This window comes from Maridesulfovibrio ferrireducens (assembly GCF_900101105.1).
GTDB classification, from domain to species: Bacteria; Desulfobacterota; Desulfovibrionia; order Desulfovibrionales; family Desulfovibrionaceae; genus Maridesulfovibrio; species Maridesulfovibrio ferrireducens.
This window is the reverse complement of the sequence record NZ_FNGA01000004.1, coordinates 403,701-489,205: the sequence shown is the minus strand read 5'-3', so window position 1 is coordinate 489,205 and position 85,505 is coordinate 403,701. Positions and strand designations below refer to the sequence as shown.

At 43.2% G+C, this 85,505-nt stretch carries 66 protein-coding genes and 1 tRNA gene (1 of these 67 only partly in view); 24 read left to right on the top strand and 43 right to left on the bottom strand.

The features are described from left to right. Positions 1-484 precede the first annotated feature (484 nt). The gene (locus BLT41_RS14655) at positions 485-1,546 is read left to right on the top strand and encodes an FUSC family protein (protein ID WP_092162445.1); all 1,062 of its coding nucleotides are present in this window, start codon (positions 485-487) and stop codon (positions 1,544-1,546) included. Position 1,547: 1 nt separating this feature from the next. On the opposite strand, the gene BLT41_RS14650 is transcribed toward BLT41_RS14655, so the two are convergent. Continuing rightward, entirely contained in the window at positions 1,548-2,252 is a 705-nt protein-coding gene (locus BLT41_RS14650; RefSeq protein ID WP_092162444.1) for a lipid-binding SYLF domain-containing protein, read from the bottom strand. A gap of 144 nt (positions 2,253-2,396) precedes the next feature. On the opposite strand from BLT41_RS14650, the gene BLT41_RS14645 reads away from it, so the two are divergent. Continuing rightward, positions 2,397-3,290, top strand: a complete 894-nt coding sequence (locus BLT41_RS14645) for an AraC family transcriptional regulator (protein WP_092162433.1) — start codon at positions 2,397-2,399, stop codon at positions 3,288-3,290. A 27-nt stretch (positions 3,291-3,317) separates the two neighbouring features. Then, the gene (locus BLT41_RS14640; RefSeq protein ID WP_092162432.1) at positions 3,318-3,779 is read left to right on the top strand and encodes an AraC family transcriptional regulator; all 462 of its coding nucleotides are present in this window, start codon (positions 3,318-3,320) and stop codon (positions 3,777-3,779) included. Positions 3,780-3,849: 70 nt separating this feature from the next. On the opposite strand, the gene asnS is transcribed toward BLT41_RS14640, so the two are convergent. Then, positions 3,850-5,241: an asparagine--tRNA ligase gene (gene asnS, locus BLT41_RS14635; protein WP_092162431.1), complete on the bottom strand. Its 1,392-nt coding sequence runs from the start codon at positions 5,239-5,241 to the stop codon at positions 3,850-3,852. A gap of 209 nt (positions 5,242-5,450) precedes the next feature. Between asnS and ftsY the strand changes: the two genes are divergently transcribed. Further along, positions 5,451-6,983, top strand: a complete 1,533-nt coding sequence (gene ftsY, locus BLT41_RS14630) for a signal recognition particle-docking protein FtsY (RefSeq protein ID WP_092162430.1) — start codon at positions 5,451-5,453, stop codon at positions 6,981-6,983. A gap of 90 nt (positions 6,984-7,073) precedes the next feature. Here the strand turns inward: ftsY and BLT41_RS14625 are convergent, their stop codons facing one another. Further along, on the bottom strand, positions 7,074-7,919 hold the full coding sequence (locus BLT41_RS14625) for an RluA family pseudouridine synthase (RefSeq protein WP_092162429.1): 846 nt from the start codon (positions 7,917-7,919) through the stop codon (positions 7,074-7,076). A gap of 153 nt (positions 7,920-8,072) precedes the next feature. Here BLT41_RS14625 and BLT41_RS14620 point away from each other — a divergent pair, with 153 nt between their 5' ends. The 5 genes from BLT41_RS14620 to BLT41_RS14600 all read left to right on the top strand — a co-directional run bounded on the left by BLT41_RS14620 (position 8,073) and on the right by BLT41_RS14600 (position 17,685). Beyond that, on the top strand, positions 8,073-8,975 hold the full coding sequence (locus BLT41_RS14620; RefSeq protein WP_092162428.1) for a DMT family transporter: 903 nt from the start codon (positions 8,073-8,075) through the stop codon (positions 8,973-8,975). 25 nt (positions 8,976-9,000) lie between these two features. Next, positions 9,001-12,219, top strand: a complete 3,219-nt coding sequence (locus tag BLT41_RS14615; RefSeq protein WP_092162427.1) for a UvrD-helicase domain-containing protein — start codon at positions 9,001-9,003, stop codon at positions 12,217-12,219. Then, positions 12,216-15,122, top strand: a complete 2,907-nt coding sequence (locus BLT41_RS14610; protein WP_092162426.1) for a PD-(D/E)XK nuclease family protein — start codon at positions 12,216-12,218, stop codon at positions 15,120-15,122. The genes BLT41_RS14615 and BLT41_RS14610 overlap by 4 nt, the downstream gene beginning before the upstream one ends. A 49-nt stretch (positions 15,123-15,171) precedes the next feature. Beyond that, positions 15,172-16,362, top strand: a complete 1,191-nt coding sequence (gene lhgO / locus BLT41_RS14605; RefSeq protein WP_092162425.1) for an L-2-hydroxyglutarate oxidase — start codon at positions 15,172-15,174, stop codon at positions 16,360-16,362. Positions 16,363-16,605: 243 nt separating this feature from the next. Beyond that, complete coding sequence (locus tag BLT41_RS14600) at positions 16,606-17,685, top strand: NAD(P)H-dependent flavin oxidoreductase (protein WP_092162424.1); 1,080 nt, start codon at positions 16,606-16,608, stop codon at positions 17,683-17,685. A gap of 80 nt (positions 17,686-17,765) precedes the next feature. On the opposite strand, the gene BLT41_RS14595 is transcribed toward BLT41_RS14600, so the two are convergent. The 7 genes from BLT41_RS14595 to ybgF form a co-directional block, all read right to left on the bottom strand. After that, positions 17,766-18,299 (bottom strand): hypothetical protein, encoded by a 534-nt coding sequence (locus tag BLT41_RS14595; RefSeq protein ID WP_092162423.1) that lies wholly within the window; start codon positions 18,297-18,299, stop codon positions 17,766-17,768. A 40-nt stretch (positions 18,300-18,339) separates the two neighbouring features. Beyond that, entirely contained in the window at positions 18,340-19,302 is a 963-nt protein-coding gene (gene xerC, locus BLT41_RS14590) for a tyrosine recombinase XerC (RefSeq protein WP_092162422.1), read from the bottom strand. Further along, positions 19,277-20,242: a GGDEF domain-containing response regulator gene (locus BLT41_RS14585; RefSeq protein WP_092162421.1), complete on the bottom strand. Its 966-nt coding sequence runs from the start codon at positions 20,240-20,242 to the stop codon at positions 19,277-19,279. The genes xerC and BLT41_RS14585 overlap by 26 nt, the downstream gene beginning before the upstream one ends. 123 nt (positions 20,243-20,365) lie before the next feature. Next, entirely contained in the window at positions 20,366-21,205 is an 840-nt protein-coding gene (locus BLT41_RS14580) for an HDOD domain-containing protein (RefSeq protein WP_092162420.1), read from the bottom strand. A gap of 2 nt (positions 21,206-21,207) precedes the next feature. Continuing rightward, positions 21,208-21,627: a hypothetical protein gene (locus tag BLT41_RS14575; protein WP_092162419.1), complete on the bottom strand. Its 420-nt coding sequence runs from the start codon at positions 21,625-21,627 to the stop codon at positions 21,208-21,210. A 76-nt stretch (positions 21,628-21,703) separates the two neighbouring features. After that, positions 21,704-22,912 (bottom strand): DNA-processing protein DprA, encoded by a 1,209-nt coding sequence (gene dprA, locus BLT41_RS14570; RefSeq protein WP_092162479.1) that lies wholly within the window; start codon positions 22,910-22,912, stop codon positions 21,704-21,706. A gap of 21 nt (positions 22,913-22,933) precedes the next feature. Beyond that, complete coding sequence (gene ybgF / locus BLT41_RS14565; protein WP_092162417.1) at positions 22,934-23,752, bottom strand: tol-pal system protein YbgF; 819 nt, start codon at positions 23,750-23,752, stop codon at positions 22,934-22,936. Between the two features lie 413 nt (positions 23,753-24,165). Between ybgF and BLT41_RS14560 the strand changes: the two genes are divergently transcribed. Continuing rightward, the gene (locus BLT41_RS14560) at positions 24,166-25,128 is read left to right on the top strand and encodes a hypothetical protein (protein WP_092162416.1); all 963 of its coding nucleotides are present in this window, start codon (positions 24,166-24,168) and stop codon (positions 25,126-25,128) included. Positions 25,129-25,289: 161 nt separating this feature from the next. Here the strand turns inward: BLT41_RS14560 and BLT41_RS14555 are convergent, their stop codons facing one another. From BLT41_RS14555 to BLT41_RS14525, 7 genes are all read right to left on the bottom strand, one after another. Further along, on the bottom strand, positions 25,290-28,247 hold the full coding sequence (locus tag BLT41_RS14555; protein ID WP_092162415.1) for a chemotaxis protein CheA: 2,958 nt from the start codon (positions 28,245-28,247) through the stop codon (positions 25,290-25,292). Positions 28,248-28,346: 99 nt separating this feature from the next. After that, positions 28,347-28,715, bottom strand: a complete 369-nt coding sequence (locus BLT41_RS14550; protein ID WP_092162414.1) for a response regulator — start codon at positions 28,713-28,715, stop codon at positions 28,347-28,349. Then, positions 28,708-29,409 (bottom strand): chemotaxis protein CheW, encoded by a 702-nt coding sequence (locus BLT41_RS14545; RefSeq protein ID WP_092162412.1) that lies wholly within the window; start codon positions 29,407-29,409, stop codon positions 28,708-28,710. The genes BLT41_RS14550 and BLT41_RS14545 overlap by 8 nt, the downstream gene beginning before the upstream one ends. Continuing rightward, on the bottom strand, positions 29,396-30,217 hold the full coding sequence (locus tag BLT41_RS14540) for a ParA family protein (RefSeq protein ID WP_092162410.1): 822 nt from the start codon (positions 30,215-30,217) through the stop codon (positions 29,396-29,398). Before BLT41_RS14540 ends, BLT41_RS14545 begins: the two co-directional genes overlap by 14 nt. Before the next feature lie 41 nt (positions 30,218-30,258). Further along, positions 30,259-31,137 (bottom strand): CheR family methyltransferase, encoded by an 879-nt coding sequence (locus BLT41_RS14535; protein ID WP_092162408.1) that lies wholly within the window; start codon positions 31,135-31,137, stop codon positions 30,259-30,261. Further along, positions 31,138-33,066 (bottom strand): HEAT repeat domain-containing protein, encoded by a 1,929-nt coding sequence (locus tag BLT41_RS14530; RefSeq protein WP_092162406.1) that lies wholly within the window; start codon positions 33,064-33,066, stop codon positions 31,138-31,140. Positions 33,067-33,133: 67 nt separating this feature from the next. Then, positions 33,134-34,186, bottom strand: coding sequence for a protein-glutamate methylesterase/protein-glutamine glutaminase (locus tag BLT41_RS14525; protein WP_092162401.1), 1,053 nt, complete (start codon positions 34,184-34,186; stop codon positions 33,134-33,136). A gap of 365 nt (positions 34,187-34,551) precedes the next feature. Here BLT41_RS14525 and BLT41_RS14520 point away from each other — a divergent pair. Both BLT41_RS14520 and BLT41_RS14515 read left to right on the top strand, forming a co-directional pair. Continuing rightward, positions 34,552-34,628, top strand: a tRNA-Pro gene (locus BLT41_RS14520). Between the two features lie 545 nt (positions 34,629-35,173). After that, complete coding sequence (locus BLT41_RS14515) at positions 35,174-35,470, top strand: hypothetical protein (RefSeq protein WP_092162400.1); 297 nt, start codon at positions 35,174-35,176, stop codon at positions 35,468-35,470. 51 nt (positions 35,471-35,521) lie between these two features. Here the strand turns inward: BLT41_RS14515 and BLT41_RS14510 are convergent, their stop codons facing one another. The 7 genes from BLT41_RS14510 to BLT41_RS14480 form a co-directional block, all read right to left on the bottom strand. Continuing rightward, positions 35,522-38,014: a PAS domain-containing sensor histidine kinase gene (locus tag BLT41_RS14510; RefSeq protein WP_092162399.1), complete on the bottom strand. Its 2,493-nt coding sequence runs from the start codon at positions 38,012-38,014 to the stop codon at positions 35,522-35,524. A 138-nt stretch (positions 38,015-38,152) separates the two neighbouring features. Beyond that, positions 38,153-39,280: an AI-2E family transporter gene (locus BLT41_RS14505; protein WP_092162398.1), complete on the bottom strand. Its 1,128-nt coding sequence runs from the start codon at positions 39,278-39,280 to the stop codon at positions 38,153-38,155. A 3-nt stretch (positions 39,281-39,283) separates the two neighbouring features. Then, on the bottom strand, positions 39,284-40,393 hold the full coding sequence (locus BLT41_RS14500) for an FUSC family protein (protein WP_092162397.1): 1,110 nt from the start codon (positions 40,391-40,393) through the stop codon (positions 39,284-39,286). Further along, a complete protein-coding gene (locus BLT41_RS14495) occupies positions 40,393-41,487 on the bottom strand; it encodes an FUSC family protein (RefSeq protein ID WP_092162396.1) in 1,095 nt (364 codons plus the stop codon). The genes BLT41_RS14500 and BLT41_RS14495 overlap by 1 nt, the downstream gene beginning before the upstream one ends. 125 nt (positions 41,488-41,612) lie before the next feature. Then, on the bottom strand, positions 41,613-42,377 hold the full coding sequence (locus BLT41_RS14490) for an amino acid ABC transporter ATP-binding protein (protein ID WP_092162395.1): 765 nt from the start codon (positions 42,375-42,377) through the stop codon (positions 41,613-41,615). Next, the gene (locus BLT41_RS17505) at positions 42,378-43,415 is read right to left on the bottom strand and encodes an amino acid ABC transporter permease (protein ID WP_170830380.1); all 1,038 of its coding nucleotides are present in this window, start codon (positions 43,413-43,415) and stop codon (positions 42,378-42,380) included. It abuts the gene before it with no gap. A 3-nt stretch (positions 43,416-43,418) separates the two neighbouring features. Beyond that, positions 43,419-44,210, bottom strand: coding sequence for an amino acid ABC transporter substrate-binding protein (locus tag BLT41_RS14480; protein WP_092162394.1), 792 nt, complete (start codon positions 44,208-44,210; stop codon positions 43,419-43,421). Positions 44,211-44,556: 346 nt separating this feature from the next. Between BLT41_RS14480 and BLT41_RS14475 the strand changes: the two genes are divergently transcribed. From BLT41_RS14475 to BLT41_RS14465, 3 genes are all read left to right on the top strand, one after another. Beyond that, a complete protein-coding gene (locus tag BLT41_RS14475; protein WP_092162393.1) occupies positions 44,557-44,979 on the top strand; it encodes an Hsp20/alpha crystallin family protein in 423 nt (140 codons plus the stop codon). Positions 44,980-44,999: 20 nt separating this feature from the next. Continuing rightward, complete coding sequence (locus BLT41_RS14470; protein ID WP_092162392.1) at positions 45,000-47,489, top strand: Lon protease family protein; 2,490 nt, start codon at positions 45,000-45,002, stop codon at positions 47,487-47,489. Positions 47,490-47,613: 124 nt separating this feature from the next. Then, positions 47,614-48,333, top strand: coding sequence for a phosphorylase family protein (locus BLT41_RS14465; RefSeq protein WP_092162390.1), 720 nt, complete (start codon positions 47,614-47,616; stop codon positions 48,331-48,333). A gap of 43 nt (positions 48,334-48,376) precedes the next feature. Here BLT41_RS14465 and BLT41_RS14460 read toward each other — a convergent pair whose 3' ends face one another. From BLT41_RS14460 to BLT41_RS14430, 7 genes are all read right to left on the bottom strand, one after another. Continuing rightward, positions 48,377-49,552, bottom strand: a complete 1,176-nt coding sequence (locus BLT41_RS14460; protein ID WP_092162388.1) for an MFS transporter — start codon at positions 49,550-49,552, stop codon at positions 48,377-48,379. Positions 49,553-49,617: 65 nt separating this feature from the next. Beyond that, entirely contained in the window at positions 49,618-51,105 is a 1,488-nt protein-coding gene (locus tag BLT41_RS14455) for a GNAT family N-acetyltransferase (RefSeq protein ID WP_092162386.1), read from the bottom strand. Positions 51,106-51,241: 136 nt separating this feature from the next. Further along, entirely contained in the window at positions 51,242-52,255 is a 1,014-nt protein-coding gene (gene hpnH / locus BLT41_RS14450; protein ID WP_092162384.1) for an adenosyl-hopene transferase HpnH, read from the bottom strand. Positions 52,256-52,294: 39 nt separating this feature from the next. Continuing rightward, positions 52,295-53,035, bottom strand: coding sequence for a TRAP transporter TatT component family protein (locus tag BLT41_RS14445; RefSeq protein ID WP_244512294.1), 741 nt, complete (start codon positions 53,033-53,035; stop codon positions 52,295-52,297). Then, on the bottom strand, positions 53,032-53,826 hold the full coding sequence (locus BLT41_RS14440) for a PhnD/SsuA/transferrin family substrate-binding protein (RefSeq protein ID WP_092162382.1): 795 nt from the start codon (positions 53,824-53,826) through the stop codon (positions 53,032-53,034). Before BLT41_RS14440 ends, BLT41_RS14445 begins: the two co-directional genes overlap by 4 nt. Continuing rightward, positions 53,826-56,525, bottom strand: a complete 2,700-nt coding sequence (locus tag BLT41_RS14435; protein WP_244512293.1) for an MMPL family transporter — start codon at positions 56,523-56,525, stop codon at positions 53,826-53,828. Before BLT41_RS14435 ends, BLT41_RS14440 begins: the two co-directional genes overlap by 1 nt. Positions 56,526-56,615: 90 nt before the next feature. Continuing rightward, positions 56,616-57,998: an aspartate aminotransferase family protein gene (locus BLT41_RS14430; protein ID WP_092162380.1), complete on the bottom strand. Its 1,383-nt coding sequence runs from the start codon at positions 57,996-57,998 to the stop codon at positions 56,616-56,618. A gap of 220 nt (positions 57,999-58,218) precedes the next feature. On the opposite strand from BLT41_RS14430, the gene ispH reads away from it, so the two are divergent. Continuing rightward, positions 58,219-59,067 carry a 4-hydroxy-3-methylbut-2-enyl diphosphate reductase gene (ispH, locus tag BLT41_RS14425; protein ID WP_092162379.1) on the top strand — a complete coding sequence of 283 codons (849 nt, stop codon included), beginning with the start codon at positions 58,219-58,221 and terminating at the stop codon, positions 59,065-59,067. A 98-nt stretch (positions 59,068-59,165) separates the two neighbouring features. Here ispH and BLT41_RS14420 read toward each other — a convergent pair whose 3' ends face one another. From BLT41_RS14420 to BLT41_RS14410, 3 genes are read right to left on the bottom strand one after another with little or no spacing between them, the layout of a single operon-like run. After that, positions 59,166-62,249 carry an efflux RND transporter permease subunit gene (locus BLT41_RS14420; protein WP_092162377.1) on the bottom strand — a complete coding sequence of 1,028 codons (3,084 nt, stop codon included), beginning with the start codon at positions 62,247-62,249 and terminating at the stop codon, positions 59,166-59,168. Next, on the bottom strand, positions 62,246-63,325 hold the full coding sequence (locus tag BLT41_RS14415) for an efflux RND transporter periplasmic adaptor subunit (RefSeq protein WP_092162376.1): 1,080 nt from the start codon (positions 63,323-63,325) through the stop codon (positions 62,246-62,248). The genes BLT41_RS14420 and BLT41_RS14415 overlap by 4 nt, the downstream gene beginning before the upstream one ends. Positions 63,326-63,330: 5 nt before the next feature. Continuing rightward, complete coding sequence (locus BLT41_RS14410; protein ID WP_092162375.1) at positions 63,331-64,005, bottom strand: CerR family C-terminal domain-containing protein; 675 nt, start codon at positions 64,003-64,005, stop codon at positions 63,331-63,333. 233 nt (positions 64,006-64,238) lie between these two features. On the opposite strand from BLT41_RS14410, the gene BLT41_RS14405 reads away from it, so the two are divergent. Continuing rightward, positions 64,239-64,769, top strand: a complete 531-nt coding sequence (locus BLT41_RS14405; RefSeq protein WP_092162374.1) for a cysteine hydrolase family protein — start codon at positions 64,239-64,241, stop codon at positions 64,767-64,769. A 74-nt stretch (positions 64,770-64,843) separates the two neighbouring features. Here BLT41_RS14405 and BLT41_RS14400 read toward each other — a convergent pair whose 3' ends face one another. Next, complete coding sequence (locus BLT41_RS14400) at positions 64,844-67,006, bottom strand: RelA/SpoT family protein (RefSeq protein WP_092162373.1); 2,163 nt, start codon at positions 67,004-67,006, stop codon at positions 64,844-64,846. Position 67,007: 1 nt separating this feature from the next. Next, a complete protein-coding gene (locus tag BLT41_RS14395) occupies positions 67,008-68,672 on the bottom strand; it encodes a peptide-binding protein (RefSeq protein ID WP_092162372.1) in 1,665 nt (554 codons plus the stop codon). A 236-nt stretch (positions 68,673-68,908) separates the two neighbouring features. On the opposite strand from BLT41_RS14395, the gene BLT41_RS14390 reads away from it, so the two are divergent. The 7 genes from BLT41_RS14390 to speB all read left to right on the top strand — a co-directional run bounded on the left by BLT41_RS14390 (position 68,909) and on the right by speB (position 78,981). Then, on the top strand, positions 68,909-72,118 hold the full coding sequence (locus BLT41_RS14390) for a DEAD/DEAH box helicase (protein WP_092162371.1): 3,210 nt from the start codon (positions 68,909-68,911) through the stop codon (positions 72,116-72,118). 129 nt (positions 72,119-72,247) lie between these two features. After that, positions 72,248-72,931 carry a PilZ domain-containing protein gene (locus BLT41_RS14385; RefSeq protein ID WP_092162360.1) on the top strand — a complete coding sequence of 228 codons (684 nt, stop codon included), beginning with the start codon at positions 72,248-72,250 and terminating at the stop codon, positions 72,929-72,931. A 9-nt stretch (positions 72,932-72,940) separates the two neighbouring features. Further along, positions 72,941-73,489 carry a hypothetical protein gene (locus tag BLT41_RS14380; protein ID WP_092162359.1) on the top strand — a complete coding sequence of 183 codons (549 nt, stop codon included), beginning with the start codon at positions 72,941-72,943 and terminating at the stop codon, positions 73,487-73,489. Between the two features lie 301 nt (positions 73,490-73,790). After that, positions 73,791-75,704 (top strand): biosynthetic arginine decarboxylase, encoded by a 1,914-nt coding sequence (gene speA / locus BLT41_RS14375; RefSeq protein ID WP_092162358.1) that lies wholly within the window; start codon positions 73,791-73,793, stop codon positions 75,702-75,704. 48 nt (positions 75,705-75,752) lie between these two features. Beyond that, entirely contained in the window at positions 75,753-76,943 is a 1,191-nt protein-coding gene (locus tag BLT41_RS14370) for a saccharopine dehydrogenase family protein (protein WP_092162357.1), read from the top strand. Further along, entirely contained in the window at positions 76,922-78,112 is a 1,191-nt protein-coding gene (gene nspC / locus BLT41_RS14365) for a carboxynorspermidine decarboxylase (protein ID WP_211477665.1), read from the top strand. Before BLT41_RS14370 ends, nspC begins: the two co-directional genes overlap by 22 nt. Before the next feature lie 11 nt (positions 78,113-78,123). Continuing rightward, entirely contained in the window at positions 78,124-78,981 is an 858-nt protein-coding gene (gene speB / locus BLT41_RS14360) for an agmatinase (RefSeq protein WP_092162356.1), read from the top strand. A 59-nt stretch (positions 78,982-79,040) separates the two neighbouring features. Here the strand turns inward: speB and BLT41_RS14355 are convergent, their stop codons facing one another. From BLT41_RS14355 to BLT41_RS14325, 7 genes are all read right to left on the bottom strand, one after another. Next, positions 79,041-79,628 carry a single-stranded DNA-binding protein gene (locus BLT41_RS14355; RefSeq protein ID WP_092162355.1) on the bottom strand — a complete coding sequence of 196 codons (588 nt, stop codon included), beginning with the start codon at positions 79,626-79,628 and terminating at the stop codon, positions 79,041-79,043. Between the two features lie 42 nt (positions 79,629-79,670). Continuing rightward, complete coding sequence (locus tag BLT41_RS14350) at positions 79,671-80,018, bottom strand: hypothetical protein (RefSeq protein ID WP_092162354.1); 348 nt, start codon at positions 80,016-80,018, stop codon at positions 79,671-79,673. A 34-nt stretch (positions 80,019-80,052) separates the two neighbouring features. Next, positions 80,053-80,703, bottom strand: a complete 651-nt coding sequence (locus BLT41_RS14345; protein WP_092162353.1) for a biotin/lipoyl attachment domain-containing protein — start codon at positions 80,701-80,703, stop codon at positions 80,053-80,055. Positions 80,704-81,015: 312 nt separating this feature from the next. After that, positions 81,016-83,262 carry a carboxyl transferase domain-containing protein gene (locus tag BLT41_RS14340; RefSeq protein WP_092162352.1) on the bottom strand — a complete coding sequence of 749 codons (2,247 nt, stop codon included), beginning with the start codon at positions 83,260-83,262 and terminating at the stop codon, positions 81,016-81,018. A gap of 38 nt (positions 83,263-83,300) precedes the next feature. Beyond that, a complete protein-coding gene (locus tag BLT41_RS14335) occupies positions 83,301-84,716 on the bottom strand; it encodes an ATP-binding protein (RefSeq protein ID WP_092162351.1) in 1,416 nt (471 codons plus the stop codon). 43 nt (positions 84,717-84,759) lie between these two features. Next, positions 84,760-85,128: a PilZ domain-containing protein gene (locus tag BLT41_RS14330; protein ID WP_092162350.1), complete on the bottom strand. Its 369-nt coding sequence runs from the start codon at positions 85,126-85,128 to the stop codon at positions 84,760-84,762. A 56-nt stretch (positions 85,129-85,184) separates the two neighbouring features. After that, positions 85,185-85,505, bottom strand: partial view of an OmpA/MotB family protein gene (locus BLT41_RS14325; protein WP_092162349.1) — the 3' portion only. The gene runs 429 nt beyond the window's last position; only the last 321 of its 750 coding nucleotides appear in the window; its start codon lies beyond the right edge, outside the window; the stop codon is at positions 85,185-85,187.

Genomic DNA, 85,505 nt, shown 5'->3' with positions numbered 1-85,505 from the left:
CCGCTCCGACTGTCAACCACTTTATAAAAGTTTTTGTTGCCGCCTCCCCGTGAACGACTCGCGCTCATGCCGATCAAATCGGCTTTTCGGGAAGCAGGCTGAACCTACTCAAGCAGGCCCGTCCAGTCAACAACTAAATAACTTTTTTTTCAATGATCTCCGAGTGTTACCTCAGTTGCGTTACCCCTTGGCAGCGCGGAATCGAAACCTACACATTCACCCTGTTCATGTCAACCGCTTTGTGACCGGTCAGTCAAAAAAAATCCCGGGAGATGCTGTGGCGTTCAGCCGTTGCCGACCCGAGAAAGAGGTTCTATGAGAATCGCGCGCCCACGTCAATAGGTTTTTGAATTATTGTTGAAACAATTAGATGATATACTCTCACGCTTGCTATTGCTGATGTTGCTATACATAATGAACAACACGAAGCGAGGCTCTCTGAGAGCCCGTCACACTAACAACTAACCACATTCAAGGTTTTCTAATGAGCATATCCGACCCTCGTTCACAAGTATCCCATCTTAAACACGGCATAAAAACAGGTATCGCCGCAGTTACTGCCTATACAGCTGCAAGCCTTTTCGATCTTAGTTATGGATACTGGGCCGCCCTGTCAGGGGTAATTGTCATGCAAATCAATGTAGCGGACTCCATCAGGATGTGCTGGTACCGCTTTTCAGGCACAGCCATCGGCGCTCTTATCGGCATACTCTGCATAGTAGTATTCCCGGAAACTCCGTCTATGACGCTTCTGTCCCTTTTTGTTTCAGTCGGCTTCTGTGCATATATGACAAGATATAACGAACGCTACCGCATGGCCGCAATTACAACCACTATCGTTACTCTCGCAAGTCTGGGACAAGCCCACCGTATAGAATTCGGGCTGTTCAGAGTAGTGGAAATCTCTATCGGAGTTGCCAGTGCTTTTCTGGTAAGTGTATTAATTTGGCCCTTAAGAGCGGCTGACTCTTTAAAAGGAAGTCTTTGCAGCCAGTTTTCTGAATGTGCGGATCATTATGAAGCACTGATGGAAAGCTTTCTTAACAAACAAACCGAGCTTGATACCGAAATGCTCGACTCTTTCAATAACAAGGTAGCCCTTAACCGTGCAACCTACATGAAGGTTCTGCGACATGAAAGCCTTCTATATATAGAAGACACTGATCTACTCGGTTTAAAAGTGCGGACTCTGGAAAAAAGCGGATCTCACCTGCGGGCAATGCTCCACGCTCTTAATAATGTTCACGGTGAAGGGTACGAAATCATAATGAAGGAAGAACTAAGAACTCTTTCAAAAGTATCCGCAGAGTCAATGCGAGCCATAAGCGCTGGAAAAACACCTGATGAAGAAGCCTTACAAAACGCGTTCAATGCAGCTCTGAAAAGACTTGAAGCCTTACGTAAAGAAGGTGTTACCAGACGTTTTTACCTTCAGAAGATGGTACAATTCTTTGCCTTTTACCACAGCACTCAATTTATATGTAAAGACCTTCTTCAATATACAAAAGAACGGAAGAAGGTCATGGACAACATCCAAGAAAATTAAATCAAATCCCCATCAGCACGTTAAAAAGGACATCCGCCTCCGGTTTGTCATGCTCGTGAGTCATGAGCAACTCTTTAACACTGATGGGTTTTCCATAATAAGCCTTGTTGCTTTCTTTGCCGACCATGAGTGAGCCGGTCCGATATGAAACTCCGAAAAAAGCCCCGGCCTGATAAACCAGTGGAAACACATTCCCTTCGAAATCAAAACTCCCCCGGTGTCTTTGATCATTGAGATGGCCTATGGCAAGATCAACTCCGAGCGATAAATCGATCTTTCCTGCAATGGCTGACTCCAGGGCTTCATCATCCATAAGGAATATCATTATGGTCTTACCGGCCACGCCTCCCTGAATTCCGATATCTATACCTGCCAGTGTATAAAAAGCCGGACCATTCCAAAAACCGGTACTGTCTTTTGCACACAGCACACCTGCCCCGCCCTCGGCTCCAATCATAAATGCCAACTTATACACATCCGGAAAAATGAAAACACCTCGTGAAATTTCAAGCAGATAATCAATAGTCGGGCCATCCAGATCTGTTCTCATTTGTTTCACTGCACACGCGGCAGAATCGACAACTCTCTGCGTATTCGTTGTAGAATTGCTGACACAGGGATTTCCTGTGATCTTTTTGACTGAATTACATGAAGTAAAAAGAAGGATTACAGCAATGCAAAGTGAGATTCGTTTAAACTTATTCATATGCTTAGATTAAACCGATACATATAGATTCAGCAACCGGAATGTCTTTTTTACATTCAAATTTTTCGAACATTGATTTAAGGCAATTTCAAAATGATAAAAAATGTCATGCAATAAAGCTCATAATGATATTAAGGATTATCTATGTCGAATCTTATGAAGCCATATAATGAACGGATGATGGATGTTCTGCTGTATATTCAGAAAAACCTGGACCGGGAACTTCCCTCCGAAGAACTGGCAGAAGCAGCTTGTTTTTCAATCGTGCACTTTCACCGGATATTCAAAGGTATGACCGGCGAAAGTTTAAAAGAACATATCCGCCGTCTCAGACTTGAAAAAGCAGCTTATAAACTTTGTTATGAAAATGACACCATCATTAATATCAGTCTTGATGCTCAATATGAATCACCTGAAACATTCAGTCGCGCATTCAAAAAAATGTTTAAACTGCCACCCAGCGACTACAGACTCAAATCCAGAGAAATCGCCAGTCCACGTGTAAGCAGCGGAATTCATTATTCCCCGGCACCTATACCGAAGACATTGAAAAGAAACGGCTCCCCGATAACTCTTAAAGTCGACATTCGCGAGCGAGATGATATCTCTGTAGCTTTTATCCGGCATATCGGGTCATATTTTGAAGTTGGAAAAGCATGGGAGAAACTTTGCGGATGGGCTGCTCTAAAAAAACTGCTGAACTCCCAGACTGAGTTTATAGGAATATGCTATGACGATCCATCTGTAACGCCGCTAGGTAAAATCAGATATGATGCGTGTATCAGCACTTCTGGCAATATTATGCCGGAAGGAGAAATCGGAACCCAAATAGTGTCCGGTGGTAAATACGCTGTCGGAACTCACTACGGTCCTTACGAAGGGCTTAAAGATGCATACCGGGAACTTTACGGAAAATGGCTTCCTACTAGCAGCTATCAGCTAAAAAACAACATTCCTTCCTTCGAAAAATACATAAATACCCCCGCGGACACAGCTCCGAAGGATTTGATTACAGAAATTTATTTAGGCATTTACTAATATAACTTTAACTTAACGGAGCATGAAATGGACGTAAAAATCTGGACCCTTGACCCTATGAAACTAGCTTATGTTGAACATGTCGGCCCCTACACTGAAGTTGATCAAGCTTGGGGTAAGCTGTGCGGATGGGCCGGACCGAACGGTATTTACAATGAACGCACAAGATTTTTCGGAATATACCACGACAATCCCGAAGAAATTCCTGCGGCAGAACTACGCTCCGAAGCATGCATTACCGTAGACAATGAATCAGACAATGCAGGAGTGGTAAAGTTTAAAGATGTGCCGGGTGGCAAGTTCGCTGTAACAACACACCTCGGACCTTATACAAACCTTGCTGAGTCATGGATGGAATTCTATATGAAATGGCTGCCGACAAGCGGCATGGAACATGCTGAAAGCCCTTGCTACGAACAATATATGAATGATCCTAACTCAACTAAACCTGAGCAGTTGGTTACTTTGCTGCTTATGCCTTTAAAATAATCCACTCTAAAAAGAATATCCCCCTTCTATATATATAGAAGGGGGATACGAGTAATATCAAAGTTAAAATCTAAAACTCAAGATTCTTAGGAGTTCTCGGGAAAGGTATTACGTCGCGGATGTTAGTAACTCCGGTGAGCATCATAAGCATGCGCTCAAATCCCATTCCGAATCCGGCATGCGGCGCGGTTCCGAAACGGCGGCTGTCCAGATACCACCAGTAATCTTCTGTTTCCATTCCCGTCTCTACAATTCTGCGCTCAAGCACATCAAGTCTTTCTTCACGCTGGGAACCACCAACAAGTTCACCGATTCTCGGAACCAGTAAATCCATGGCGGCAACAGTTTTACCGTCATCATTCAGGCGCATGTAAAAAGGCTTAATTTCAACAGGGTAATTATATACAATAACCGGCTTCTTAAAATGCTCTTCGGTGAGATATCTCTCGTGTTCAGTTTGCAGATCAAGGCCGTATTCAGGTTTGAATTCAAACTTTTTCGCTTTTTTGCAATTCTTCAAAAGCTCTATTGCATCAGTATAAGCAACACGCTCGAAGGTGTTCTCTGAAATATTCTTAAGAGTATCCATCAGAGTTTTATCAACGAATTTAGCAAACAACTGAATATCATCAGCGCACTTATCAAGAATATGACTGATGAGATATTTAACCATCTCTTCACTGAGATCCATATTATCTTCAAGATCGGCAAAAGCCATTTCTGGTTCAATCATCCAGAATTCAGCTGCATGGCGCGGCGTATTGGATTTTTCAGCACGGAAAGTCGGTCCAAAAGTATAAACGTTACCAAGTGACAGCGCATACATTTCGGCTGAAAGCTGCCCTGATACGGTTAAATGGGATTCTTGGCCGAAGAAATCATTCGCGCCCTGCTCTGCTTTGCCAAGCTTGGCAAGTGAGCTGTGGTCAAGAGAAGTAACTCTGAACATTTCTCCTGCACCTTCGCAATCTGAGCCGGTGATAATAGGAGTATGAACATAGAAAAAACCTTTATCACGGAAAAACTGGTGTACAGCAAAAGAAAGCTCGGAACGTATGCGGAACATAGCTCCAAATTTATTTGTACGGGGACGAAGATGAGCAATTGTCCTCAAGAATTCATCTGAATGGCGTTTTTTCTGAAGCGGAAATGTTTCCGGATCAGCAACACCCAGTAATTCAACTGACTTACCGCGAACTTCCCACTTCTGTCCTTTACCCGGAGACTCGATAAGCTCTCCAACCACACTGACAGAAGCTCCGGTATATATATGTTCCAGAACAGCTTCTATTTCAGGAGTATGATCAATGATAACCTGAATATTCGTGATGCAGGAACCATCGTTTACTTCCAGAAATGAAAACCCTTTACTATCGCGCTTTGTACGGACCCATCCTTTGATAATTATCTCGGATACTGGGCCTTCCGCATTCAAAGCTGCCTTTATGCATGTTCTTTTCATAAAAAGTCTCCATTAATTGCGTTTTGCACAGATGTATATGTAAGATGAGTAAATTTCAACAAACTTGTTTATCACTATATATATAGTGATAAAAAGGGTAAGCCAGCACATTGATAAAAGCAACCGGGGTCGTAACCTATGGATAGTTGCGTATCGGCTCCGACTGCGCTATCTTCCGCTGTTCAAAATAGATTTTAAAGGGGATTTCAATGGGATTCTTTTCTAAAGTAAAAAAATTATGGGTCAGCCCGGAAGAAAGAGCCGCGAAAGCTCTCAAAGAATATTTAGGTGAAGCGGACCAGCCCGATCAAAAAATTGAGCCGGAAGCTCCTGCACAACAAGAAACTCCTGCGCCGCAAAAAGCAGTTGAGTTCGAACCCAAGGCAGAAGTTACACCAACACCTGCGCCGGAACCAGCACCGGAACCAACTCAGGAACCTGTCTCCGCTCCAGTAGTTGAAACAGTTGCAGTTCCTGAATCAGCCGGTAAAGCAAGAATTATCGAACCTGTCATGGCAACAGAAGCTAAATCTGATGCTGACAAGCCCCAATGGCAACGCGATCTTACCAAAGCTCTCCAGCAAGCTGATCCACGCCTTTCGGTCTGGCTCGATCTTATCCTCGACGGAATAGACACTGCCGGAGACGACCTCTGGGACCGTCTGACATTCCTGCTTAAAGCTCTTGAAGCTCCCGCAGATGAAGCTGATGATTTTGTTTCTCGCTTTAAAGAATGGCTCGACGACATGGACTACGAGCATGTTGACGAATTCCGCTCTGAATTGCAGTACCGCCTTGCTCTCGCTCTTGAACTGGAAGATGAAGAAGATGAACGAAGCCGTCTCTTTATTAAACTTTCCGAAGGATTGTCCAAAACAAGAGAACAGATTACCAAACGCCTTGACGCTCTTCTTTCAAGTCACAGTGCATTTGATGATGATTTCTGGGAAGAATTCGAAGAAATTCTGATCATGGCGGATGTTGGTTTCGAAGCTACCTCCGAGCTTGTAGAGCGCATGAAAACCAGAATCCGCAATAGCGGAGAAACAAACCCGGAAAACTTCAAAGACCTTCTTCGTGAAGAACTTGACGAAATTTTTAAACTTCCCAAACGTATTAAAGCTTTCAACCCGCCCGAAGTCGTAATGATGATCGGGGTGAACGGTGTCGGTAAAACAACGACCATTGCAAAAATCGCCCATCGCGAACAGATGCAGGGCCGCAAAGTTCTCATCGTCGCAGGTGATACATTCCGCGCCGCAGCTATCGGACAGCTTGAAATATGGGCTAAACGTGTCGGAGCAGGATTCTTCGCAAAAGACGAAGGGTCTGATCCAGCCGCAGTAGCATATGAAGCCATCGATTACGCAGTTAAAAACGGCTATGACCTCATGCTTCTTGATACAGCGGGAAGACTGCACACCAAAACAAACCTGATGGAAGAACTGCTCAAGATCAGAAGAGTTCTCGGTAAAAAGCACGACGAAGCTCCGCACCGCAGCATTCTGGTTATTGACGCAACAACAGGCCAGAACGCCATGTCTCAGACAAAGCTTTTCAACGAAGCAATCGGAGTGGATGAATTAATCCTCACTAAGCTCGATGGAACAGCAAAAGGCGGAATCATGATTGCCGTGACCATGCAGCACAAAATCCCCATCACCTTCATAGGGCTCGGGGAAAAAATGGAAGATTTGCGCCCCTTCAACGGTGCTGATTTTGCGAAGGCTTTATTGATGTAAAAGATTGGATATACGACAATAACAAAAGTCCCCTTGAAGCACACAGCTCCAAGGGGACTTTCTCTTTTATAATAATAAAATCAGCCTAACTTAATCCCAATCAGGTTCGCACTCGGCCTTGAATCCTTTAAAAGAAATAAGGTGATTGTGCAGATACATTTTGCCGTCAGCGGATGCTGTACCGTAAACAGTATCACCTACAATCGGGAATCCTGCGTATGCAAGGTGTGCTCTAATCTGATGACGCGCGCCCTTTGCAATTCTGACTTTCACAAGCGTAATGCCGTTACCGAGATCTGAAACGCGGTCAGCGTAACTCCATCGGAGTCTTTCTGCATCTTCGCTCAGCACTTTAGTTACAGTGCGTGAATCCGTATCCAGTTCTTTTTTGACAACAAACTCAGAATCAGGATTTCCGATAACTCTGGCGAAATATTCTTTCTCGACTTTTCCTTCCTCTTCATACTCTTTAAACAACCGGGCCTGTTCATGCCCGAATGCTACCAGCAATATTCCAGAGGTTGAATGATCCAGTCTGTTGACCAGAATCGGTGTTTTCTCCATGAAAAGTTCATCGAGACAATCCTGCGCGGAACATTCCATGCTTCCTGCAATCGAAGCTGAATGCATTCCAGCTGGTTTAAGGACTGCGGCATAATCGTCAGTCTCCGCAATGATAGAAAGATGCGGCAGAATATCTTCGGTGCTGGTGGCGTCGGTTCTTTCAAACAGTACGATTTCTGCGCCCGTAAACATTTTAAGACTGGGTTTTGCGCTCCGTCCATTTACAGTAACCAGACCATTTTCAACAATTCTTCTGCGCTGGCGCAAACCTGTTTCGGGAAGTAACACAATCAAAAATTTATCGAGCCGCAACCCTTCATCATTTTCCGTTGCAACTACCTTTGAACATTCTTTTAAATTCTTATTATCCACAATTAATCTCCTGACGTTTTACGCCTCTATCCTGCGATAGGTCTTTGACGATGCGAGGGAAAGAGCATACAACTTTGACACTCAATCCAACTATAAAATTTTAAATTAAACTACTATTTTTTAATATCAAACCAGAACATTAGAGGGCCACACGTGAACTTAAGAGGTTGCATACTAATACTTATAGCTGCGGTCATGTGGAGCCTTATCGGGCCTGTTTCAAAATTCCCGCTTGAACAAGGAATTCCCCCGCTGGAAAACGCATTCTGGAGAGCTCTCTTCGCATGGATACTTTTCGCTGTCCATGCTTACCGTATGCGCGCATTCAAAATAGCCCCTAAAGACATCCCATCTGTAATCTGTTTCGGGATAGTCGGAATTACAGTTTTTTACGGTTCTTATCAGCTCGCGGTACAAGGAGTAGGCGCCGCCCTTGCTTCAGTACTTCTTTATACGGCTCCGGCATGGGTTGCATTCATGTCATGGCTTTTCCTAGGCGAAAAAATGGGGCCGATTAAATTATGTGCTCTTTCCATGACAATCATCGGAGTTGTCTGCGTATCACTCGGGCCTCAAATTTTCGGAACCGGAAAAGAATTAGCCTTCACATGGTTCGGCCTTATGTGCGGCCTGACATCCGGATTCTCATACGCACTCTACTTTATTTTCGGCAAAACATTATTCTCCCGATATACAACCCCGACTATCTTTCTATACGCCCTTCCAATCGGAGCAATAGGACTTCTTCCCTTTTTCGAATTCCATCATAAAACTCCCACGTCCTGGATATGTCTTATCACACTTGCGGTAGTTTGTACCTACGTGTCATATACCCTCTATTATGTAGGTATGCGATGGCTTGAAGCTACAAATGCGGCAGTTATTGCGACAATTGAGCCAGTAATGGCCGCCATACTCGCTTGGTGGTGGTGGGATGAAAGTTTCGACTGGACCGGATATCTCGGAAGCATGCTTATCGTTTCAGCCGTACTCATTATTATTATGGAAGGGAAAATTATGTCCCGCGTGCTAAGACCGCAAACTGAGACAATATAACTCAATAGCTTAAAAGGTTCTCATAATGCTCAAACAGGTTAAAGCTTCCGCCGGATCTGGTAAAACCTACGAACTTACCGCACGCTTTTTATCTCTTCTTGCCGGATCACAGGAAGAAGATTCAATTCCCGTCTGTAAGTCATCGCAGGCCAAAGGTTACTGCTGGCCGGAAATAATGGCTGTAACCTTCACCAATAAAGCCGCCGCTGAAATGAAAGAAAGGGTCGTACGATCTTTAAAGAACAGAGCACTGGACATAGAAGGTGACGGGCTCGGCAAAGACTGGACTCCCGGTGCAGCCAAAAGACAGCTGACGCCCATTTTACAGCGCTATAATAGACTCAACATCCGAACCATCGACAGCCTATTAAATCTGCTGGTCCGTATTTTTGCCCTTGAACTGGGATTAAGCCCCGAATTTGAACTCCTTTTCGACCCTGCCACCCTTTTTGAACCTAACTTCAATAAATTTCTGACCCACTGTGAAGAAGGCGATGAGTACCGTAAAAAATTGATGGATGATGCGGTTGAAAGTCTTGTTATCAAAGAAAACAAACAAGGATTCTGGCTGGCTGAACAAATGCGGTTCAGATTAATCAGGATTCTTGAACACGTTCTGGAATGTCCGGGCGAAAGGCTTACCGATCAGGAAGAAATAGCCGGACTGCTTCAATCCCATTTTGATAAATTCATGAAGGCTGTTTCCACCATGTCTTCATTAATAGAGAGTGAAAGCATCGCCGCCTCAAGCCATCTTCTTAAATATCTGGCTCACGCAGCATCTCTTGATTTTATGGGAGAGCCTAAAGAATCGACAATGCTCTCAAAAGAAAGTTTTGTGGATTGCGTAAATAAAAAATCCAAAGGCGATATAAACTCGTTCCATGAAAAAATTTACGAAGACCTGAAAAAAGCACACACACTTTACCGTGACCAAGCCATGATTTTGCGCGGAGCATATGCACTTGCCCCGTTCGTAAGAATCGTCGAAGAAATCCGTGACGACATCATTGAGTATCAATCCCTTCACGGAATGCTGCTCAGTTCATCACTTCCACGGGTAGCATCATATGTTTTACAAAACGGTGAAGCCCTGCCGGATGCGTTCTGCCGCATGGGATCGAGATTGCATCACCTGCTTGTTGACGAATTTCAGGACACGAGTCTTGCGCAATGGAACGCAATGATCCCGCTCGCTGTCGAGTGCTTATCCAAAAACGGCAGCCTGTTCTATGTAGGTGATGTAAAACAAGCTATTTACAGCTGGCGGGGCGGAAGATCTGAGCTTTTTGATGAAATAGCAGACGAGCCGGAACTTGCCGCACTTTCAGAATTTACTCCCGGACACCTTGATTACAACTGGCGCAGCCTTGAAAAAGTTATCGAGTTCAATAACTCTTTCTTTGATGCTCTTGCCGATTACGATGTTGCAACAGATTTAGCAGAAATTCTTTATCCGAACGGACCGGAAGATCAACAGACAGAGCTTACAGAAAAAATTGTTTCATCCTTTGAAGGAGCCTCGCAGCAACTTCCGCCCAACCAGCCTCGCGAAGGTGGATATGTTAAACTGCTAAAACTTTTTTCCGAAACTTCGTCAGAAATAGAAGCGGAAACAAAGCGTAATTTCAACATACTTATGGACGACCTTTGCCCACGCAGAGAATTCAAAGACATATGTGTACTTGTCCGTTCCAACGGGCATGCCCAGCTTGTCTGTGACTGGCTGGTGGAAAAAGCAATTCCGGTGATCACTGAAAACAGCCTTCAGCTCGACCGTCATCCCGTTGTGCGGCAGATTGTATCACTGCTTAAATTTCTCGATTATCCGCAAGACGATCTTGCATTTCTGGAATTTATTTGCGGAAAGGAAGTTTTCCAGCGCATTTCGGCTATCTCTAATGAGGAAATCGTCAATTGGCTGGGATCAAGAGATAAAGGACCGCTCTACCGCCGTTTCTCAGAAAAATTCCCTGACTTTTGGAATTATCACATTTCGCCATTTCTGCGTAAATCCGGCCTGATGACTCCTTACGATCTGGCGAGCGAGATGATTTCGCGCTTCCAAATCATAGAAAACAGCCCGCAGGACGAACTTTATATTCGTAGATTTCTGGAAGTCGTGCATCTTGCGGAAGAAAAACGCGGCACATCACTCGCCGCTTTCCTCGATTTCTGGGAAATATCATCAGCAGAAGAGAAAGTGCCTCTCCCTGAATCAGTCAATGCTGTACGCATCATGACCATCCACAAATCAAAGGGACTTGAATTCCCGGTAATAATCGTTCCCTTTCACAACTGGGCGGTATCAGGATCAGATACCACGTTCACCGACATTGAAGTGGACGGTAAAATTCTGCTAACCCCCATGAGCAGTGCTCTGGGTGATACTTATTATGAAAACCGCACCCGCATGTTCACTGAACAGCTCAACTTATTATATGTTGCATGGACCAGAGCAGGAGATGAGTTATATGGATTCCTGCCGTCTGAAAAAGTTAAAAGCGTAACTCCGGCCCTTTCCGCCATTGAAACAATCCTTGAAGGACGTTTTAATGATCTGGGACTGCTGGAACACGGAACCGCTCCCGTAAAAATTGAATCATCAATAACAAGCGAATCTCCACAGGAAAATAATCCTGAACCGAAAAATAACCCTGAACAGGGAGAACTCAACCAGACAGACGCAGACCATGTGGACGGTTCAAAATATTCTGAACTGCAATCACCGGAACTTATGGCATGGCTTCCAAGACTTAGAGTTTACCGCCATAATTTAGAGGATTATTCCTACGATGCCCGTATGCGCGGCGAACTTGCACATAAGGCTATGGAAAATCTTATCCTCACTGGCGACGATGAAGCGGACAGCTTACGAAGCACCGAAGCGGCATTTGCACAATTTCCCGCCATTGCCGATGAACGCGAAAAAATCATTCCCGAAGTTGCAGCCATGACAAGCTGGGCCATATCCGTTGAAGATGTGCGCGCCGCCATTGAACGCGGAAGACCGGAAGTAGCCATTATGGACCGCAAAGGTGAGACACACCGTGCGGATTTACTTCTGCTCGAAGAAAACCATGCACTGGTGGTTGAATACAAAACAGGCTCCCCGTCTCCTGAAAATGAAAAACAAGTTAAAAGATATTTAAGGTTGCTGAAAGAAATGTACGGAAATCAAAAAGAATTGCGGGGACTCCTTGTCTACCTTGATGAAAAGTTCACACGGGAGGTTATGATATGACCACCCGCTCACCTTTCACCGTTATTTCGTGGAAAAAAGATTTCATCGAAAATTTCAGTTCTATTTTAATAGATGAATCTGACGGCGATCTAAGCAATACAATTGTTATTGTTCCGCATCACCGACCAGCCAGATATTTAAAAAAAGCTCTTGCCGCTTCGGACGATCTTCCGAAACCCTGCATTCTGCCTGAGATTTACTCTTTTTCAGACTTTGTAAGTTCACTCATGCCGAAACTTACGGGAACTTTCCCACGCAGAATCGGCAAGCTTGATCAAGTCGGACTGCTCTTTAACATAATCGAAGGACTTCGGGGGGAATCAACCGGCCTGTTATCCAAACTCCCTGTTGACCTGCAAAAGTTTTTCCCTTGGGGTACAAGGCTCGCTTCCTTGCTGGAAGAAATGCTCCGGCAGGACGTTAAACCCCGCAACTTGTCTATGCTTCAAGGTGAAGTGCTCGACTGGGCAGCCGCCCTGCTGGAAGAAATAGAACTGATTTTTATAAAATATGTAGAAGCCCTCGAACGAAGAGGCTGGTCCACCACGGGACTTGAAAACCGCAATCTGTCCCAAAATCTGGATAAACTGGATAACATTTTAGAAGGCAAAAAATTGTACCTTGCCGGATTTTATGGTCTCAGTGGAGTTGAAGATAAATTTTTCCATCATCTCTGGGATAATTTAGATTTGCGGATCATCTGGCACAGCGACCCGGCTTTAGCCTTAAGAGAACAAGGACATTTCGCAGTAAAAGAACATCGTAACTGGATGCGAAACTGGAAAGCCGAGGCTGTATCAGATGATATATCCGAAGACAGTTGCGCTCTGCCCGAACTAAAATTCTTTGAAGGATTCGATCGCCATTCACAACTTTGCGCCATGCGTGAAGAACTTTCCACCGGTTCATATGAAGGATGCGCAGTGGTTTTGCCGGACACTTCACTTTTACTGCCCGTTATGCACCATCTGCCCGAGCATGATATAAATATCAGTATGGGGTATCCGCTTAAACGCTCCGCATTGAACGGTCTTCTCGAAGCGATTTTAAAACTTCAAGAAAATAAAAACGGTAAAACTTATTACTGGAAAGATATTTTAGCTCTGATCAGGCACCCTTACTTAAAAATGCTTGAAATTAATGACGAGCAACCGCTGAGAACAATTTTTCATCAATGGGAAACAGTGCTCAGAAGTGGTTCACCTTATGCCGATCCAAAAGAATTTATTCCGGTATACAGCGATGAAAACGGAAATCTTATTGATAACTCCGACACAACAGAAGAATTGCGAACCGAAGTTCTAGGACTCTGCATTGACGGCTTTGCAAAAATTACAACTCTCGAAGAACTTGCCGACAGTTTACAACATATGGCGGAAATGCTCCGTTTACGCGGCGGAACGTTGTGGCAGAGATATCTGCTCGACTCGGAATGTCTGTTCCGTCTGATGAATGAAGTTATTCCTGAACTTCGCGAAAGCTCCATCAGTGAAGAAAATTTTGGACAATCATTATCCTTTTCGATATTCCGGCAGCTCCTTTCATCACAGCGGGTATCCTTTGAACCGGACCCTATCTCCAGCATGCAGGTACTTGGGATGCTTGAAAGCAGGCTGCTTAACTTCAAACGGACTTTCATTCTGGACACTGTAGACGAAAAAATTCCCGGAACAGATCCTTATGATCCGCTTCTGCCGGATCAGCTGAGATATCTGCTGGATCTTCCTGATTCGCATGAACGGGAAAGCGTTGCTACATATAACTTTTATCGACTTATCATGGGCAGTGAAGAATCGTGCATATTTTATCAGAGCGGAGTTCAGCCCGGCCTGCTTGATTCAAAAAGCGTGCGTAGCCGATTTGTTGAACAGCTTCTCTGGAAACTTGAGCAGAAAGCTAAAAAGATAATCACCCCCGGTGAAAACTTTCCTTTAAAAGCAATCAACTTTCCAGTGGGAGCAATACTAAATATCCCCGAACCGATAGCAAAAGAGCCTGTTGCCGAAAAACTTGAGGACATGCTTAAACATAAGGGTCTCTCGCCTTCAGCTATTGATTGCTACGTAACTTGCCCCAAACTGTTCTTTTTCCGCTACCTGTCAAACGTAAGGGAAAGCGCTACGGTTGATCTAGACGGAGACCGCGCTGGTTTCGGTGAGCTTATTCATTCAGTACTGAAAGATTTTCTGACTCCGCATCTGGGCATTGAAATTTGCGGTAAGGATTTAAACTTCAGTGAACTGAATGAACTTTTCATGATGCGTCTGGAACGGGATTCACTTTACCCTAATCTGCCCTATGACATTAAAAAATCACTTGAACATGCTGGTAAAAACAGGCTCACCTTATTCCTTAAAAATATCGGACAGACAAAAGTTATTGCTTTGGAATCAGACGCACAGGCAATTCTGACTCTTGATAAGTATCCGGTAAAAATTCACGGTAGAATTGACAGAGTGGATAGCCGTGACGACTCTAGGTACGTTATTGATTATAAAACAGGGCAGTTACACATGCCCCGCAAATCATTCTGGAAAAATTCAGAAATTTGGACTCCGATATTGGAAGACCCGCAAAGTTTGTATCACGACTCTGCCGAGTTTTTAGAAAAAATAAAATCAAGTGCCGACAGCCTTCAACTTCCCCTTTATTTATTGATGGACCATCAAACTTCATCAGTAATGCCTCGTCAGGCTGCGCTTGTTGAACTTGTAAAAAGCGGCCACGAAAAATTTCTATTCGACTCCAAAACGGATGAAGAAGAAAGAATTGATATTATAGGCACAAAAATTCCTGCTCTTTCAACGTTCATCATTAATAATATGATCTGTGAATCTGAATTTAAAGCCATCCGCTCCGCACAATGCAATTGGTGTTCATACCGCGAAGCATGCGGAGCATAGAATGTATAAAAAAAGAAACACGCCTAATAAATATTAAAGGAATAAGCTAATGAAAACCGTTGAAATTATGATCTGCGGCGCAGGTATCGTCGGCTTGACAATCGCACGCGAACTGATCTCCAGAGGGCACAAAGATATTCTTATCATTGATAAAGAAACTGAAGTTGCCAAACACGCCTCTGGACGTAACAGCGGAGTACTGCACGCCGGTATCTATTATGCTCCCGGCAGCCTGCGCGCCAAATCGTGTCTCTCAGGAAATTTTAGAATGAAGGCTTACTGCAAAGAAAAAGGGCTGCCTTTACTCGAAAGCGGAAAAGTTATCGTTGCCAAAAACGAATCTGAAATTCCCACTCTGCACGAACTTTATGACAGAGCTACGGCAAACGGCGCAAAAGTAGAACTGATAGACGAAGAAAGACTCTCCCAAATAGAACCCAATGCTAAGACGTGTAAACAGGCTCTTTTTTCACACTACACAGCAGTAGTTGATCCCCGCGCAGTAATGAACTCTCTCTACAATGATCTATTACAAAGCGGTAAAGTAACTTTCATGCTCGGAACAAGTTTCATCACTGCAAAAAAGAACAATCTGATTATTACAGATAAAGGTGAAATCAGCTGCGGTATGTTTATCAACTCCGCCGGTGCTTACAGTGACAAAGTAGCCAGACATTTCGGCTTCGGCGAAGGATACCAGCTTATTCCTTTCAAAGGCATCTACAAAAAGCTTAAAAAAGACAAAGCAGATATAATCCGGGGCAGTATCTATCCGGTACCGAACATTAAAAATCCATTCCTCGGTATACATTTTACCCGAAGTGCAACCGGAGACGTTTACTTAGGACCGACTGCAATCCCCGCATTCGGCAGAGAAAACTATGGCATATTGAAGGGACTGGACAGCGAGGCTTTCAGTATTATATTAAGGGATACGATTCTGTTTATGAAAAATCCTAAATTTCGTGCCATCGCCTTTGAAGAACCTCGCAAATATTTTTTCAGTTGCTTTTTCAATGATGCAAAAGAATTGGTCAAAGAACTAAGCCCGGATGATATTGAAAGTACACCTAAAGTAGGAATCCGCCCGCAACTTGTGGACATAAAACGAAACGAACTTGTAATGGACTTCCTGATCGAAAGTGACGACAAAAGTGTACACGTACTTAATGCAATATCTCCAGCATTTACCAGTTCCATGTTCTTTGCAGAAATGATAGTAGACAAATACATACATTAAAGAATGTTTCATTCTGGAAGTTTAAAAGAAACAGACAACATCATCTGCAATAAATTCAAAAGTAAAAAACACTTGACTTAAAAGCTCATACAGGAAAAAACTTTGCTCGAACTATAAACTGTTCAAAGTCATTGCATCAGACCTAAAAAGGCTTGCAAATTACTTGAAAAAAGAGAAGAATTTATAAACTTTAGTTCACTATTTGAACAGTTTATCAAAATATATAGACAGGAGAACTTAGTAATGAAGCTTCCCCAACTTAAAATTGGCGACCTAGTTGCCAGAGTGCCCATCGTTCAAGGCGGAATGGGCGTAGGAATATCTCTTTCCGGTCTCGCTTCAGCTGTTGCCGAAGAAGGCGGAATAGGCGTTATTGCTGCTGCAATGATCGGCCTTACCAGCTCAAAGCCGAACAAAAGTGCGCCAGAGGCACAAAGCGAAGCACTCGCTGACGAAATACGAAAGGCCAAGGCTAAAACCTCCGGCATCGTCGGAGTAAACATCATGGTTGCTCTGACAGATTTCGCAGCACAGGTGAGTACTTCTGTAAAAGAAGGCGTTGATGTTATTTTTTCCGGCGCTGGACTTCCTTTAGATCTTCCAAAATATCTTGTAGACGGCGCTAAGACTAAACTAGTCCCTATTGTTTCATCTGGAAGAGCAGCTTCAATCATCTGCAAAAAATGGATATCCAAATTCGACTACATTCCCGACGCATTTGTCGTGGAAGGCCCCAAAGCGGGCGGTCATCTTGGATTTCACCGCGACCAGCTTGATGATCCTAAATTTTCCCTTGAATCAATACTTCCAGAAGTCCTTGGCGCTGTTAAAGTGTTCGAGGAAAAAACGGGTAAAACTATCCCCGTTATTGCAGCCGGCGGCATCTACACCGGTGAAGACATATGCAAGTACATTAAAATGGGCGCAGCAGGTGTTCAGCTTGGAACAAGATTCGTAGCGACTCACGAATGTGATGCAAACGAAAAATTCAAGCAGGCTTATGTTGATTCTACTAAAGAAGACATGACTGTAATTCAAAGCCCTGTAGGTTTACCGGGAAGAGCTATTAAAAACGACTTTCTTGATGCTGTTTCCGCAGGCAAGAAAACTCCTTTTAAATGCTCATTCAAATGCCTTAAAACTTGTCAGGTTGAAACTACCCCTTACTGCATTGCATCAGCACTTATCAGCGCACAGCGCGGTAAATTGAAATATGGTTTTGCTTTCGCAGGGGCAAATGCTTACAGAACCCAAAAAATAGTCTCTGTTAAAGAGCTCATTGCTGAACTCAAAGCAGAATTCGAAGTGGCTTGCCCAGCTTAGCCAAGAATAATAGAATAAAAAAAGGCGTTCCAGATGGAACGCCTTTTTTTTTGCCATACGCTGTGCAATATATCAAAAAACTATTTTCCCTTAGCCTTTTTAGGCTCTTTAGGACTTTCTTCGGTTGCACTTTTTTCAGCAACCGGTTCCGCTTTAGGTGCAGCTTTCTTAGCGGCTGCTTTTTTAGGAGCAGATCTTTTACGTGAAATTATCGACTCAAGCTTCTCAGCGGCTGCCTGAGTTTCAGATCCAGCCCCCAGAAAATGCATTTCACCTGCTGGAGAAATCCAATGCCATCCTTCAGGCTTTTTTAAAATTCTTGCGCCCTTTGAATCAAGAAAATCTTTGTATGAAGATTTTTCAAGAGAATCATCAATCTGTTCAGTAAGTTTTTTATTTTCTGCCATCACCTGCGTATGACGAAAAATTTCAAACGCGCTATGAATCAGATCAAAAGCTGGTTCAATGCTTTCGCCTTTTTTGGAAGAAAGTTCCTTCTCAAGCTGAGCTAAATCTTTTTTCAAACTGCGGATTTCAAAAAGAGCTGCATTTCTCGCCGAATCACTGTTAGCCTCAATCGCATTTGTAACTGCGGCTGCCGTCTGCTTTTTCATAGATCCTCCTCCAAGGTTGATAAATTAAAATTTCCTGCGATTACTCATCGCTTCCATCAGATTTTCTACTTACAGAACCACTTTCTGATAAAGGATGCGCCTTATCGTAAACATTCATAATATGCTGTAAATTCAGATGAGTGTATCTCTGAGTAGTCGTAAGATTTTCATGACCTAACAATTCCTGAACGGATCGCATATCCGCGCCGGATTGAAGCATATGCGAGGCAAAACTATGTCGCAACATATGCGGATGAACTCCGCCTTGCAATCCGGCCTCTTCGGCCATGCGTGCGAGAATTCGATTGACTTGTCTTCGATTAATACGCCCGCCTCTATTGCCCACAAAAAGAGCTGTCTCTTCAAGCGCAGGTCCAAGCTCTTCTCTGACAGTGAGATAAGAATCAATAGCCTCGCGGGCTGTGTCACTAAGCGGAGAAAGACGTTCTTTGTTTCCTTTTCCCGTAACTCTGACAAGCCCGGAAGAGGTATCCACATCATAAATGCCGAGAGAAATAGCTTCGCTGACACGCAATCCGGAACCATACAAAAGTTCAGCTATAGCATGATCCCTTTTATCTTCAGGTTCCACCCCGCACTTTGAATCAAGCAGATTTATAGCTTGATCAACATTCAATGAACGCGGTTGCCTAACCTCTTGTTTAGGATTGCGTATACCTGCCATAGGGTCATTCGTAATAAAACGATGACGCGTCATGTATTTAAAAAAAGAACGAAGCGTGGATAACTTTCTGGAAAGCGTACTTTTAGCAAGTTTGCGGCCATGCAGTTTAGCAAGAAATCCCCGGACATGATCAACCGAGATTTCAACTAGATTTGAAAGAGAGTGCGAACGGGTAGAAAGGAATTCTTCGAATTGAATCAGATCTTTTTCATAAGAACATAGTGTAGCCTTAGAACACCCTTTCTCAATATCCATATGAGTAAGAAAGATCTGAACTGGTTCCGGCATTACATTACGGGGTCCGGCGGTCGAGGACATAATTACTCTTTGGATTTTCTTTTGCTTTCTTCTTAAGCCCCATCGCTATAGCTGAGGCTTCTCCGAAATGCTTGAGTTTGCCATCAATATTAAAAACAACCGCAATAGAAATTGCCATAAGCGGAAAAGTCTGCACCACTCCCTGTCTATCGGTTGAAACAATAGTCTTTCTTTTGCGATCTTCAATATCGTAAAAATTGGGAACAATACCATCAAAAGAAAAAATAATTCGCTTACAGGCTTCTTCAACAATGTCAGGGGAAGTAATTACAACAAAATCGTCACCACCGACATGACCGACAAAAGTCTGCTCTCCGACAAAACCTCGAACCGTATTCACGATTATTCGCGCGGTCATACTTAAAACTTCATCTCCGCGAGAAAAGCCGTACTTATCGTTGAACGATTTAAAATAATCCAAATCGCAATAGGCTAGCGCAAAATCTTGGTTTTTATCTATAAGAGTCTGAATTTTATTAATAATAGAAGTGTTGCCGGGAAGTTTAGAAAGCGGATTTGCATCCAGCGCACGCACGGCCCGGCAAAGAGTTAAATTTACTCTTTCCCGCACAATGGGTCTAAAGAAAGGACGTACAATAAAATCATCAACTTCGATTTCATTCCAGTCCCAAGGGGTTGAGAGGTCCTTTTCATCAAGGCATATAATGACAGGAAGTTGCCGGTAAACATTTTCGCTTTTAACAAGTCGCGCAACTTCTGATGCGGAAATATCGGTGACTCTGTTATCAACTATAAGTAAATCAGGCGGGTTATTGAAAATATCTTCAATGGCTCCCCGAGCCTGACTATAGCAGATAAACTCGAGAGTTTCTTCGGACCAGATGTCTCTGAGCAACTCTTTAAACTTATTATCCGATGAAATCAGGATACATTTATGTTTAGTCAGGCCCAACAGACCGTGATTATTATTCTTGTCCATGAAGTTACGATTAGCACCACTGATGCGCTTCGTCAAAGCACAACTGCATAACGATACACAAAAACAAGAATTTATTATCTAAAATCACGAAAATAGAGAATCAAACTAGAAAAATTATTCACTTTAGAATGTAAGCCCTGAAATTTCCACAAATTGTTCTGAAAGCTCATCCATTACAGGTTCAAGATCTTTCATTTTAAGCTTCAAAATTTTCATGGCAGCCGGTTTAAAGTAAGAGATTTGATCATCTCCTCCGTTACCATATTCAAAAAGGCGAACCAGAAAATCCCCGACATGAACAACCGCTGCTGTCTGCTGATAAAATTGAGCTCTGTCAGGGTGATGATGATAAGTCATAGCCTCTCTGACGTTCGGAGGAAGATTCCAATGCCGCGCAAGCCATGCGTTAATTCGGTCATGCCCGAAACCAAGCACAACTTTTTCTGCATCATAATAGCAAAGATTTTTTTCCCGCACAGTCATGCAGATTGCTTCATTAAGTTCAGGTAATTGAACTGCGGTTACAACTTTTCCTAAATCGTGCAGCAGACCTGCAACAGTGAACTCTTCAGGATCTTCAAAACCGGCAGCTTTTGCAATCGCACCACTAGCTAAGGCACATCCAAGGCTATGTTCCCAAAGACCGGACATGGCCTTCTGGATCATATCAAAAACCGAAGTTGAAATAATAATACCTTTTATGACATTCAAACCAAGCAGAACAAGAGCATGCTGAATTGTTGTAATACGACCGGGGAATCCGTAAATAGGAGAGTTAACCATTTTCAAAACTTTAGCAGATAAGACCTGATCCTGTGAAATAACCTTGGCAACCTGCTCTGTGGAAGAATTCGGGTCATCCACAAGTTTTGTAACTTCATCGAGAACACTGGGTAGAGTAGGCAGGTCAGAAGTGGAAAGAATCTGTCCTTTTACGCTTGTTTTAAGATCCTGATCAGACATATTTAAAAATCCTCTCCCCTTTCGTCCACTTTTTCAGCTTCGTCAGCTTCAAGAGCGGAGGCCGCAGCCTGTTCTTCGGCTAATTTATAAGCTTCAGCTTCAGCCTTTTGCGCGGCTGCCTTGAGATTGAAATATTCTCTGAAAAAGCCTTTTACGCGAAACATCCATTTATCATTAGTATATCTTCTAAAAAGATGATCAAGACGCTCAGATTTTTTTCCCCATGAAGAATCACTTCCGTCGCCGAGATCAAGAGGATTTCCCTGCACAACAATACGCTCGACATTCATACTAACAAGCCTGCTAATGATGCCTTCAGAAAGCTCAAGCCCTTCAGCAAGTACTACCATCCCGTTATCACGAGCAACGGGTTTTGCCAGTTTCATCCCCGGCTCCGCAAGTTTCACTGGAATTTTCTGCATCAGTCGAACATCTCCTAATCATATTAAAACAAATAAAATGCAGGCTAAGCCGTCATATCAAAATATCGGACCGCCCTTAGCAACGCTTTATATCATAGTACATGCCGGGAAAGTGCACAACGATTCCCTTCACTTCCATACCAAGTAAAACCGCTCCTGTTAAGGCTACATCAACGCCTGATTTACGCGCGACTTCGTCAATATGAAGTTTTCCTTCTCTATCAAGCGTGCGCGCAATCTCCTGTTCATGAGGGTCCAGTGCGTCAATATCCAAAACAAACTTAACACTTTCAGATTGCTTTACGGAATTATTTTCCTGACTCGTATTTTTATTAAAACTGTGGACCGCACGGGGAGTTTTTATTTCAGAAACAGGCACAAACTCTTTTTTAGAATTCGCTTCCAATGAATGCCCGATGGTTATTAAAACATCATCCACAGTTTCAACAAGAGCTGCGCCTTCTTTTATAAGCTTAAGACACCCTGAATAATTTTTACTACCCAAAGGGCCCGGCAGAGCCATAACTTCACGCCCCTGTTCAGCGGCGAGCCTTGCAGTTATCAGACTGCCGCTTTTAATATCAGCTTCAGCCACAAGCACCCCCGCACTCAGCCCGCTTATAATACGATTTCGAAACGGAAAGTTGCCACTATAAGGACGAGTTCCCGGTGAAAATTCAGATACGATCAAACCGTTTTCAATAAGATTGCGCCTCAAACTAGCGCTGTTTTGCGGATAATCATCAATATCAAGCCCCGTACCTAAAACAGCAATGGATGAACCGATCCCTTTCAAAGCTTCTTGATGCGCGCAAGCATCTATCCCCCGGGCAAAGCCCGAGATGACGGTAATACCGACGGCAGAAAGCTCTCCTGAAATCTTTTGAGCATATTCCAGCCCCAATCGACTGCTATTACGGGAACCGACGATGGCAACCCCCGGATTTGCAAGAAGAGATGGATCTCCATAATAATACAGATAAGTTGGAGGGTCCGAAATTTCTTTTAACGAAGAAGGAAATCCGGGATGAGTCCATGGAAGGATTCCGAAGCTGAGCCGCATAACCTCTTTAAATTCTTTTTCCGCAGTGCTTCGCCAAACTTCCGCATGAGCAGCATCGGCTACATTTTCAGAGCAAAGATTTAAATCAGCCCAATTCGCGGCATCCTTTAATGCACTGTAAGCAGAGGGATAAGACTTTAAAATGCGCGACCATGACTTAGGCCCCAGTCCTGGAGTATGCCGTAAAGCAAGACATGCAAAATATTCTTCTTTAATATTCAACTGCGAGCCACCGCTAGCCAATTAGCCCTCAATTTCATTGAGTCTGCGGTTACCGATTTTAGCAGGATCGGATTTTGGATATTCATCAACAAGTGTTCGCAGGTAAAAAACAGCATTTTCTTTATCACCGAGTTTATCGTAAGCAAGACCTATTTTCAGCATTGCATCAGGAACTTTATTTGCTTTAGGAAAACGTCTGCTGACTTCTTTAAATTTTAAAATAGACTGAGCAAAACTTTTTTCAGAATAATAAGTTTCGCCTATCCAATAGAGTGCATTAGGAGCGAGCTTGCCGGAAGAATTGTTTTTTAAAAATTCAGTAAGCTTGGCACGAGCTTCCAGAGGCTTATCATTCATAACAAGACGAACTCCCTCCTGATAAAGGTCTGCCCCGTTACTGGATGAAGCCACACCCTGAGTCTGCGTATGTTCTGCATTTTCACCAGGAACATTCATCCAAGGCTTTTCTTCACTGCTTTCACTGCCACCGACAACAACAACTTCTTCTTCGACCGCAACAGGAACAGGGACAAGAGCCTGCTCTGCCTTCATAGCAGACATTTGCAGTTGAGCCTCTTTCAATTCAGCAATAGAGCTATCAAGCTCTCCAAGCCGTTCCTGAATTTTTTCAACCGCAGTCATTGTTTCAGCATGATTTTTATCTATATGATCCTTCTGTTCGCGTAACCCTTCTTTAAAATTCAAAAAATTCTCTTCAAGACTTTTTAACCGCCATTCTTCACTTGCACCCCAAGCGGGTTGCTCCGGCTGTTTTGCAGCAAAACAACCACTGATAGATAATGACAATATAAATATTGCAAGAATATGGAAATACTTCATCAAATGTCTCTCCAGATGAATTTTAAAAACAACGCAAACAGATCGTATAATTATAAAGCTCGCAAACAGGAATATTCAATTCAAATTTCAACTGATTCAAAATAGGCGACTTACAGCAATTTGGCAAGCTGATCGCCGATTTTACAGAAAGGCCGCACTCTTACCCTTGCTTCCGACCAGTTTTTAAGGCAAAAGTTCACAAAAAAGGTAAGCCGATTGTCATAAAATTTGATGAATACCTACTTTATTTTAAAATAAAAAGTTTTATCTACTTCTTATTTAACATTTTTTTCAAATTTAATAACCAATAAACTTTTTAGAAAAGATTTTATACTTTTTTTCTAGGGCTTGCTTTTCATAAAAAAGAATTTATCTGTTACACGACATCAATTTTTTTGAAGGATAAAGAAAATATGAACACTCTCATGGAACCATTAAGACTTACATCCCAGTTGTTGCCCAAAGCTTTAGGGGACTTTATAGCTCTTTCAGCCATCGGAGCACCGATTCTGGCTGTCATTTTAGAGATCACTGCAAAAGCTAGAAATAAAATTTTTTACGACAAATTAGCTAAGCAGATAGCATCCATGTCTCTGATTATGTACGTACTTTTTCTAGGTTGTGCAGCTGGAGCGGCAACTTACTTTACCCGTCAATTTGACTGGCTTACAGACTGGTTTATAAATCCGTCATCACCATTCATAATGGTATATATAACGGTAGGTTTTACTCTGGCAATGCTTCTTCCATATACATTGTTATGGAAATCCATGAAAAAAAACAAACCTGCCCATATACTGCTCGGTACATGTGCCGCGCTCGGCGGAATTTCCACTGTCCATGTAGTGACCATGACCATGAAAGTATTTTTCATGCAGCAGGCCGCAGCCCCTGTCCCAACCGTTCCGACCCTTCCTTTTATTAATCACTTTTTAGTCCTCCCCGGTCTTGCCGGGCTTTATTTGGCCGGACTGTATTTAATCATGTCCTTATCTTTCGCGGCAACCATAGGCGGACTTTATCTGGTTCTACGCCGCAATAAAGACGACTTCGGGCGAGACTACTATAAATTCTCTCTACCCGTCATTTCTAAATGGGCTTTGATCCCAACTCTTGCGCAACTCGCAGCCGTCACATTCATTATTATTTACCTATGCGGACCGACAAAAGAACTCCTCTTAGCAAACAATACTACCGCTATTTGTTTCGGATTATCAGCCGTTCTTACCCTTTTATGTTGTGCAATATGGATAGTCACATGGAAAAGTGCTACCCCGATGCGTCATAAAATAGGACTTACTCTTGCACCGTTTTTTACAATAATAGCTCACGCAACGGTCATGGCCGGAGCCATGAATCTTTATCTGACAATGTAAACAGATATAAAATAAGAATTATTAAGGTTCATCCGGTTTTACTGGATGAACCTTTTTTTATGTTCTGTTCCAATCTCAAAAAAATATTCAATTGAACAAAAAAACTCCCGGTGAAAGAATTCTTTCACCGGGAGTTTTATTTTGTATTACTTAACTTAATTTTATTGCAAAGACCCTTTGACAGTTGCCATGCTGTATATCTCATGAGGATCAAGGATAAGCACTACGCTTCCGTCCCCCATGATAGTTGCTCCTGACACACCTCTAAGATTAAATCGGCTTAGAAAGCGGCCCAGAGGTTTAATCACGATTTCCTGCCGTTCAAGCAGTCTATCTACTACGAGACCAAGCCTGCGTACATTGTCATGAATAATAACAACAGGGAGCACTTCTCTGTCAGGATCACTTACGGGTTGATCAAGAAGTTCTGCGAGTTCCGCAATACCTAAAACTTCTCCTCGCAGAGTGACAACCTTACGGTTATTAACTTCAGTCAGCCTTTCAGCTTCAATCTTAGTTGTTTCAGAAACGGCATCAAGTGGAATCGCATAATTTGCACCGTTAACCTGAACCATCAAGGCATCAATAATAGCTAGGGTCAAAGGCAGGGTAAGAGTAAACTTAGACCCTTTCCCGACTTCCGAAGAAATCTGAACAGTACCTTTAAGGTCTTTGATATTATTCTTAACAACATCCATTCCAACGCCTCGACCTGAAATGTCAGTAACCTTTTCCGCAGAAGAGAATCCAGGGGCAAAGATTAATTCAATTGCTTCGCGATCATCAAGGTTTCGTGCTTCTTCAGCAGAAATAACACCCTTCTTAATCGCGACATTACGCATTTTTTCAGGATCAATTCCGCGCCCGTCATCCTCGACCTCGATAGCGACAGAGTTACCTTTATGGTACGCGCGCAGCCATACATGACCTTCAGGAGTCTTTCCGCTGGCAATACGCTCTTCTTCCGGCTCAAGGCCATGGTCAACCGAATTTCGAATTAAATGAACCAAAGGATCGCCGATTTCCTCGACAACACTCTTATCAAGTTCAGTCTCTTCACCTTCAGTGATCAGCTCAACACGCTTATTACTCTTACGGCTGAGGTCACGAACCAATCGTGGAAATCTTGAAAATACAGTCTGCACGGCCACCATGCGAACCTTCATGATAGTATCTTGAAGGTCATCAGAAATTCTGGACAGTGCATACGTTGTTTCCGTTAACTGCTGAGCGACTATAGGAACTTCCAGATGCCCCTCTTCAAGACCTCGGGCGAGCATCGTATATCGACCGCGACTGATAATAAGCTCACCAATCAGATTCATCAAATGATCGAGCTTCTGATGGTCAACTCGAATAGTAGTCATAGCTTTCGGCTTAGTCGTTTTTTGAGCCGGAACTCCCACAGCAGAAGGAGCCACTGGCGCCGACTTAGGCTTTGGTGCTGGCTTGGCTACAGGCTTAGACTCGGACTTAGCTTTTGGCTTAGGCTCAGTTTTTGGCTTAGGCTCAGCTTTTGGCTCAGGCTTAGCTTTTGGCTTAGGCTCAGCTTTTGGCTCAGGCTCAACTTTTGGCTCAGGTTTAGCTTTTGGCTCAGGCTTAGCTTTTGGCTCAGGTTTAGACTCTGGCTTAACTTCAGGTTTAGTTGCTGACTCGGAAGAATCTTCTTCTCCCTTAAGTTCAGCCACAGCTGCAAAAATCATCTCTTCGATAATTCCGCATTCCTGCTGCAAAAGGTCCAGCATCAAACCAAAATCCATATCAGTTGAGCGGGCTTGATCTACAAGTCCGGCAGTACGTTCGGCATACTCTTTAAGATTATCAAAGCCCATATATCCGGCAGAATTTTGTATTGAAACAAGACTACGGAAAAGAGCATCAATATAGTCCTTCAGGCCGGAATCCTCGCCTAAAGTGGTCAGAGCAAGTGAAATATTATCCAGCTGTTGATGAACAGTCTGCTCAAAAATTGAAATATCTTCAGGATCGAGACCGTCTTCTACTGCTTCAGGTTCAAGAGCCAGATCCGGTTCCAGTTCCTGATCAGATTTCGACTCAGCCCCTAATCCCGAAGCTTCTTCAACTTCAGAATCAGCTCTTTCAACCGGAAGCACTTCTCCGCTTTCAACCGCATTCTGAAGAGGGTCGACAAGCTGAGCTATATCCAACGGCTGAACTTCTCCGGTAGAAGGAGTCACATGAGCAATCAACGACTCAATGCCATCCACAACAGCAAGAAGTAGATCGATCATATAGTGAGTAGCATTAACCTCACCTTTACGAACTTTATTAAGTAAAGTTTCAGCTTCATGAGTTAACGAATTAAGCTCACGAAATCCGATAATCCCACTGTTTCCTTTCAGGTTGTGAAAATATCTAAAAATATCGTTTATAAGATCATCATTGCCTTCGGGATCCTGTTCAAGCTCAAGAAGACCTCTTGTGAGATTTTCAATTATTTCGTGAGCTTCTTCAAGGAAATCAGCCAGATGTCCATCTCCTACAGTAGTAAGATTGTATGGTTCTTCATCTGGATTGACTATAGCAACAAATTGATACGATTGCTTACGGTCAGAAGATTCGGGAATAGCAGGCTCCTGCACCATTTCGACCTCCGGCAATTCTGGTTCTTCGTAATCATCTTCCAATTCTAAAACAGGTTCACTTTCTTCGATTTCCAGCTCTGGCTCAATCTCAGGCTCAGGCTCTACTACAGCAAGAGTTTCACCTGCCATAATTGCTTCGATACGTTCAATAACAATTGAAGTATCAACCTCACCTTCAGTTCCTTGTTCATTGAGGTTATCAATAAGCTGCCGTAACGAGTCAGTAGCTGCTAGGATTACATCCATAATCTCAGAAGTAACAGAAATTTCGCCTTTTCTGAGTTCGTCAAGAACGTTCTCTGCTCTATGAGCAAGCCCGTTAATAATATTCAGCCCAAGAAAACCTGACGCTCCCTTGAGAGAGTGCATAGGTCTGAATATTTCATTAAGAATATCAAGATTTTCAGGATTATTTTCAAGCTCAAGCAAATTGGGCTCGATTGTCTCGAGATGTTCTTTTGCTTCAATAATGAAATCAGCAAAAATTTCAGGATCCAAGAAATCTTGGCTCATTTAGAGCCCCCTGTATTAAAAGTTCGTCTGCGACCGATCACGAATATTACCATTCTTATCACCTAATAACTTAAAAAAAGAAATAATAAATTCTAATCACTAACCTAATAACATTTTAATATTCTTGACCATTTTTTCGGGTTGCGCTGGCTTAACCATATATAAATTAGCTCCCAAATTTAATCCAGTCTGAATATCCTTCTCCTGACCTTCAGTAGAAAGCACAATAATAGGAATGTCCTTATATGCTTCTTGCTCGCGAACGGTCTTAATATAAGTGAAACCATCCATTCTGGGCATATTAACATCAGAAATAATGAGATCAACTTTTTCAAGGCTGTAAAGTTTTTCAAGCCCGTCCAAACCATCTTCGGCAGTGCTGACCTTAAAACCTTCCTTCTTCATAATGAAGGCCACGAGATTCCTTACAGTCTTTGAATCGTCCACTATCAGAATATGTTTAGGCATGTCCTTCACCTTCACTCTTTAAAATTTGTTCTACAAGCCGATCGACAGAAAGAATACTGACCAATTTGTCTCCGGATTTGTAAAGTCCAAGCAGAAATTCAGCACTTACTCCAATCTCTGATTCCACTCCCCAGACAAGTTGATGTTTCTCCGCGCGATACATTGTCTTAACGGCACTAATGGCTAAACCCAGTTGAAGACCTTTATGCCGGCACACAACTACGAACTTATCAGAGACGCCTACGCCTTTATGCAGAAGATTTCTTAAATCCAAAACAGGAGTAACTCTTCCCCTGAGATTAATAATTCCCTGCATATAACTCGGAGCTGAAGGAAGAAGCGTTATAGGAATTTTTTTAACAACTTCCTGAATCACAACTATAGGTAAAGCGTATTCTCTTTCGCCTACAACAAAACTAACTAGCTGGACTTCTTCAGTTTCTTTTAAACTTTCTTCAAAACCTTCAGCACTCCCTTCCCCACCGAAATCGTTAATTTCAGGAGCGGGCATAAATCCGGGAAGACTTGAATCTCTCCGAGGATCAACTCTTTTCAGTTCATCGAGAACCTCACGGTTCCCAAGACCAAGATACTTATCCATGAAAGCAGATTCGGCATCAGTATAGCTATCCTGCTGCTTTTCTTCACCGGGTAGATTTACATTTTCTACGAAATATTCTTCAGGCGTCTTCATTTCTAATTATCTCTCTCGCCAGTTGCATGTATTCCAAAGCACCTCGGGATTTCTCATCAATAGCATAGATGACCTTCCCGCTGGCGCATGCCTCTCTAAATTTCGTATCCATGTGCACCACTGTGCTAAAAACCCTATCTTGCAGCTTTCGCCTGATAAGATTCAAAATTTTTCGGCAAGCTCCGGCCCTTCCGTCATACATTGTAGGCAAAGCCTTGAACTTGACAGGACTCGGTAGCACTTTATTCAGCACCTTAATTGTATCAAACAGCAATCTTATCCCGTAAAGAGCCAGAAAATCGGTCTGAATCGGAATAAGGACCAGATCCGATGCAACAATAGCGTTAACCAGAAGCACCCCGACATGGGGAGGACAATCAATCAGTACATAATCATACTGATCGGTTATCCCGCTAAGAGCATTAGATAAAACCATCCCCTTATTCTTTCTATCCTTAAGATCATTTTCCAGTTCAGAGAGCCTTATACAGGCCGGAACAAAATCAAATCCTACGGTGGCTCGCTTCTGTACTATTTGCAACCAAATCGTCTTATAATTCGCATCGTCAAAAAACAGATTATGAGCCGTCATGGTTACTGTTTCTGGAAAGAAAGACAAATGAACCGAAGCATTTGCATGAGGATCAAGATCTATAACCAACACCTTTTTATTAAGGCGGGTTAATGCTTCTCCAAGTGTCAAAGCTGTGGTTGTTTTGCCGACTCCTCCCTTTTGATTTGCAATGGCTATAACTTTCGCATGCTTCACAGTCTCAGTAAGCTCTATGTCCGATATATCATTTTCCATAAAAGTCCGCCCAATAAACAGTACTTAGTGATGCAGACAATTTATTCCAACTTCTGATAAATAATCGCACCGGGATGATGCACGGGCTTAAATGCCCTTGTAATATTATGCAAAGACTCTGAGTGCCCTATTATCAAAAAGCCTCCGGGCACCAAGTTATCATAATAAGCATTAATAACTTTTTTCTTCATAGGTTCATCAAAGTAAATTATGACGTTTCTACAGAAAACAATCTCAGATCTTTCGACTCTTTTAACCTGCACTCTATCGCTCAGATTAATTTGTCCAAAAGAAACCAACTGCTTCGTTTCAGCCTTAACTTTATAATCCTTGTCGCTCTTTTCGAAATATTTGTTGACTATCTCCTTTGGCGTCGTCCTTAATGAGTATTCGTTATAAACACCCTTTCGTGCAGATTTGAGCACTCTTTCAGACAAATCGTTAGCAGTAATCTTAATATTCCAACTTTTAAGTTCAGCGCCGAGAACCTCACTGATAATCATAGCAAGAGTATACGGCTCTTCACCTGTAGAACAACCGGCAGACCAGATGCGAAGGCGTTTCCTGTTCAGCTTGCGAAGGTTATCCAGAACATCGGGTAAAACCTTAGTCTGAAAAACTTTCAGCTGTGGAGGATTCCTGTAAAAACTAGTTTCATTGGTAGTAATAACTTCAAAAAGCTTATTAAGTTCTAGCTTCCGCCCTGAATCATACTGTAAAAAATAATAATACTCACCAAAGGTCTTCAAATTCAGCTCTTTCAAACGATTGGCAAGACGATTTTCAAGCAGATATTTACGATTCACTGCAATAAAAATTCCAGCCTGATCATATATAAAATCTCTTAACTGGGTAAATTCCAGATCAGAAATTTTTAACTCTTTTCGAAGTGAGATAGTCTTTGAAAACAGAGAAGACATCTAATTTCTATCTCCTTGCTTTTCTTGAATTTTAAAAATAGCCTCTTCCGCGGCCTGCATTATTTCAGGATCACCACCGGCGTTTGAAGCTTCAAGCAAAGCCTGAAATGCGAGAGTTCCACCTATTGCACCCAACGCTTCAATTACTTTCAAAACAACAAGCTTATTAGGAGAGTCCAGTTTAGGAATAAGGTGAGGCAGAGCATCTTGCTCGCGATGATTCCCTAGAGCTTCCGCAGCACGAATCTGAACCCAGTCATCATCGTCCTGCAACGCCTGAACTATATAAGGTATAACTTCAGGTTGATAGCATTTGCCCATCAACTCGATAACAGTAAGTCTTACATCCCTGTTCTCATCATTCAAACGGGAAACAACCAAAGACAAATTATCCATACCCGCCGCACAGTCAGTCAAAGCCTCAAGGGCAATTTTTCTGATATCCGGCAACTCATCTTCAAGGGCCTGCTGAATAAGCTCCAGATTACCGGCAGCATCAAGCTTACCCATCGCGTAAACGGACATAAGTCTTTCGATTGGTTCTTCACTGTTAAACAAATCAATAAACTTCTGGTTAATATCATCCCCTCCGATGGACACACAAGCATCAAGAGCGGCTTCTTTAACATCGTCATAAGAATGACTAAGCAACGCAAAAATTTTATCGGATTCGTCCTTGACTCCAAGCTTCTGACCTAAGAAATAGATCGCAGCCTTAAGCATGGTTCCATCCTGCTCATTCTCCAGGACTCCTACAAAAAAGTCCTTAGCCTCTTCACCGGCAGTCTTCACCAGAGCATCCAGAATTCCGCGTTTAAGATCTCTTTCCTTGCCTTCAAAAGCATCCATCAAAACCTGAGCAACTTCCCTTCCTTCAAGTCTGGACAAAACATCTATAGCAATCGCAGCCTTCTTAAAATTGCCGTTATTTACAGCATTAACCAGAGCGGGGTTCATAGTTAAATTAGACAGGTTCTCAATTATTTCAGACAGCCTGTCTCGATCGCGATCAGGATCAAGCTCACTTGCCAGCTTAAGAACCTCATCTGTGGCCTTTTCACCACCGACAAAGCTCAGACCGGTTATTGCAGCATCCTGAATCTCTTCATCTTCATCTTTAAGTGCAATAAGCATATATTCTCTTAACTTCTCACGCTCAGTTGCAGATAAAAGTTTAAGAGATTTTCCGCCAAGAATTCCGACAATGGCCTTAACAATCTTATTACGTAATGCTGTAGGAGAAGTATCAAGGTGACGCAAAAGCATCGTAACCGCTTTAATATTACCGACTTCGCCCAGAGCATCAATAATCATAGAAGCAACAAGGTCAGAACTGGTGTTCAAAGCTTTAACCAAAGCGTCAACGGAACTGGAATGCTTAATCTTGGCAAGAGCTTCGATTACCGCATACTGGACCCATTCATCATCCAGCATAGCTTTGTTGAGACACTTGGCCGCAGCCGGATTTTCAAGATCGCCGAGGCTGACAGCAGCCTGATAACGAACGTTGACCTCCGGGTCTTTAAGCAGGGCGTCACAAAGAGGCTCAACAGCCATAAAACTATCGGAAGAGCCCAAAATATCAGTAGCAAAAATTCTTATATCCGGATCATCATCATGAACCAGAGCAACGAGCGAAGGAAAATCCTGCGCGCCTACTTCGCGTAATATATCCATAGACAGGTTTCTGACTGGAGCGTCATCGGAACGCAGCAAAGGAACAACTGCCTGTACAGTTTTTTTGCCACCTATATGACGAAGTGCATGATCGGCCGCTTCCTGCAGACCCAAATGACTGGTCTTTAAAAGCTCAGCCAGCAAAGGCACAGCTTCCTCACAACCGAATTCTCCGGCTTGAAAAGCAGCTTCGCGGACAATCTCATTGTCTTCATTTTTCAGATCTTCAATAACTTTCGCACAGTCCGTCATTGCCTATTCCTCATGTTTTCGAAAGCCGCAAGGCAGCTTACGGTTGCACGACTTCCGACTCTTCGAATTACAAATAAAGATTATTGATAATAGCTTCAGCCATATCATCAATATCAACAATTTCGTCGGCAAGCCCATCATCAACAATAGCCTTAGGCATGCCGTAAACGACACAGGAAGAATCACTCTGGGCTATCGCCCTTCCTCCCTTACTTTTCAGATCCCGAATACCATCCCGACCGTCATTCCCCATACCTGTCAGAATAACGCCTAAAGCCCGTCTTCCTACAGCGTTTGCTACAGAAGTAGCCAGAACATTTGCTGAAGGTTTATACAAAGATTCGCTAGGCTCAGGTGTGACTATTAATTCAATTCTGCTTATTTTCTGATCAATTATCAAGTGAGAGCCACCCGGAGCAACAAAAACACATCCCGGCACAAGTCTGTCTCCGGTCTCTGCTTCTTTTACAGTCAGTTGACTTACACTGTTAAGCCGATTGGCAAACGGCCCGGTAAACGCTTTAGGCATATGCTGAGCGATAACTATACCAGCCGGAAAATCTTTGGGCAACGAAGATAAAATTTTTTGAACTGCTGGAGGCCCACCCGTAGACACACCGATCATAACAACGTCCCTCTTAGGTCTTCCGCGATTACCTCGCGGAGTGACAGCCGGACGTCTGGCTACAGTTGAAGCGGGACGCATTCTGGGAACAGGACGCATCCTGCGCCTTGCAACGCTCTTAACCTTAGAAATCAAGTCTGTTTCAATTTTAACGATATCAAGCGAAACTTTAGAAAGCTGCTTAGGGATAAAGTCAACAGCGCCGAGATCCATAGCCTTCAGTGTTGATTCTGCACCTTCAGTTGTCAACGAACTGACCATGATAACAGGCTTTGGCATCTCCATCATTATATGACGTAATGCTGTCAGCCCATCCATCTTAGGCATTTCAATATCCAAAGTAATGACATCAGGATTGTGCTTCCTGATCACCGTAAGGCCTTCCTCTCCATCGCGAGCGGTAGCAACAACTTTTATGCCGGGATCTTTCTCCAGCATAGTGCTGATGGCTTTACGCATGAAAGCAGAATCATCAATTACTACGACATTTATCACTCAGAAAATCTCCTTTAACCTAAGCGTTAGTTTTCCTAACGAACAGCTAACATCCTGCATATATGGAAAATAAAATTTCAACTAATAATTTCAAAAATAAAATTATGACAATATTTTAAAGCCTAATCTTGAATAAAACTTCGCACATATGAGATATTTTGTCCAACAAACTCCCAAGGTTTACAACAAATAATCATACGCCGAGCGTTTATTAACTTAATAAATACAAAAGCATTCTAAATCTACGTGATTGGGAGTTTCTCTGCAACAACATTAAAAAATTATTCGCAACATTATGAAATTATAATTTTAAATTTTTCCCCTTGCCAACCAACCACTCGATTCGTTAAAACCCTCCAAGGCAACGGGATGTGGCTCAGTTTGGTAGAGCGCTGCGTTCGGGACGCAGAGACCGTGGGTTCGAATCCCGCCATCCCGACCAGATATTTCAAGGGTTTACAGAAAATTTCTGTAAACCCTTTTTTATATATTAATATCATTTGGTATTATTGACACCTTTTTGGGATTCATCCCGCTCAAGACGCAAACCAAACCTAATCAACTCACGTTCATTTATTCCTCTTTCTATTCATGCTGTTCTGAACAGTCTTCCAACTCAACCAGAGTGCCTATTGCCTTTCTTAGCTCACAACGATTCCTGAATAATCACCAATATAATTCTACAAAATTAAGTATAATATTTTTTTTATAACTATGAAATTTAAAAATTTATAAAAATATTTGCGCCAAACGCAATATACGTGATAATAACAGGAGTGAAAAATAAAACAAACAACAGAAACCATTCTTTTTCAATATGTTAACATCCACAAAAAATATTCAACGAGTACAAAGACACTACTCTATCCATAAATTCATGGCAAAACAGTCATTAATTGATAGAGACTATATCTAATTAGCGAATAGCTGGGGCATAGCTACATTTTGGCATACAGAATTAACACTTTTAATTCACGGAGATGAAAAATGGTAACAGGCACCTTCTCTATTAGTAACGGTCCAACGTATAATTTTATTTCGGAAGGACAGAAAGTAACTGTATCTGCTTTTGCGAATGGAAGCTTACAGGGCAGTGCGACACTTGACAGTACGACAAAAACTGCGACTTTATATTCCTCAAGTGGTGTAGGTGATTTTACTGCTGTCGCCTCTTTAAATATTGATAGTCAAACCAAGACAGCCACTCTTAAATACCACGTTGAGTATTTTGGTCAGCAGGGGACTTCTTCTACAGACGGAATTCTTGGCAGTTGGAGTTTTTAAAAGAGAATCAAAATCCCGCCATCTCGACTTGATAATTCAAGGGTTTACAGCTTAGTTTGTAAACCCTTTTTTATGCTGCACCAGAGGCAGCTTTACAGTAAAAACCGTCCCCTCACCGACTACTGTTTCGAAATCAATAGTTCCGCCATGTCCGTCAACAATAGCCCGATAAGCCAGAGCCAGCCCCTGTCCAGTTCCCTTCCCCAGTTCTTTGGTCGTAAAGAACGGATTGAATATTTTATCCTGAACATCTGCACGGATGCCCATTCCTTCATCCCGTATTGAAATAATAATAAAATCTTCTTCCAATTTAGTAGAAACAAAAATTCCGGCTTTATTGACATCTCCGGATTGAACTTTGTCATTATTAGTATGTGCCGCATTAATCACTATGTTTAGCAAAGCCTGACTAATCTGATCAGGAACACAAAAAACAGGCGGGATAATTCTGTCCAAATCCAAATGAACATCTGAGTGGTATTTCCATTCATTTGTTGAAACCGTAATGACTGTATCTATAAGATTGTTGATATCCACTGCCACCTTTTCAACAGAACTGGTGTGAGCAAAGAGTTTGACGGATTGTACAATACGCATAATTTGCGACAGACCTTCTAAAGATTGTTCAATCGCTTTGGGCACTTCGGAAATAAGGTAATCATACTCAATGTCTTCTGACCTTTTTTTTATTATGGTATGAATATTCGAAAATCGCGAATCCGACACAGATTCATCCCGTAATTTTTCATAATCATTAATCAGCAGGATGATATCGCTAAAGGCTTCCTGAAAAAAACTCACATTATGCTGTATGAACTGAGTCGGAGTATTAATTTCATGAGCCACCCCCGCCGCTAACTGGCCGATTGATTCCATTTTAGTTGCCTGAATCAATTGCCTTTCCAATATTTTCCTTTCCGAAATATCCTGCACTGTCCCCATCATGTAAACTGGGGTCTCATCATCACGCGTGACTTTTCCGCGCTCATGCACAGTCTTAATTTTTCCGTCCGGTAAGACAATACGATGTTCAATGCTGTAAGGATTATTCTCAACTAAAGCCAAATCTATCGAAGATTGAACATACTGTCTGTCATCTGGATGGACTGCCTGTAAAAACAACTCATAGGTCATTTTTAACTGATCAGGCTGTAAACCAAATATTCTGTAAACTTCATCCGACCACCACAGAGTTCCTTTAACAATATCCCACTCCCAGCATCCCAAATGAGCCAACCGTTGTGCCTCGGAAAGTCTGACTTCACCTTCGGTTAACTCTTTGACAAGCAAAAGATGTTCAGTCAGGTCGATCATTGTAATAATCACAATGTCATCAAGAGGCATCGTCCGAAACTCCACAGTTCTCAATCCGCCGTCTTTGTGCTGCACTTCTTTATATCTAAGGCTGACATCTCCCCCTGTAGATTGAGCTTCGGTCAAAACTCGGTTCCACTCTTCCTGACTTTTCTGCCGACACTCCAGATCCGGATATGCCAACCTCCACCAAGAATCCATCGTTCCGATATCATTTATTGTGTAACCAAGTACCCTTGTGAACGCTTGATTAAGTAACTCGACTTCTCCATTATAATTTATAAGAAATATAGGAATAGGAGATTTGGAAACAACTTCCTGCAAGCGACGTTTACTTGAAAGCAACGCGGCCTCAGCTAAATCAATTTGGTCTCCAACCTTTTTTGAAACCTTATTTACAACAATTCCGGCAAGAAGTGCGTAGAATACAACCAAAAAAGCAGAGAAAAGGGCTTCATTCACACCTTCAAGCAGAGGGAATACTCGAACAACAACTCCTTGCACGAGTACAACAAAAATAATTAAAGGCAGAAATGCCCGCATCAACAGAGCACGTGTTGAGCTACCACTAAAAGAACTCAGCGGGTAAAAATCTCTTCCATTAGAAGCAATAAGCGCCACGCCAAGAAGCCCAAATCCAATAGCAGTCGTAAACGCCATCGGGATTATATGATTACCATATAAAAGGGGTGTGCCATACGCATATCCCAGCACAAACGTCACCGCAGAAAATAAGACTAAAGACGAAAGTATCCCTGCCATTTGATTTAGATTTCTATTATTGGAATCAGAACGATTCTTGCTTAAAAAAAGACAGAGTAATGTTGTGCCTGAGAAAAAGAAAAGAAAGCCGGTACTCGGAGACATTCGGCCGACCGGGACACCGTTCATTGTTCCAAGTTCAGGGAAAATTTTGTCTTCGAGACTAAGATCTATCGCAGAAAATAATTGTAAGAATTCCAACAAACCAAAAATTGCTGCCAAAGCTATTGCAATGACAACAATTCGTTGAACCAGAATTGGAAGATTCTTTTTAACAAGGCCCAAGGTTGCAAGTGATAGAACAATAAAAGAACAAGATGTGCTGGGCGCCATGGGAATGTAATCAGAACGGACACGACCTAACAGTTCAAATCCTGGAAGATAGGCAACAATACCAGACAGCCCCAGCAACAGGCAGCCTGCTACGGCTATCTTTACAAAAATAAACTTAAAAGAACGCTCATTCACTCTTCCACTCCCAGTAATGTAAATACAATTTTCAAGGGCAGAAGTCTTCAGCACAAAACCGCAGCGTAACGAGGAACTCCAACGAAGTTTCCACTGAGCTACTTATAAATATTCGTCACACTCCCTTAACTACTCTAATCAGGGATTAATGTCAGCCTCTTCAAAACTTTTCTTCTCCCGCGCCGCAGTATACTGCCGATAAACAGCCAGCGCCATGCAACTAAGCGGCAAGGCCATAACCAGCCCGAGAAATCCGAGAAGTTTTCCCCACACTGACAGCGACAGCAGAATCATCCACGGTGACAAACCAAGACTTTCGCCCTGAAGCTTTGGTACAAGCACTGCGTCCTGAATTATTTGCACTACCGCAAACACAGCTGCGACTCCGGCGAAACCGCCCCACAAGCTGCCGCCAGTTGCAAGCGCACTTAATCCTGCAAACAAGAATGCAGGCACAAGTCCTGCTATTTGCAGATATGGCACCATGTTGAGCAACCCTATGAGCAACCCTAACAATATGGCCAAGGGTAAATCTATAAGCATAAATCCTGCTGAAAACAAACACCCGATAATAAGCGCAATAAGTGCCTGCGTGCGGAAATAGCGATTTGTGATATTGGTAAATTCATCAATAAATGAAGAGACTCGTGCGCGATATTTTTCCGGCAAATGAGAACGCCAGCTGCGAAGCTTATCATAATCAGCCAGCAGAAAAACCAGATAAAGAATGATCACAAACACACCTGCGAGCGCAGCAAACACTTGCGCGGAACCACTTACCAGATTCCAGATTCCGGGCAGGGCTTTCTGAGCTGCGGCATGAAGCATATTTGCCACACCCGATTCACTCAAAAATTGACGAACATCATCCTGCTGAGCAAGGTCGGTCAAAAACTTCCAGATATCTGCGGGCAGATATTCAGCAGCACGCTTTGCCGCAGCCGAATCATTAACAAGAATCGCAAATAGCTTTCCGATATGACTCAGCTCAGAACCCACCATACTCATGGCTAAACATAAAAGTTTTCCTACAGGCACAATTATTACGGTCAGTGTTACGACCACCGCCGCCATCCTGTTTTTGATGATCCGGCCGGTCAATTCAACAAGCGGATTAAGCAAATATGCCAGAGTCAGAGCAACCGCAAACGGTAGCAACACATCACTCAAAGAAGAAAGCAAAAGAACAGTAAGCCAGATAGAACCGGCCGCCAGCGCCAGTCTGAACACGCGGTCAAAAGTGTACGGGATATCGTTTTGCGACATTGATTACTTTCCTTTTGTTAAATTAGATTCCCGCCCGTGCCGCAACTCATGAAGTCTTCTGCCGGCACGATCAATCTCAGCACCCAGCGAGCGGATGTTCCAGATAAAAGCCGAGATATTGTTACGCCTTTCAAGCGGAACATCTTCAAAGTCACCACGAATTCGAGCATCACCGACAGTACGTATAAAATCGTTTACGGCCTTTTCAAAATCAGGAACAGGTCGACACTCATCGGGATGCAAAGCGTAACATTCAAGCCACGCATAATGATCCTGCGTCACCTGCAAAATATTTTTCATCCCGTCAGCTATAGGTGAAAGCGGCCCGCCATAACCTCTGCGGATAATTGTCGACATAGCGGTCAGCAATCTGTGCATACGTGTAAAAACCCGTATTAAACGGGTAAGATTATCACGCTGCCACCCTCGCAGCCCCGGTTCTGCCGCAGCCTCTCTAAATATCTCAGAACATTGATCAAGTTTTATAGAAGCATCAATACGAGTTGATACAAGATCACTTTCACTGACGCTGTCGTGAAGATATGAATCAGTCAGCTTTTCAAAATGTACCGCTTGTGTATGAACCAGTTCAAACATTTTTTTGCGCAGATTTTTACGCGCCATATTCGGCCACACCCCGAAAGAGGCCGCTATCCCGATTCCCACCCCGAGAACAGTATCAAGAATTCTTTCAAGCCCGAATTGCCACCCGTCGGTAAAAAGCATGCCAAGCAATAAAATAATTCCGGCTGTCAGAGCGCATGAAAAGGCTGTATAGCTAAAAACCCGTAACAAAATAACTAGAAAAAAAGAAAGAGCAATCAGCGAAATGAGTACAGTGTTAGCGGGATTCAAAAAGAGAATCCCCACCCCAAGCGCCGCACCCAGCACAGTCCCCCACAATCTCCGCCAGCCGATACGCAGTGTTCCGCCGACGGATGGCCGCATCACGACGATGACACTTACAGGGAGCCATATCGCATGGCGTAAATCTAAAAATTTTGAGGCAACTACCGCTATGGTGATCGCCAAAGCAGCTCGCACCGCATGCTGAAAAGGAATCGAATCAAGACGGAATTCCTGACGCAAAGTTCCAAATATGGCTTTAAACATTATTTGCCACCGCCTCTACAAACCCGGCACATCTCCTCGAATTCAAAACAGAGATTTCGGAGACCGTATAGAGCCCCCCAAGCTTCAAGAAATTCGTCGCGCAACCCTTCGTCTTTTTTATACGCCCCCAAATCCAGCAACTCTCGTTCAAGTTCCGCAATTCCCGTATTTATCTCAGACAAATCGACGCCACCTTTTCCCGTAGAAAGATTAGCGGCAAGCACATCAAAAACAATAGAGCTTTTCAATGCCAGCTGTGAAAATTTTAAACGAAGCCCTGAGAAAATAGGACTATGCTCTGCAAACCGCCGACTGTTAGCAAGCCCGACAACAGCCTCAAGCATTCTGATAAGTAAAGCATACAGGGCGGACGGCCCTTCATATTTGCCCAGCTCTTTTACTGGATCAACATTCATTGCTTCCATGAACCTCCTGTAACGCCTAAGCGAGGCGACAGATCTTTCATGAATCTCAGACAATTCTTCTTGATCCTTTTTGCCGCCGAGAGAACCGGCCACGCACCTGAAATAATCACCTATATCTGTTAAAGCCAAACCTCCGGCTTTAGACAAAACCTTTTCAGGGCGCATCGGCCATAGATAAAAAAGGATAAGGTAAGAAATGAAACTTCCATAAAGCACATATCCTGAACGGCAAAGTCCGGTAATAAAAGGTTCAGGAGAGTTTAGAGCGATAAGATTAACAATAAGCACGCCTATTCCGATTGTCGCAGCGGACACTCCGACAACAGGTATAAAAAATACCAGAAAAGCCAGAATAAAAAGGTACACTTCCGAGATTATGGAATAGTTGGCGATAAAAGTAGAGACAGGCACAAGGCAGGCAACAATCAAGCAAAGCGTCGCCGCAACAATTTTACGTTTTTTCAAAGTACTACCGGCCCTGAACAGAACTACTATCACAGAACCGTAGACACACCATGGAAGAAATTGCTCTGTCACGCCCGAAAAATAAGCAATGGCAAGAGCCACGGCGCACGCAACAACAGACTTAGCCGCATACCGTGTGATAAACAGACCAGGATCAATAGGCCGGATGAAAACTCTATAAAAGTCTGATATTACTTTATTCATTAATGCCACTATTAAAACAGCAAGCCATTAACTGCAAGCACACAAAACAAGACGCCTGCGGAATAATCCGCAGGCGTCTCTACTTTCAGTTCCGGCTCGTTACCGGTTTCCCCGGGAGGAGATATCTATAACAGCTTGTCTAAAAACTCGCTGATTCTCGGATGCAAAACCTTAGAAGAAAAGAATTCATCAGGAGTTCCCTTTGCAATAAAATCTCCCTGTTCCATAAAAATTACCGTATCCGCAACTTCGCGAGCAAATCCCATATTATGGGTGACGATTACCATAGTCATTCCTTCGTTTGCAAGCGACCGAATTGTGTCGAAAACTTCTCCGACAAGTTCAGGATCAAGCGCAGACGTAGGCTCGTCAAAAAGCATCATTTTGGGTTGCATTGCAAGTGCGCGGGCAATAGCGACACGCTGTTTCTGTCCGCCTGAAAGAGTCACCGGATAAACATCCGAGCGATCAGGAAGACCTACTTTATCAAGCATTTTATAAGCTGTATCTTTCGCTTCAGCTTTGCTTTTTTTCAGTACAGTTACCTGCCCTTCCATCACATTCTGGAGAACTGTCATGTGCGGGAAAAGATTGAACTGCTGAAAAACCATGCCGATTTCAGAGCGTAAAGCACAAAGCTTCTTTTGAGAATCAAGTACCAGTTTATCGCCGCGGGTTACATATCCGCAAGGTTCTTTCTCAAATAATATTTCACCGGAATCAATGGTTTCTAAGAAATTCATTGTCCGCAAAAGAGTGGATTTGCCAGACCCGCTTGGGCCGACAATAACAACCTTCTCTCCGCGCTTAATTTTCAGGTCGATATGATTGACCGCAGTGAGAGAGCCGAAAGATTTAACAACCTGTTTTAATTCTAAAATGGTTTCCATTTAACGCCTTTCGTATACCCCCACCTTATATTCGAGTTTCTCGAAAGCAAAGGTGAACACGGTTGTAAAAATAAGATAAATAAATGCAGCAAGAACAAGCACAGTGATGTTGAAATATGCGTTGAACATCTGATCTGCCGCACGCATAAGCTCAACCATCGCGATGGTTGAAACAAGTGCTGTATCCTTGATAAGAGCAATAAATTCATTGGCAAACGGAGGAATAATTCTCTTATAAGTCTGAGGAATTATAACCCGGCGCATGGTCTGGGAGTAGGTCATTCCTAAAGCTTTAGCTGCTTCGGTCTGTCCATGATCAATTGATTGAATTCCAGCTCGTATAATTTCAGCAAGATACGCGGAATAGTTAATACCCAAACCGATCAGGGCTGAAACAAGCGGGGATAAAGTAATCCCCATCGCCGGCAACCCATAATAAATGAAGAAAAGTTGTAAAAGAAGCGGTGTGCCGCGAAAAAACCAAATAATAAACCAGCTTATGCCAGAAAAAGGCTGAACCTTACTGATCTTACCCAACGCAATGAGTAGTCCGCCGATGGGAGAAACTAACATTGTAAAAAATACGAGCACAAGCGTCATGGTCGCGCCTTTAAGGAGCGACGGCAAAAAACGCAAACAGTCATCTACAATCTGACGCCACTGAGGACGCATAGATCTATCCACAGATGCTATAAAATTTTTAGCTTCAATATTATCAGGATAAACCGCAATAATCTCTTCGCTGTATTTTTTAGCCTGATTCAGATCTTTAAGAGAAAAATTAAGCCGTGCAAGCTGCATACGGGAATATACAAACTCACCGTCATCACCTTCCGGTCCGGGAGCAGGAATTTGCTCAAATAAAACCTGTGCCTGATCAATATGACCAAGCGACAGAGCGTCGCGCGCCTGTTTAAGAATCGCGTCGGACTTTTCTCCGGCTTCTGAAACAGCCGTAACCGTAAGAAGGGTAAGCAAGAGAAAGAGCGAGGCCAAAAAAGCCCCGCTCTTTCCGAATTTATTATCTAAAGTAATCATTTTTTACCATTTAGCAGGATTGGTAATATCTTCACCGAACCACTTGCGGGAGATTTTACCCATTGTTCCGTCAGCAACCATTGCATCAATAACGGACTGAACTTTTTCTTCAAGGGATTTATCATTCATGCGGAAAGCAATACCGAAAGGTTCGCTGGAAATGAATCCGGGCAGACCCATGTATTTTCCGGGACGGGTGGACATGTAGTAACGACCTGCAATGTTATCAACAACAACAGCAGAAATACGACCGGCTTCGAGGTCGAGGAATGCTTTAGGGTTGGTGTCATATTCACGAATTTCAACAGGAGCAGGTTTCAGACTCTTTGCAGCTTCCAAAGCAGGGGAACCTTTCTGAACACCAACGATTTTGCCGCCGAGTTCTTTAGAAGACTTAACGTCTTTGTTACCCATAGCAACAACTGCAATCTGTCCGTCCATGATGTAAGGCTTTGAAAAAAGAACCTTGGCCTGACGTTCAGCAGTGATAGTCATGCCATTCCAGATACAGTCAAATTTATTTGAATTGAGAGAGTGAATAACGCCGTCCCATGCGGTAGGCTGCCAAACAATCTTAACTCCGAGGCGCTTTCCAACTTCTTCTGCCGCATCAATATCAAAGCCGACAAGTTTGCCGTCGTCAAGACGGAAGCCCATTGGAGGGAAAGCATCATCAAGCCCGATTGCGAGCTTTCCGCTATCCTTAACTTTGTTCCATGAATCATCAGAAGCCTGAGCCATGACTGCGAAGGCCAACATCATAGCAACCATAAGAATTACTAATAATCTTTTCATGTTCACTCCTCAAAAATTTATTACGTTCCACATGATCAGGATAATTAAAAACATATCAAAAACACTTTCTATGTCTTTTTTAACAATCCTGAAGAGATGAACCAAATATCTTATGAACCATGAACATGCAAGGCTGAACCAGTACAAAAACACAACTTCGTTCTATTTATAAGATTAAAATCACATTTTTTGCTTAATTATTCCACTTGCACCCTCAAAACACATTAGTTTTTACCAAATCAAGTAAAAACTGGTTTTCCTTGTTAAAGCAGTTGCTAATCTTTTCAGCCATGTGATAACTTATATACAACTTATATTCCCACTAGATATAATAAGGAGATTACACATGCCCAATCTTACTTCGTGGGGAAGCCGGGAAATAGAAAAACTTAAAAATGATATGGATAGACTCTTTGACAGTCTATGTGTGGATTACGGCATCCCTTCAGTTTGCGGAATAATTGACTGCACCCCCAGAACTGAAATGAAAGAACAGAATGAATCACTTATGGTGAGAACCACCATGCCCGGCTTTCAGGCTGAAGATCTGGGAGTTTCTGTTACTGAAACGACTATGACTATTTCCGGTGAAAAAAAGGTCACCTTCCAAGGCGGCCGAAAAACCAACCATTTTAAAAAGACTATCCCACTTCCATGCCGGGTCGATCCGGAAAATGTAAGAGCCACATTTAAGGATGGAGTACTGGAAATAGTCCTGCTCAAGTGCATCATTAAACCGCAAAAAACAATCTTCATAACCGCTGAATAGAATTCAATACGGAGATCAGTATGACTTCTACCCTTGAAAGCAGAGAACTCAAGCAGGAACAACTCCGATGGACCCTTGTTCCCGAAGAGCTACCCTTCAACTCGACAAAAGACCTTGAAGTAGACGAAGAGATCATCGGACAAAGCCGTGGCGTCGAAGCTTTTAAATTCGGAATGGGCATGCCCCTGAAAGGATATAATATTTTTGTAACCGGCCCGGCAGGAACCGGTAAACAGGCTACTGTCAAAAAACTTCTCAAGGACTTATCTAAATCAGATAATAGCCCGGATGACCTTCTCTACGTAAATAATTTTAAAGCAACAGAATCGCCTATCCTTATCCGCATGGCAGCAGGCGAAGGTTCTATTTTTAAAAAAGATATCCACGACTTTTTAGAAAATATCAAACGTGAAGTTCCTCAATTATTTGAAAGTCAGGAATACATCGCACGTAAAAATGAAATTATCGAACTGCATGAAAAACAAACCCGAGAATTCTTTCAAGGAATCGAAGATAAAGTGAAAGATTCCGGACTAGTCATTGTAAACATGCAAATGGGCCCCTTTCAACGCCCGGACGTAGTGCCGTTAGTTGACGGCGAACCGATGCGGATGATTCAGCTGGAAGAAAAGGTTGAAAAGGGCCGTTTTCCGCGTGAAGAATTTGACAGACTTAAAGAAAGACAAAAAGAGCTGAAAGATGATGTAGACAACATACTGCTACAAGTCCGCAAGTTGCAAAAAGAGGTTAAAAAGAAAAGCGAAGAAGTGGACAAAATGATGTTCATGACTCTGGCTCTAGACCTGATCAGCACGTTACGAGAAAAATATTCTGACGAAAAAATATGTAAACATTTTGAAGATATGCTTGAGCATATGAGCGACGATCTTGAATCGTTGAGAATGATCGGCAAAAAACCGCAACCGGGTGAAGGTGGAATGATGTTTATGCCGCCACAGGCAGAAGCTATTCTTCATCCTTATCAGGTAAATTTACTGGTGGATAACTCCGAACAAACCAGTCCTCCTGTAATTTTTGAAACCTACCCTACTTACCGAAACCTGTTCGGATCAATTGAAAGAGTTATGGACCGACACGGTGGATGGCGCACTGACTTTACGAAAATTCAGGCGGGTTCATTTATTAAGGCGAACGGCGGTTATCTTGTCATCAACCTCATGGACTCCATTGTAGAACCCGGAGTATGGCCCACCCTCAAACGGTCGCTTAAAACTGAAAAAATAGAAATTCAAACCTTTGACCCTTATTACTTCATATCTCCGTCAGGTCTAAAACCTGAACCTATTGAAATGGACGTTAAAGTTGTTGTTCTAGGTGAACCGCACCTTTACCAATTGCTTCGTCATTATGACCCAGATGTTTCAAAAATATTCAAAGTCAGAGCAGATTTTGAAACATCTATGGACCTTGATAATGACGCGGTTACCGCTGTTTCAAGCTTCGTAAGCAATATGGTTAAAAAAGATAAACTGATGGATTTTGACCGCTCAGGTGTGGCCGCCATTATCGAACAATCAGTGCGAATGTCGGGACGACAAGAAAAAATATCAACATCGTTTCCTTTGCTGGCAGACCTTATGGGAGAAGCAAACTACTTTGCAGGCCGCAACGGATCAACATTCGTAACCTCTGACCATGTAGATAAAGCTATCAATGCCCACAGAAAACGCTCCAACCAAATGGAAGAGCGGCTTCAGGAAATGATCGACCGCGGCAGTATCTATGTCGATACCGACGGAGCAGAAGTCGGTCAGGTTAACGGGCTGGCTGTATATTCTCTCGGCGATTATTCCTTCGGAAAACCATCGCGAATCACAGCTGTGACCGCCATGGGTAAAGGAGGAATTATTAACATTGAGCGTGAGTCCGATATGTCCGGCCCCACTCATAACAAAGGAATATTCATTTTATCCGGATTCTTAAGGCAAAAATTCGCACAGGATAAACCTCTATCCCTCACCGCAAGTATCGCCTTTGAGCAATCATACGGCGGAATTGACGGGGACTCAGCATCCTCAACCGAACTTTACGCCCTGCTCTCAAGTCTGGCAGATGTCCCCCTTCGTCAGGACATTGCAGTCACAGGTTCAGTTAATCAGAAGGGAGAAGTTCAGCCCATCGGCGGCGTGAACCAAAAAATTGAAGGATTCTATATGTGCTGCAAACACGCAGGATTAACGGGCAAGCAGGGAGTAATGATTCCCGAGCCTAATGTTAAAGATCTCATGCTCCGTAAAGACGTTGTCGAAGCCGTCAAAGAAGGCAAGTTCCATATCTGGTCGGTTGAAAACATCGCGCAGGGAGTTGAAATTCTGACCGGAATTAAGGCAGGAGAAAGTGATTCTAAAAATGGATATCCCGCAGATTCGATCTATGGCAAAGCTAACACCCGCTTGATTGATCTTGCCGAGGGACTCAAAAAATTCAACGCCACCGATGATGAATCTAAAGAAAAGAAAACGTCTTCGGGTGGATGTTGCTCGGGATAAACCCGGCTCTTAAATTATATCTGATACAAATAAAGAGCCGCAGGTCGAATAAAAGCCTGCGGCTCTTTACCATACTGTCCTTCTAATCTATCTTGCCGATTCATCAGTAAAAAAAGGAATATATATGCCAGATAAAACAGTTGGAATCGTTGCGGCGATGGAGCAGGAAGCAAAAGCTATTTGCCCTGTATCAGAAAAAAGTATGCTTGGAAGGTTTGAACTTCTTTCAGGGATTTTGCCGGGTGGAAATCACTTTATGTGCATAGTCTCAGGAATAGGAACTGAGCGGGCGGCGGAGGCGGCGACTCTACTTGCACAAAAAAAACCGAGCCTGATACTCAGTGCCGGAGTTTCAGGAGGACTGGCTCGCGGAACCTCTGCGGGAGATCTTTTAGCAGCTTCCACAATTCACTCAGAAATACCTGATTTTGCCCCTTGGCATGAACCTGAACAGGATGCTGATATTCGTAAAGAACTCCTGCCGGCCTATAGACGAATTCCTTCCGGCCCAATGGTTACAGCCGCAGCTCCAGTGATGACACAACAAGAAAAAACTTCGCTCCACGACAAAACCGGAGCTCTCGCCGCAGATATGGAAAGCATTGCCGTAGCGCAAGTTGCCGCAAAAGAAGGAATACCCTTCGCCTGTATCCGCGCTGTCAGCGATGCATCAACCAGAGCAATTCCAGCGGAATCATTAAACGGAGTTACTGCCAGCGGTAAAACACAACTGACTCCGATTTTAAAAGCAATTGCAAACCGTCCTTCATTGATCCTTGAACTGATACCAATGGGTATGGACTATTCCAAGGCGCTTAAAAGTTTAGGTAAAATTTTTATTTAAAAGTTATTACTAATCTTAAACTCTTTTATCAATAAGAGGCAAATTACAGGATAGGTTCATGAATACTATTTCTGCCTGCGATTGCTAACACTAAAAGAATAATTCCTAGCGGAACAATTACGAATGTCATAGTGCTGGATGTGGAAAAACCGGCATCAAGCAATAGACCTGAGAGTATACTGCCTGCTCCTTGAAAAATCAGGAACAAGCTAAGGAATACGGCTGAAGCCATAGCTGCGGTCTCCCTGAATCGGGAGAAAAGTGATGTGATCCCAATTGGATCAATAAATCCATAACTAAAAGCCATGAACATTAATGGACACATGAAACTGGCCGCGTTTTCCATGCCAATCACAAACTTTAAAAAGATGAAAAGTCCACCACCTAGAGTGGCAATGGCAGCCCCACCAGGGTATAACTTTTTGGGATCAAAACGAACAACAGCCTTGGTTGCCGCGAATTGTCCTAGTGCCATACACCCCACGGTAAATATATTATAGAGAGCAAAATCAGTCGGAGAAAGTTTGAAATCTCCAGCAAAAGCGAGCGGAGTGATAAACATGTACGCACCGTGAAATATGGCAAAAAAGATGAGTACACTAGTTACCAGCAAAACTTGACGGGAAAAGACAATTTTTAGGTAAAGAGCAAAGCTGTTGGAAATATTTACATGAGCTAGACGATCTTCTGGTCGAAGAGTCTCAGGTATAAAAAGACTGAATACCGAGCTGCCAGCCGCCGCCACGCTTAAAACTATAAAAGTAGATCGCCATCCAAAACACTCAATAATCAACCCGCCAACAAGCATTGCCAGTACGGGAATAAGGGCAGTTAAAGCCCCAAGTAGACCAAAAACTTTATACGCCAAAAAACCGGGACACTCATCACGCACCATGGCCATGACGGGAACTTTGATCATCCCCATGGCGCACCCTTGCAAAAAACGACCAAGATAAAAACAATTAATGGTTTGCGCAACCCCACACCCTATGCTCCCTCCGGTAAACAATATCATTCCAAACACAAGAAATTTCTTTCTTCCCCATGCATCGGACAATGGCCCCACTAAGAGTACCGTCACAGCAAAACTAAATAGAGAAATGGTCAGAGCTAGACTTAACTGGCTACCGTTCATGTTTAGATCATGGGCAATAGTAGAGAGCCCGGGGACGAATATACTGGTACCGGCCCAGATCACAACACTCAGAGTCGTCAACATTAGAATAAATCTCCGAACAGGTATGCCACTCAAGGTGGTTTGGGGCTGTTGTTCCAAGAGTATTCTTATTCTTTGATGTACTTGTTATATAATCCGCGAATATGCTCTTTGAGTTCTTGTCCACGTGAACCAACAAGCTGAATGTTATCGAAGTCTACTCCATCGACTAATATGCTATATACTAGGCAACATTCATCGGCAGATATTGGGCTAACGCCTACAAATATACCATTAAATTTGAGCATTTCTTCATCTAAATTAGGGGGAATTGGATTCCATGCAGGGAAATAAATAGTGAACGCCCGGTTGCCATTACAGCGTAAATTAAAGATTGTTTTACGCAGCTTAGCGATCCAATCCTGACCGAGCTGTTGGAATGTAATACTAACGGCCTTCAGGGTGGCTATTTCATATAAATAAAATGTTGTTTCTTTCGGAAGATCTTTGCTTACCTCATCAATAAGCTCATGAGAAATGTCAGCTTGATCAAATAAAGCACCCACGATTTCATGATGCTGCTCCGGCAAATGGATACGCATGTTCGCGACTGGAGCTATAAATTTTGCGTGAGCAAAAAGAGTCATCCAAGAATATTTTCCTGCATCTTGCCGTTGACACCCCATATTCAAAAGCAATGAAAAAGGATAATACTTCAAATGACTTGCGATCTTCTGCGAGATGACACTAGTGGTGACACATGTTGAACTATAAATATCCACGCCAAGCGAATTTTCATCAATATAACGAACGGATTCTTTCATTAAATATGAAATGGCCCGCGTGCACCTATAAGAATGCCTAACCATCAATGAACCTGTCTCGGCTAAATGTGGTTTTTGGGGAAACAAAAAGAAAGCTACGCTCCCAGCAAGAGTCTCGCCATTTTCTGCGACAATTACTTTTACGTCGCCATCCTCAATCACTTTCCGGAGCTGCGATTCATAATAAAAAAATTCACCAGTGTATTCATAACCATATGTGTCGTAAGTTAAATCCACGAGCTGGGCAGCATCATCTGGAGTAGCACGCCTAAGATTGAAATTTATTTTCTTATCATTCAGATCCTCCTCAGCACTACCTTTCTCAAAGGAAGGACATGCAAGCCGCATACTAGCTACTATTTGCCAACCATCTAGTCCGAGATTGTTAAACTCCAGATGGTCTACAGCATTTTGAGCCAGATGAAACCACAACCCGTCAAGTTCAGACTCTTCCGGGTTTTGCGGGTCATAATTTGGAATTCTATTCAGATGTATAGGTGGGCCAGCGTTTGCAATAGTAACGGTAGCAATTCCATCAATTTTCAATTGGAAATTGACACGGAGTACTTCTTTATCCTGTGCATCAGGATATGCGGAGATTAAAAAGACCAATGTTTCTTCAAGGGCAAGACGCAGACCGTCGCTTTCCCTTTGATTGCCTCCAGATGTAGAGACAAGAGTTGAAGCCCAGTCAAGAACTGGAACCATAAAACGCAAATCATAAGGAATTTCTACGCTTGCTGTAAAACATACCTGGACAGGTTCGGATAACAATATATTATTACAATTCATAAAAAACAGCTAACAAAATAAACACGTTAAATATATATTATAGGAAAAATTGTTGTTTAAATAAAATAAAAAAAGGTGAAGTTGATAACTCAACTTCACCTTTTTTATTATTTAATATTACGACTAAAAGACTAACTTATTTTAAATTAAGTCCCTTAAGAGCTAACATTGCGCCTTTGATTGGACGCTTTACTGAATCGGCAACGGAGGTTGGTTCAAATCCGCAATGCACCATGCAGTTTGCACAGCGGGGATCGTTACCCACTCCGTATTTATCCCAGTCAGTCTGCTCCATAAGTTCCTTGTAAGTTGGAACAAATCCGTCTTCAAGCAGATAACAGGGACGCTGCCAACCATGCACGGAACGACAAGGATTTCCCCAAGGGGAACAGGAATAGTCCTGATTTCCGGCGAGGAAATCGAGATAAAAGCTACTGTGGCTGAAATCCCATTTTTTCCCTTTGCCGAGTCTAAAAATTTCACGGAAAAGTTTTTTGCTCTGTTCACGAGTAAGGAAACTGTCCTGATCGGCTGCGGCTTCATAGCTGAACGCGGCTGAAAGAGTCATTCCGTCAACACCAAGTCCGGTGAGATAATCAAAGAACGCAGCTGCATTTTCAGGGGTCTGTCCACCGAAAAGAGTAGTATTCGTATTAACTCTAAATCCTTTGGATTTAAGCAATTTTATTGATCTGATTGCGGACTGAAATACGCCCTGCTTGCAAACAATATTATCATGCACTTCTTCCAACCCATCGAGATGGATATTGAAAGTAAGATATGGACTAGGCTTGAACTGATTGATGCGCTCAGGAATAAGAATTCCGTTGGTGCAAAGATATACAAACTTTTTACGCCTGACTAATTCTTTGACAATAGCAGGAATTTCAGGATGCAGGAGAGGTTCTCCACCCGGGATTGAAACGATTGGTGCGCCGCATTCTTCAACAGCAGCGATACACTCGTCAAAAGACAAACGCTGGTTTAAAACTGATGCAGGCTGATTAATTTTTCCGCATCCTTTGCAACGCAAGTTGCACTGAAACAACGGCTCCAGCATAAGAACCAAAGGATAATGCTTATTACCCTTAAGTGTCTGTGAAAGAATATATTTCCCAAGTCGAGCTATCTGTATTGCAGGAATTGCCAAAGTCCTATCCTCTTTGCCGCCCGAAAAAAGGCGGGTTTATTATTTTTTAGCAGCAGGCGCTTTCTGACATGCTCCTACCAACTTTTCATATGTATTTATTTTTAATGATTTCTTATCAAAACTTTTACTTTTTAAAGCCTGTGAAAACTGAACACACGCTTTAGCTTTTTCACCATCTTCAAGCAAAGCAGCGCCGTATCCAAGATGATTCAAATAAAAGTCGGGACTAATTTTTACAGCTTTCTCAAAATGAACTAAAGACTTACTGAGATTTCCAACACTTAGTGGTGGAGAAGGAGCTTCGAGATAAAGTTCACCGAGCATCCGGTCAGGTCCGCCAAAATCTACTTCAGGAGAAAGCTTTTCAGCCAACAATGCTTCTTGCTCCAAGACAGGCACAAGGTCAAGCCCGCGCAAGGGCGAAAGTTGCGCCTCTTTACCAGCTAAAAACGCTGAAAGATAATGTCCAACTCCGCTTTTAGGGTTTTTCTTAAGATATGCCTCTATGACCTTTCGCCCGGCAATAGCATCATCAGTTTTAGTAACTGTTCCACTTTCAAGCAGCCAAGCGTAGCAAGTTGCAGATTCAAGATTATCCGCATCCTTACTGCTGGCAGCAAGTGATTCAGCTTGTTTTAAGGTGCATGATTTCCAAAGAGAAACATCTTTTGTTTTATACTCAACCGTTGGAACTGCGGCAGTTGTACCGGTTTGAGCTGCACAACTGCACAGAAAACACCCTAAAACTGCGATCATCACGATGCGAAGGGATAAAATCATTTAAGCTCCTTATCAGCAGGTCCGAATCCGTTAGTCTGCAAAAGTTTCAATAAACTTGCAGCCGCAGGATCATCTTTCATATCAAGCAAAATCGCCTGAAGTCGAAAAGAATCATCAGTCACCTTGCCGAACCATACCACAGGACTGTTAGGAAGTTTCCCCGATTCGTAAACAACCTTCACACCGGAAAAACGATCCGATCCGCTGAGCACAGAATACTGAACTGCGTTCAGACATACTCCGGCAGCCTTCCCTTTATTAACCCAGCGCAATTTACTGAGAGGCCTTGATGTCCCTTCAATAACAAGCTGATTTTCAGCTTCATCTTTTTTAAAAAGAATTTTGCGGGATTCAGGAGTATAAAGCATAGAACCAAAAACAGTTCCTTTAATCTCTTTCACAGAATCCGGCCCGTCAGACGGAGCAAGAATTCTCCAGACATCTTTATCAAGTCCCTGCGGTAAGGTGGATGCAACAGGGGTCATTATATATTTATCTGAATAGCTCGTGAAAAACGTTAATCCGCAAATTCCCCATATCGGTTTATTTTCATCAAGATACTTGAGCGCAGGTTCCAATTCATTAAAATAAACACCGGTTGCAGGCTTTCCAAGTTTTTCGGAAACATACTCTGCGAGTGAATCCATTACCGGCTGGGCATCTGCGGATGTTCCAGGCTGACCGGGCTCAATAATGACAAATTTAAATGATTCAGCCGCCCCTGCGACAGAGACTGCGCCTGCAACTGATAAAATCAGAATAAAAGTGATCGCTAATATTTTTCTTAACATTATATATTTTTTCTCCCTTTAAACTGTTCGATCAGTCTGAAAACGGCAGGCAATATGACCATACATCCAACCATACAAGTTGCAGAGCCGACAACCATGATTCCGCCGAGAGAGGCAAGTCCCCTGTGATGGGCCAAAAGCAACCCGCCGAAACCAATCATTGTGGTGCAAAAACTTAAGCCCACAGCAACAGGAGTACTCGTGTCGTAGAGTTTCTCACCTTTTGAAAGTTCTTTCCATCTGGCAAGAAAATGAACTCCGCCGTCTACTCCGATGGCGATAAGAACAGGGATCGCAAAGAAGTTCGCTAAATTAAAGCTTAAACCTGTCGTGCCCATCACTTCAAGCAACCAGAAAATACCTACAATCAAAGGAATAAGAGTAAGCAGGACATAGCTTATACTGAATGAAGTAAAAAATAAAATTATTGATACCAGCACAATTGTAAGCACGGCGGCTTCGGTGAAAGTGTCACGCATAAGCAGTGAAGATTCAAGGACAACAACTGGAACGCCTGTTACTTCGGGATCAATTTTTCTAAGGTCCGCGACAAAAGATTTCAGCAACTCAAAATCCCAGACATTGCCCACAGCAGCAATTTTAACCATAAAACTGCCGTCTCTACCTATATATAAAGAACGTAAATGTTCCGGCAGGTCGTCAGAGTTTACAGAACGAACTTCTAAAATTTCTTTAATCCATTCAAATGAGGATGAAAGTTCACTTACCAGACGGGTTTGAATCGGCACAAGATTTTGAACAGCCGATGGATTTTTATCTATCAAAGCTATACAGGACGAAGCCTTATCCAAAAGATCTGAAACAAGCTGCAACTCTTCTTTCGCTCCGGCAGAAAACAGCTTTTCCTCTATACCTTCGAGCGAATCCGTCAACTTTTCAAGTGAGCCTGAAACCTGATCAGACACAAGCGCCACAGGGCGTGCATTAAAATCCATGCCGTCTAAATACTTAGCTTCACCACGAAGAATCTGAGCCTTTTCCTTTTGACCTTCAGGCAAAAAATTCAAGATAGAATCAATCCTGCCCACCGAAGGAATTTTCTTCAATTGCTGAGTGAGAGCCGTAACGCTTTCTAGATCGGGCCTTGTCATAACCGCGAACCAAGTAGATTCATCAGAGTCATTAATTAATTTATGTTCATACTCAACGGATTCAAGACCTTTTGCTTGAAGATCAAGAAGATTGTAATTGAACCCGGCTTTCTGCAATCCCGGATAGGCAAGTGCCGACAATATCAGAGCGACAGCAAGAACTGATTTCGGGCGTGAAATAACCTTATCCATAAAGGGCATGGTCGCCATACGCGGATGAGATGAAGGAAAAAGATTACGTCTTCCTGCAAGAAGCAAAAGTGAAGGAAGAACCGTCAGCATGGAAATAAGGCAGAAAATAATCCCGGTTCCACCGATAAGTCCAAGCTCGGCCAGCCCCACGAATTCCTGTCCTAACACGGCATAAAAAGCACATACGGATGTAATTCCACCAAGAAGAACGCCCGGCCCGGTATGCATCAATGATTCTTCAACTGCGTCTTCAGGCGAAAGGCCCGCAGCCGTCCCTTCAACATAGCGCAGAACAACATGAATACCGAAATCCACACCGATTCCGACGAGAACAAGCGCGAAAACAATAGATAAAAGATTAAGACTTCCCAGCGTTACCAGAGCAAATCCAAAAGTCCACGCCATAGCGCAAAAAAGGGAAAACATAACTAGCGCAGGTCTGAGCCAGCCGTGAAGAACTATCGTAAACAACAGCCCCACCAGCAGAACAGAGACAATTGAGGCAAGAGTCATATCATCATTAGTGGTGATCATTTCATCAGCCGAAAGAACAGGTCGTCCGGTAAGTCCGGCGCTGACCTCTGGAAATTCTTCACGAGTCTGATTCAGAGAATCACGAACAACTTTAAGAGCCTGACCAATAACAGACATTGCCGCAAAATCTTTTTTAGGCAGAATACGCATGATCAGGAGCTTGCCGTTGCGGGTATAAAAATACTGCATTCCAGCTTTATCCAGATTCAGCACAGGACCGGAATTTTCAGATAAAACAGTTCCCTTATCAAGAGCACTTTTCATTTTTCCGACCAGCGAATCCAAAGCTCCCACCATGGGAATAAGCATTTCAGGATCAGCGGCTCCGCCCATATCTTTTTTACCACTAAGCAGTTCCGCATTCATATCCAGAAACTTTGCCAGCCCCGGCCCATTGAACCATTCATTACCAAGCGGCCCTATATTACGGGCAAGTTTGACAAAATCGCGCAGTTCATCTTCCGAAGCAAACATTAATACGCCCGGTCCCATATCCCTTGCGGACATGGCATAATGAACTTCTCTAATTACATTAGACTTTCCTTCAAGCTTAGTGGCAAGAGAGGAAGCGAAAAGAGCAGCCTGCTCCTTACCCTTATCTGTCCCGCCGGTTTCAATGACCACGAACATATATTCCTGATCGCCGAAATTCTTAATCTGCTCAAGATTCCGCTTCTGAAAAGGAAGGTCATGAGAAAGTAAATTATCCTGATCACTGTCCAGCTTAAGATACAAAGCGGAAGAAACTCCGCAAATAATAGCTAGAACAAGACCGCATATGACTATTGTTCCGGGGCAGGTGCGAACCATGCGCCAAATAACAAGAATCAAAAAATTCTGAATTTTTTTGAATATATCCACAGAAAATACGCCCGAAACTTTATAAAATATTCGGGTCTTTTCAATATGTTGAGAAACGTCGGAAGCAGCTTTTAAACGAAGCTCAGACGGCTAAGAAGTACGGGCTGTACGAATCCCCAGATCTTTAACTGTTTTCCAACCTGAACCTGTGATTTTATGAGCTTCCTTCAGCACCGAGTCCATTGCAGTGAGAAACTTGTCTACGTCATCATCATTAATCATTAACGGCGGAAGAATTTTAACAGTATCAAGGCCATGCCCTGCAACCTGACTTAAGATATCATGCTTCTCAAGCAGCGGCATAGTTATCATCTGACAAAACAGATCATCATTCATTTTATGAAGCAGCTTCCAGCTTGCTTTAAGAGCCAAAGACTTAGGCTCACCGAACTGCATCCCGATCATAAGTCCTTTTCCGCGAACTTCGGTCAACATCTCATACTTTTCAGCAAGTTCCCGCATTCCTTGAATGATACGATCACCAAGCCTATCAGCATTCTCTGAAAGTTTTTCCTGTTCAATTATTTCAATTGTTGCCAGTCCGGCTGCCATCGCAAGATCGTTCTGACCAAAAGTATTTGAATGAGCAAAACATCTTTCCATTGAATCAAAAATTTTAGCATGTATCGCACGGGTGGTAATAACAGCTCCAACGGGAATATAACCACCGGAAAGAGCTTTAGAAATCACCAAAATATCAGGCTTAACACCCCAATGGTCTACTGCGAACATTTTACCGGTTCGACCCAGTCCACACTGAACTTCATCGGCAATCATCAAAGTGCCATAACGGTCACAGAGTTCGCGTGCGCCTTGAAGATATCCGTCTTCGGGTACAAAAACGCCCTTGCCCTGAATCGTTTCAAAAATAAAAGCACCGACATCACCGCCGGAAAGAGCTTTCTCAAGAGCACCTAAATCATTAAAAGGAACTCCTGAACAGTCCGGCAGTAAAGGTTCATTCCTACCCCTGAACTCTTTATTCCCGTTCACGGAGAGCGCACCGAGAGTCAATCCATGAAAAGCATGCTCACAATGAACGAGTTTATGGCGCCCTGTGGCCTGTCTCGCAAATTTAAGAGCTCCTTCAACCCCTTCCGCCCCGGAATTGGTAAAAAAGACCGCTTCAAGATCACCCGGAGCTAACTCGGCAAGCTTTTCAGCAAGCATTCCCGAAAGCACTCCCAAATCCATCTGTACAAGACTGGCTGTTTTAGCATCAATAGTTTCATGCAGAACTTCAGCAACATGAGGATGGTTACGCCCTATATTGTAAACTCCGAATCCCGCGAGAAAATCCAAAACTTTCTTTCCCTTTGCATCTGTCAGATACGCACCTTCGGCTGACACATAATTACGGTCATACCCGATTACTTCCAGAACCCTGACGAATTGAGGGTTAACATACTTACGATGAAGATCATAAGATTCTGCAATTCTTGACTTATATTTGCTAACAATATCCGAACTCATTGTTTTAAGCTCCACTATAATTTTACTGTCATTTATTCTGTTTAAAGGGACTCACGGAAAATACTCTGCTTGCCCTTCGCGGTCAATGGCTTGCCACGAATTTAGATGCTTGACAACAAAGTTGCCAAAACCGCCTTTGACCTGTAGATTTACGCACATCTTAATGACCTATAAAACAGGCTTAAATAAAAATCGCTGCCTGCAAAGGAGGCTACAAATAATGAGTAAAGTAGTAAGGGCTGAAACAGCCGGATTTTGTATGGGAGTCGACCTTGCTCTCAATAAACTGGACTCACTGATTGAAAATAAGGACCGCGGATCTATCTATATTTTAGGACCGATCATTCACAATCCGCAGGTACTTGAAGAATATGAAAAAAAAGGCGTAATAACTGCCAATTCAGCTGACGAAATTCCCAGAGGCTCTTTTGCTGTAATCAGAGCACACGGAGTTCCGCAAAACGTTGAAGAAGAACTTCGCGAAAGAGGCATAAACGTCATAGACGCAACCTGCCCGAAAGTAAAAAAAGCACAGCTCCTTATTAAGCGTAACACTACTGACGGACGCATCCTCCTGCTTTACGGTGAAGACAGCCATCCTGAAGTTAAAGGACTTTTAAGCTATGCCCCCTCCGGCACGTGTCTCTTCGACAGCACAGAAGAACTCAAATCTATCGAACTGGACCCTTCAAAAAAATACTGTCTTGCAGCACAAACCACTCAAGATCGTATTATTTATGACGAAATAATTCAATATCTTGAAAGTAAAGGGCTTGATGTAATCGTGCTTAACTCCATATGTGATGCAACCCGCCAGCGGCAGGAAGAAGCTATCGTACTCTCCAGCAAAGTCGATCACATGATCGTTGTCGGCGGACGCATCAGCGGCAACACCCGCAGATTAGTTCAGGTTGTTGAAGCAACCGGAACAAAATGTACTCATGTAGAAATAGCCGAAGAACTCCCCCTTAAAGGGCTTAAAAATTTCAACACAATAGGACTCACAGCCGGAGCTTCTACTCCCAAAAGGCTTGTCGACAGCATTCAGCAGATTCTTGAAGAGCTTTAATTAAAGATTATTCCTTTCTCCCTGTTAACAACAAAACAGCCCGCAATTTTTAATATAAATTGCGGGCTGTTTTAGTAATAATTTAAATTCAAACGGTTCTATACATCCCGCCCCTTATCAATCACTGCGGAATTCCATGTGTAGTTTTTAAATCCCTGATTAAAAAACAGGGAATATAAAACCGGACACAAAATCAAGGTCAGCACAGTAGCAAACATCAAACCGGACATAATGCAGTTTGCCATCGGCCGCCACATTTCGCCGCCTTGTAACGAAAGCGGAACCATTCCGATAATAGTAGTCGTCGCGGTCATAATAATCGGCCTTGCTCTTTCAAGGGAGGCAAGCACGATTGAATCGGCTAATTCAATTCCCTTACCACGCTGCATTTCTATTCTATCTATCAACATAATCGCATTGTTAACAATAATTCCCAGCAGACTGATCATTCCCAGCATGGGCATAAATCCGAAAGGAGAATTAGTGAGAATCATCCCCGGCGTAATTCCGCACATCATGGGCGGCAACGTCAAAAGGATGATAAGCGGCCTTCTGAACGAGTTAAACTGAAATATAAGAACCAGAACAAGCAGCCCCATTGCCAGAGGCATGTTGGCGTTGATTGATTCCTGACTTTCCTGACTCTTTTCAAACTCTCCGCCGTAACTGACCGAATATCCCATAGGCCATTCGGAAGATTTCATCATTTTTTCTATCTTCGGCCGCACAGCATCAAGTGTTTGCAATGCGAAATATCCATCATACAGATCGGCCTTAACTGTCATTGTCCGAGTCTGATCTCTGCGGCGAATATCAGAAGGCTGCCAAACCAGTTCAGATGTGGCTATCTGACTGAGCGGTACACTTCTGCCGTCCTGATATGAATAGACATTTATACTTTCAAGCTTATCAAGTCTGTTACGAAAAGAATCTTCACTTCTAAGTACAATCGGAATATTAACATCACCCTCGCGATACGTAGAAGCCTGATAGCCGCTCATGCCTGATTGAAGGCTCATTGCGACATCAAAACTTGAAAGTCCTGCTTCGCGCGCCTTGTTCTGATCAACATCAACCACCATCTTTTTGGCCCACTGCCCCCAGTCATCCCAGACACGGGAAATTCCGGGAGTAACTTCAAGCAATGCATCAACCTTATCTCTTAATGCATACAATGTTTTTTGATCAGGCCCGGAGATACGAATCTGAACAGGCGCTCCGACAGGTGGGCCGTTCATCAATTTTTTAAGACTGAAATCTGCATCAGGATAATTGCTTTTAAGTTCCGTGCGAGTTCTGGCTATAAGCTTATCCACGTCTTCAATGGATCTGGTGTTAACAATAAAAGTTGCCAGATTGTCATTGCGTTGTTCAAGGTTAAGCGGCAGATACCACCTTGGACCACCATGACCTATAAAAGTTCCTATACTATCCACCCCGTCATCGGCGAGTAGATACTTCTCAAGCTTTGCAACTTCCTCAGCAGTCGTATTTATATCCGAACCGAAAGGCTGCCAGAAATCTATTGTGAACTGCGCTCTTTCATTAGGCGGGAAAAACATTTTCGGAACAAATTGAAATCCCCAGAAAGCAGCGATACATCCGGCTAGCACCAGCGAAAGAAAAGCTGTGCGATGTTTTAGACAAAACAACAATAAATTTCTATAACCATTATACATACGACCTGAAAATGTCTGAATTACGACTTTGGGCTTGAGTACATAAAAACAAAGCATGGGGATCATGGTCATGGATAAAGCCCATGAACATAACAAGGTCAGGGTAACAACCACAAAAAGAGAAAAACAATATTCCCCAACCGTACTTTCAGCGAGTGGAATGGGAAGAAACGCAAAAATAGTAGTCAGAGAAGCGGCAAGAAGCGGCATCCAGAGTTCTGAAACAGCTCCGATAACAGCCTTCATTCGATCTTCGCCAGCCGCAAGCTTTACCAGAATAGCCTCTGAAACGACCACTCCGTTATCAACTAAAATCCCCAGTGATATTATCAGAGAAGCAATTGATATTCTTTGTAAAGCCACGTCAAAAAACGGCATCAATGCTATACATCCGAGCATGGCCATCGGGACCAGCGACCCCGCAACAAGGCCAGTCCTGAATCCTGCAAATGCGAGAATAACTAATACTACAAACAGAAAAGATTCAAGTAGATTGATCATAAAATTGTTAACAGCCGTTTCTACATATTCCGGCTGATACACAACAATATTATAATCCATGCCGTGATACAGATTCGCTGAAAGCTGATCAAGCTTTGCTGTGACTCTCTTGCCCAACTCCATAATATTATTGCCGTCTGCCATCGAAACGGCAAGCATAATGGCGGGAGCACCGTTATAACGGCTCATAACAGACGGCGGATCGGCAAAACCTCTGGAAACCTTTGTAACATCGGAAAGTTTCATGCTGGACTTCATGCCTTCAAGCCTCATTGAAAGGGAAGCAATGTCGTCTACAGACTTAAATTCTCCGGTCGGTTCAATGGAAATTCTGTCCGGCCCTACTTTGGATGAGCCGCTCGGTCTAATAGAATTCTGATGATCAATCATCTGTCCCACGGCAAATGGGCTTACCCCTGCCGCAGCCATACGCGAGTTGGAAAAATCGATATAAATTCTTTCGTCCTGAAGTCCCCAGCGGTCAACCTTCCCAACGCCTGAGACCATCAGCAATTCATCACGGGTATAATCCGCAACATCCTTAAGTTCACGATATGAAAAGCCGTCTCCCGTCAGCGCAATAATAATACCGAAGACATCTCCGAATTCATCATTGATGACTGGAGTCATAGCCTCTGACGGTAACGTCGGCTGAGCATCCGAGACTTTGTTGCGGAGCTTCTGCCACATGGGATTCATATTTTTGATGGAAGCATAAAATTCCACTTCGATAATAGAAATCCCCGTCATTGACTGAGAACGAACGACTTTGACATCACCGATTTCACGAATTTTTTCTTCAAGTTTATCAGTGACAAGTTCCTCAACACGCTGAGGAGAAGCACCTGGAAAACCGGTTATAACCACCGCGGTCCGGATAGTAAAATCCGGGTCTTCCGCCTTGGGAATGTTCATAAAAGTCATTACCCCGCCCAGCGCTATGAGCAGGAAAATGGCAATCGATGTGCGATTATTTTCAATGCACCACTTTGCAATGTTCACGAAAGATCTCCGACTGTTTTAACCTTCATGCCATCCTTAAGGGAATGAACTCCGCGGGTAACAACAGTCTCACCGGCCTTTAAGCCCTCTTTTATCTGGACGCCTATCGGGGACAATGAACCGATCTCAACCTTGCGCAATTTCACAATAGTACTGTTTTCAATAACCCAGACGTGCGTGCTGCCATCAGGATTACCCACAACAGCGGACGGTGGAACAAATATATGGCTGCTTCCTGTGCGCCCTGGAAAATTTACATCCCCTGACATCCCGCTGCGGAGAAGCTTATCCGAGTTATTCAGATAAACCTTAACCGGAAAAGAAGCCCTCTGGTTGGCTCCGATACCGACTTCCATGACAATGCCTTTCATCACTTTTCCGGGCAGCGCATCAAAAGTAACTTCCACATCTTCTCCTTCGCTGACTTGCGAAATCAAAGTATCAGGAAGTAGTATACTCATCTTCATCTGCCGCCCTGCGTTGAAAACAATTACACCCTGTCCAGATTGAACATTTTGATGAATATTAACGTTTACCTTACTTACCCAGCCATCAAAAGGAGCTATAAGAACTGTATATTTAAGTTTTTTACGGGCAATATCGAGCATCTTTGCCGTGGCATTCAGATGGGCTTCCTGAGATTTAAAGTCAGCAACAGCCTGATCCAGCTCACTCTTAGATATTACCTTACGGTCATAAAGCTGAGTAACTCTGTCCACATCGGCTTTTGCGCGGGTATAATTTGCACGGACCTGTTCAAGCTGAGCTTCTATCTGATTAACTTCCAGCTCATAGTCGGCGGGGTCAAGCTTAGCGACAACATCACCGGAGCTGAATTTTCTACCGATCTGGTCGCCGGAAAAAGATATAATTTTTCCGCCTACACGAAATGAAAGTTCCGATTCAAGAGCATCTTCCGCAGTACCGGAAAAGGTCCATTGCCTGTCGGAAAGAGATTCTCCCACCTGCATTGTTTTTACAGGGCGTATAATTTCCTCGACAGATCCCTGCTTATTCTTGCATCCGGCAACAACTAAAAAACTCAAACACAAGACTGTAAGTATTACTTTATTCATTTTCACTATTCCTGACAGCCTACAAAGGCGACTGCTCTTCTACACAAAACTTCTGTGATTATTTCTATATTTTCAGGTGTATATTCATCCCAACCAATTCTTGTCATAAGCACCTTTGGATGAACAAATTTAAGAACCATCCCTATCAGGGCCGTGCCGACAATCGCACGTTCTTCTGTTGAAACCTTACCATCCATTGCAACGGCAAGAATTTCCCCCAAACTCTCAAATATCGGAGTAAAGAGATACTCATCAAGCATTGGATATAGTTCACTCGGAGCTGCAAGCTCCCTTGTAATGATAAGAGCAGCCCACATCGTTTCCTGACTCCCAGCTGATCGTCTGATAAAGAAACCGAAAAACCATTTAACTAAATCACTTTTTGTAAGTTTGTTCTGTTTCAACATATCAACACGCTCACGCACTTCTTCCAATGACGGAAAAATTTCACTTCTGCGTTCAATCATACTTTGTAAAATAGCCTCATAAAGTCCAAGTTTACCGCCGAAGTGATAGCCGACAGTGGCAAGATTTATTTCTGCTTCCATGGCAAGATTCCGCATGCTCACGCCTCTGAAACCATTCAATGCGAACAACCTTGCTCCAACCAGCAAAAGCCGCTGGCGAGTCTCTTCACCCCGTGACTTTTTATTCTTCGGTCCCTTGGATATATCAGCCATATTAAAAACCTCTTATTAATTTGAGTTAATAAAAGTTAACTACGCGCCACTCAAAAGTCAAACGTTTGTTTAAAACTAGTGTTTAAAACTATTGTTTAAACACTCAATCAATTTTAACACCTAAATACAACCACTTAGGCATAATAGATTTTTACACTTTCATTCTGCGATGCAATAATTTATCTCAAGAATACAAACCGATAGATTATGAGGAAAGAAACAGGAGAATAATTATGACAGCATTGCTCGTTATCGATATGCAACGAGGCGTATTTGAAGGGAATAAAAAAAGATTTGATTCAGCAAATATTATTGAACGCATAAACCTGCTGATAGATTATGCACGTGTAAAAAACATTCCAGTCTTCTTTATTCGCCACAACACCCCGACAGAGGAAGATCTTAAATATGGCTCTGACGGCTGGCAGGTTCTTCCCGCCATGCACAAAAAAGACTCAGACATAGCTGTTGAAAAAACATGCTGTGATTCTTTCTGCAAAACTGATCTTGAAGAACAACTCAATAAGCTTGGTGTGAAAAAATTGATTGTAGCAGGATGCTGCACAGACTTTTGCGTAGATACAACAGTTCGCGAAGCCGCCAGCAGAGGATTTGAAGTAACGGTAGTATCAGACGCGCATACCACTGCCGAGAAACCATATCTTGAAGCAAAAATTATTATAGAACACCACAACTATGTATGGTCTGAGATGGAAACACTGCATCCAATTAATGTTCGCCCTACTGCGGAAATAATCAAATAAATAAAGCCCCCTTAAAGCTTGCTTTAAGGGGGCTAAATATTAATTAAAACGTTATCTTATTAACTTACGCAGAATTAACTGATCCTTGTCGTTTCCAGCACTGCATCAATAGTTTTAAGCCTGTTTAATGCGCGATGCAGATGTCCGAGGTCGCGAACTTCTACTGTGAATTCCAGCAATGAAATACCATCCACATCAGACTTAAATGTGCCTGAATCAATATTCACGTCCTGCTCAGCCAAAACAGAACAAATTTTTGCAAGCAGCCCTTTGATATTTTTACAACGAATACTTATCTGCGCAGGATGAGAAGCTTCTTCCTGTCCGCCGGACCACGAAACGCTTAAGAGGCGCTCTTCCTCAAGACTTTTTACATTCGGACAGGTTGCGGCATGAACAACCACTCCACGCCCACGACTGATATATCCGATGATAGGTTCACCGGGCAACGGAGTACAGCAACCGGCAAAACGAATAAGGACATTATCAACGCCTTCAATCTCAATGGAGTTGGCGACATTCTGGCTCTTATCTTCACTGACTTGCGGTTCATGAATCTCAGCCTCTTCCGGCTCTCCTTCAATGTTGTTGATTACCGCATAAAGCCGGCGCAAAACTTTCTTAGGAGTAATTCGCGAATATCCGATATTTGAAAGTAAATCATCAACATTTCCACATGAAAATTCATCCGCAAGCATGACGAAATAACCGTCTTTGACAGCTTTAGGCACGTTAAGATTCATGCGGCGGCCTTCTTTCTCAAGCATCTCTTTAGCCAGACTGATAGAGTGCTCTCTTTCCTCAGTCCTGATGTAATGCTTGATACGGGTACGGGCCTTTGCAGTCTTTACAAACTTAAGCCAGTCACGGCTGGGCTTACGTTTTTTATCAGTAAAAATTTCAACGGTATCACCGTTTTTAAGACCGGTTGTGAGCGGAACGAGTCTGCCGTTAACTTTTGCCCCGGTGCAGTGATTACCGACATCAGTATGAATTGAATAAGCAAAATCTACAGGAGTAGCACCGTCCGGCAGTTCTTTAATATCACCGCCGGGCGTGAAAATATAAACTTCGTCATTAAACAGATCAAACCTGAGCGAGGACATAAATTCGCGAGGATCTTCAAGCTCGCGCTGCCAGTCCATAATCTGCCTGAGCCATGAAAAACGCTCAGCATCTCTATTCTGCTTTGAAGAACTTGTGCCGGATTCCTTATATTGCCAATGAGCGGCAACACCGTATTCAGCAACCTTCTGCATTTCTTCAGTACGAATCTGAATCTCGATGCGCTCCCCTTCGGGACCGACAACAGTCGTATGCAAACTCTGATACATATTGGCTTTAGGAATAGAAATATAATCCTTGAAACGTCCTGCAACAGGCATCCACATGGAATGAACCAGTCCAAGGACCGCGTAACATTCCTTCACAGATTCAACTACGACCCTGAAAGCTATGATGTCATGAACTTCATCAAGCTCAAGTCCCTGACGCGTCATTTTATTATAAATGCTATATTTATGCTTGGTTCTACCGTTAATAGAACCTTTGAGTTCGTTGCTTTCCAAAACGTCATGCAAAAGACCCAGCACTTTATCAACATATTCTTTACCCAGAGTATGCTGACGTTCAAGGCCGTCGGTAATGTTCTGGTAAATATCCGGTTTTAAATAGTAAAGACAAAGGTCTTCAAGATCACGCTTAACCATGTACAGGCCGAGCCTGTTAGCAAGCGGAGAATAAATATCCAGTGTTTCCTGAGCTATTAAAAGCTGCTTGTAACTCTTCTGGAAATCCAGAGTACTCATATTGTGCAAACGGTCAGCAAGCTTAACCATAAGTACACGAATATCTTCAGCCATAGCTAGAATCATCTTACGGATATTTTCTGCTTTAGCTATTGCTTTGGACTCAAAATCCATCATTCCTATTTTGGTCACGCCGTCGACAATATCCGCGACCTCTTCCCCGAAAAGGTCTGCAATTTCATCGATTGTTGTATCTGTATCTTCAACTGTATCATGAAGGAGACCTGCTGCAACAGTAGGTTCATCCATCCGCATATCAGCTAAAATTTTCGCAACATGGAGAGGGTGAGACAAATAAGGCTCACCCGAAAGACGCACCTGTCCTTCGTGAGCGCGCGCAGAGAACACATAAGCTCTCCGAATGAGATCCATATCAGGATCATCAATATAGGTACTGACTATATCAGTAATTTCATTAATTCTTATCATCTTATTGCTGTATCCTGAGCTTCTTCTGGGATGAGGTGGGTATCCACCAGCTGTTTGAATTGTAATCGAGTCCTGCGGGGGCAATTTTCAACCCTTTAATCCGGCTCTGATATATGGGAAGCGACATTTGTACGTAAAGAAAACAATACGGCTGCTCTTCGTGCATTATTTCCTGAATCCGGTCATAAATAACCTTACGCTCTGCCTGAGCTAAAGTTGTACGGCCTTTTTCCAGAAGTTCGTCAAGTTCAGCGTTACGGAATTTTACAAAATTAAGTCCACCGGGCACGGCCTTTGAAGAGTGCCATACATCATAAATATCGGGATCTTGAAGGATATTCCAACCAAGAATTGTTGCATCAAACTGCCCTTTATTAATAAACTCCTTAATAAAGGCGGCCCACTCAACGGTTCTTATCTGAACATCAATACCGACATCCTTAAGACGGTTCTGAATAATTGTTGCGGCCTTAATTCGCAAGGTATTTCCCTGATTTGTCAAAATAGTAAAAGCAAAAGGGATTCCTTCACGGTCAAGAATGCCATCGCCGTCTGTGTCGGACCAGCCGGCCTCTTTCAAAAGTTCTACAGCTTTCTCCGGGTGATACCCATATGGCACAAGTTTATCATTAAACACCCATGTACCGGGCTTATAAGGGCCGATTGCGGGGTAACCAAGCCCTAAAAGCACACCTTTAACTATTTCTTCTTTATTTATAGCATAAGAAATAGCCCGTCTCACGAGGACATCTTTAAAAAATTTACTTTCCGTATTGAAACCAAGATACGCATAAGAAAAGGAAAGATACTTAAATTTCTGAAAATCTTTTTCCCAGCTTTTACCTACAGTCTGAAACAGATACTGCTGAGGAGTAAGCATCATGCTGTCCAATTTTCCGGTTTTAAGTTCTAAAAACTGAGTTGAAAGGTCAGGAATGATTCTGTAAACGATCTCATCAATATTAGGACGCCCCTCAAAATAATCCTCATTTGCCTCAAGTATAAGCCTCTGACCGGGAATCCATTCCTTAAGCTTATATGGCCCCGCCCCTATGGGTGCACGGGCATACCGAGTTTCAGTCAGTTTCTCATTTTCAAGCAAATGTTTGGGCAGAATATGATGCGCCCATGTTATCAGCGAGCGGGCAAAAACTTTATCATAAGTCACTTCAAATGAATACTTACCCGTAAGCTTGAATTCTTTGATATTCAGATAATCCGCAGCGTAAGCTGTTGGAGTATTCGGATCAATCATAAGTTTATATGTAAATTCAACATCTTCAGCAGTAAGAGGGACACCGTCAGTCCATTTTATATCATCACGCAGAGTGAATTTTAACAGCTTGCCATCATCAAGAACCTCAAAAGATTTTGCTGCCTCACCAACTAATTCAATATCTTTGTTGTACTTTAGTGGAGAAACAAATAACTTGCTTGCTACGGAATGGCTTGCACTGTCCGAAGACAAGGCCGAAATAAGATTTATCGGCTCCGCAAGAATCGGTTCAGTAAGCCTCCCACCGTAAGCAGGTTCACTCTTTTCCGTGGACGTTACAGAACTTTCAAGAGAAGTCCCTTTTTCTGCATCTTGCCCGGGGGCTTGTCCGCATGAAGATAAAAATAAAAGACAGCCGGATAAGACAAAACAGACTACACTTTGAATCATGTTTTCCTTGTTTTTTATAGAAAATATTTGATAAAATTAGTTAAACTGCTATTACTAAACAGTATGGACTAATGTGCTTAAAAAGCCAAGCAATGTGTGGTAACGGATTGACCAAAACGTTTTTTTACCTTACGGAAACACCGTAACAAGCAAATTCTAAACAACACTTTATTATAAACAATATCAACCATTATGCAATTACTTACTAAAGATAGAGTTCGGGGGTCCAAGTAAGGATGTCTCAAAATGAAGAAGCAGTCGTAAAAAAGATACTCAAAGATTTTGTGTCCAATACCGTTCCAGAATATATTCTGGACGGCTCTCGCACTATTGTAAATTCCGGCGGAGTACAAAAGCTGGAATTGAAAAAACGTGAACGCTACTGGGATGTGGACTCTTCCATTCAAGGCGATGACTTTCAGATATACACATCCGAACTGGGACTGAATCTAGCTGAAGAAAATATAAACCATTACTGCAATTGTCCGGATTCTTATTCCGGCGTCTGTAGACATGTCGGTGCCGCAGCTTTAAAACTTTTGCTGACACTTGATTCCGAAGAAGAAAAAGCGGAATCAAGCAAGCAGGCTGACTGGCGTCAAAATTTCAGATCATTTTTTTCTACAGAACTTGAACCTGAAGCAGGTAAACACTATATAATTTATCGCATGTACCCTGAGCCGGAACGGCTTCAGGTGTCATTTTTCAGAGCCAGACAAAATAAATCAGGACTTTCACAGGTTCAAAATGAAGTTGATCTTGAAAGCATCATTGCAAACCCGGAATGGAGCGAAACATCTCCCAACCTTCCGCTTGTAGCCGAACAGATCGGTCATTTTCTTGACTACCGCGGACACAGAGTTGATATCCCGGCAGGCCTTCATGCCTGGTTTTTCAGAGCCGTAAAAGATGAATATTACATTTTCCTGCGCGACACGGACATTCCCATCCGTATCGAAAGCCGGACTATGCAGCTTAAATTATCTCCGCAGCTTGCAGAAGAAGGTCTCAGCTTTGATATTCTGCTTTCCGATGAAGGCAAACCTCCGTTTTCCATTATGGATGATGACGAGGTCTTCTTTTATGGCAGACTACCGCTATGGGTATACTGGAAACATGGATTCTACCCTGTCCAGACAACTTTAGACCCTAAGCTTGTACAGGAAATGAGGATTCAGAATCCTTCAATTCCACCCGGAGATATTCCTGAATTTCTTGATCGGGTATGGACGCAGATTCCTGTTTCCGACCTTTATGATCACGAAGAATTTCTTGAAAAAATGCAACCGTTCTTTGTTCCGGCAGGCTTCAATCCGAAGCTTTACCTGAATGAAGAAGGCAGCCTGCTGACCATCAGGATCGATAACATATACGAGACTGAACATGGTGAAGTCAGCATGCCGGAACCTAATCCTGATCTGCAAACAGGTAGTTATAAAGATGGAGAGAAATCTTATCTGGTTCGCCGCGCTCAGGATGAAGAGGCTATGCTTTTCTCTGAACTCAGAGATATGGGTTTCCAGCCGAGAAACAATTCTACATGGTTCATGGAACAGGAAGCTGCAATCACATTCCTGCTTGATTTCTATCCGCAGCTAGTTGAAGCCTACAGAATTTACGGTGAAAAGAACCTTACACGCTACAAAGTAAGATTAACAAAACCGCAAATCGTTGCAGAAATAGATACGGATGATGACAATAAATGGTTCAACCTCGATATTACTGTCGAGTATGACGACCAGCGTGTTCCTATAGATAAAATATGGGAAGCATGGAGTCAGGGTAAACGTTATGTACAGCTTAAAGACGGCTCGTACACAAGTCTGCCTGAATCTTGGCTCAAAAAACTGAGCCACAAGCTTAAAGCTCTCGGATATGATCCGGACCAGCCTCCAAGGGCTACGTATGAACAATACGAAACTCCGATTCTGGACAAAATTATTGAAGACCTTCCTGACACCAAAACTGATGAACAGTTTGTCAAACTAAGGGAAAAAATTCATAATTTCGAAGAGATAAGACAGCTTGAACCTCCCAAAGGGCTCGATGCGACATTACGTCCGTATCAGCTTCAGGGCTTAAGCTACTTGAATTTCCTGCGTGAATACCACTTCGGAGGAATTCTCGCGGATGAAATGGGACTTGGTAAAACAATTCAGACCCTTTCTTTCCTTCTTTCGCTTTATGAAAGAGATATAAAAGGACCGAATCTAATCATCGTTCCAACTTCAGTTCTTCCCAACTGGGAGCGTGAAGCTAAGAAATTCGTTCCTCAGCTTTCAGTTTTGACTATCTACGGGTCCAGACGTGAAGAACTGTTCAAACAGATCAGCACATCCAACATCGTAATTACGACGTACGCATTACTACGCAGAGATCTTGAAGAACTGCTCAAGCGGGAATACACATCTGTAATTCTCGACGAAGCACAGAATATCAAAAATCCGAATACCATCACCGCAAAATCTGTGCGTCAGTTAAAATCTGAAATGAGACTCTGCCTTTCCGGTACTCCGATTGAAAATAATTTATTTGAACTATGGTCCTTGTTCGAGTTCCTTATGCCCGGATTCCTCAGCTCACAGCACGCTTTCCAGCGCGGCATAATTAAACCGATCAAAGACGGTGACGAAGAAGCTCTTGATTACCTCCGTACCAGAGTCAAACCGTTCATTCTTCGCAGAACAAAATCTGAAGTGGCGAAAGACCTTCCGCCTAAAATCGAAACTGTTCATTACTGCGACCTCATCGAAGAACAGCGTGATCTCTACAATGCTCTGGCTAAACGCCTTAGAGATCAGGTTCTCAAAGATGTTGATCAAAAAGGTATGGCAAAGAGCCAGATGTCCATACTTGATGCACTTCTCAAACTTAGACAAATCTGCTGTCACCCGAGACTGCTCAAACTCGACATGCCCGGTTTTTCAACCAATCTCCCGTCCGGTAAGTTTGATGCCTTCAAAGATCTCATCTTTGATATAGTAGAAGGCGGACATAAAGTTCTTGTTTTCTCCCAGTTTGTGCAGATGCTTCATATCATCCGCTCATGGCTGACCATTAAAGAGATTCCTTTCACCTATCTTGACGGTTCCAGTAAAGACCGCTTCGAACAGGTGGATAAATTCAACGATACGCCTGAAATCCCGATCTTCCTGATCTCCCTCAAAGCGGGCGGAACAGGTCTGAACCTGACCTCAGCTGACTATGTTATTCATTATGACCCATGGTGGAACCCGGCAGTTGAAAATCAGGCTACTGACCGTACTCACCGTATCGGTCAAAAGAGACAGGTTTTTGCTTACAAGCTGATCTGTCAGAACACAGTTGAAGAAAAAATTCTTAAACTGCAGGAAATGAAAAAAAGTGTTGCGGACGCAATTATTCCCGGTCAATCAGCACTCAAGTCTCTCACTCGAGATGATCTTGAAATGTTATTTGAAATTTAGATTTCGCGTAACAAAATCGTCACAGAAAAACTTAATAACCCCGGGTTCTTTAAATAGAACTCGGGGTTACTTTTTTGATGAAACAGAGTACGGTGCAATCATTAAGCTTTTAACTTTCAGGAGATTCTAATGCTTACCGATGAAAAAATTCCTGTTATAGCCTTTGTCGATAACCCTGAGCATTACCAAAAATCAGAAGTAACTAATGATCTTAATATAAAATATTGTGCAAGTTTAGACCTCTTCCTTAACGAAGTACTTGAAGAAAAATTTGCAGGGCTGATTCTCGACATCCAAAAAGTCATGAAAACACCAATTTATGAGCGCAATAGAATTTTCTCTATCAGCGCTGAAAGACCATTAATAAGAACTAAAATTGAATCCAACAAAGCCGTTTTTGTCGACGATCCGTCAAATTTTAAACTATGTTGCAGAGAAAAAACCAGTTCTATGACCCGCATAAATGAACGGGTAGAAGTAGATATCCCAATATTGATAAGCTCTGAAAATGATCCGGCAATGGCCAATAGTTTTAATGGAGCTATCCAAAACATTTCTGAATCCGGTTGCTTTATCAATACAGATGTAGATCTTTTTGATCAGGATTTTATATATTTAAGATTCGACAATCTTTCCAACAAACTACCTATATACGCCGGAATTCGCTGGACAAAATCAACAAAAGACAACTTAGAAGGAATCGGTGTAAAATTCATAACCATAACAGAAGACCAGAAATCTGAATTACTGATCAAATACATTAAGCCCAACCTGAATCCAAAGATGATAGCCATGCTACAGGCTAAGCAATAATGAGGGATCATGATAAAAGTCCGCTCGTTTTTGATCCACATAATAAGATTCGCAACACAGCTTGCTTTATCATCGGTACTTTTCAGCGGATGCGCATACTTCGGCAATCCCATCAATGATGCCATAGAGCTGAATAATGAAAAACAATACGAGCAGGCCGTACAGCAATTAAACCATGTAATTGAATCCGACGCATCGGCCGTGGCCAAAGCACAAGCTTTCATGCTTAGAGGAAAATCTTACATAAATTTACACGAATATAGATATGCTTACCGCGACTTGCAGGTTGCATGGAAAGTATCATGCGACCTTTATCAGAATTCTCCAGATTATGTACTCACGCCTCCGAACTCCACTTCCAATTCATCTGAACCAAATCCCGATTCAACACCTGCCGCCCCATTTCATCCAGCTCATGCCTGCGTAGAAACGATTCCGTTATTGATTGATGAACTAAAACCGTTCACAAGCGATTTTGCAGCCATAATGGCAACACAGGATGCTTCGGCAATCATTAAAAAGATGTTTCCGGAATTATTAAAAAAAAAATCACAGTAACATACGACCTAACTACCTACAAATATGCATTAAATTAAACAAAGACTTTCTGATAATATCATGTATTATAATAAGAAGAACACTCTCAGCTTAAATCTATTTGTATAGTTATTTTTTTTGATAAATAGTCAATAAATACAAGGGCACGACTGTTGAAAATTATATTTTGTTATTATTCGTATTGACATTTATTGCTACCGTCCATAAATGCCGTTTTCTGACAGTCAAAAAACACTTTGTTTTTCGGCAACCATGGTACGGGAGCACCTCCCGATTTACTTTTCATATGGAGGATTTATGAGTGACCCATACACTGGAAAGATGGACCGCTGAACGGTCTACAGAACTCTACGGCGTCCGCGAATGGGGCGCTGGATTCTTCGGCGTCTCCGATAATGGAGATCTTCAGGTTTCTGCCGACCCCGGTCATTTCGATCATGCGGTCAGCATACCGGAGATAATAGCCGGCATTCAAGAACGCGGATTGGGCATGCCCGTCCTTCTGCGCATCGAGAATATACTCGACACCCAGATATCCCTGCTTAACGAAAGCTTTATTTCTGCCATCGGAAGCCTCGGCTACCGCGGGTCATATCTCGGGGCATACCCTATAAAAGTCAATCAGCAACAGCAGGTGGTAGAGGCCGTGACTCGTCACGGTAAAAAATACCACCATGGTCTTGAAGCCGGAAGTAAGGCCGAACTCATCGCAGCCATGGGCATGATGCGCGACACTGAAGCAGTGCTCATCTGCAACGGCTACAAGGATGAGGAATTCATAGACCTTGGTCTGCACGCAACCCAGCTCGGTTTCAAGTGTGTTCTGGTTGTCGAAATGCCAAGTGAACTGGCTCTCATCATCGAACGCTCCAAGGAAAAAGGCGTAAAGCCTATACTTGGAGTTCGGGTCAAGCTTTCCGCACAGGCAAACGGCCTCTGGTCAGAATCTGGCGGAGACCGTTCAATCTTCGGACTGAATGCAACCCAGATCATTGATGTAATTGATCGTCTGCGTGAAGCGGAAATGTTGGATTGTCTGCAACTGCTGCACTACCATCTCGGTTCGCAGATCCCCAATATCCGTGATATTCGCGGAGCTGTATCCGAAGCAAGCCGCGTGTATGCGGGGCTGGTCGGTGAAGGCGCTAATATGCGTTACCTTGACCTCGGCGGCGGTCTGGCAGTTGATTACGACGGAACACAGACCAACTTCATGAGCAGCCGCAACTATTCTGTAAACGAATACTGTGTCGACGTTGTTGAAGGCGTAATGACCGTGCTTGACGAGCAGGAAGTGGATCATCCGATCATTATCACTGAATCAGGGCGTGCGGTAGTAGCATACTATTCAATGCTGCTCTTCAATGTGCTGGATGCCGCACATTTCGAACCGGAACCCCTGCCGGAGACACTTCCCGAAGATACAAATATTCACATTCAACACTTATTTGATGCGTTGAAAGATCTGAACCTGCGCAATATTCAGGAATGTTTTAATGACATCCTGTACTACCGCGATGAGGTGCGGCAAGCATTCAGCAGCGGCAGAATATCATTCAGAGAACGTGCCATGGGCGAAAATGTCTTTTGGGAGACAATACGCCGCATAGCTACTCTGGCAAAAGATCTGCCGACTCTTCCTCATGAGCTGGAGGGTATCGGGCATGCTCTTTCAGACATATACTACTGCAACTTCAGTGTATTTCAATCTCTTCCGGATGCCTGGGCGATAGGTCAACTATTCCCCATTATGCCGGTGCATCGTCTGAACGAAAGACCTTCACGGGAAGGAATTCTGGCAGACATAACCTGCGACTGTGACGGTAAAATTGACAGGTTCATCGATAGTCAGGGCGTTAAAAAAACGATGCCTCTGCATGTCCTGAAGGAAAACGCCGAGTACTACCTCGGAGCCTTCCTTGTTGGGGCCTATCAAGAGACGCTCGGTGATCTGCATAACCTACTGGGTGACACAAATATAGTGACAGTCAGGATACGCGATAACGGCGAGTTCGACTTTGTCGGAGAGATGGAAGGAGACACGGTGGAAGAAATTCTTTCTTATGTAGAATACGACACCAAATACCTTCTGACCCGTTTCCGTGAAACTGCGGAGAACGCTGTACGCACAGGAAAAATAACCCCGGCACAGCGCAGAGAAATACTTCAAGCTTACAAAACAGGCTTGCAGGGATACACTTACTTCGAAAGATAAAACAAATGGTGTCCTCCGACAACGAGGACACCATATGAGGAAACCGTTATGTCTAAAGTTCTAATCATCGGTGCCGGAGGCGTCGGCAGTGTAGCAGTTCACAAATGCGCCCAGATTCCAGAAATTTTCACTGAAATACATCTTGCCAGCCGCACTAAGGCTAAGTGTGATGCTATCGCCGAATCCGTAAAAACACGGACAGGCATCACCGTGCCCACATATCAGGTTGACGCGGACAACGTTCCCGAAACCGTAGAATTAATCAAAAAGATAAAACCAGATCTTCTGGTCAATCTAGCCCTGCCGTATCAAGACCTCACCCTCATGGACGCATGCCTTGAGACCGGGGTTAATTACATGGATACGGCTAACTATGAGCCCCTCGACGAAGCAAAATTTGAATACAAATGGCAATGGGCATATCAGGAACGTTTTAAAGAAGCCGGCCTGATGGCTCTGCTCGGCTCAGGCTTTGATCCGGGCGTTACCAATGTATTTGCAGCCCACGCTATGAAGCACCACTTCGATGAAATTCACGAACTGGATATCATCGACTGTAACGCAGGTGATCATGGACAGGCTTTTGCGACCAATTTCAACCCGGAAATAAATATCCGGGAAATAACCCAGCGCGGACGCTACTGGGAACGTGGCGAATGGGTGGAAACCGATCCTCTGGCATGGTCCATGGACTATGACTTCCCTGAAGATATCGGTGAAAAAAAATGCTATCTTATGTACCACGAAGAATTGGAATCGCTTGCCCTTCATATTAAAGGACTAAAACGCGCCCGTTTCTGGATGACCTTTTCCGAAAAGTATCTCACCCACTTAAAAGTGCTTGAGAACATAGGCATGACTTCCATTGAACCTATCGAATACAACGGGCAGATGATTCAGCCCATTAAATTCCTGACAGCAGTTTTGCCTGAGCCGGGATCACTGGGACCGCTCACAAAGGGCCGCACTTGTATCGGTAACGTCATGAAAGGCATAAAAAACGGCAAGGAAAAGAAACTCTACGTTTACAACATATGCAGTCATGAAGCCGCATATAAGGAAGTAGGCTCTCAGGCCATTTCCTACACAACCGGAGTTCCTGCCATGATCGGCGCTATGATGATGCTCACCGGAAAATGGACCGGCAAGGGCGTTTTCAACATGGAACAGCTTGACCCTGATCCTTTTATGGAAGCCCTGAATAAACACGGTCTGCCATGGAAAGAAGTGGAATTATAGTGGACGGTCGCACCGAGTTTCGCTTCAATCCTGCTGAAGTGGAAACTCCATCTTACGTAATCGACGAGGGCCTCCTTAAAAAAAATCTGGAGGTCCTCGCCTCAATAAAAGAACAAACTGGATGCAGGATTCTTCTTGCACTCAAATGTTTTGCCATGTTCAGCACATTTCCGATGTTTGCTGAAAAGCTAGACGGAGTATGCGCAAGCTCACCGCACGAAGCCAGACTCGGACGTGAAGAATTCGGACGCGAAGTTCATACCTTTGCCGCCGGATACTCCGAAAAAGACATCCGCGACTTATGCGAAACAAGTGATCACATTGTTTTTAATTCGTTTGCACAACTTGATAAATTCCGGCCTCTTGTGAAGTCTCTCGCTGCCGGTCAGAAAAGAGAAATTGAACTTGCAGTCCGCATTAATCCGGAACATTCTGAAGGCGCAACTCCGATCTATGATCCTTGTTCTCCCGGTTCACGTCTCGGCATTCGCAGGGCACACTTTGAGCCTGATAATCTTGAAGGGGTAACAGGTCTGCACTGGCACAACCTCTGCGAGCAGGACGCTGACTGTCTGAAAAGGACCATTGGAACTGTAGAAGCAAACTTTGCCGACATTCTGCCGCGTATGTGTTACGTCAACTTCGGTGGAGGACATCACATAACAAGACCGGGCTATGATCTAAATCTGCTGGTAAAACTCGTCACCACTTTTAAGAAAAAATGGAATGTCGAAGTTTATCTAGAGCCCGGTGAAGCAGTGGCGTTAAATAGCGGATATCTCGTATCTACAGTTCTGGACGTGATTCAAGCTGACATGCCCATCGTCATAATGGACTCAGCTGTTTCGTGCCATATGCCGGATGTAATCGAGATGCCCTACCGTCCGCATATCGCGGGATCAGGTGAAACGGGTGAAAAAGCATGGACATGCAGAATAGGAGGACCTTCCTGTCTGGCTGGTGATATTGCCGGAGAATACTCTTTCGATGCACCGCTCCAAACTGGGGACACTCTGGTGTTCACAGACATGGCCATCTATTCAATGGTTAAGACTAATACCTTCAATGGCATTCAATTGCCCTCAATAACGCTTTATAAGCCAGAATCAGACGAAATACACACAATACGTCGATTCGGTTATGAAGACTTCAAAAACCGCCTGTCATAGGAGAATGGCTAATGGCTACACATTTTCTTGAAGGGGAAATCCCCAACGAACACCCCGAAGAAGCATCTTTCCATATTATTCCAGTTCCTCTTGAAACTTCAGTTTCTTACGGTTCAGGTACCGCATTCGGTCCTGAGGCAATCATAGAAGCATCCACTCAGCTTGAACTGTGGGACGGTAAATCTGTTCCTGCTGATGACGGCATTCACACTGCCGAGCCTATTGATTGTTCAAAAGATATTTCTAAAACAATTGATGAGATAGAAGACGCAGTTGCCTACGCCGTAGAGTGTGAAGCTGTGCCTTTCATCCTTGGCGGAGAGCACACTGTGACAATCGGTGCATTACGTGCTTTAAAACAGAAACATGGACGTTTCGGAGTAGTCCAGTTTGATGCACATGCTGACCTGCGCGACATATATGAAGGATCTCTCTACAGTCACGCCTGCGTTATGCGCCGGGCCAGTGAAGATTTAAAACTGCCCATTTTCCAAATCGGAGTACGCGCCCTGTGTTTAGAAGAAGTTGAATACCGTGAAAAAATGGAAATTCCACATCTTGATGCCCGCAAACTTCATCTGAGAGGAATTCCGAAGATCCTTCTTCCCACAGACTTCCCTGAAAAAATTTACATAACTTTCGATGTTGACGGACTCGACCCGTCTGTTATCCGTGCAACAGGAACTCCTGTTCCCGGTGGAATAAGCTGGCACGATGCCCTTACGTTGCTGGAGCGTGCTGTTTCAAACAGAAAAATCATCGGAGCGGATGTTGTTGAACTTGCTCCCAGCGAAGGTGACCACGGTTCTGACTTTGCCGCCGCACAACTGGTCTATCAAATAATGGGGCTCTGCCCGCTGGAAGATTAAAAAAAAAGAGGGTGCAGATGCACCCTCTTTTTTTATTATCATTTACTGAAACTATATAATTAAAATGGAACTTCATCCATTCCGCTGGCTTCAGAAGGAAATGCAGGTCCAAGATCTTCCTCTTGCGAACCGCCTCCCTGCTGAGGAGCATTATTGTACTGATTCTGCTGAGGCTGTTGCTGACTCTGCTGCTGGTTATACTGACCAGCATTGTTCTGCTGGTTGTATTGACCTTGCTGATTCTGCTGGGGCTGCTGATTCTGCTGGTTATATTGACCTTGCTGCTGTCCCTGACCACCACCATCACTCTGACGGCTGTCGAGACCTTGAACATTGCTAGCCTGAATCTTAGTAGTGTAACGATCCTGACCGTTCTTATCCTGCCACTTATCAGTCTGCAACTTACCTTCAACCATAACCAGACGGCCTTTGCTAAGGTATTTACTTACAAATTCAGCTGTACCGCGCCAAGCGACAATATTATGCCATTCAGTTTTATCAATTTTCTGTCCTGAATTGCGATCTTTATATCCTTCATCAGTGGCAACTGAAAAATTCGCTACAGCCTGACCGGAGGTTGTATATGAAATTTTAGGGTCCTGCCCAATACGACCAACCAAAATAACCTTATTCATGCTTCCAGCCATTTGCGACTCCTTTATATTAAATATTCGTTATTATTTTATTTATTACTTATCTTTAACAGCTTTCTTTTCTAAATCATCAAGCAAATCTTCCAGCGCAAAACTGACCGTGTTAGCTTCAGTTGCTTTCCAATCACCAAGAGCATCTTCAATCTGCAACTTAAGATTAAAAGCCTTTCTTATGGACTCACCAAGAGTTTGTTCCTCTGTCTTTGACAGCATTCCCAGCTCAAGCTTATCCTTAAGATCTTCAACCAGTTCAATCACTCCATGAGGCCGGCCTTCCGCCCGAGGTTCAGCCCATGTCATAGCAACCAAAAAAGGCCAAGCATTCTCAACCTGAGATTCATCGTAAGTTTTAGCCATGACTCTTATTTGAAGTACATTTCCCATACTGACAATCCTCTCTGGTTTAAAAATAGAATGATTAGTCTCTTTCTTCCCACTCACTTTGAACGCGATTTACAACTTCCTGAATGTGCTTAAGCTGATCAGCAGGGCAAACTCCGATAAGAGCCTGACCAGCATCAACATTATCGCCGTTATGAAAATAAACAGCGTAAATAAGACCTTCCGGACCTGCATAATTCAAAGGAGTTTCTCTTTTCATGCGCGAAACAATAAAAAGCTCAAGCCCTTCGCGAACTTTTACGGAGCGTTCTCCGGAACCTTTAATCTTTGTATCGATTTCAGGGGTAAAATAATATTTAGCCTTTTCAGGTGCATTGAAAAGAAAAAGCGCTTTCTTCAAAATAAGCTGTATCACTTCTTCCTTAGAGAGAAAATGACGAATCTTAAGAAGAACTTCACCTGCTTCAACAAACTTACCTTCAAGGTCATGTCTGATAGAAACAATTTCACCTTTTTCAGGAGCAGGAATATTTTTAGTATTTCTTTCTCTAGTCAACTTAGCGAGCACAGTTCCGGGCTTTTCTTTCCATTCTCCGGAAGGACCACTTACTTTATCACCAACTTTAAGATCAGCAAACTCAACCCTTCCGGTATGCGGAACGGAAATCTCAACTTCTTCGTAAGGAGAAGCCTTAATTTCTTCAAGCAGCTCTTTAATATTCAACATTATATGAACCTCTGAATTATTTTCTGTTAAGCGCCCTCTACCGGGCAATAACGATTTTAACCTTCAACTGCGTAATATAACGAACAGTTTGAATACGTGTTTGACAATTTTATTCTAACAACATCTCTTCTTTAACTCACCGAAGGATTTTGGACAATCCGTAGATTTGTCAAAAAATTTTAATAATTTAAACAAATCAAAACATCCCACTGGTAAGACACAAGAAAAACTCAATATCTACACACGGTTATTCTGTATGAGATTTTGAGTCTTTTGCAGAGACAAAGCAGATAGCTTTTTGAAGAAAGCCTGTTAACGGTAGTAGAGGTTTCTACCCCCCATGGTCAAGAGGGATTGATGCACATTTTTACTCATTTCCCTGCGATCCCATATTCCCTGTATGTGCCCTCTGGCAAGCGCATTCCACGCAATATGATAGTTGGGGTGAACATTCATGCCTATTGTTTCACTAATTACGCGAGGCCCGGCAAATCCGATACGTGAAGATCTTATGCCGAACTGATATGGTGAACATCCGAGAAAACTTGCTACTGACCCGCCATAGGAATTGGTATCGTAAACAACAAGATAAAGCCCGCCGGCGTCCATGTATCTGCGCACCGCCATTGTGCAACGCGGCATCTGTATAACGCCGTGAGTTCCTTCTTGTATTCTTATCCCGGCAGTTCCGTGAACGTATGCTATGAGAGGCAATTGCTTACGCTGCGCACGCTCAGCAGCGCGAATAATCTTTTCACCTTCCGCGGCCCCTATGGAACCACCTCTGAACGGAGCGGCAATGCAGATTACAACAGCATTAATATCTTCCATACGGGTTTCAAAAGTTATGCACGAAGAACGAAGTCCGGTCTTTTTACGAATCTCATTAAGTTTAAGATCAAAACCTTCATAATCAAGCGGATTCGCTGATTCTATACCTGAATTAAATTCAAATCCTTCCGCATAATTGAAAACATTATAAAGATACCACTGATATTCCATGGGAAAATGATGACCACAAGTACTGCATACTCCACCGAAATCACCAAAAAGATCCGGGCCCCACAGGTCGAGACACCCCTCTTCTTTCGAGTTGGGACAAGTCAGTGTTCTATCTGCCGAACTTTGCGGACTTCTGTATTTCCACTGCCCATCTTCAAGACACGGCCCACCGCAGGGACCGGAAAGACAAAGAAGTTTATCCCGCATTTCTCTGGATATTTTGTTTTCAGAAACGCTCTTCCCATTTCCGTTTTTCAGCAGACGTGATGTCCTGTTTTTAATCAGATGAGCCTCGGACTGAATTCCCTCCACTCCCTGCTTGGCAAAACGGACCACACGACCAATCATGTTATACAAAACCCATGATCTGGTGGACCACGCCACACCCTGCAAAGCAGATCCCATCTTGAGAACAAGTGAACGATTATCCATATAAGCCGAAGTGGAAAGATTTCTAAACTTTTCATGACGCCGTTCGACCAGTCTGGTTCGCGCTCTGCCGCTTAAATCCCAGCGCATAAAAAGATCTTCTTCGCTGCTTTTATGGCGTAAAAATGTCGCCCTGAAAGGCTTCTTCCATTTGGCAGAAATACATGCTTCATTCGTGGCGCGGATAATCTCAGATCTTAGCTTTCTAAAAAAATCGTAATTATGAGGCCTTGCGCCCAGAACGGGCTCCCGGATGATTCTGTCCACGTACCCCAGTCGGAAGTTATCTTCGGCAGTAATGCAAAGCCTGCGGGCACAGCGGGTAATCAGTTCTTCACTGACACGCTCGCCTCTGTGCAAATTAGCTTCAATTGCAGCGGCACCTTCAGGAGAAATAACGGAATAATATCCATGAGAAAGCATCAGCCTGCGGTCGGCAAGACCAATAGCCTCAGCACCGCCTGATCCACCTTCCGAAATTACTGCCACGATAGGAACATTTATGCGGCTCATTCCGTAAATGTTTTTTGCTATCTGCTGCGCGGCCCCCGGATACTCTTCAACAGGATACGAGCCCGGAGTGAAAATATATGTATGAATGGGAATGCCTTCCGCCTCAGCAACTTTCATATAGTGCAAAGCCTTAGCGTTCCCCCACGGCTTAACTGAGCCACCGTTGCGAAATTCCTGCCCGTGCCCTTTTTCCTGACCAATAACCATCACAGGCTGATTCACAATTTTATTGCCGACCCTTCTGGCAATACAGGCCTGCGCGATAACCATTGCCGGATCAATACTGAACTCACCAAGCCCGCCAAGTTCCGTGTAGTTATCGTAAACATTTTCTAAAATATCTGTCAGGCAAATCCGCTGCGGATGACGCACAATACGGACCCTGTCCATCGGAGTAAGTTCTTTTTCAAGTTTAACTTCAAGAAAACTGAACAAGTCTTCAAGTCTGACAAGCTGACGTTCTAAATCTTGATGGGAAATTTTTGAGCGCAATTCATTACATTCACCAAGCTCAGAACTGAGCATAGCGACATTTACATTTTCCTGATTTTTGAAAATGTCTTTAATGTAATCCAGTCGTTTAGTCAGCGCATCAATGCGCTTATCAGTATTCATTTACGCCCTGATTAAGTTAAGCTTTATGAAAATAATTACTAAAATTCCAATATGCCGGAGGTCTTATCTTTCAGATAAGAAATATTAGATTGCAGCTTCCGCCCTGACCGGTCAGCCCCCTGCAATTCCAAACCTTCAAGAAATTCAACGCCTCTTTCGCGGACCTGTTGCAGTGAGTCTCCCCGGACAATCGCAAGAGCCAAATTGGGGTCGAATTCAGTCGGAATTTCATATTCACAATCAGTGGGAACCTGTGTGTAAACTTTAAGCCAATCCTGCTCGTTCCAACCGAATTTTGTAATAGTGCCAACCCACGGAGCAAAATTTCTATCAGGATTTTCAGCAATAATCCGATACTCCAAAGCAAGCCCGTTCAAGAAAACATTATTCTGAGAGTATCCTAACTCCGCGCCAAGTCCCAGCCGCACCTGCTCACGAACGATATCCACATCATCTCCATGAACACTAGCAATTGCGGATGAAACCCCGTTTTCCACCTGAATCCGGGTATTAACTTCCATGAGAAAAGGTTCACCTCGGGGAGTTACAATCCATTCCCATGTGCCCACATTGTCATAGGAAACTTCCTGCGCCATCGAAAGAGAATGTTTAGTAATGCGCTCAAGCACATCAGCAGCATTGAAAATATAATGAATACCTTCAGGAGCAAATCCCGGAGCAACTTCAATTCGTTTTTGATTACCACTGCTCTGGACAGAACAGTTACGAGTTCCGAAGTGAACATGATTTTTGCCGGACCGTTCAGAAACAATCTGGACTTCAAGATGGTTAAACCCATAAATACGCTGCTCGATCAACACGCCTTCATCATTAAACTGTCTTTTAGCGTAATTACGTATCCGCCTGAAAACAGAACGGAATTCATCCTGATCGGTAACTTCCTCAATTCCCATTCCACCGCCACCGGCAGATGCTTTAACCATAATTGCAGCGGCCTTGAACCCCTGCTCTTTTTGAAATGAAAATAGACTGTCAGCAAATTCAACAGCCTCCAATTCATTATAAATAGGTCTGTCAGAACCGGGAATTGTTGGAACCCCGAGACTGCGGGCAAGGCGTTTGGTATTGATTTTGTCGCCCAGTTCACGGATTATCCACCATGAAGGGCCAATGAAAATAAGTGGCTTTTCTCTTTCAACAACGCGGCGGGCAAAACGGAAATCCTCAGCAAAAAAACCATAACCGGGGTGGATAGCAGTAGCTCCGCAGTTATCAGCTACACTGAAAATTTCATTGGCATCACGGTACGAATTGATACGATAAAGCCCGCTTTCTCCGCCGTTATCGCGGGCAAAACGAACATGTCCGCTATCGCGGTCTGCTTCGGTATAAACGCATGTAAAACGCTGTTTAAGCTCAATACAGGCTTTAGCTATTCGAATCGCTATTTCACCTCTATTCGCTATAAGTACCCGATGTTCTCCACTATACACAGTTTAAAACTACCGCCTGATAATAAAATTTTGCCTGCTTTAATCAGGATGCGCCTTTCTTTTTCCGCAACAAAATCATTCGCTTCTGAATTTCAAGAACAAGCTTATCCAGTCGAGCTTCCTGATACTTATCAAGGCCGATAAAGATACACCCCATCAACCCTTTTCCGATATCTCTGACAATCTCAAGGGTAATTCCCAGAAGAATCTCTTTTGACCCCAAAAGAAGATCCACTTCGAGTGGTGTTCCAACCTCAAAAACATCTTTTCCAGAAGTAAAAGCCAATCCGTTTACACTGAAATCTTTAACACTAAAAGGATCAGGATAGCCCTTGATTCTTATAGCAAGCCCCGGAACACTCGTCCGAAATGCACCTCTGGCCTTATTTGAACTCTCGTAAGATAAATCCATCTCACTACCATCCTCGGTTCAACTGGTTAATACCGCTGACATCAACAGCCACATCATCAAGGCCCGGTCATTATTTTATCCAGAACAAATTCTACACGCCTGTTACGCCTGCGGTTCTGCGAAGAATTATTCGGCACAAGAGGGTCCATTTCACCCAATCCCGTAGCAGTGAGTCTGTTAGGTTTGATACCAAGCTTCATCAGATACCTAAGAACGTTAACGGCCCGCAAAGAAGAAATTTCCCAGTTATCCTTAAGACGACTGGCCGAACCGGGTTGAGTGTCGTCAGTATACCCCTTTATGTTGATATACTGATCCGGGTGCTGAATAAAAAAGTCTTTCATTGCAGCGATAGCAACCCGCCCTTTTTTGCTGAG

Excerpts from the sequence above, each read along its gene's own strand:
- BLT41_RS14655 (WP_092162445.1), top strand. The coding sequence starts at position 485 with ATGAGCATATCCGACCCTCGTTCACAAGTATCCCATCTTAAACACGGC.
- BLT41_RS14650 (WP_092162444.1), bottom strand. The coding sequence starts at position 2,252 with ATGAATAAGTTTAAACGAATCTCACTTTGCATTGCTGTAATCCTTCTT.
- BLT41_RS14645 (WP_092162433.1), top strand. The coding sequence starts at position 2,397 with ATGTCGAATCTTATGAAGCCATATAATGAACGGATGATGGATGTTCTG.
- BLT41_RS14640 (WP_092162432.1), top strand. The coding sequence starts at position 3,318 with ATGGACGTAAAAATCTGGACCCTTGACCCTATGAAACTAGCTTATGTT.
- asnS (WP_092162431.1), bottom strand. The coding sequence starts at position 5,241 with ATGAAAAGAACATGCATAAAGGCAGCTTTGAATGCGGAAGGCCCAGTA.
- ftsY (WP_092162430.1), top strand. The coding sequence starts at position 5,451 with ATGGGATTCTTTTCTAAAGTAAAAAAATTATGGGTCAGCCCGGAAGAA.
- BLT41_RS14615 (WP_092162427.1), top strand. The coding sequence starts at position 9,001 with ATGCTCAAACAGGTTAAAGCTTCCGCCGGATCTGGTAAAACCTACGAA.
- BLT41_RS14610 (WP_092162426.1), top strand. The coding sequence starts at position 12,216 with ATGACCACCCGCTCACCTTTCACCGTTATTTCGTGGAAAAAAGATTTC.
- lhgO (WP_092162425.1), top strand. The coding sequence starts at position 15,172 with ATGAAAACCGTTGAAATTATGATCTGCGGCGCAGGTATCGTCGGCTTG.
- BLT41_RS14600 (WP_092162424.1), top strand. The coding sequence starts at position 16,606 with ATGAAGCTTCCCCAACTTAAAATTGGCGACCTAGTTGCCAGAGTGCCC.
- BLT41_RS14595 (WP_092162423.1), bottom strand. The coding sequence starts at position 18,299 with ATGAAAAAGCAGACGGCAGCCGCAGTTACAAATGCGATTGAGGCTAAC.
- xerC (WP_092162422.1), bottom strand. The coding sequence starts at position 19,302 with ATGTCCTCGACCGCCGGACCCCGTAATGTAATGCCGGAACCAGTTCAG.
- BLT41_RS14585 (WP_092162421.1), bottom strand. The coding sequence starts at position 20,242 with ATGGACAAGAATAATAATCACGGTCTGTTGGGCCTGACTAAACATAAA.
- BLT41_RS14580 (WP_092162420.1), bottom strand. The coding sequence starts at position 21,205 with ATGTCTGATCAGGATCTTAAAACAAGCGTAAAAGGACAGATTCTTTCC.
- BLT41_RS14575 (WP_092162419.1), bottom strand. The coding sequence starts at position 21,627 with ATGCAGAAAATTCCAGTGAAACTTGCGGAGCCGGGGATGAAACTGGCA.
- ybgF (WP_092162417.1), bottom strand. The coding sequence starts at position 23,752 with ATGAAGTATTTCCATATTCTTGCAATATTTATATTGTCATTATCTATC.
- BLT41_RS14560 (WP_092162416.1), top strand. The coding sequence starts at position 24,166 with ATGAACACTCTCATGGAACCATTAAGACTTACATCCCAGTTGTTGCCC.
- BLT41_RS14555 (WP_092162415.1), bottom strand. The coding sequence starts at position 28,247 with ATGAGCCAAGATTTCTTGGATCCTGAAATTTTTGCTGATTTCATTATT.
- BLT41_RS14550 (WP_092162414.1), bottom strand. The coding sequence starts at position 28,715 with ATGCCTAAACATATTCTGATAGTGGACGATTCAAAGACTGTAAGGAAT.
- BLT41_RS14545 (WP_092162412.1), bottom strand. The coding sequence starts at position 29,409 with ATGAAGACGCCTGAAGAATATTTCGTAGAAAATGTAAATCTACCCGGT.
- BLT41_RS14540 (WP_092162410.1), bottom strand. The coding sequence starts at position 30,217 with ATGGAAAATGATATATCGGACATAGAGCTTACTGAGACTGTGAAGCAT.
- BLT41_RS14535 (WP_092162408.1), bottom strand. The coding sequence starts at position 31,137 with ATGTCTTCTCTGTTTTCAAAGACTATCTCACTTCGAAAAGAGTTAAAA.
- BLT41_RS14530 (WP_092162406.1), bottom strand. The coding sequence starts at position 33,066 with ATGACGGACTGTGCGAAAGTTATTGAAGATCTGAAAAATGAAGACAAT.
- BLT41_RS14515 (WP_092162400.1), top strand. The coding sequence starts at position 35,174 with ATGGTAACAGGCACCTTCTCTATTAGTAACGGTCCAACGTATAATTTT.
- BLT41_RS14505 (WP_092162398.1), bottom strand. The coding sequence starts at position 39,280 with ATGTCGCAAAACGATATCCCGTACACTTTTGACCGCGTGTTCAGACTG.
- BLT41_RS14500 (WP_092162397.1), bottom strand. The coding sequence starts at position 40,393 with ATGTTTAAAGCCATATTTGGAACTTTGCGTCAGGAATTCCGTCTTGAT.
- BLT41_RS14495 (WP_092162396.1), bottom strand. The coding sequence starts at position 41,487 with ATGAATAAAGTAATATCAGACTTTTATAGAGTTTTCATCCGGCCTATT.
- BLT41_RS14490 (WP_092162395.1), bottom strand. The coding sequence starts at position 42,377 with ATGGAAACCATTTTAGAATTAAAACAGGTTGTTAAATCTTTCGGCTCT.
- BLT41_RS17505 (WP_170830380.1), bottom strand. The coding sequence starts at position 43,415 with ATGATTACTTTAGATAATAAATTCGGAAAGAGCGGGGCTTTTTTGGCC.
- BLT41_RS14480 (WP_092162394.1), bottom strand. The coding sequence starts at position 44,210 with ATGAAAAGATTATTAGTAATTCTTATGGTTGCTATGATGTTGGCCTTC.
- BLT41_RS14475 (WP_092162393.1), top strand. The coding sequence starts at position 44,557 with ATGCCCAATCTTACTTCGTGGGGAAGCCGGGAAATAGAAAAACTTAAA.
- BLT41_RS14470 (WP_092162392.1), top strand. The coding sequence starts at position 45,000 with ATGACTTCTACCCTTGAAAGCAGAGAACTCAAGCAGGAACAACTCCGA.
- BLT41_RS14465 (WP_092162390.1), top strand. The coding sequence starts at position 47,614 with ATGCCAGATAAAACAGTTGGAATCGTTGCGGCGATGGAGCAGGAAGCA.
- BLT41_RS14460 (WP_092162388.1), bottom strand. The coding sequence starts at position 49,552 with ATGTTGACGACTCTGAGTGTTGTGATCTGGGCCGGTACCAGTATATTC.
- BLT41_RS14455 (WP_092162386.1), bottom strand. The coding sequence starts at position 51,105 with ATGAATTGTAATAATATATTGTTATCCGAACCTGTCCAGGTATGTTTT.
- BLT41_RS14445 (WP_244512294.1), bottom strand. The coding sequence starts at position 53,035 with ATGATTTTATCCCTTCGCATCGTGATGATCGCAGTTTTAGGGTGTTTT.
- BLT41_RS14440 (WP_092162382.1), bottom strand. The coding sequence starts at position 53,826 with ATGTTAAGAAAAATATTAGCGATCACTTTTATTCTGATTTTATCAGTT.
- BLT41_RS14430 (WP_092162380.1), bottom strand. The coding sequence starts at position 57,998 with ATGAGTTCGGATATTGTTAGCAAATATAAGTCAAGAATTGCAGAATCT.
- ispH (WP_092162379.1), top strand. The coding sequence starts at position 58,219 with ATGAGTAAAGTAGTAAGGGCTGAAACAGCCGGATTTTGTATGGGAGTC.
- BLT41_RS14415 (WP_092162376.1), bottom strand. The coding sequence starts at position 63,325 with ATGAATAAAGTAATACTTACAGTCTTGTGTTTGAGTTTTTTAGTTGTT.
- BLT41_RS14410 (WP_092162375.1), bottom strand. The coding sequence starts at position 64,005 with ATGGCTGATATATCCAAGGGACCGAAGAATAAAAAGTCACGGGGTGAA.
- BLT41_RS14405 (WP_092162374.1), top strand. The coding sequence starts at position 64,239 with ATGACAGCATTGCTCGTTATCGATATGCAACGAGGCGTATTTGAAGGG.
- BLT41_RS14400 (WP_092162373.1), bottom strand. The coding sequence starts at position 67,006 with ATGATAAGAATTAATGAAATTACTGATATAGTCAGTACCTATATTGAT.
- BLT41_RS14395 (WP_092162372.1), bottom strand. The coding sequence starts at position 68,672 with ATGATTCAAAGTGTAGTCTGTTTTGTCTTATCCGGCTGTCTTTTATTT.
- BLT41_RS14390 (WP_092162371.1), top strand. The coding sequence starts at position 68,909 with ATGTCTCAAAATGAAGAAGCAGTCGTAAAAAAGATACTCAAAGATTTT.
- BLT41_RS14385 (WP_092162360.1), top strand. The coding sequence starts at position 72,248 with ATGCTTACCGATGAAAAAATTCCTGTTATAGCCTTTGTCGATAACCCT.
- BLT41_RS14380 (WP_092162359.1), top strand. The coding sequence starts at position 72,941 with ATGATAAAAGTCCGCTCGTTTTTGATCCACATAATAAGATTCGCAACA.
- BLT41_RS14370 (WP_092162357.1), top strand. The coding sequence starts at position 75,753 with ATGTCTAAAGTTCTAATCATCGGTGCCGGAGGCGTCGGCAGTGTAGCA.
- nspC (WP_211477665.1), top strand. The coding sequence starts at position 76,922 with ATGGAAAGAAGTGGAATTATAGTGGACGGTCGCACCGAGTTTCGCTTC.
- speB (WP_092162356.1), top strand. The coding sequence starts at position 78,124 with ATGGCTACACATTTTCTTGAAGGGGAAATCCCCAACGAACACCCCGAA.
- BLT41_RS14355 (WP_092162355.1), bottom strand. The coding sequence starts at position 79,628 with ATGGCTGGAAGCATGAATAAGGTTATTTTGGTTGGTCGTATTGGGCAG.
- BLT41_RS14350 (WP_092162354.1), bottom strand. The coding sequence starts at position 80,018 with ATGGGAAATGTACTTCAAATAAGAGTCATGGCTAAAACTTACGATGAA.
- BLT41_RS14345 (WP_092162353.1), bottom strand. The coding sequence starts at position 80,703 with ATGTTGAATATTAAAGAGCTGCTTGAAGAAATTAAGGCTTCTCCTTAC.
- BLT41_RS14340 (WP_092162352.1), bottom strand. The coding sequence starts at position 83,262 with ATGAATACTGATAAGCGCATTGATGCGCTGACTAAACGACTGGATTAC.
- BLT41_RS14330 (WP_092162350.1), bottom strand. The coding sequence starts at position 85,128 with ATGGATTTATCTTACGAGAGTTCAAATAAGGCCAGAGGTGCATTTCGG.